Origin of the sequence: Pantoea sp. PNT03, assembly GCF_014852515.1 — a bacterium.
Taxonomy (GTDB): domain Bacteria; phylum Pseudomonadota; class Gammaproteobacteria; order Enterobacterales; family Enterobacteriaceae; genus Pantoea; species Pantoea leporis.
Genome location: NZ_JACVBT010000001.1, coordinates 690,234 through 805,576, shown reverse-complemented (window position 1 = coordinate 805,576; position 115,343 = coordinate 690,234). Strand labels below are relative to the sequence as shown.

The following is a 115,343-nucleotide window of genomic DNA, read 5'->3' as shown; positions in this document are numbered from 1 at the left end:
TGGCGGCGGCGCGGCGATGCTGAATCAGGTGCAGCCTTATATTGGTCGCACCACCGGCTTCTTTGTGGCGCAGGCCGGCCACTTCGGCCGCTTTATGATGCACCTCATCGTGATGCTGTTGTTCAGCGTGCTGCTCTACTGGCGCGGCGAGCAGGTGGGCCACGGCATTCGTCATTTTGCCTATCGCATGAGTGGACGCCGTGGCGATGCCGCAGTGCTGCTGGCCGGTCAGGCGATTCGTGCTGTGGCGCTAGGCGTGGTGGTCACCGCGCTGGTTCAGGGCGTGCTCGGCGGTATTGGTTTAGCCATTTCCGGCATTCCTTACGCCACGCTGTTAACCGTGTTGATGATTCTGACCTGCCTGGTGCAGCTCGGGCCGCTGGTAGTGTTAGTGCCAGCGATTATCTGGCTGTACTGGAGCGGCGATACCACGTGGGGCACGGTGCTGCTGGTGTGGAGTTGCGTGGTCGGTACGCTGGACAGCGTGTTGCGTCCGGTGTTGATTCGCATGGGTGCCGATCTACCGATGATCCTGATTCTTTCCGGCGTTATTGGCGGATTGATTGCTTTCGGTATGATTGGGCTGTTTATCGGTCCGGTGGTGCTGGCGGTTTCTTATCGTCTGGTTTCAGTGTGGATGCATGAAGCGCCCGAACCGGATGACGATGTGCAGACCGCCATCGAAGCGTTGGCCGATCACGAAGAAGAACTACATTAAGCGTTCCCCGCCGGGTCGCCGTTCATGGCGACCTCATTCACATTAACGCCCACTTAGCGAAGATGCACGTTCTCTCAGTTTTACACTGGCCTTACTTTAACCGGCCTAATGCCCCAACATCGCCACCGCGCATTTCTTACTGATAATAATTTTTTTCCATAAGCGATTTTTAAGAAAAAACGCAGTTTTAGGCGCTTTAGGCGGAATTCTCTTACGGAATGATTATTTTTACAGCTGAATTGCCGCTTAGCAGGGAAGAAAAAGGCCACGAAAGGTTATCAGCTTTAAACTAATAAGAGGATTCTTAAAGACGCCAGCGAGCCTGATCAATAACATGTTTCCTATGTTTTGAATCAAGCTACTGATTTCTAAACAACCTTATTCCCCTGAGTAAAGTGAAGAATTGCTGTGTGTAGTCTTTGCCCATCCCCTGTGATGGGCTTTTTTTTGGCTTTTTTTCAGACAAAAAAACAAGGCCAGCAGCGCTGACCTTGATAATTACATTAATGACACGTCAAATTCTCATCTGATGCATCAAATTACCGCCTGGTTAATGTTTGGATGCGTTCAGCTCTGCCAAACTCAACCAGGTTTCAACCACGGTATCCGGATTAAGCGACAGGCTATCAATGCCCTGCTCCATTAACCATGCCGCAAAGTCCTGATGATCCGACGGTCCCTGACCACAAATACCGACGTATTTGCCCTGTTTTTTCGCCGCTTTGATCGACATCGATAACAGCGCTTTCACGGCATCATTACGTTCATCAAACAGCGCGGACACCACGCCAGAGTCACGATCGAGGCCCAGCGCCAACTGCGTCATGTCGTTGGAACCGATGGAGAAGCCATCGAAGTGCTCGAGGAACTGCTCAGCCAGCAAGGCGTTGGACGGGATCTCACACATCATGATCACTTTCAGGCCATTCTCGCCGCGCTTCAGACCGTTTTTCGCCAGCTCGGCGACCACCGCTTCGGCTTGATCGACGGTACGCACGAACGGAATCATGATTTCAACGTTGGTCAGCCCCATTTCGTTACGCACGCGCTTCACCGCTTCGCACTCCAGCCTGAAGCAGTCGCGGAAGTTGTCAGCAACGTAGCGACCGGCGCCACGGAAACCGAGCATCGGGTTCTCTTCTTCCGGCTCATAACGCTCGCCACCCACCAGGTTGGCGTATTCGTTGGTTTTGAAATCGGAAAGACGAACAATCACCCGTTTCGGCGCAAATGCGGCACCCAGCGTCGCAATCCCTTCGGTTAGACGGCCGATGTAGAACTCAATCGGGTCATCAAAGCCTTTCATCATCTGACGAATCTGCTGCTGCAATTCCGGCGTTTGCTGATCAAACTCCAGCAACGCTTTGGGATGCACGCCAATCATACGGTTGATAATAAACTCAAGACGCGCCAGGCCAACACCTTCGTTCGGCAAGCAGGCGAAATCGAACGCACGATCCGGATTACCGATGTTCATCATGATCTTCAGCGGCAGTTCCGGCATGGTATCGACCTGCGAGCTGGTAACTTCGAAGTCCAGCAGTTGGTCATAGACATAACCGGTATCACCTTCGGCGCAGGAAACCGTGACTTTATGGCCATCTTTCAGGTGATCGGTGGCATCGCCACAGCCCACCACCGCTGGAATGCCCAGCTCACGCGCGATGATCGCTGCGTGGCAAGTACGACCGCCGCGATTGGTGACGATGGCTGAGGCTTTCTTCATGATCGGTTCCCAATCGGGATCGGTCATGTCGGTTACCAGCACATCGCCTTTTTCAATGCGATGCATCTCGCTGATGTCGTGGATGACTTTGACTTCACCGGCGCCGATGCGATGACCAATGGCGCGGCCTTCGACCACCACGTTGCCTTTGCCCTGCAGCGTATAACGTTCCATCACCTGACCGTTGGAGCGCACCGTTTCCGGACGCGCCTGCACGATGAACAGTTTGCCGGTGTGGCCATCTTTCGCCCATTCAATGTCCATTGGGCGTTTGTAGTGCTGCTCAATCAGCACCGCCTGACGCGCCAGCGCCTGCACTTCGTCATCGGTTAAGCTGAAGCGATCGCGCTGTTCCTGCTCGACATCTTCAATCCGCACCTGCTCGCCATGCTCCTGCGAATCCGCATACACCATGCGCAGCTTTTTTGAGCCCATGGTGCGGCGCACAATCGCCGGACGATTGGCGGCCAGCGTTGGTTTGTGCACGTAGAACTCGTCGGGGTTCACCGCGCCCTGCACCACCATTTCGCCCAAACCAAAGGCAGACGTGATAAACACCACCTGATCAAAGCCCGATTCGGTATCAATGGTAAACATCACGCCCGACGAAGCGAGGTCCGATCGCACCATGCGCTGAATACCGGCCGAGAGCGCCACGCCGCGATGGTCGTAGCCCTGATGCACACGGTAGGAGATGGCACGATCGTTAAATAAGGAGGCATAAACGTGCTTCACCGCGATGATGACCGCGTCATAACCCTGCACGTTAAGGAAAGTCTCCTGCTGGCCGGCAAACGAGGCGTCGGGCATATCCTCGGCGGTGGCTGACGAGCGCACCGCAAAGGAGGCGTCGGCATCATCAGCAGAGAGTTGTTCGTAGGCGCTACGAATTGCCGCTTCCAGTTCAGGCTGGAATGGCGTGTCGATCACCCATTGACGAATCTGTTTACCCGCTTGCGCGAGCTCAGCAACATCATCAACATCCGTTTTATCCAGCAAATCATAGATCCGCTGGTTCAGTCCGCTTTGATCGAGGAACAGATTAAACGCGTAAGATGTGGTCGCATAACCGTTTGGTACGGAAACTCCCAGCGACGACAAATTCGTAATCATTTCTCCAAGGGAAGCATTCTTGCCTCCCACCCGATCAACATCATGCATGCCAAGCTGGTTGTACCAGAGCACTAGCGACTGTTGGTCTTGATTGGACATTGAGATTATCCTTTTAAATGATGTGAATACACATGGAACATTTTGCTATTCGCCAAACCAGCCTGGCACAACCGATTAATAAAGACTAAGTGTTGAATCGTTAAAGCAGGAAAAGAAAGACAAAATCGGATTAGTACTTAGAATTAATTGTGTTGCGCAACCGCCCTATTTCACGCTAATAGATTGCTGTAGCGATATTTTTCCCCTTTTCAGAGGGTTAGCGATTGATTTTTGTTGCGCAACGCCCTCACACTTTATTTCATGCGCGAAAAGGAAAATGCGCGAAAATAATGCTTTTCAAAACAGCATTTCATCTAATATTGATTATTCACTGATTCATCTTTGTGAGCGCAATAGCGGACAATATGGATATTTCATTTTATTATTATTTAAAATGAAATGTTGTCATCGATAATTTGGGCATTGCTACGCAAGAGGATATTTGCACTATGAACACTGAACGCAGCGTATTCTACATCTCTGATGGCACCGCCATTACCGCCGAAGTGCTGGGCCATGCGGTGTTATCCCAGTTCCCGGTGATAACCCACAGCGTGACGCTGCCATTTGTCGAGAATGTGCAACGCGCTCAGGCGGTTAAAGCGCAGATCAACGCGCTTTACCAGCAGAGCGGCGTGCGCCCGCTGGTGTTCTTCTCCATCGTCACACCCGACGTCCGTGAAATTATTCTCGAAAGCGAAGGCTTTTGTCAGGACATCGTGCAGGCGCTGGTAGCACCGTTGCAGAGCGAACTCGGCGTGGCGTCAATGCCGGTGGCGCACCGCACGCACGGTTTGACCGCCAGCAACCTCGGCAAATATGACGCGCGCATCGCCGCCATTGATTACACCCTTGCGCATGATGATGGCATTTCCCTGCGCGGCCTCGAAGATGCGCAGGTGATTCTGCTCGGCGTGTCTCGCTGCGGCAAGACGCCCACCAGCTTGTATCTGGCAATGCAGTTTGGCGTGCGTGCCGCTAACTATCCGTTTATCGCCGATGATATGGATAACCTGAAACTGCCGCCGGCGCTGCGTGCACATCAGCATAAGTTGTTTGGTTTAACCATCGACCCGGAACGCCTGGCGGCGATTCGCCAGGAGCGCGCGGAAAATACCCGCTACGCTTCGTTGCGCCAGTGCCGTCTCGAAGTAGGCGAAGTGGAAGCGCTGTTCCGCACCAACCAGATTCGTTATCTCAACAGCACCAACTATTCGGTGGAAGAGATCGCCACCAAAATCCTCGATATCATGGGTCTGAGCCGCAGCATGTATTAGGTTTCTCTGCCGGTCGCCATAAGTGGCGACCTCCCGCCACATACCGGGCCTGTATTGCAATCGTAAAGTCTGGCTTCCGTCTGGTTTTAAGACCTTTGTTTTTAGCAGGTTGAATTCGCAGGCTATTAGTTTATTGTGATCACCATCACTTCCCGGTATTTCACCGCTGCGAAGAACAAATTTTTGAGAATCTCAATGAACAAGACTGATGAACTGCGTACCGCGCGCATCGGTAGCCTACTGACTCCGGCTGCGCTCGCGCATGAACACCCTATTTCGGCAGATATTGCCGCCAACGTCACCGCTTCCCGCCAGCGCATCGCACGCATTCTGACCGGTGAAGATCCGCGTCTGCTGGTGATTATTGGCCCTTGCTCGCTGCACGATCCTAAAGCGGCGATTGAGTATGCTGAACGTCTGAACGTGCTGCGTGAGCGCCATAAAGATCGTCTGGAAATCGTGATGCGTGCCTATTTCGAAAAACCGCGCACTGTGATTGGCTGGAAAGGCCTGATCTCCGATCCCGATCTGGATGGCAGCTACGATGTAAACCGCGGCATCGCCATTGCGCGCAAACTGCTGCTGGATATCAACGCGCTGGGCATGCCAACCGCCACTGAATTCCTCGATATGGTGATCGGCCAGTTTATTGCCGACCTGATCAGCTGGGGCGCGATTGGCGCGCGTACCACCGAAAGCCAGATTCATCGTGAAATGGCGTCAGCGCTCTCCTGTCCGGTCGGTTTCAAAAACGGCACCGACGGCAACGTGCAAATTGCGGTCGATGCGATTCGCGCCGCGCGTGCCAGCCACATGTTCCTGTCACCGGATAAAAACGGTCAGATGACCATCTATCAAACCAGCGGTAATCCGCATGGTCACGTGATCCTGCGCGGCGGTCGACAGCCGAACTATCACGCCGAAGATGTGGCCGCGGCAGCGGCCAATCTGCGCGACTTCAATCTGCCGGAGCAATTGGTGATCGACTTCAGCCACGGCAACTGCCTGAAGCAGCACGGTCGTCAGCGTGACGTTGCCGATGATGTGGCGGCGCAAATCCGTGCCGGATCGCGCGCGGTTGCGGGCGTGATGATCGAGAGTTTCCTGCAGGAAGGGAATCAGAAAGTGGTGAGCGGTGCGGCGCTGACCTATGGTCAGTCAATCACCGATCCGTGCCTCGGCTGGGAAGACAGCGCCGAGGTGCTGGCAAAACTGGCTGCCGCGGTCGACAGCCGTTTTTAATGCTGATCTAGCTGGAACAACTCACTTCCAGCGTTTTGCCCCACTCTGGTGGCCGTTGGCGCAACTCTGCGCTGACGGCCGCATCGCTAAACGGTTGCTGTAACGCGCCATGTAGCTTCGCTAACGCCGTGGTCTCGCCGTTCTCGACCTCTTCAATCACCTGCTGTGCCAGATAGTTGCGTAACACCAGCGCCGGATTAGCCGCTTTCATCACCGCCTGACGCTGCGCATCGCTGGCGTGGTCTTGCAACAAACGCTGGCGATAATCGCTGTACCAGCGATCAAAGGCCTCACGATCAATAAACTCATCACGCAACGGCGAACGGCTTTCATCTTGCTGCGTGTCGCTCAGCATGCGGAAGGTCAGCGTGTAATCACTGTGTTCCGCCGTCATCATCGACAGCAAGCCGGTCAGAAGCGTGTTGTCATTGGCATCCGCCGTCAGCAAGCCGAGTTTGGCACGCATTTTCTCCCCCCAAACGCGCATCAGCTCACCTTCATAATGACCCAGCGCCTGCTTAAGCTGCTCGGTGGTCATCAAGCCCGACAAGGCATGCGCCAGGCGATTAAGGTTCCACAAGCCAATCATCGGCTGATTTTCGAAAGCGTAGCGGCCCTGATAGTCACTGTGATTGCAGATGTAATCCGGCTGATAGTCGTCGAGGAAACCGTAAGGGCCGTAATCCAGCGTTAAGCCCAGAATCGACATGTTATCGGTGTTCATCACGCCGTGCGCAAAGCCAACGCTCTGCCAATGGGCGATCAGGCTGGCGGTGCGTTTAACGATATCGGTGAACCACAGCAGGTAACGATCCGCTTCATCCTTGAGCTGCGGCCAGTGATGGCGAATGGCGTAATCCGCCAGCTGGCGCACTTTGTCTTGTTCACCGCCGTAATAGAAATGCTCAAAATGACCGAAACGCAGATGGCTGTCGGCAATGCGCATCAGCATCGCACCGCGTTCCTGGGTTTCGCGTAGCACCGGCTCATCGCCAATGGCTAACGCCAGCGCGCGCGTGGTGGGAATGCCCAGATGGTGCAGCGCTTCAGACGCGAGGAATTCGCGTACGCTGGAGCGGATCACCGCGCGACCGTCGCCCATGCGCGAATAGGGCGTTAATCCGGCCCCTTTTAAGTGCCAGTCGAGCTTGCGACCGTTGGCCAGCTGCTGTTCACCCAGCAGAATGCCGCGCCCATCGCCCAGCTGTCCGGCCCAGACGCCAAACTGATGGCCACTATAAACCTGCGCCAGCGGCGACATGCCGGGCAGCATTTCGCGTCCTGACCACACGCCATGCCCGCTGCCGGCGAACAGCGCATCATCTAAACCCATCTCTTGTGCCAGCGGCGCATTGTGATAAAACAGCCGTCCACCCGCTAATGGCGTTGGGTCCAGCGCGGTATAGAATCCGGGTAATTCTTGCTGCCAGCTATTGGTAAATTGCATCGACACTCCGGAAGGTGCGCTTAAATCAGGCACCCGCAATAAGTTATAAGATAACAGAGAGTGTAACGCCGACGCGGCGCGTAAGACAGGCGAAAGGGTTACTGCTGCGAAGGCGTGTGTAAATTCAGGTCGGAATAGATGAGATCGTCAAGACGTTCAGCTTTCACCACCGGGAACAGGCTGCCCTGTAGCTGCGCACCACTCAACGTGGTCATCTTTTCCATCATGTGGTTATCGTCAATACCACAAATAATGATCTGGTCCGCAAAATCGGAAAAATTATTGATAACTGTCTGAATAAAAGGCGTAAACGAGGCGCGTTTGGCCAGGTTGTGAATAAAGGCTTTATCCAGTTTTAACACGCTAAACAGATTATCGTACACCGCGGTTGCCGGTGCTTTTCCTGCGCCAAATTGTGAAAGCGATAAACGAAATTCACTTTGTAATGCTGCGAGCAATGGATGGGATTTACCCAAAGATAATTGCGGAAACGTTTCGCTGATATCTAAAACAATAAAAGGGATTTGTCGGAATTTCCTTAACAGAAATTCGCTGGCTAAAAGTGTATTGGCCATAGAATCATCAATACGTACCAACGCGGTAATTTGATTAATCTCAAAAAAGTCGCGGTACTTTTCCAGCAATGAAAGCTGGCTCTGCAGCAAACGTAATTGCTGCGCATCGTCCAATTGCGGCAACAGCAAATCCTGCGGCAGCGTAATAGGTGCGCTGTCGTGGACAAATTGCGTCACCAGCTCGACCGCAGTCAGCTGGCCCGCCAGAGAGTAAACTGGATAAAACCAGGTTTCCGACTGATAGTCGGCAGACAAATGGACTTTCATTTTTCAAGCCAGAAGCAATGGCAATTGGCGCATCGTATATCAACGAATTCCACCAGGCAATAGGACCAAACGTTTGAAGAGGTGCCGTTTTAGGTCTTATTACGCTGATTTAAACCGCAAATAATACTTAAGCCAAATAAGCCGGGGTTAATGTCCATACCAATTAAATAAATTTAGCTTTATTATTAGTATTAAATCGATGGCGGGTAAAGTGCCATTTTAAATGATAGTTAAATATCGGCAGAATTCAGATTTAATTCAGGGTGAGATACCCTTTCTTTTTTCGCGTCTTTATTAAGCGATAACAACGCTATTTAGATGCGACGCGCCTGCCAAAATACTTTACGCCAGTAAACATTATCCAGCGACGAGCGGATCACACCCTGGCTGGTCGAGGCGTGAATAAAGGTGTTGTCGGTATCGTAAATACCGACGTGCAAACCGTTTTCTCCACTGCCGGTTTTGAAGAACACCAGATCGCCAGGCAGCAGATCGCCCTTGTCGATGCGCGTACCAATGTCGGTTTGATCAATGGTCGAGCGCGGCAGCTGCATATCGAATTTATCGCGGAAGGTGAGATAGACGAAGCCGGAACAATCCACGCCACCGCGGCTTAATCCGCCATAGCGATACGGCGTTCCCCGCCAGCGGCTCAGCTGATCGTTGAGTTGGGCAATCACGGTGATAGAGTCAGACAAACGGCCATTCGGCGGCGGTGCATGATGGCTACAGCCCGCCAGCAACAGTGTCAAAATCAAAATTGTCAGCCGCATCCGCCTTTCCCTTTCTCCCTTGTCCGGCAGACACTGTAGCGGCAAAGCGCCACGGCACGCAATCCTCTGTCAGGGAATAAACAGCAGCGGGCCTTGTGCGGTATCAATTTGTTCAAACGGGGTTTGGTAAAGCGGCGCTAAATGCGCAGCGGTCAGCACCTCGCTGGCCCTGCCCTGACGGACAACCGCGCCTTGATGCATTAACCACACGCGAGCGGCATGGCGCAGGCTGTGGTTGAGGTCGTGCCCGCTGGCAACAATCGCCAGGCCGCTGCAACACAGTTCAGCCAGCAGCTTATCGACCGCGCGTTGCTGCGCCACGTCGAGTGCACTCATCGGCTCATCCAGTAGCAGGAGTTTGCCGCGTGAATTGATCGCCGGATGAACCTGCAACACCACGGCAGCCAACCGCACGCGTTGCCATTCGCCACCAGAAAGCTGCGTAAGACTGCGCGTCAGTTTGTCCTGCAGCGCTAACTGCGCGAGCACCTCTTGTAACACGCAGTCTGTTTCCGTCGTTTGTGCGGTGATGTGCATGCGTAAGTAATGCCACACCGGCATTTGTCCCGGCGCCATCTGCTGTTGCGGCAGCCAGCCGCGCAGCGGGGCCAATGCCGCACCGTTTAACGTAGATAGCGGCGCGCCATCCAGCAGAATGCTGCCCTGACTCGGCAACAAACCGGACAGCGCGTTGAGCAAGGTACTTTTGCCGGCGCCGTTCGGCCCCACCAGATGCACTAATTCACCGGCGTTAACGCTCAGTTCAACGGGAGCCAGCCGTCCTGTGACGCTGACTCCCTGACACTGCAATAGCATTTATTCGGCCAGCGCCTGCTCTACACTTTTCAGGATGATGGGATCGTCTGGCGTCATATCCGGTGAGAAGCGCGCAATGACTTTGCCCTGCTTATTAATAAGGAATTTTTCGAAGTTCCACAGGATATCGCCCGGCGCTTTCGGCGCGCGCCCTTTGCTCTCCATGCGCTCGAGGAAACCGCTGCCTTCCGGGCGTTGCGCCACTGGCTGCGCCGCCGTCAGCTGCGCATAGAGAGGGTGACGATGCTCGCCGTTGACATCGGTTTTATCGAACATCGGGAAAGTTACGCCGTAAGTGGTGCTGCAAAAGGTTTTGATCTCTTCGTTACTGCCCGGCTCTTGCTCGAGGAACTGATTGCATGGGAAGCCAAGCACGCTGAACGGCTTATCCTGCCAGGCTTTCTGCAGCGATTCTAACTGCTCATACTGCGCCGTCAGGCCACATTTGGATGCCACATTGACTACCAGTAGCACCTTGCCCTCATAGGCCGCCAGCGTGGTTTTTTCACCGTCCAGCGTAACCAGTTCTGTCTGATAAATGCTCATCGTCGATTCCTGTTGTTGATAACACGTTGCCAGCCAAAGCTAGCGCGAAGACTTCACTAATAACATGATAAACAGCGGCGCGCCGAGCGTGGCCGTTACCACGCCAATCGGCAGTTCGGCAGAGGTTAACACCAGCCGCGCAATAATATCCGCGCCAAGCAGCACTGCGGCACCGGCTAACGCCGCCGCAGGCAACAAATAACGATGATCGCTAAAACCGCTGAGACGCAATAGATGCGGGATAACCAGACCAATAAAACCGATCGCACCCGCCATCGCTACGCTCACGCCCACCAGCCAGCCCATCGCCAGCACCAGCAGGTTGCGCCACAGCAGCAGCGGTAATCCGAGCTGACGTGCCGAGGTTTCGCCCAGCGCCAGCAAATTCAACGTGCGTGCGGTGGCGATCAGCAGCAGCGTTACCGGCAGCAGCGCCAACATCATCCAGCCATAGCGCCAGTCGATGCCGCTAAAGCCGCCCATCATCCAGTACATCAGCTGACGCAGATCGAGGCTGGTGCTAAAGTACACTGCCCACGTCATGATGGCGCTACAGATAATGCCAAGCGCTACGCCGGTCAGCAGTAAGCGGCTCACTGAGAGTTGTTTGTGAGCGAAGTGCAGCAGCATCAGCGTAATCAGCAGCGCACCGGCCATGGCCGCCAGCGCTAAGCTCCATAGCGAACCGTTACCGAGCATCACGCCTAATACCAGACCAATCCCCGCCCCGTTAGACACGCCAAGTAAGCCGGGTTCCGCCAGCGGATTGTTGAACAGCGCCTGCATCACCACGCCGCACACCGCCAGCGCCGCACCCACCAGCAGCACCGCCAGCGTGCGCGGCATGCGCAGTTGCCAGACGAACAGATCGCCTTCCGCCGAAAACCATTGTGTGGGGGAGATCCAGCTGTCGCCGGCACACAGGCTAAGCCCGATGAGCAGCAATAGCAGCGCAATGAGTGCGATGAGCCAGCGCTGGCTGCGGCGATTTGCCTGGGAAGCAAGCTGATCCAGCAGAGTCATAGATAAGATTGGCTGAGAAAACAGAGATTTGATTGTAGTGGGATTACAGCAAAAAGAAAGCGGCGCTGTGGAGGCGCCGCTGGAGAAGCCTTACTGATGCGGAGGAAGCGGCTGACCATGATTATCACGCTTCTGCTGATTGTCACGCTGGTCGTGATGCTGCGGTTGCGGCTGACGTTTGTCGTCGCGGTGCGGTCCATTGCCCGGATGCTGCGCCTGCCAGCCGTTACCGTTCCAGTAACCGTGCGGACCTTTGGTGCCGATGCGCTGGTTATGGTGCTGTTTCCACCACGTTGGCGCGCGCCAGTCGTAGCCATCCCAATAGTAGCCACGTTTATCCTGATCGCCGATATGAATCGAAACGCCCGGTGTATTGATGTTGACGGAAACATTGGCGCTAGCCAGCAGCGGCATGCCTAACAAGACACTTAATAAAATTGCTGTCTTTTTCATTATTCGAACCTTTTGCTCTGTGATGGCGCTGTTATAACAAAAGTGTTGATGCCGTCACTATCGGTGAGGACCGATTTTCGCCCTATTTTCCGGATACTTACTAAATCCTTACATCGTGAATAAATCGTGAGGAGCGGCCAGATTTAAGACAAAAAAAAAGGCCGCTAAGCGGCCTTTTTGTCGTACTGAAATTAGTCAGCATCCTTGGGTGTCGCGTTCTCGACGCGACTTTTCAACTTCTGTCCTGGACGGAACGTCACCACTCGGCGCGCGGTGATAGGAATATCTTCCCCCGTCTTCGGGTTACGGCCCGGACGCTGGTTTTTGTCACGCAGATCAAAATTACCAAATCCGGACAGTTTTACCTGTTCTCCGTTTTCCAACGCGCGGCGAACCTCTTCAAAAAAAAGTTCTACCAACTCTTTGGCATCGCGTTTGCTCAACCCGAGTTTTTCAAACAGGTACTCTGACATTTCAGCTTTTGTAAGCGCCATAGGTTCAATCCCTCAAGGTTGCCTGGAATCGCTCTTTTAATGCCGCAACGCATTTGGCAACGGTCGCGGCAATCTCCTCTTCTTCGAGTGTCCGGCTGGTATCCTGCAAAATCAGGCTAATCGCTAGGCTCTTTTCACCTTCGTTTACGCCCTTACCACGGTACACGTCAAACAAGTTTACGCCAACTACCTGATTTACGCCAACTTTCTTACACTCCGCAATGATATCTGCTGCAGGCACATTTTCAGCCACCACAACGGCGATATCACGACGGTTTGCCGGGAAGCGAGAAATCTCGCGCGCATCAGGCAGGACGCGGTCTGCGACCTTATTCCAAAGCAGTTCAAACACTAAGGTGCGACCATTCAGATCCAGCTTACGTTCCAGCTCTGGATGAACCACCCCGATAAATCCGATTCGTTCGCCGCGTAAATAAATTGCGGCGCTTTGTCCTGGATGCAGCGCCGGATTGGCTTCCGCACGGAAGGAAATCTCATCAAGTTTACCGGTCAAATCCAGCAGCGATTCTAAATCGCCTTTCAAATCATAGAAGTCAACCGTCTGACGCGCCAGATCCCAATGCTCTTCATAGCGATTACCGCTTAAAACGCCGGCCAGCATAAGATCCTGGCGGATACCCAGATCGGCCTGTGTATCAGGAACAAAGCGTAAACCGCTTTCAAACAGGCGTACGCGGCCCTGCTGACGGTTTTGGTTATACACCACCGCGCCAAGCAAACCGGTCCACAGCGACAGGCGCATTGCCGACATATCGCTGGATATTGGGCTGGGCAGGATCAGCGCCTCTTCGCCCGGATGCAGCAACTGCTGCAGTTTTGGATCGACAAAGCTGTAAGTAATCGCTTCCTGATAACCTTTATCTACCAACAGATTTTTCGCACGCTTCAGCGACAGGTCGGCTTCACGATGCTGCGTCATGATCAGGCTGGCTTTCACCGGCACATCAGGGATGTTGTTATAGCCGTAAACACGCGCCACTTCTTCGACCAGATCTTCTTCGATAGCCATATCGAAACGCCAGCTTGGCGCAACGGCTTGCCACTCACCTGCACTCACTTTCACTTCGCAACCCAAACGCGTCAGGATGTTAGTAACCTGTTCGTCAGCAATCACATGGCCAATCAGACGATCGAGCTTTTCACGGCGCAGCGTGATGGTGGCGCGTGGCGGCAGCGCGCTCGCGTCAGTTTGGTCGATGACCGGGCCCGCTTCGCCGCCACAGATGTCGAGCAACAGTTGCGTCGCGCGTTCAATCGCTTTGTGCTGCAACGCTGGATCGACGCCACGCTCGTAACGATGTGACGCGTCGGTATGCAGGCCCTGACGGCGAGCGCGGCCGGTGATCGCCAGCGGATCAAAGTAGGCGCATTCGAACAGCACATTTTGCGTCTCTTCATTGACACCGGAATGCTCGCCACCAAAGATGCCGCCCATCGCCAGCGCTTTGTGGTGATCGGCAATCACCAGCGTGTCGCTGCTGAGTTTAGCTTCGGTACCATCCAGCAGCGTCAGCACTTCGCCCTCTTCTGCCATACGCACCACGATGCCGCCGTCGATGCGGTCGAGATCGAAGGCATGCATCGGCTGACCAAGCTCCAGCAGTACAAAGTTGGTGATATCGACCACCGGATCGATTGAGCGAATACCGCAACGACGCAGCTTCTCACGCATCCACAATGGCGTATCGGCTTTGACGTTGACACCTTTGACCACGCGGCCAAGGTAGCGCGGGCACGCGGCGGTGGCATCAACGCGAATCGGGAAGGTATCGTCGATGGTGGCCTTTACCGGTTCAATCGCGGGTGCCGTCAGCGGCAAACCGTTCAATACTGCTACATCACGCGCAATCCCGATGATGCCCAGACAATCGGCGCGGTTTGGCGTGACGCTGATTTCAATGGTGTTGTCATCCAGCTGCAGATAGCTGCGGATATCGGTGCCAATTGGCGCATCGGCTGGCAGCTCGATGATGCCGTTGTGATCGTCGGAAATACCCAGCTCAGAGAAGGAGCACAGCATGCCTTCAGACGGCTCGCCACGCAGTTTTGCTGCTTTGATTTTGAAATCGCCCGGCAGCACAGCGCCAACGGTCGCCACCGCCACTTTCAGGCCCTGACGGCAGTTTGGCGCGCCGCAGACGATATCCAACAGGCGATCGCCACCGACGTTGATTTTGGTGACGCGCAGTTTGTCGGCGTTCGGATGCTGGCCGCACTCAACCACTTCACCCACCACGACACCGTGGAACGCACCGGCAACCGGATCCACGCCGTCCACTTCAAGGCCGGCCATGGTGATTTGCTCAGACAGCGCAGCGCTGTCCAGGGCTGGATTTACCCATTCGCGTAACCAGAGTTCACTGAATTTCATTGGATAACCTGCCCTTATTTAAATTGTTTGAGGAAACGTAAATCATTTTCGAAGAAGGCGCGCAGATCGGTCACACCGTAGCGCAGCATGGTGAGACGCTCCATGCCCATGCCAAACGCAAAGCCCGAATAAATTTCCGGATCGATGCCAACATTGCGCAATACGTTCGGGTGCACCATGCCGCAACCCAGCACTTCCAACCACTTGCCGTTTTTACCCATCACGTCCACTTCTGCGGACGGTTCGGTGAACGGGAAGTAAGAAGGACGGAAGCGAATTTGCAGATTCTCTTCGAAGAAGTTGTTGAGGAAATCGTGCAGTGTGCCTTTCAGGTTGGTAAAGCTGATGTCTTTATCGACAATCAAACCTTCCATCTGGTGGAACATTGGCGTGTGCGTCTGATCGTAATCGTTACGATAAACACGGCCTGGCGCGATGATGCGGATTGGCGGCTGCTGGTTTTTCATGGTACGGATCTGCACGCCTGAAGTTTGGGTGCGCAGCAGACGCGTGGCATCAAACCAGAAAGTGTCGTGATCGGCACGCGCCGGGTGATGGCCGGGAATGTTGAGCGCATCAAAATTGTGGTAGTCGTCTTCGATTTCCGGACCTGTTACCACCGCGAAACCCAGTTCGCCGAAGAAGGTTTCGATACGATCGATAGTGCGGGTCACCGGATGCAAGCCGCCATTCTCAACGCGGCGGCCAGGCAGCGACACGTCGATGGTTTCCGCAGCCAGACGCGCATTCAGCTCCGCACTTTCCAGCGTCTCTTTGCGCGCGGTAAGGCGGTCCTGCACTTGCTGTTTGGCCTCGTTGATGACCGCACCCGCAGCCGGGCGCTCTTCTGCCGGCAGTTCACGCAGGGTGGTCATTTGCAGCGTCAGATGCCCTTTCTTACCCAGAAATTCGACGCGCACGGCGTCCAGAGCAGCGATATCCGCCGCCTCGTCGATGGCGGCCGTGGCACGAGCCACCAGGTCTGCGAGTTGGGACATGATTTCCTCTTCTTCCAGCCGGGCTGGTCAGTTCTCGTTGGGATCAGATGATCCGATTAAGTGTCGCCAGAAACAAAAAAGCCTCCACGAGGGAGGCTTTCAGCGCGATTTTTCGTTTCTTTTCTTATGCGCAAAAGCCCCTGATGTTCAGGCGCTAAAGTAAAAAAAGAAACGGAAAATAGCAGCATTCATGCTTGCGTTACCTTGTCATATTTAGAAACCGCACTATTGAAATGCGCAGCGGCCAAAATGTCAATCTTTTGCGTGAGTTGCGGGTAATAAAAAAGGGAGCAAGCTCCCTTTTTCAACTGACTTACGCCAGAGCTGATTTTGCTTTTTCAACAAGTGCAGTAAATGTCACTTTGTCGAATACAGCGATGTCAGCCAGAATCTTACGGTCGATTTCAATAGAGGCTTTTTTCAGGCCATTGATGAAACGGCTGTAAGAGATACCGTTCTGACGAGCCGCAGCGTTGATACGCGCGATCCACAGTTGACGGAACTGACGCTTACGTTGACGACGGTCACGGTAAGCATACTGACCAGCTTTGATAACAGCCTGGAAGGCAACGCGGTATACACGTGAACGTGCACCATAGTAGCCTTTAGCTTGTTTTAAGATTTTCTTGTGACGTGCGCGAGCAATTACACCACGTTTAACGCGAGCCATGTGAGCTCTCCTATATCATATTCTGTGATTTCCCTTCATCTTTCGTGCCGCAGCGGCGTTGGCTGTCTTCATTCATCCCAGTCACTTACTGATGTAAGTTCAGGGATTCATTCAGTTGCCGGCTTGCTGCAACCCGAAATCTTTCGGGAATTAAACTAAAAAAAATTTACTTATGCGTACGGCAGGCAGGCAATAACCAGACCCAGATCGCCTTTAGACACCATGCCTTTCGGACGCAGGTGACGTTTACGCTTAGTAGACTTTTTAGTCAGAATATGACGCAGGTTCGCGTGCTTACGCTTGAAGCCGCCAGAAGCGGTCTTCTTGAAGCGCTTAGCGGCGCCACGTACAGTTTTAATCTTTGGCATTTTTACAAATATCCACTTCGCATTGTTAATAAAATGAATCAGACAGGCGAATAAAAATCCGCACAACGCAAGCGCTGCGCGGCTTTATTACTTGAAGGCCTACTGTTTCTTCTTAGGAGCGAGCACCATGATCATCTGACGACCTTCGATCTTCGAAGGGAAGGATTCGACAATCGCCAGATCCATGTCTTCACACAGATCTTTACGGACGCGGTTAAGCACTTCCATACCGATCTGCTGGTGCGCCATCTCACGACCGCGGAAACGCAGCGTGATTTTGGCTTTATCACCCTCTTCCAGAAAGCGAATCAGGTTGCGTAGTTTGACCTGATAGTCGCCATCATCGGTACCAGGACGGAATTTGATTTCCTTAACCTGGATAACTTTCTGCTTCTTCTTCTGTTCCTTAGAAGACTTGCTTTTTTCATAAAGGAACTTGCCGTAATCCATGATACGGCAAACCGGCGGTTCGGCGTTCGGGCTGATTTCAACTAAATCTACGCCGGCTTCTTCAGCTTTCTCAATGGCTTCACGCAGGGTGACAATGCCAAGTTGCTCGCCGTCTACGCCAGTTAAGCGCACTTCGGTGGCACGGATTTCGCCGTTGATACGGTTCGGACGTGTTGGTTGTACTCGTTTTCCGCCTTTAATAACCTGTTTCCTCTAATTGGTGAAGATGTCGGCTGCGAATCTCTTGTTGCAGCTTCTCAACAAACACATCTACGTCCATGCTCCCAAGGTCTTTACCACGGCGGGTGCGCACGGCAACTTTGCCTGCTTCCACCTCTTTGTCACCGCAAACCAGCATATAAGGGACGCGACGTAATGTGTGCTCGCGGATTTTAAAGCCTATCTTCTCGTTTCTCAAGTCTGCTTTGACACGAATGCCAGCATTCTGCAATTTCTTCGTCAATTCACTGACGTATTCTGACTGACTGTCGGTGATATTCATCACCACAGCCTGCACCGGCGCCAGCCAACTCGGGAAGAATCCAGCGAATTCTTCGGTCAGGATGCCGATAAAGCGTTCCATTGAACCGAGAATTGCGCGATGGATCATTACCGGTGTCTGGCGGTCGTTGTTTTCGCCGACAAAAGTCGCGTCCAGACGCTTCGGCAGGGAGAAGTCTAGCTGAACGGTACCACACTGCCAGGCGCGGTCGAGACAATCGTACAGGGTAAACTCAATTTTAGGGCCGTAGAAGGCACCTTCTCCCGGCTGATATTCGAATGGAATATCATTCTCTTTCAGCGCTTCTGCCAAATCCACTTCCGCACGATCCCACATTTCGTCGGTACCGATACGTTTTTCCGGACGGGTCGACAGCTTCACCACGATTTTTTCAAAACCGAAGGTGCTGTACATGTCGTATACCATGCGGATACAGCTGTTCACCTCATCACGTACCTGATCTTCGGTACAGAAGACGTGAGCATCATCCTGGGTAAAGCCGCGCACGCGCATCAGACCATGCAAGGCACCTGATGGCTCGTTACGATGGCAGCTGCCAAACTCCGCCATACGCAGCGGCAGGTCGCGGTAGGATTTCAGACCCTGATTAAAGATCTGAACGTGGCCTGGGCAGTTCATCGGCTTGATGCAATATTCACGGTTCTCTGAAGAGGTGGTGAACATGGCTTCTTTATAGTTCTCCCAGTGCCCGGTTTTCTCCCACAGCACGCGGTCCATCATGAACGGACCTTTCACTTCCTGATAGTCGTACTCTTTCAGCTTGGTACGCACAAACACTTCCAGCTCGCGGAAGATGGTCCAGCCGTCATTGTGCCAGAACACCATGCCCGGTGCTTCTTCCTGCATGTGGTAGAGATCAAGCTGCTTACCGATTTTACGGTGATCGCGCTTCGCCGCTTCTTCCAGACGCTGCAGATAGGCAGCCAACTGCTTTTTATCCGCCCAGGCCGTACCGTAAATACGCTGCAGCATTTTGTTGTCGCTGTTGCCGCGCCAGTAAGCCCCGGAGATTTTCTGCAGTTTGAAGTGATGGCAGAAACGCATATTCGGCACGTGCGGACCGCGGCACATGTCGATGTATTCTTCATGTTGATACAGGCCAGGACGATCGTCGTGGCTGATGTTCTCGTCAAGAATGGTGGTTTTGTAGCTTTCGCCACGCTCAGCAAACACGTCACGTGCTTCCTGCCAGCTCACCTTTTTCTTCACCACATCGTAGTTGGTTTCAGCCAGCTGGTGCATACGCTTTTCCAGCAGCTCAAGATCTTCCTGGGTTAAGGTATGTTCCAGGTCAACGTCATAATAGAAACCGTTATCAATCACCGGGCCGATCGCCATTTTGGTGTTTGGCCACAGCTGCTTAATCGCATGCCCTAACAGGTGCGCGCAAGAGTGACGAATGATTTCTAAACCGGCGTCGTCTTTAGCGGTAATAATCGCGACCTGAGCGTCCTCGGTGATCGGATCAACCGCATCAACCAATTCGCCATTCACGCGACCCGCGATGCAGGCTTTCGCCAAACCCGGTCCAATATCCAACGCAATATCCATCACGCTGACCGGACGGTCAAAGCTGCGCTGGCTGCCATCAGGAAGAGTAATTACTGGCATTTCATATCCTTAATTGCAGTGGTAAGCCACACGAAAGCCTACATGCAAAAATGAGTTTCATAGTGTGTAACCCGGCGTGATGTCAGACCCACGTTGTCGGAATGACGCCAGGAATGTAAAGCGGCGATGATAATAGCAGCTTTCGCCGCCGATCAAAACCCGTGCAGAGATTCGCTAAGCTAAAGAGAAATAAAAAAAACCGCTGCGAGGCACAGGCCTGGCAGCGGTGATTCACATCCGTCTCGCTTACATTGAGTATGAGAGCTGGATCGTGGTTTTGGTATCGGTACGATCCGGCGCAGATTCTGGCGGATTATTGTTCCAGGTCACGTTGTAGCCCAGCTTCAGCGCGAAATGGGCATTGATGGCCACCTGCAGCGCGGTTTCTGAGTTCAGCGTGGTGTCTTCACCGAAGCTGCTCAGCACAGAAACACCCTGGATAAATTTGGTGGTATCTGTCAGCTGCCATTGATAGCTCACTGCACCATAACCCAATGCTTTGGTTTCATGGCCGCCATCATGGAAATCGTCGTAACGCACACCCGGACCGAATTCAGCACGCAGTGAGTGAACCGGGCCGCTGAGGATCTGACGACCGTAACCGGCGGTCAGCACATCGCGTGAGTCATAACCGTTGAAACGGTCGCTTAGCCAGCTTGCCTGGCCAAACAGGTAATCAGCGCTATTGAGGTTATAGCGGCTACGGCCACCGATATTGTAAGTCTCAGATGAACGCTCATCATTTGAGGAGTTGTTTGCGGCGTTGCCCCATAGACTCAATGCGGTATTGGTTTGATACCACGTCATATTGGTAGACGCACTCAGCGAAGAACTGGTGGTGTTTCCAGTTTGAGCCAGGTAACCCGCTGACGCGCTGCCTTCAAACGGCTTTTTCGCCGTTGCAGGGTCATCCATGGAGGTGAAAACGGCGTTATCTGCAAAGGCCTGGTGACAAAATGCTCCAGCAGAGAGCAATAAAACAGCGGACAGCTTGTTAAAGGCTTTCATTAAAAGTAATCCGTACGACAGTTTAAAAAACGAAGAGTCTGAAGCGTTTCTCCGGCCAATCAATGCAATTTACCGTAAGTTTTGTAAAAAAGTATGTATCCGCATAAAAAACCAGGAAAGCCGCTGGACCGCTCTTTTAATGGGACTTTTCCCATTTTCGCTGCGCATTATAGGGGGCAATTACTCAAATAGCAGCCTGAAGGCTACAAGATTTTTCTGAACTCTTTTGACAAAGCTTTACCTGCTATTTTCACTAATGAAATGGCTAAAATTCGCTCTATACTGCGCGCTGGTCTACGCTGAAATCTGTTCGATAACAATGAGGTGAATAATGAGTGACCATGATGTCAAACGTTACATTGTCACGTTGAAATATCAGGAAAGTGGACTCGGCGACGTGCAGTCAGTGAACAGCGCCATGATCAATGGCGGATACAGCACCACCTTAAGCGATGATGAAGGTCATCCACATGAGTTGGGCACCAATAGCTTCGGCATTGTCAGCGCGTTAGAGGAGCATGAAATAGCAGAGCAAGCCGCGGGATATGCCCAAATCGCGCTCGATCATAAACCTGAGGTCACCGTCATCACGTTAGAGGCGTTTCTGAAACAACAATCCTGACGCAGTGCAAAAAACGGCATCGACGCCAGGTTTGCTCAGGTTTTGCGCGTTACAATCGAACTCACGCAGCGAACAAAGAGGATTACCCGATGTGGTCAGCCATTAGTCGTCTGTTAAGCGAGTACGCCGGTGATGCCGAAATCACCGACCGTCAGGAACTTCCCGGTGGCGATGTCCATCCCGCCTGGCGCATCCGCTATGGCGAGTTGGATGTGTTCGTCAAATGTAACACCCGCGATATGCTCACCTTGTTCAGTTGGGAAGCCGATCAACTCGACCTGCTGGCGCGCACGCAAACCGTTCGCGTCCCGAAAGTGTATGGCGTTGGCAATGATCGTGATACCAGCTTCCTGCTGCTGGAATATATTCCGCCTCATCCCTTTACCGCACAGAGCGCTTTCCAGCTCGGCCAGCAGTTGGCGCATCTACACCAATGGAGCGAGCAACCGCAATTTGGTCTCGATTTCGACAACAACATCACCACCTCACCTCAGCCGAATAGCTGGTTACGCCGCTGGTCAGTGTTCTTCGCTGAGCAGCGCATCGGCTGGCAGCTGCAACTGGCCGCGGAAAAAGGCGTGCACTATGGCGATACCGAACTGATTGTTGATTGTGTGCAGCGCACGTTAGCCAACCACCATCCGCAACCTTCTTTATTACACGGCGATTTGTGGCCCGCCAACTGCGCCGGCAGCGCAGAGGGTCCGTGGTTGTTTGATCCCGCCTGCTATTGGGGTGATCGCGAATGCGATTTAGCGATGCTAAGTTACTACGCCGATTTGCCGCGCCAGATCTATGATGGCTACCAGGCTGTTTGGCCACTGGAAGACGGATTCTCGCAGCGTCAGCCGGTGTATCAGCTCTATTACCTGCTGAATCGCGCCAATGTTTTCGGCGGCAACTGGACGGGCGAAGCGCAGTTCGCCATCGGCCAGTTGTTAGATGAAGATGTGTTGGGCGAACGTCAGGCCAGACCGGCCTGACGCGTTACAGCATGCCGAGCAGTTTCAGCACAAAGTAGCCCGCGATAGCGATAATGATCGGCAGGATATAGAGCGGGAAAATCTGCAAGAAAATGGTGTGACGCGGGATGTGGATTTTCTCTTCCAGTTGCGCTCGCGTGCGCCCTTCACTGCCTTTGGCCTGTTCCATGATCAGCTGATCTTCAATTCCCTCTTTAATATGGCGCGACTGACGCCACATGCGCGCACCTGAAGCCTGCAGCGCTATGCCGATAAAGATCAGGATGTAGATCAGCCAAAACCCGATATTCGCGCCACCGTTAAATTCCGGCACCGGAGAGTTCTGCCAAAACACATTAAGAAACGGCGTATTGAACTTCACCATGTCAACCATGACATGCACAAAATCGAGCATCACGGCATCAATGCCCGGCTGCTTTTCACTGTGCTTAAACATAAAGCCCAGCAGCGAAATCATCGTGGATAACAATGCGGGTATAAAAATCACCCAGCCAGCCACTCGCTTAAGGATGGCGATGCGGCCAGCCTGTTGGTAAGTCATGGTGTCTCCCTGAACCAAAAATAGTTTTGCCTAAGTCTACCTGCACTACTGCAATTTTTCCTGAAAAATGCGTGGCCTGCCGCAAGTCGGCTTTATCAGGCTCTCGTGCTATGGTAAGCCAAATTTCTAAGGGAGCAGTTATATGTCATATCGTCGTCCCGTATTGGCCGCCATCTTTGATATGGATGGATTGTTGATCGACTCAGAACCGCTGTGGGATCGCGCGGAACTGGATATATTCGCCAGCCTTGGCGTGGACATCACCCGCCGCCACGAGTTGCCCGATACGCTGGGTCTGCGCATCGATCAAACCGTGCGCATGTGGTTTGAAGCGCTGCCGTGGAGCGGCCCGGATCAACAGGAAGTGACGCAACGCATCATCGCCCGCGCGCTGGCGCTGGTGGAAGAGACGCGTCCGCTGCTGCCTGGCGTGGAGCAGGCGCTGCAACTGTGCCAGCAGCAAGGTTTGAAAATCGGCCTCGCCTCCGCCTCGCCGCTGCACATGCTGGAGCGCGTGCTGGAGATGTTTGACCTGCGCAAATACTTTGATGTGCTGGCGTCCGCGGAAGCGCTGCCGTACAGCAAGCCGCATCCGCAGGTCTATCTCGACGCCGCAGCCAAACTGGGTATCGATCCGCTTAACTGCGTCACGCTGGAAGATTCCTTCAACGGCATGATCGCCACCAAAGCCGCACGCATGCGTTCAATTGTGGTGCCGGCGGCCGAGCATCGTGAAGATGCGCGTTGGGCGCTGGCCAATGTGATTCTTGATGATTTAACCCAGCTCAAACCCGAACATCTGCACGGTTAATCGCAGCCCGCTTAACGCGGGCTTTTTTATGCAACTTGATCGCGCACGCAAATAAATAAAACATCGTTTCATTTTTATTGAATTCACATCTCATCCTGCCTAAGATGCCCAAAGACCCGCATCGGGACCACTTCCTTTGACTCTTGAGAGGCCTGAGATGGACATTCGTCAAAGCATTCATAGCGAGCATGCCAAAACCCTGGACACGGACGGCTTACGCCGTGAGTTTCTGATCGACAAGATTTTCGACGCCGACAATTACACCCTCACTTACAGCCATATCGATCGCATCATTATCGGCGGTGTAATGCCGGTGCAGAAACCGGTGACTATCGGCCATGAAGTGGGTAAGCAGCTGGGCGTAAGTTACTTCCTCGAACGCCGAGAACTCGGCGTAATCAACATCGGTGGACCGGGGCTAATTGAAGTGGATGGCAAAACCTGGGAGATTGATCAGCAGGAAGCGTTGTATGTCGGACAAGGCGCGCAGAACGTGATTTTCCGCAGCAGCGATGCCAGCCGCCCGGCGAAGTTTTACTACAACAGCGCGCCGGCACACACCCATTATCCAGACAAAAAAATCACCCTCGACGAGGCAGTGAAAGCCACGCTCGGCGACGCGGCCACCTCGAACCGCCGCACCATTAACAAATTCATCGTGCCCGACGTGTTGCCAACCTGCCAGTTAACCATGGGATTAACCCGCCTTGATGACGGCAACTTGTGGAACACCATGCCGTGTCACACCCACGAACGTCGCATGGAAGTCTATTTCTATTTCGATATGGCCGACGACAGCGCCGTGTTCCACATGATGGGCCAGCCGCAGGAGACGCGTCATCTATTGGTCCATAACGAGCAAGCGGTGATTTCACCAAGCTGGTCGATTCATGCGGGCGTGGGAACGCAGCGCTATACCTTTATCTGGGGCATGGTGGGCGAAAACCAGGTATTTGATGACATGGACCACGTCAACATCAGCGCACTGCGCTAACAAGGAGCGAATCATGATACTCAACGCATTTAATCTTGCAGGCAAAATCGCGCTGGTCACCGGCTGCAATACCGGTTTAGGACAAGGTATGGCGCTGGGTCTGGCACAGGCGGGATGTGACATTATTGGCGTTAACCGCGCCGGACCGGATGATACGCAGGCCAAAGTTGAGGCATTAGGCCGCCGTTTTTGGTCAATTCAGGCCGATCTGACCAAGCCATCCATCGTGCCGCAAATTGTTGAACAGGCGGTGGCGCATGCCGGTCGCATCGATATCCTGGTGAATAACGCAGGCATCATTCGCCGCGAAGATGCACTCAACTTCAGCGAGCAGGATTGGGATGATGTGATGAACATCAACAGCAAAAGTCTGTTCTTCCTGTCACAGCAGGTCGCCCGGCAGTTTATCGCGCAAGGCAATGGCGGCAAGATCATCAATATCGCCTCGATGCTGTCGTTCCAGGGCGGCATTCGCGTGCCTTCTTATACCGCATCAAAAAGCGCAGTGATGGGGTTAACCCGTTTGATGGCCAACGAATGGGCGAAGCACGGCATCAACGTTAACGCCATTGCGCCGGGCTACATGGCCACCAATAACACGGAACAGCTGCGCAGCGATGAGTCACGCAACGAGGAGATTTTAGGCCGCATTCCATCAGGTCGCTGGGGAATCCCGGACGACATGATGGGCCCAATTGTGTTCCTCGCCTCCAGCGCCTCCGACTATGTGCAAGGTTATACGTTGGCCGTCGATGGCGGATGGTTAGCGCGCTAGGCTAACCCGTTCTTTTCCCGCGTCATTGTGACGCGGGAAAGTGAAAAATATTAACGCTTCGTTACAGCGTCACCATTCTCATTCACTGGATAAATCCCTATACTGGATGCATCGACAGTTTTATGCAGCCAGGTTTCATCATGACGGCCGAAGGCCATATCATTTTTGCCATTGCCAGCGCCATTTTTGCCAAGCGCGCGGAGCTGACGCCAGTATTGGCCAGCGCCGACTGGTGGCATTTAGTGCCTGCTGCGCTGTTAACCTGCCTGCTGCCCGATATCGATCACCCTAAATCCGTGCTTGGCCAGCGCTTAAGGTGGCTATCGCATCCCATCGCCCGCATCTTTGGTCATCGCGGTTTTACCCACAGTTTGCTGGCGGTGGCGGTGAGTTTGTGGCTATTCCAGATCAATGTGCCCGCCGACTGGTTTCTTCCCGCCGACGTGCTGCAAGGCATGACGCTCGGCTATCTCAGCCATATTGTCGCCGATATGCTCACGCCCGCCGGCGTGCCGCTGCTGTGGCCCTGCCGCTGGCGCTTCCGTTTGCCCATCCTGAATAGTCAAAAAGGTAACCAGCTGGAGCGCGCACTTTGTCTGGCGCTGGTCGGTTATGCGTTGTGGTTCCCGCCCGGCATGCCCTCTTTTGGTGCCAACGGCTGGCCGGAGCAACTGTTCAATACGCTACAAAATGGCGTCGGTCGGTTGGTTAATGGTCAAAACGGTCAATAATCAGTCGAATCAAGCGTTAAAGTTATAAAGCATTCTTTTTGGGTATAAGCCCGCCCCACGCTGAACTGATAACATTCCAAATATTCCCTAACGGGGACTTACTGTTTTTCGTGCCATCCCAGGATGGCGCGTCACACTCTGGAGTTGAGCATGGATTTTCACCTCATTATTAATATCGTGGCGTTTATCGCACTACTGATTCTGCTGAATCGGATTGGCAACCAAAGCTGGAGCCTGTCCAAACGCGTGCTGACCGGTTTGGTTTTCGGTGTGGCCTTTGGTCTGGCGCTGCAAACCATCTATGGTGAAAACAGCCCAACCGTGAAAGCGTCGATTGGCTGGTTCAATATCGTCGGTAACGGCTACGTGCAATTGTTGCAGATGATCGTGATGCCGCTGGTGTTCGCCTCGATCCTGAGCGCGGTCGCACGTCTGCACAATGCCTCATCGCTGGGTAAAATCAGCGTGCTGACCATTGGCGTGCTGCTGTTTACCACCGCAATTTCCGCGCTGGTCGGCGTGCTGGTGACCGGCCTGTTTGGCCTTAGCGCTGAAGGTCTGGTGCAAGGTGCGCAGGAAACCGCGCGTCTGAGCGCGATTCAGAGCAACTACGTGGGCAAAGTGGCTGACCTCAGCACGCCGCAGCTGCTGCTCTCCTTCATTCCGAAAAACCCGTTTGCCGATCTGGCGGGTGCCAACCCCACCTCGATCATCAGCGTAGTGATTTTCGCCGCCTTCCTCGGTGTCGCGGCGCTGCAACTGCTGAAAGATGACAAGGTCAAAGGCGAGCGCGTGCTGGTGGCCATCGATACCCTGCAATCCTGGGTCATGAAGCTGGTGCGTTTGATCATGAAGCTGACGCCGTACGGTGTGCTGGCGCTGATGACCAAAGTAGTAGCCGGTTCCAACCTGCAGGACATCATTAAGCTGGGTGGCTTCGTGGTGGCCTCTTATCTCGGTCTGGCGATCATGTTTGCCGTACACGCGCTGCTGCTGTCGGTTAACGGCATCAACCCAATGCGCTTCTTCCGTAAAGTATGGCCGGTGATCACCTTCGCCTTCACCAGCCGCTCCAGCGCCGCCAGTATTCCACTGAACGTGGAGACTCAAACGCGTCGCCTGGGCGTGCCAGAATCGATCGCCAGCTTCTCGGCGTCATTTGGTGCCACCATCGGCCAGAACGGCTGTGCCGGTCTCTATCCCACCATGCTGGCGGTGATGGTTGCGCCAACCGTGGGCATCAACCCGTTTGATCCAATGTGGATTGCAACGCTGGTAGGTATCGTGACGCTGAGTTCTGCCGGTGTGGCTGGCGTCGGCGGCGGCGCCACCTTCGCCGCGCTGATCGTGCTGCCAGCGATGGGCCTGCCGGTCACGCTGGTCGCGCTGCTGATCTCCATCGAACCGCTGATCGATATGGGGCGTACCGCGCTCAACGTTAATGGTTCAATGACCGCCGGTTCACTCACCAGCCGCTGGCTCGGATTGACCGACAAGAAAGTGCTGGAGAGCGACGAACACGCCGAACTGGCACACCGCTAAATTAATGAGTTGCAACAACGGCAGATCGCAAGGTCTGCCGTTTTTTTATGCCTGCGATATGCTCCATAAGGTCGCCGTTTATGACGACCTTACCCGCTTTCCTCCCCAATTCAACCCAATCATGGCGCAAGCGTCAGGAAAGCGTTAAGCATGGTAAACAGAGGAAAAATCAGCCACTTTTCGCTTGAGTTTTCGCTCAGTAAAGCCAATTCTGCTGTTAATCACAGCAGGAGAATCACCGATGAAAACAGTTATCGCCTCGGTGCTGGCGTTAACCTTATTAACACCAGCCATCAGTTTTGCCCATCCCGGCGGTTGGGGCCCCGGCCCAGGCCCGCATTGGGGTGGAGGTCCACGTTGGGGCGGTCCCGGCCCGCTGCGTTTCCTACCCGAAGCAGCAACCGCCGTTTTGCTGGGCGGTCTGACCTATTACATGCTGAACGGTAACTACTATCAGCGTCAGGGCGACACCTATGTAGTGGTGCAGCCGCCTGAAGCCCCGCCGGGCGGCGGTATGCGCGTGCTGGATTTCAACGGCAAGCGTTATTACGTGCAGGAAGGTCATTACTACCAGCGCGAGATCGGCGGCGAGTATATCGAAGTGCCGCGTCCTTACGGTTTATAAGCGCCACAACGAAAAACGGCCCGTCAATGACGGGCCGTTTCTTATTCTGCTGCGATTACTGAGCCGCTTGCGGATCGGTATCGTAGTCTTTACAGCTCTGGAAACCGTAGTTCATGACGCGACCGGTATCGTTATAGCTCACGAAGTAGGTCTGCGGTTTGCCGTCGCGCTCGCCAATCACGTAAGTCTGGCAAGTGCCGCGAGCGTGAACCATGGTGATTTCAGTAGACGCTGGGCCGGCAATCTGGCGAACCTGATCGCGCGTCATGCCTTTCTTAACATCCTTCACTACCGGCTTGGTTACGTAGCTTTCGGCTTTGTCATAAGTCGTACAACCAGACAGGGCTGCCAGCGTCATAGCGGCAGCGATACATCCCATCACTTTATTCATGTTGTTGTTCCTCGTTTTTTTGTCCGTGTGAAATTAGCCTGGAACATAAATCCAGATTTATCAACTTTATGGGATAAATTTAGCTAAATTCCGAAGCGTTAGGATTTGGTAAAAATGCTGTGTTGATGCGCTACGGTTCGTATAATCACCCGCGAAAAAATACCTATAGCAATGAATAAAGACAGAGGATTAATGACACCTGCACCTTCTCATCGGCTGGTTTATGCCATCACGCTGGGCCTGCTCGCTGCGCTCGGGCCACTTTGTATCGATCTATATCTGCCGGCGCTACCGGAGCTGGCGCGCGATCTGCACACCGAAACCGCCACGGCGCAGCTGAGCCTCACCGCTGGCTTGCTGGGTTTAGGTGCGGGTCAATTGCTGTTTGGGCCAATGAGCGACAAGTTTGGTCGCCTCCGTCCGCTGCTGTTATCGCTTGTACTTTTGTTTATTGCCTCGATTGGCTGTGCGCTGGCAAAAGACATCCACTCGCTGCTGGTAGCGCGTCTGTTTCAAGGTTTGGCAGGCGCCGGCGGCGCGGTGCTGTCGCGTGCCATTGCCCGAGATATGTACAGCGGCCATGAGCTGACGCGTTTCTTTGCACTGCTGATGCTGGTCAACGGTTTAGCGCCGATTGGTGCGCCGGTGCTGGGCGGCGCCTTGATGACGGTGCTTAACTGGCGCGGCATTTTCGTGGTGCTCGGCTGCATCGCCGTCGTGCTGATCTTCCTTGCCCGCTGGAAATTGCACGAAACTTTACCGCCAGCGCGCCGCAGTCAGGGCTCGATCTTTTCCGCCTGGGCGGCGCTCGGCCAGGTCGTCACGCATCGGCAGTTTATGGGCTTCTGCCTGACGCAAGGTTTTATGATGTCCGGCATGTTTGCCTATATCGGCGCCTCGCCGTTTGTACTGCAACAGCTGTATGGCCTGACGCCGCAAGCCTTTAGCTTCTGCTTCGCTGCCAACGGCTTCGGCCTGATTATTGCATCACAAACCAGTGCGCGCCTCTGTCCGCTGTGGGGGGAATACCGCGTACTGAAAGGTGGCCTGACGCTGGCGTTTGTTGCGTCGAGCTGCTTGCTGCTGGCGGGACTTACCGGCGCAGCGCTGCCCATTATGCTGGTTGCGCTGTTCTTTACCATTGCCAGTAACGGCGTGATCGCCACCACCGCCTCTTCGCTGGCGATGCAGAGCCAGGGCCAGCGCGCGGGCAGCGCCTCGGCGGTGATTGGCGTCGGCATGTTCACCTTTGGTGCCATCAGCGTACCCATTACCGGCCTGGGCGGCACCTCGGTCGCCAGCATGACCGGCACCATCTTTGGCTGCTTTATGCTGGCGATTGTGTCGTTCAATCTGCTGGTGCAGAAGGCAAAAAACGTCTGATTTGCCAGCAAATAACCTGAACAACCAGCCGTGCGGCTTGTTGTTTGTGGGGAGAGGCGTTAGCTTTAGCAGATGATTCGCATTGTGCCGTCAGGCTACTGACTTGAGGAGAGGTTCATGTCACTGCAACAGGAAATCATTGAAGCCCTTGGTGTAAAACCGGTTATCGACCCGCAGCAGGAGATCCGCGTCAGCGTTGATTTTCTGAAGTCTTACCTGAAAGCCCATCCCTTTTTGAAAACGCTGGTACTCGGCATCAGCGGCGGCCAGGATTCGACACTGACCGGCATTTTGTCGCAAACCGCGATTCGCGAACTGCGTGAAGAGAGCGGCGATAACGATTACACCTTTATTGCCGTGCGTTTGCCGTATGGCGTGCAGGCCGATGAGCAGGATTGTCAGGATGCGCTGGCATTTATCCAACCCGATCGCACGCTGGTGGTAAACATCAAAGAAGCGATCCTGGCCAGCGAACGTGCCTTGAAAGATGCGGGTATTACGGTGTCGGATTTCGTGCGCGGCAATGAAAAAGCGCGTGAGCGCATGAAAGCGCAGTACAGCATCGCCGGCATGACCAAAGGCGTGGTGGTCGGAACTGACCATGCGGCAGAGGCGATCACCGGATTCTTCACCAAGTACGGTGACGGCGGCAGCGACATCAACCCGATCTTCCGCCTGCATAAAGGCCAGGGCAAACAGCTGCTGAAAACGCTGGGCTGCCCGGAACACCTCTATCTCAAGCATCCTACTGCCGATTTGGAAGATGATCGTCCTGGCTTGCAGGATGAAGTGGCGCTCGGCGTGACTTATCAGCAAATCGATGCCTATCTGGAAGGCAAGACCATCGATGCCGCCGCAGCAAAAACCATCGAAGGCTGGTATCTGAAAACTGAGCACAAACGTCGTCCACCGATCACCGTGTTCGACGACTTCTGGAAGAAGTAAGTGCATGGCGTTTCCCGCCGTCCGGGCGGGAAACTTTCTCATCGCCGCTGACTGGCGAGAAAAAGCACAGTTTGATACACTGGATGAACAACCAGTAATCGGAGTGTGCTTTGGTCAGACGTGCAGCCAGCCACCGCCTCGATTTCGATGCGGCAGCCATCTATCAATATCCCGAACATCTACGTCAGTGGCTGGAAGGTTTACCCAACCAGCCGGGCGTCTATACCTTTCACGGTGAAAGCGAAAATCTGCCGCTGTATATCGGCAAAAGCGTCAACCTGCGCAGTCGGGTGATGGCGCATTTCCGGGCGCCGGATGAAGCCAAAATGCTGCGTCAGGCGCGGCGCGTCACCTGGATCCCGACCGCTGGCGACGTCGGCGCTCAGCTGCTGGAAGCGCAGATGATCAAAACGCAACAGCCGCTGTTTAATAAGCGCCTGCGTAAGAACCGCCAGCTCTGTTCGCTGCAGCTGGGCGACGGTGCGCCGCAGGTGGTGTATGCAAAGGATCTCGACTTCTCCCGCTCGCCCAATCTTTATGGCCTGTTTCGCAGTCGCTTTGCCGCGCTGGAGAAGCTAAAAGCCATCGCCGATGAGCAGCGCTTGTGCCACGGCTTGCTGGGGCTGGAGTCGTTGCGTCCGGGACGCGGCTGTTTTCGCGCTGCACTAAAACGCTGCGCCGGTGCCTGCTGTGGTAACGAGTCGGTTGCTGAGCATCAGCAGCGCCTGCATGCGGCATTAGAGCAGATGCGCATTCAATGCTGGCCGTGGCAAGGCCCGGTTGGCATGGTGGAAACGGGGACAAACATTACGCAAATCCATGTGATCGATCACTGGTTCTGGCTGGGATCGGTCAGCAGCGAGGCCGAAGCGCGCCAGCTGCAGCGCGCCTCGCACGGCTTTGATCATGACGGCTACAAAATTCTCTGCCGTCCGCTGCTTTCTGGTGTGTTCCCGCTGATCGAGCTTTAAAACAAAACCGCCGAGGTTGCCCAAAGCATCAGATGCGATGGACAACCCCGGCGGTCTCTATTCAGTTAGCGAAAGAACTTATTCAGCATCAGCCGGCGGTGGTGGCATTTTGCCATCGTGCGGGCCTTTCTCAGTTAAGCGCTTCTCAAAGTTCGCGTTGTACTGTTTTTTCTGCTCTGGTGTCAGCACGTTGTAGATCTTGTTCTGAGTTTCCATCATCTGCAGCGCACGATCTTTGGCATTCGCCGTCATCTTCTCAGCCTGCGCTTCGGCTTTCGCACGGTCAAAGGTATCGGAAGCGATGATGGCATGGTCAGCACGACGCTCTTCCAGCGACGGGCGTTTCATCTCTTTATGTCCATCACGCAGAATCGTTTTGATCTGCGCTTTCTGCGCATCGGTCAGGTTCAGACCTTTAAACATCATCTCCATACCGTGATGGCGCATCGGCGGCTTGTGCATCGATTTTTCGCTGCCTGCTGGCGGCGGAGTCAGGTTGTCTGCCGCTGCATGGACGATATTTGCAGCACCAAAAGCCATTGCGGTAGCCAGGAACACAGAAGTTAATTTACGCATAATATTGTCCTTACTTATCAGTTTAATGACGACAGCCTGTGTCGCGTCTTCGGAAACAAGCATACGACGCTGAACGTCAACTACTCAGAGGCTGAGTAAAGCCCTGAAAGCATAAAAGACAGAGATCAGGCAATCATGGAGAGAAAGAGAAGAAATGCGTGAGGAATTGAAAAAGTTTATGACAATCAAGGGAAAAACGCAGGAATTAAGGAGGAGTGTAACGGTATTGTCGGTTTTCAGGAAGGTAAATGTCGGCGCGTTGATGCCCTCACCCTGGCCCTCTCCCACCGGAAGAGGGAAACGCTGCCACATGTCACTCAATCCAAATATTCGCTAGTTCGGTTCCCTCTCCGCCTGCGGGAGAGGGTTGGGGTGAGGGAAAATCACAACGCCAGCGCCTGCGTCTGTTCATTCTCCTCCACCAGCATCAGCCCCGCGCGCAATCCTGGCGCGACATTCGGATTGGGAAACAGCACATACTCGCGCGCCTGCTGCACGTAGTAACGCCGGTCACCCTCCTCCGCCAGCAGCGTGCCCTGCGGGAAAGCGGTAAAGTTCAGCGTCTCCGGCCCCATGTGCAACACAAACTTATCGCCGTGCCGGGTCAGTTGCTGCGCCACGCGATAATGTCGCGGCTGTTCACGCACCTCCGGTAAGGCATCGCCATACAGCAACGCCGCCAGCGCCCGCTGCACGCCGGCAAACTGACTTAAATCGTTCTCACCAAACGGCAAAGCCTTGCCCAACTCCAGCGTGCAGCTCGCCGCATTATGGTGCTCGCAGCTGTAATGGGTGAAGGTGCCGCCCGGTGAACGATGGAACACCAGCGCCTCCATTTCTGCCGCCGCCAGCCAGTGCATAAACGCCTCGGGCCACGGATTGGGATTCAGCGGCATCACGCCAAAACGCACATGATACGAGCCGCGAATCGCGGTATGCAGATCGAGGTGCCAGCGCACTTCATGATCGAGACAGGCGCGCCAGAAACTCTCCAGCTCCTGCTCCAGTTGCAGCACGCGCTGCGCTTCGGGTACATCGGCCACCTGCTGCCAGCGTCCACCAAACAGGCGATTGATATCATGTTGCTGGTAGCGCTTGCCGCTGCGCAACGCGGCGGGATTACCCAAAATCACCAGTAAGCGCACTGCCAGCGGCTTTTCGCCTTTTAACAGTGGCGTCAGCAACAAATTGAGAATCTCAACCGGCGCGGTTTCATTGCCGTGAATGCCCGCAGAGAGCACCAGCGCCTGCTGTGTGGGCGTATGCGGCGTGAGGGACATCAGTCCCTCGTTATGCCATTGCCAACTGAGATGATCGTTGCTGCCCTCTCTTTGCTGTGGCGGCTCACCAGACAAGGTCTGCTGTAAAAAATCCTGCATGTTCACTCCTTTTTAACGACGTGGGGCGAACCTCTCACCCCGGCGTTAACGCTGAAACGCGTAGACACTGCCTAAGTCTAGCAGCTTCGTCAGCTCATCCAGCGCGGTGCGCCCTTCACGCAGCAGTTGCGGGTCGGCTAAATCGGCCTGAGTTAAGCGATCGCGGTAGTGGCGATCCACCCAATCGTTGAGCGTGGCAAACAGGCGATCGTTCATCAGTACCGCCGGATTCAGCGCCTGACGCTCGGTTTCGGTTAACACCACGCGCAGACGCAAACAGGCCGGACCGCCACCGTTAAACATGCTTTCACGCAGATCGAAAACTTTCAGTTCACGGATCGGCCCGCCGCTCTCCACCAGCTCGGTAAGATAACGCCACACGCCTGTATGCTGGCGTGACTCTTCTGGCAGCACCAGCAGCATACCGCCGTCGGCGCGCTGCAACAGCTGGCTATTAAACAGATAGGTGTTGACCGCATCGGTTACCGATACTTTATCGCGCGGCACTTCAATCGGCTGGAAACCGCTAACGCGGGCGGCGATGTCACTCAGCAACTGCGGCTGGTTCACAAAGGCATCCTGATGGCAGAACAGCACCTGCTGATTGCTCACCGCAATCACATCGTTATGAAACACGCCCTGATCAATCACCGCTGGATTTTGCTGGGCAAACAGCGTGCGTTGCGCATCGAGCTGATGCAACCGCGCCACCGCTTCGCTGGCTTCCCGCGTTTGACGCGCCGGATAACGTGCTGGCGTTGCGCCCTGCTGCTGACCATCACGGCCATAAATAAACAGCTGCACGCCCGCATCACCGTAATCACTGCCGAAACGATTGTGATTGGCCGCGCCCTCATCACCGAACTGCGCCACCTGCGGCAGCGCATCGTGCACGCAGAAGTGCTGCGGATGACGGAAAATCGCGCGCAGCAGATCGGCAGTTTCCGGTGCCTCGATGGCGCGATGGAATTTGTTATTCAGATTGGCGACGGTGAAATGCACGCGACCATCGGCGCTATCCGCCGACGGCGACACCGTGGCGGCATTCGCCACCCACATCGCTGAGGCTGAGCTGGCCGCCGACAGCAGCTGCGGCGCGTGCTTAGCCGCCTGCGCCAGCACCTGCTCATCGCTGCCGCCAAAGCCGAGCTGGCGCAGCAGCGGCAGATTAGGACGTTCGTGCGGCGGGATCACGCCTTGCACGTAGCCCATATCCGCCAGCGCTTTCATCTTCAGCAAACCCTGCTTCGCCGCCAGACGCGGGTTTGAGGGCTGCAGCTGATTGCGCGTCGAGGCTTCGTTACCAAACGACAATCCCGCGTAGTGATGTGTCAGGCCGACCAGCCCATCAAAGTTCGCTTCAAACGCTTGCATTATTTCGCTCCCTGCACGGAGAAATCGAGGCCCGGCGCTAAGCTGCCCGGCAGCGCCAGGCTTGGGCTCTCCAGCGACGCCATTGGCCATGCACAGTAATCGGCGGCGTACCACGCGCTGGCACGATGATTCCCGGATGCGCCAATGCCACCAAAGGGGGCGGTGCTGGCCGCGCCGGTCAGCGGTTTGTTCCAGTTAACGATACCGGCGCGCGCCTCCAGCAATAGCTGATCAAACTGCGCGCGCTGCGGCGAAATCAGACCGCACGACAAGCCATAGCGGGTATTATTGGCGATAGCAATCGCCTGCTCGAAACTGTCGTAACGAATCACCTGCAGCAACGGACCAAAGACTTCTTCATCCGCTAAATCTTTCACTTCGGTCACATCAATGATGCCCGGCGTGATGATGGCGCTGTCGCGATCCGGCCAGTGCATGCCGAGCAACACTTTCCCGCCCTTTTCCACCTGCTGCTGCCAGGCGGCAAAAATATGTCCGGCGGCGGTGGGTGAAATCACGCTGCCCATAAACGGCTGCGGCTCGGCATTCCACGCGCCAGGCTGCAAGCGCGCACTGACCTCAACCAAACGCTGCAGGAAGGCATCGCCCGCCGCGCCGCGCTTCACCAGCAGACGACGCGCGCAGGTGCAGCGCTGTCCGGCGGTAATAAAGGCCGACTGAATGGCGATGTGTACCGCACCATCGAGATCCGCAGGATCTTCAACTATCAACGCATTGTTGCCGCCCATCTCCAGCGCCAGCATTTTTTCTGGCTGCCCGGCAAACTGACGATGCAGGTGATAGCCGGTGGCGGCGCTGCCAGTAAACAGCAGACCATCAATTTGTGCCGCATTGGCCAGCGCCTGGCCGGTTTCACGACCGCCCTGCAGCAGCGCCATTACGCCCGCCGGTAAACCCGCTTGCTGCCACAGCTGCACGGTCTTCTCCGCCGTCAACGGCGTCAGCTCGCTCGGCTTAAACACCACGCAGTTACCCGCCAGCAGAGCTGGCACAATATGGCCGTTTGGCAGATGGCCAGGAAAATTATACGGACCAAACACCGCCAGCACGCCGTGCGGACGATGGCGCAGCGAGCTCTCGCCATCGGCCTGTTCGCCGGTGCGGCTGTGATAGGCCTTAATCGAGATGGCGATTTTGTTGATCATCGCCTGCACTTCGGTCAGCGTTTCCCAGCGCGGCTTGCCCGTTTCCTGGGCGATGGTTTCCGCCAGCGCGTTTTTGTGGCTTTCAAGCAGACGGGCAAACCCTTCCACCAGCGCCTGACGCTCCGCAAACGGTTTTCTCGCCCACTGCGGGAACGCCGCGCGCGCCGCTTCGCAGGCCGCAGCCACTTGCGCTGCCGATGCCGCTTTGCCCTGCCACAGCGTTTCGCCGGTCACCGGATTTTGTTTGCTCAGGGCGTCAGCGCCGCCGGTCACCCATTGACCTTGAATAAAATGCGTCATGCTTTTTTCTCCTCGCGACACAGCGTGACCACACGCAGTTGATCGCCAATGTTGCAATGCAGCGCCGCGCGCTGGCTTTCAGTCAGTTTTACCGTGCCGGATGCCATATCCACCGGCAGCAGCGCCACGCGGAAATGCTGAAAATCCGCGTTGGCCACCAGACACAGCGGCCAGCTTTGATCGGCTGCACCGCTCTCAGCGGTTAACTGGCGACTCTTGCGAATGGCACGAATGCGATCGATTTCGCACTCCAGCGTCGGGCCGCCGTCGAAGATGTCGACATAGTTGAGATAGCGGAAACCTTCCGCCTCCAGCACCGCACGCGCGGGCGCGGTTTTCGGATGGACTTCGCCAATCACTTTTTGTGCCGCTTCAGACAGGTAATGAATGTAGAGCGGATGTTTGGGCATCAGCTCGGCGATAAAGGCTTTCTGGCCGGTGCCGCTGAGGAAATCGGCTTTGCTGAACTCCATCGAGAAGAAGCGGCTGCCGACGCTGTCCCAGAAAGGCGAGTGGCCGCTGTCATCGCTGACGCCACGCATCTCCGCCACCACGTGTTTCATAAAGCGGTCGCGGAAGTTGGCCATAAACAGAAAGCGCGACTTCGAAAGCAGATGGCCGTTTTTGCCATCGCGGTAATCGGGATCGAGGAACAATGTGCAGAGTTCGCTGCTGCCGGTATGATCGTTGCTCAGCGACAGCGTCGGCAGGCTGGCATACACGTTCAGCTCTTTCGAAGCGTGCACCTGTGTGCCAACGCGGAAGTTGTACCAGGGATCCTGCAAACCCACCGCCGCTTCGATGGCGCAAATGCCGACGGCGCGATTATCCTCGCTGTCGGCCAGCACAAACACATAGCCTTGTTCGGCAGGCGGCAACGCGCCTTGCCAGGTGAGCAGCGAACGCTCAATACGGGCTTTGAGCGTTTCGCTATCCGCGGGCAGCGAAGTCAAGCCGCCCCCGGTTTTGCCCGCCAGCGACAACAACTGCGAGAGATCGTCACGTTCGACGGGGCGAATCACCATCATGATGTGGCTCCTTTGAGCACGCGTTCACAGGCACGTTCGAAGCGCGCCAAACCTTCTTTTACTTCGCGCTCGCTGATGTTCAACGCTGGCGCGAAACGTACCACGTTGGCGCCTGCTATCAGCACCATCACGCCCTCTTCGGCCGCCGTGAGGTTGAACTGTTTGGCTTTACCGGCGAAATCGTCGTTCAGCACGGCGCCAATCAGCAGCCCCAATCCACGCACTTCTTTAAATACCGGCAGACGCCTGTTCAGTTCCTGCAACGCCGTAACAAACCATTGATGACGCTCGGCCACGCCGGCCATAAATTCCGGCTGATTAATCAGCTCCATCACTTTGCCCGCGACTGCGCCCGCCAGCGGGTTGCCGCCGTAGGTGGTGCCGTGCGTGCCTACGCCCATCACCTGCGCCAGATCTTCACGCGTCAGCATTGCGCCAATCGGGAAGCCGCCACCCAGCGCTTTGGCGGTGGTTAATACATCCGGGGTCACGCCGTAATGCATATAGGCATACAGCGAACCGGTGCGACCCACGCCGCTCTGCACTTCATCAAAAATCAGCAGCGCATGATGTTTGTCGCAGAGTTCACGCAGTCCGCGCAGGAAAGCGGGATCGGCTGGCAGGACGCCGCCTTCACCCTGAATCGGCTCGACGATCACCGCGCAGGTTTGGTCATTGATCAGCGCGGCCGCCGAGGCCAGATCGTTGAAATTAGCGTGTTCGACCGCCGGTGGCAGCGGCGCAAAATCCCGGGAATAGGCCGGTTGTCCGCCCGCTGTCACGGTAAACAGCGTGCGACCGTGGAAAGCATTATTAAAGGCAACGATGCCATTTTTCTCAGCACCGAAACGGTCGTGTGCGGTTTTACGTGCCAGTTTCAGCGCCGCTTCATTCGCTTCAGCGCCGGAGTTACAGAAGAACACGCGATCGGCAAAAGTGGCATCAATCAACTGCTTGGCGAGACGCAGGATCGGTTCATTGGTGTAGCCGTTACCGGTATGCCACAGTTTGCCGGCCTGTTCGATCAGCGCCTGCTGCAACGCCGGATGCGCATGTCCCAATGCGTTAACCGCAATGCCACCGGCAAAATCGATATACTCTTTGCCTTGCTGATCCCACAGCGTTGAACCTTCCGCGCGGACCGGAACAAAAGCCGCGGGTGCATAAACTGGCATCATCCATTGATCGAAATTCTGACGTGAAACCTGCAGTGACATAGCCCTTTCTCCTGCTCCACACCCGGTGAAGCCTTTTGTTTTGAAATTGTTAAAAATGTTAAGTGGCAGCTCTACTGTATATTGCAGATAGCGTGCCAGCCAGCCGCAAAAATGCATAATCGTCTTATCACTACGTAATATCAATAACTTAACATGTACTGATATTCACTTTAATTGCATAAAAAGTGAATATCAGTCTGATGCAGGCTGAATAGCAGCAATTTATTTAGCGGATTTATGCATCGGCAAAATGAAATATTGCTTTTGTGATCGGGCAGGAAATATTTCGCCAAATTAATGCGATAAACGCACTTTTTTGGGGCGCAATGTGCCTGATTGGTGCAGGAAAGTGATAGCGCGGTGCAAATTTAGCGGCCGGGGAATTAATCGGGTTTTAACATTTGCCTCGCGGGATTGAATATTATTTCACCAGTTCATTGTTTAGCTAAGAGGTAAATAACATTTTGTGACCAGGGTTATTATCAGAACAGAAATAAAGGGACACAAAGCCATGAAGCCGATAATTACTCTGCTAATGATTAGCTGGATTCAGATATTTGCTATTGAACAATAATGCATAGGCTTGTGCTATTTCACGAACAAGCTACTGATTTTATTTACGCATCTTTAAATTTAAAGTTATTCAATAAAATCATAGGCATAAATATTAAAATCATCATTACACATGTTGTCTTATGGATAAGTTTAACCAATACAAAATTCCACATAATGGAATTTGAGATTAAAAATCACACAAAAAGTTAACGAGAAATATTTAGTTACATATATTGCACTGTCGATCTTGAACCTTTTGTGTCATTTTCTTTTCACCCCGCAGATGGGGACAAAATTAAAAAATATCACAGGGTAAAAATTAAATGATGAAGCGCTCCTTACTGGCAGCAGTGATGCCTTTACTGCTGGGACTTTCTTCGGCTCAGGCCGCCGAAATCTATAACAAAGATGGCAACAAGCTGGACCTGACTGGCAAAATTAACGTCTCGCATCTGTTCTCCGATAACGAAGGGTCAAATGGTGATACCTCGTCTTATACCCGTATTGGTTTTAAAGGCGAAACCAAGATCAACGATCAATTGACCGGCTACGGTCAATGGCAGTACCAGTACAGCCTGAGCAACTCCGAAGGCAGCGATGCCAACAGCGGTAACAGAACCCGCCTGGGCTTTGCTGGCCTGAAGTTTGGTCAGTTCGGCTCGATCGATTACGGTCGTAACTACGGACTGATTTATGACGTGCTGGGTTACACCGATATGCTGCCCTTCTTTGGTGGCGATCAAGGTTACTCTGATGGGTTCCTGTCCAGCCGCTCAGGTGGCGTGTTGACCTGGCGCAACAAAGATTTCTTCGGTCTGGTGAAAGGCTGGAACGTTGCTGCTCAGTATGAAGGGAAAAACGATCGTAGCGATGCAAACATTGCCGTACGCCGTTCGAATGGTGATGGCTTCGCGCTCTCCACTTCTTATGATTTCGATTTCGGTCTGAGCCTGGTTGGCGCTTACGCGAGCCTGGATCGTACCAATACGCAGAACCAGGCCTTACGTGGCGAAGGCGAGAAAGCACAGCACTGGACTGCGGGCCTGAAATACGATGCGAACCAGATTTACCTGGCAACCATGTACGGCGAAACGCTCAACGCAACCCCAATCACTGGTGGCTTCGCTAACAAAGCCGTTAACTTTGAAGCCGTTGCGCAGTATCAGTTCATTAACGGACTGCGTCCTTCAATCGGCTATGTTTCATCGAAAGGCAAAGAGATTGAAAATATTGGTGATGTCGATCTCACCAAATACGTCGCTGTCGGTGGAACCTACTACTTCAACAAAAACATGTCTGTGTATGCTGAATACAAGATCAACCTGTTGAAAGATAATAATGCGTTGGGCATCGCTTCTGATGATGTCACCGCTGTGGGTCTGATTTACCAGTTCTAAGTGGCAATACCCTCATGGCTGTTCGGCTAGTGTCGGCTGAATATGCGCAAAGGGCAGCGAAAGCTGCCCTTTTTTATTGGTGCGAGGCGATTACGGCGCCATCAAATCAAAGCGATCATCATCGCCCTGATCCAGTGAGAACGGTGGCTGCAATTGCAGGACGATTTCGTTCGAAGTGACGCGATTCTGTTTGCTGTCTTCTAACACCACCGACAAGCGATAGCTGTTATGCGCACCCGGCGAGCTATCCCACGCGGGCAGGATCACACTCCAGCCCTGCGGATCGTTGGGATTGGCACCCGGCGTCAGGCTCAGCGCCTGGGTATCGCCCTGCCACATCACTTTAGCGATCGGATTGGTGCTGCGGATTTGCAGTTTCAGCGGCAAACTTTCTCCGCCATTCAGCTGCCACGGCGGCGTAGCGAGAAACACCGACAGCGTTTTACGCTGGCGATATTCCAGCACCGGCGTATAGCTGCGCGTCACGTTATCGTAGCGACTGCCGCGCAGTGAGTGCGCAGCCGCTACGTTATCCGGACTTAGCTGCTGGCTGAGCGCCACGCCAAAGCGATAGTTGAGACGCAAGCCGAGCTGATCCTGGCTCTCACCGCTGTCGCTGGTTTTATGGCTGGCAGATAAGGTCACCAGCGGCACCGGCGTGTAGGTGACACCAAAGGTTAATGCTGACGGATTGTGGTAGCGGTTGCCGGAACTAAATAGATCGACGTTATCGCCCAGATATTGCTGCCAGCTTACTGACGCACCGAGTTGACGATAGTGCGGCAAATAGCCTTGGGTGGTGAAATCATAGCCGCGCGCCATGCGCTGCTGCTGGAAGGGATTGCGATCCTGCCAGCCCGACAGCGGCGTATAGTAGTTGGCGGAGAAGCGCAGATAATCGCCCCAAGCTTCGGTACCCAGCGAAGCGCGCTGTAGGCCACTGCTGAACATGCGATCGACAAAACCGTTATAGCCCAGCAGCCATTTTCCTGCCACCCAACGTTGCCCAAGGCCAGCATTGCCGACCAGCCCATCATCAGTTTGATGGAAGCCAACCTGACTGAAGGTCAGATAGCGATAGTTATCCGCCCAAGGTGTCAGCAGCGACGCACCGCTGCCGGCAAAATTGCCCTCCATATCCACATTGAAATCGATTTGGGCATTGCCATACGGTGACAACAGCGACTGGCCTTCATCAACCAGTCGATTGCCCACTTCATCGCGAAAATGATTAAAGGCCCACAGCCCCGCCTGCTGGCCAAGGGCATTGTCGTCCGTACTGTTCTGGCTGGCTTCACCAATGCTTTTGGCAATGGTCGCCAGTTTTTTGTTGAACGCTTCCGTTTCATCCTGGTAACCCAATGCAGGCAACTGATCGGCCATTTTCTGGAAACGTGTGGGATCGCTAAACGGCGCATCGGCGAGTTTAGTGTCAGAGATCAACGCCAGCGCAGGCGCGGATGCGGCAAGTAGTGAAAAACCAGAGAGATAACGCACGCTTTTAGGTGATAACAAAGTAAATAACATAGCTAAAAATAGGGTTCGACCCGGTTCAGAATTAGAGGTGGCTCACAAAACTGCATAAGTCTACCCTAGCATATTCTGATGCAAGTGCCGGACATGTCTGGTTTCGATTAAGGCAGAAAACGAAAAATCAGAATGTAGGTAAGCAGGCGACGCAATGTGTTGTGCCCTGCTTGCCCATCAAGAGATAACCTCTCAAATCATTGAGCGCGCACATTGTAGCGGCGCAATGCATTGCGCGATAAATCGCGCCGCTACGGAAGGTACGGAGATTTGATACAGCGCTTAACTGATCGGCATTACGCAATTCACTGCGCGATGAATCACGCCGCTACGGAAGGTGCGACCATGAGGCTTAGTGTTTAGCATGACGCCATCAATGGCGACCCAACAGCGAACGATCAGGAGAAAATCAAACCGCCATCCACATTGATGGTCTGCCCGGTGATATAGCGCGCATCGTCAGAGGCGAGGAAAGCCACCAAGCCAGCGACATCTTCCGGCTGCCCTGCGCGTTTAAGCGGGATGTTTTCCACCCATTCGGCCATCAGTTCGCCTTTGCCATACTGCTTTTTATCGCTGCTGAGGATCTCGCCCCACACGCGATCGTTGTAGTCCCACATTTCACTCTCGATGATGCCCGGACAGAAAGCATTCACCGTGATATGCCACGGCGCCAGCTCCAGCGCCAGGCTCTGGGTAATACCGATCACGCCCATCTTGCTGGCGGCATAGTGCGGCGTATAAATGAAACCCTGCCGTCCCTGACCGGACGAGGTGTTGATCAGGCTGCCGCTGCCCTGCTTCACCATATATTTCGCCGCTTCCCGGCAGCACAGCCACACGCCCGTGGTGTTCACCGCGAGGATCTTCTCGAAGTCGCTTTTGGGCATCGCATCGAAACGATCGATGGTGATCACCCCCGCATTCTGAATCGATACATCAATGCTGCCAAAGCGCTCAGCCGCCTGCTGATAAAGCTGCTGCACCTCCGTTTCATCGGTAACATCGACCTGCAGCGCCAGAACCTCACTGCCAAACTGCTGTTCGATGGCCTGCGCGGTACTGAAAACGCGTTCCGAATTCGACACCATCACCAAACGCGCCCCGTCGCGGGCAAAGCGCGCTGCAATGCCCGCGCCAATGCCGCGGCAGGCGCCGGTAATCACCACCGTCTTTCCACTAAAATCGCGTGTCATATTGCCTCCTGTTATCCATGTGTCGCTTCAGGCAGGGCGGCCGATTGCTGCTTTTTTTCATGTCTGCGCAGCAGCACCACCTTACTTTGTAATTTTTGCTGGAACTGATCGATCACCACCGCAGTGACAATCACCAGGCCTTTAATCACCATTTGCCAGAAATCGCTGACGCCCATCATCACCATGCCATCGGCGAGGAACACGATGACAAAAGCACCGATAATCGAGCCTGAAACGCGACCGCGTCCACCCGCCAGCGCCGTGCCGCCCAGCACCGTGGCACCGATGGCGTCCATCTCGAACATGTTGCCGGTCATCGGGTGCGCGGTTTGCAGCTGCGACGCCACAATCAAACCGACCAGCGCGGCGCACAAGCCGGAAAAGGCGTAGACAAACACTTTGACCTTGATGATCGGCACACCCGCCAGGCGCGCCGCCGATTCGTTGCCACCGGTGGCATAGATGTAACGACCCAGCGGTGTTTTACGCGTCAGATACAACCCCAGCAGCAGGAAGCCGAGCATCATCCATATCGGGATATACACGCCCAATATCGAACCCGAACCGAGCAAGGCGAAGCCGGTATTACCCAGTGCTGGCGTGCCGACAAGGTTGGCGTAGGTGCTGCCATCGTTGAACAGCAGCGCGGCGCCGCGTGCCACGTACATCATGCCGAGCGTACAGATAAACGGCGCTACGCCGAGTCGCGTCACCACCGCGCCATTAATCAATCCCAGCGCCACGCCAAACAGCGCCACCACCAGAATCACTTCGGGCACATTGAAAAACAGTACGTTGCCGCCCCACAGCGTTACGCCGTTGGTGAGCAGCGCACCCGCCACCATGCCGCATATGCCTGCCACCGCCCCCACCGAAAGATCGATGCCGCCAGTCAAAATCACCAGCGTCATGCCAATCGCCAGCAAGCCGGTAATTGCCACATGCTGCGTCATGATCAGCAAGTTTGAGGTGGTGAGAAAGTTAGGCACCATAAAGCTGAAGAAACTCACCACGATCAGCAAGGCAATAAAGGTACGCGCCTTAAGCAGGTACATATAGATCAGGTATTTTTGATTCATCGTTTTACTCTCCAGCGGGCTCAATCATGTGGCGTTGAGGCGCTAATCAGGGCTTCGCGCGTGGCCGCCGCGCGCGGTAAATCGGCGGTGATGCGGCCATCCGCCATCACCAGAATGCGGTCAGCCAGCGCCATCACTTCATCCAGTTCGGACGAGGAGAACATCACCGCCAATCCCTGCTGCGCCAGGTTGCCAATCAGGTGATAAACATCGGTTTTTGCCCCCACATCAATGCCGCGCGTGGGCTCATCCAGCAGCACCACCTGCGGCCCGGTCATCAGGGCTTTGCCCAGCACCACTTTTTGCTGATTGCCGCCGCTTAAGGAGGTGATCGGCAGCTCGGGATCGCTGACCTTGATGGCGAGATGGCCAATCATTTCATCCACGCGCCGCTGCTCGTTGTGCGGATTGAGCTTGCGCCAGCAACGGCGGAAACCCCGCAGGCTGAGATCGCTGAGCGTCATGTTGGCGGTGATAGACATCAGCTGTACCACGCCTTCGGTTTGACGATCTTCCGGCACCAGCGCGATGCCTTTTTTCAGTCGCTGCTGGAAACTGCGCTTCTCCAGCGCTTCGCCATTCAGACTGACGCTGCCCGACTGACAGTGCATCATGCCAATCAACCCTTTGAACAACTCGGTGCGCCCGGCGCCCAGCAAACCGTAGATGCCAATCACTTCGCCTTTTCGCAGCGAGAAAGAGACATCATTGAGCTTGTAACCGCCGTTTTGATGCAGCGCGGTCAGCCCGTTGACGCTGAGTACCGTTTCACCCTGCGTCGCCGGTTGATAATCGAAGTGTTTCTTCTTGTCGCCCACCATCTGCTCGATGATCCACGGAATCGAGGCGTCGCGGACTTCGCGTTCGCTGATGAAGCGTCCGTCGCGGAAGATGGTGATGTGATCGCCAATCTCCATCAGCTCTTCCAGCCGATGTGAGATATAGATAATGGTGACGCCGCGCCGTTTAAGCTGGTCGATGACGTTGAACAGCACTTTCACTTCTGACTGGCTGAGCGCGCTGGTCGGTTCATCCATGATCAGCACGCGCGTGTCTTTTGACAGCGCGCGGGCGATCTCCACCAGCTGCTGATGGCCGATACCGAGTTCAGCCAGCGGCGCGTAGGGATCGACATCCAGCTCCAGCCGTTCCAGCAGCGCTTTAGCGAGCGAATACTGATACTTCTCGTTGATCACGCCGCGCTGGAAAAACTCATTGGCCATGAAGATGTTGTCCATCACGTTCATATTGGGAAACAGGTTCAGCTCCTGAAAAATAATGCTGATGCCCTGTTTTTCCGCCTGATGCGTGGAGCTCAGCGACACCGCTGCGCCGTCCAGCAGAATCTCGCCGGATGACGGGATCTCCACGCCCGCCAGCATTTTCATCATGGTGGATTTGCCGGCACCGTTTTCGCCAATCAGTACGTTAACTTTATTGCGATAGACGCGGTAATTGACCTGATCCAGCGCGGTGACGCCGGGATAGATGCGCGACACGTTGCGGGTTTCAATAATCACGTCATGTTGAGGCTGTTGCATATCCGCTCCTTACTGACGTGTAATCGCCGCTGGTGTCACATTCGGCACCTGCTCCGGCGTATCAAAGCTGCTAAACACGCCAGCCAGCTGCACTTTGTCACCCACTTTGGGCTTGAAAGCACTCATCATGTTCGCCGCTTGTTGATTGATCGCGCGACTGTAATCGCCGAACAGCACCTGATCGTTAAAGTCCTGATAGCTGGCACCTTTGTAGGCATCGCGCAACACCGTGCCGGGAAAAATCGGACCAACCTGCACCGTGATGGTGTCACCGGACACATCTTTCACTGTCATCCGACCGTTACGCGACGTGGTGTTAACCGCCGTGATTTCACCGCTCACGTTGACACTGAACACGCACGGGTTCTCTTCCTGACTGCGATAGCCGTAAGTTTTACAAGCGCTATCAAAATCTTTGGCGGATTTCAGCGCATTCAATAACTCAGCCACCGGCTTCGCATCATGTTGAACTTGCGGTACCAGCTTCTGTTGCCACGTTTGGGCAATATTGCCCATTTTGGGATTGGGAGGATTTTTCAGGTCGGCCAGCTCCTGCTGCGACACAATGCGGCAACCGCTTAGGATCACGACAGGAAGCAGTAACCAGAGTCGTCTGTGCATCACATTCTCCTGGGCGCCCGATCTACGGGCGCACCGCATTGATTACGACTTGAAGTTAAAGTCCTGCACGCCTTTGGCGTTGTCTGGCGTAATGAGAATGCCGCGGAACATCACGCGCTGCTTCTCAGGCTTGGTGCCTTTCTGAATAAAGTTGTCGAGGTCGGTCACGCCCTGTGCGGCGATGGCTTGTGCCTGCAGCATCACCGTGGCTTTCAGATCCCCTTTTTCCACCGCGTCACGTTCATCATTGCTGCCGTCAATGCCGACCACGATGACGTCGTTACGGCCTGCCGCTTTCAGAGCTGCAATCGCGCCCAGCGCCACGGGGCCGTTACCGCAGATCACGCCTTTCACATCCGGATGCGCCTGCAGAATGCTGTCCATGATGCGTTTGCCGTCAATCAGCGTGCCTTTGGCATCCTGACGCGCCACGCTTTTCATATCGGGATATTGGTCGAGCACCTGATGGAAGGATTTGGAGCGTGTGACGCAGTTGTTGTCAGCAAGGTTACAGGTGAGTTCCGCGTAGCTGCCCTTTTCCCCCATCTTCTCCACAAACACGTTTGCCACGTCGGAGCCGGCCTGGAAGTTGTTGTGGGTGATCTGCGCCAGCGCCACGTCATCCACCGGGATTTCGCGGTTGATCAGCACCACCGGAATGCCGGCATCTTTGGCTTTTTTAATCGCGGCGACGCTGGCGGTGGAGTCGGCGTTATCCAGCACGATGCCCTGCACCTTTTTGCCGATGGCGGCATCAATCAGTTCACTTTGCTTTTTCACATCTTCGCCATGCGACAGCACGCTGGTTTTATAGCCCAGCTCCTGCGCTTTGAGGTTGGCACCTTTGGCTTCGGAGGCGTAATACGGGTTATCCAGCGAGTTCACCAGGATCATGATGGTGCCTTTATCGGCAGCGAAACTGGCTTGGGAGATCAGGCAACTGGCAATAGCAGTTAACAGCAGGGTACGTTTTTTCATGGTGAGGTTCTCTCATTGTTATAGTGGGTCACGCAGGGTCAGCCGTTCTGGTGTTGGCGCGGCTTACCAGATGGTAAAGCCACCGTCGATCATCAAATCTGCGCCGGTGATCATGTCGCTGCCGTTGCTGGCGAAGAACAGCACCGCGGCGGCGATTTCGTCGGTATAGGCAAAGCGTCCCAGCGGGATCAGCTTTTTCATCTGCTCGCCCTTCTCACCGCGCCAGGCTTTTTCACCCATCGGCGTCAGCACCACGGTGGGCGATAAGGTATTGACGTTAATGCGATAGGGAGCGAACTCTTTGGCCATCACTTTGGTCATGCCGAGCAGACCGGCTTTGGCGGAGGTGTAAGCAACGTGGTTATCGATAGCGATGGAGGCGGCCTGCGACGCAATGTTGATGATTTTACCGCCGTTACCGGCGCGCACCATGCGTTTACCGGCCGCCTGCGAACAGAGGAAAGGACCGGTGAGATTGACGTCGATCTGCTTCTGCCACTCGGCAAAATCGGTTTCTAACACCGGTTGCAACATCACGTAGCCCGCGCAGTTCACCAGGATATCAATCTGACCGTAATGCTGTTCGACGCGATCAAATGCCGCTTCAACCGAGGCCGGTTCGGTCACGTCGCAGCACACCAGCAGCACGCGATCGGCAGCAAATTGATCCTGCACGCCAGCCACTTTGTCGCTTTCGAATGGCGGATAGAGCAGCGCCAGCCGTGCGCCCTTCTCCAGCAGCATGGCGTTACTGGCCATCGCAATCCCGCCCAGCCCGCCAGTGACTACCGCCACTTTGCCGGTTAAATCCTGCTCAATGTTCACGCCGTAGCGCAGGTTAACATCATATTCCCCACTCATCGTCTCTCTCCATAATGGTGTACGGCGGCGCTGGTTATTGCTGGCCGGGTTATCGTTTTTACAAATATCATTTTCGAACAAAAATATAAGCTATCGATTAATAATGGTTTGTGGAGGAGATCAAATTTCATACAAATTGCAGCAATAAAAATTATCTTCATGATTTTGTTGAATTTGCAAAATTCGCCGCGTTCAGGACATGGAGCGAGCTGCTGACGGCTTTCTGCGAAATCAATCGCATAGCAAATGATGATTTTCATTCGAAAATGAATGTTTCTGGAAGCTACCTCGCAAATGGCCAAATCGCAGAGTAAAATCAGCTCGGGTTTCCTTATTGGCGAAACCCGACCGTGATTGGAAAGAGGGAGCATTTCGATTGAAAAGCAAAACTGAGCAGCTGGCAGATATGCAGCAGCGCCGTGAGAAGATTCTGGAGATGATCCGCGAAGACGGCACCGTCACGGTTAAAGCGCTGACCGATACCTTCGGCCTGACCGAAGCCACCATTCGCACCGACTTGCGCATGTTGCAGCAAGAGGGGCACGTACAGCGTTATCACGGCGGCGCCACGCTGATGACCGGCAAGCAGAATACCGGCGCGATGTTGCTGGAGCGTCAAACACATCTGGAAGAAAAACAGGCGATTGGCCGCCTTGCCGCGCAGCATGTGGAAAATGGCGACACGGTGATTTTTGATTCCGGTACCACCACCACGGCGATTGCCGAGGCGATCAGCCATATTCGTCGTTTATCGGTAATTACCACGGCGGTGAATATCGCGCTGAAGCTGGGCGGCGAGCCGGGTATCAATATTTTGCTGACCGGCGGCACTTTTAAGTTCCCAACGCTTTCGACTTCAGGTGAGAAAGCCGCCTCGTTTTTCGAAAACGTGCTGGCGGAGAAGCTGTTTCTTGCCACGGCCTGTATCTCACCGCGTCTCGGTTTGAGCTTTCCCAGCGAGACCGATATCAAGGTGAAAATGGCGATGATCAATTCGGCTAACAGCGTGTATGTGGTGGCGGATTCCAGCAAGATCGATAAGGTGTCGATGTTCGCGCTGCCGTGCGACTGGAGCCATATTCACTATCTGATTACCGATAGCGGCATTTCGCCGGCGCAGGTCGCGGCGTTTGAGGCGTTAGGTGTGCAGGTGTTGGTGGCGCAGTCGGCGTTGACGCAGAAGCGCGCGGTGTAAGGTGCGGTGCGCGCTGTCCCTCACCCCGGCCCTCTCCCGCAAGCGGGCGATGGAGACGCTGCCATATGCAGGCCCGAACGGTTCCCTCTCCCACCTGTGGGAGAGGGTTAGGGTGAGGGCAAACGTGTTTAAAACCCTAAGCTATCCAGCAGGTCATCAACCTGATCCTGGTTCGCCACCACGCCGGGTGCATTGGCGTGGATCTGCGGACCGTTCAGCAGGCTGTTGCCCTCTTTACGCGCCGCGGCGTTGGCTTCTGGCATATTCTCCAGCAGCACCATCAACAGCTGACGCTCGATCTCCTGGATCACATCCATCATGCGCTTGATCACCTGACCGGTCAGGTCCTGGAAATCCTGCGCCATCATGATTTCGAGCAACTGCTTATTGGTGTACGACGTGTGTCCCGGAACGTCAGTCAGGAACTGGCGCGTATCCGAAACCAACTCGCGCGCATCTGTCAGTTCAATCGGATTTTCAAACCACGCATCCCAACGGCCTTTCAGCTGGTTGGCGCCGGCTTCCATTTGGTCCTGGTGTGGCTGCGCTGCTTCAACGCAGTTCAACGCACGTTCTGCCGCTTGCGCCGTCATTTGCACAACATAATCCAGACGATCGCGCGCATCAGGAATCGCTTCCGCCGCTTCAGCAATTGCCTGGTCTAACCCCAGCTCACGCAAACTGTCACGCAACATGCGCGTCAGTGAGCCGATGCGGGTAATAATGTCGTGTGCCGAGGCTTCTTCGGTTGATTTCGGAAGGTCGCTCATCACATCTCCTTACATACCCAGTTTTTCGAATATTTTGCCTAACTTCTCTTCCAGCGTGGCCGCCGTGAACGGCTTCACCACGTAGCCGCTGGCGCCCGCCTGCGCGGCCGCGATAATATTCTCTTTCTTCGCTTCCGCGGTCACCATCAGCACCGGCAGTTTGTTCAGCGTGGCGTCAGCACGGATGGTTTGCAGCAGCTCAAGACCGTCCATGTTCGGCATGTTCCAGTCGGAAACCACGAAGTCAAAGCCACCGGCACGCAGTTTGGTCAGCGCATCGACGCCATCTTCTGCTTCTTCAACGTTATTGAATCCAAGCTCTTTCAGCAGGTTACGGACGATACGACGCATCGTATTGAAGTCATCCACTACCAAAAAGCGCATATTTTTATCAGCCATATCTACTCCCGTGTTGTCTCGTCCAGCAGGACGGGCTCGTTAAATTCGCAATGCCTGTCCGGCGCTAATTTTCGCCAGCATGTGCTGACTGATGTGGCCTAAATCGACCACTTCACTGGTGCCGCCCATCGCAATCGCTTCGCGCGGCATACCAAATACCACGCAGCTGGCTTCATCCTGCGCGATGGTCCAGGCGCCCGCGCGATGCATTTCCAGCATCCCGGCCGCGCCGTCGTTACCCATCCCGGTCAGAATCACACCCACCGCATTTCGTCCTGCGTGCACCGCCACCGAACGGAACAGCACATCCACCGATGGCTTGTGTCGGTTCACTGGCGGACCGTCATTCAGTTTCACTACATAGTTGGCCCCGCTTCGGCCCAGCTCCATGTGCATGGCGCCCGGCGCGATATAGGCGTGGCCGGGCAGAATACGCTCGCCGTCTTCCGCTTCTTTCACGGTGATTTGGCACAATTTATTCAGACGCTCGGCAAACGAGCGCGTAAAGCCTGGCGGCATATGCTGGGTAATCAACAGCGCCGGGCTGGTCGCCGGCAGCGGCTGCAGCACATGGCGAATCGCCTCGGTGCCGCCGGTGGAAGAGCCGATGGCGATCAGCTTTTCACTGCTCAGCAACGGGCCGGCTTTCAACGTGACCGGCATCGGCGTGGAGGCACGCACATGCAGCTTGGCGCGCGCGGCGGCGCGGATCTTGTCAGCAATCATCTGGCTATACGCCAGCATGCCTTCGCGGATGCCGAGCTGTGGCTTGGTGACAAAATCCACCGCACCCAGCTCCAGCGCGCGCAGCGTCACTTCTGAACCTTTACCGGTCAGCGAGGAGACCATCACCACCGGCATCGGACGCAGGCGCATCAGCTTCTCGAGGAAATCGAGGCCATCCATGCGCGGCATCTCCACATCCAGCGTCAATACCTGCGGGTTGTACTGTTTGATTAAATCCCGCGCCACCAGCGGATCGGGCGCACTCGCGACCATCTCCATATCGGGATGGCTGTTGATGATTTCTGTCATCAACTGTCGCATCAGCGCAGAGTCATCCACGCACATCACGGTGATTTTGCTCATCGTCTTTCCTTGCTCAGTCCATAGACTGTCTGTCCACGCAGCCAGAACTCTTTGCTGATCTGACTAAAGTTCTCTGAATGCCCGGCAAACAGCAGACCGCCGGGTTTCAGCAGAGGCACGAAACGGCGCAGAATCTGTTCCTGCGTCTCTTTATCGAAATAGATCATCACGTTGCGACAGAAAATTGCGTCGAACGGACCCGGCAACGCCCAGTCGTGTGCCAGTAAATTCAGTTGCGTATAGTTCACCATGTTGGCGAGGTCGGAACGCACGCGCACCATGCCTTCATGCGGACCGGTGCCGCGCAGGAAAAAGCGCTGCAGCTGCGACTGCGATAGCGTACGTAGCTCTTCCTGGCGATACACGCCGGCCACGGCTTTCTCGAGCACCTGGGTATCGATATCGCTGGCGTGAACCTGGAATTTACCCGGACCGGTGCCCAGCGTTTCCGCCAGCGTCATGGCGATGGAGTACGGCTCTTCGCCGGTTGAGGCGGCGGTGCTCCACACGCTGTAGTTACCCGTGCGCTTACGCGCATGATCCGCGAGGATCGGGAAGTGATGCGCCTCGCGGAAGAAAGAGGTCAGATTGGTGGTCAGCGCGTTAATAAACGCCTGCCACTCCGCACTGTTTTGGTCTTGCTCCAGCAGCGCCAGATAGCGACCAAAGTCATCAATATTCAGCATGCGCAGACGACGCACTAAACGGTTGTAAACCATCTCGCGTTTGTGGTCGGCCAGCACAATGCCTGCACGCTGGTAGATCAGCTGGCTAATGCGACGAAAATGCGTATCTGAGAGCGGTAACCGCTGCACCATTTGCGAGAGCAGCGTGGTCGCTTCACTTTGATCCAATAACGTCGATTTCTTCATTTCAGGTCACCCGGCAACAAACTGTTTAAATTGTGATACTGCGGTTGCTACTGTGCTGCCAGTCGCGCCATTCTCATGGGCCGCCTTGCGGCGGCCACAAGGATTAAAAGGTTTCCCAGTTATCGTCAGTGCTACGTGCGCCTGCCGGTGCCAGTGCTTTTGGCGTGCCGGAACGCAAATTTTTTGCCGCTGTAGATACGTTAACGGCCTGAACGACAAATTCTTTACCGATATTGAACACCGCAACCGACTGTTTCAGTCGGCTGGCCTGATCTTCCAGCGCGGCCGCCGCCGTTGCCGACTCTTCGACCAGCGCGGCGTTCTGCTGCGTCACGCGATCCATCTCGTTCACCGCCAGACCGACCTGATCGATACCACGGCTCTGCTCGTCCGACGCCGAGGCGATTTCGCCCATGATGTCGGTGACGCGCGTGACCGCATTCACGATGTTGGTCATGGTTTCCCCGGCGCTCTCCACCAGCACGGAACCGGTGTTGACACGGCTGACCGAATCCTCGATCAATCCTTTAATCTCTTTCGCCGCCTGCGCGCTGCGCTGTGCCAGACTGCGCACCTCGCCCGCTACCACGGCAAATCCACGTCCCTGCTCACCGGCGCGTGCCGCTTCTACCGCAGCGTTCAGTGCGAGGATATTGGTCTGGAAGGCAATGCCGTCGATCACGCTGATGATGTCAGCGATTTTCTTCGAACTGCCGGTGATCTCTTTCATGGTAGTCACCACGCCATCCACCACTTTGCCGCCCTGCTGCGCGGTCTCCGAGGCGGTGAGCGCCAGCTGTGACGCCTGACGGGCATTTTCGGCGTTCTGCTTCACCGTGGCGGTTAACTGCTCCATGCTGGCAGCGGTCTCTTCCAGCGAAGCCGCTTGCTGCTCGGTACGCGAGGAGAGATCGTTGTTGCCCATGGCGATTTCACTCGCACCGGTGTAGATCGCATCGGAACCGTCACGCACGGTACGCACCGTCCGCGCCAGCTCTTGCTGCATCTCTTGCACCGAGGTGAGCAGCTCGCCCATCTCGTTGCGCACCGTGATCTCCACCTGCTGCGTCAAATCGCCACGCGCGATGTGACGAATGTGCTCGATGCTGTGCTTTAGCGGACGGATCAGCACCGTACGCATGCCGCTCCACACCAGCGCAATCACCAGCAAGGTCACCAGCAGCGTGCCGACCACCAGCATGATGGATTGGTTGTAAGCCGCCTCATTGGCTGCAATGCCCTGATTGGCGAGCACAATGTTGTAGCTCAACCATTCGTTGTAATCCTTAGCAAACTTGTCCTGGAATCCCTGCGTCGGCTGATCGACAAATCCTTTGAAATTTCCACTACTGAGGAAATCGATCAACTCACCCAATGCTCCGCGATAGGCGTTGTAGTTGGCCTGTAGCGTCAGCACGTTCTCGGCCTTTTTGCCCTTTTCAGACAGGTTGGCGTTAAATTCGGCAAAACCCTCATCAGCGTGCTTCAACTCCTCACTCGCCAGCGCCACCAGATCTTTCACGGTTGCGCCTGAGCCAGCCTGCTGACTGTCCAGCAGGTAACGGATCCCCGCACGGTTCAGCGTGTTACGCGCCTGAACCAGCGATACCCATGAGGTGCCCATTGCCCGCTGCAGCGTGCTAAGACGCTGGTTATAGGCAAAATTTTCTTTATCGGCTTTGACCGTGGAGTAGAACACTCCACCGGAGAACAGCTGCAATAAGGCAAACAGCGCCAGCACGCACAGCAGGCCGGATACAACACGAATACGACTAAACATAAACACCTCATTGGTTGGCGGATCGCCTCTGTTATCGGCTTTTCTGAGGGGATCTTTATGTGTGTTCGCAGGGGTTGGACCAGCGGGGGGTTGATGGGTGCTCGCTGTCCCTCACCCTAACCCTCTCCCGCAGGCGGGAGAGGGAATTGATCGAGCTAACATATGGCAGCGTCTCCCTCTCCCGTTTACGGGAGAGGGCCGGGGTGAGGGGAAGCAACTCAGAACTTAAAACGTCTCCCAGTTACCCTCACTCACCGGCGCGGCAGCCGCTTTTCGCGGTGCGCTGGCGATTTGGCGCACCGTGCTCGCCTTCGGTTGCGCCTGTGCGGCGCGCGGAATGCGGAACACCGATACCGACTGGCTCAGGCGGCTCGCCTGCTCTTCCAGTGATGCGGCGGCGGCGGCGGACTCTTCCACCAGCGAGGCGTTCTGCTGGGTGACGCGGTCCATCTCGGTCACCGCTTGTCCCACCTGATCGATACCACGGCTCTGCTCATCCGATGCCGAGGCGATTTCGCCCATAATATCGGTGACGCGCGTGACGGCGCCGACGATATCATTCATGGTTTCTCCGGCAGTACCGACCAGCTGCGAGCCGTTGTTGACGCGGTTCACCGAGTCTTCGATCAAGCCTTTAATCTCTTTCGCCGCCTGCGCACTGCGCTGCGCCAGGTTACGCACTTCACCGGCCACCACAGCAAATCCACGGCCCTGTTCACCGGCACGCGCCGCTTCTACCGCCGCGTTCAGCGCCAGGATATTGGTCTGGAAGGCGATGCCATCGATCACGCTGATAATGTCGGCGATCTTCTTCGAGCTGCCGGCGATATCCTGCATGGTACGCACCACGCCATCGACCACCTCGCCGCCTTTGCGCGCGGTATCCGACGCGCTCAGCGCCAGCTGCGACGCCTGACGCGCATTCTCGGCATTCTGTTTCACCGTCGCGGTGAGCTGCTCCATGCTGGCCGCCGTCTGCTCCAGCGAGGCGGCCTGCTCTTCGGTACGCGCCGACAGATCGTTATTCCCGGCGGCGATTTCGCTGGCGCCGGTGAAAATCGCATCGGAACCGTCACGTACATTGCCCACGGTGCTGACCAGCGACTGCTGCATCTCATGCAGGCTTCCCGCCAGCTGGCTCATTTCGTTGCGCCCTTCCACCACGATATTTTGCGTGAGATCGCCCGCAGCAATATGGCGAATATGCGCCAGCAGCTGGTGCAGCGGCTGAATCAGCACGCTACGCAGGCCGAACCAGCAGCCAACGATCACCGCAATCACCACCAGCGCCACCGACGCCAGCAGCCACATCATGGTGTGGAAGGCGCGCTGATTCTGCGCCACGCCTTCTGCCGCCAATGTGCTTTGTTCAGTGCGCCACTCTTCGTAAGTGGCTTTCATCGCGACCTGTTTAGCTTCGATGTTCTGCGCAAACATGCCTTGCAGATCGTTGGCTTTCAGGCGATCCAGCATCGCCTTCAACCCGTCGTTGAAAGCGGCGTAGTTCGCTTCCAGCTTATCGCGCAACGCGTCTGGCAAGCCCGGCGTGGCTGGCAAGTCGTAGTAGCGTTGATAGTGGCCGGCAGCCACATTGAGCTGTTTTTCGGTCTGGGCGATTAAGGCACTCAACTGGCCGCCATTCGACTGCGCGGCCATGGTGCCCTGCATACGCAACATGGCGCGGTTGAGCACGGTGCGGGTTTGGTTCAGTTCAATCCAGGCGTCTGACATCGCGCCAACGTTGTTGGAAGAGATCTGCGCTACCGCAAACGCCTCTTTATCTTTTTGTAAGGCGGACCAGAACAGGCCACCCGACAGTAATTGTAAAGCGCCAAACACCAGTAATACGGCGATTAAACTGGTCACTACATTGATTCGTTTTAACATGGGATCTCCAGGGATGCGTTTCGGCTCCCCCAGTTATCGACCGGCAATCTGAATTTTTCAGGGTGCTTAAGCTACTTTACGAATTAAAACTCTGCGTTTACGCATGATTGCAGTGTTTTATAACTAAAGAAATTAACACTAAAAAAAATGCGCCTTTATCGGGTGAGCGATAAAGGCGCATTGGGTGGTGCGGGTTGTCCCTCACCCCGGCCCTCTCCCGCAGGCGGGAGAGGGAGACGCTGCCACATGCTGGCTCGGACAGTTCCCTCTCCCACGTGTGGGAGAGGGTTAGGGTGAGGGACCGACCACTCCGAAACTTAAAACGTCTCCCAGTTACTCTCCCCCGCCGCCGCGGTCAGCGCTTTACGTGGTGTGCCGAGCGTGGGGGGTGCGATCTGCGGATGACGCACGCCGCTTCTGGCCTGCGGCTGCGTTTGCGCCGTGCGCGGTACGCGGAACACCGCCACCGACTGGCTCAGGCGACTGGCCTGCTCTTCCAGCGAGGCAGCCGCCGCCGCAGACTCTTCCACCAGCGAGGCGTTCTGCTGCGTCACGCGATCCATCTCCGTCACCGCCTGGCCGACCTGATCGATACCACGGCTCTGCTCATCCGATGCCGAGGCAATTTCGCCCATGATGTCGGTGACGCGCGTTACCGCATTAACGATATCGCTCATGGTCTCACCGGCGGTGCCCACCAGTTCAGATCCGCTGTTCACGCGGCTGACGGAGTCTTCAATCAACCCTTTAATCTCTTTCGCCGCCTGCGCGCTGCGCTGGGCCAGATTACGCACTTCACCCGCGACCACCGCAAAGCCACGGCCTTGCTCGCCGGCGCGCGCCGCCTCTACCGCCGCGTTCAACGCCAGAATATTGGTCTGGAACGCGATGCCATCGATAACGCTGGTGATGTCGGCGATCTTCTTCGAACTGCCGGCGATGTCGCTCATGGTGCGCACCACGCCTTGCACCACGTCACCGCCCTTCTGCGCGGTTTCGGAGGCACTCAACGCCAGCTGCGACGCCTGACGCGCGTTTTCGGCGTTCTGCTTCACGGTGGCGGTCAGCTGTTCCATGCTGGCGGCGGTCTGCTCCAGGGAAGCTGCCTGCTCTTCGGTACGTGCCGAGAGATCGTTGTTGCCCGCAGAGATTTCGCTCGCTCCGGTAAAGATGGCATCCGAACCGTCACGCACATCACTCACCGTGCGCACCAGCGACTGCTGCATCTCATGCAGGCTTTCCGCCAGCTGGCTCATTTCGTTGCGTCCTTCGACCGTGATGCGCTGCGTCAAATCGCCCTGCGCAATGTGCTGAATATGCTGGATATTCTCATTAAGCGGCTTGATGAGGATTTTGCGCATGCCAAACCAGCACAGTACAATCACCGCCACCACAATCGCCAGCACCGCGCCTAACAGCCAGATCATGTGATCGTAGGCTGAGCTGTTGGCTTCGACGCCCGCCGCAGTCAGGCGATCCTGATCGGCACGCCATTGGCGGTACTCTTTCAGGAAGGCGTTTTGGCTTGGCGCAACCGGCGCTTTGGCTGCCTGATCGAGATCTTTTGCGACCAACGCGTCCTGCAACTGGCCTAGCGCGCTGGCATAGGCGGTATAGGTTTGATCGAGACGTTTGTTGAGCGCGGCATCCTGTCCCGGCGTGTCCGGCGTCGCTTTAAACAGCTGGTAGTTATCGGCGGCCTCTTTCTGGAAGGCTTTGCTATCGCCGTACAAACCGGCGATATCCGCTTCGGTACCGGTCAGTTTGCTGGTTGCCATGCGCAGCTGAATGCGGGTTAACACCACACGGCTCTGATTGAGGCTCATGTAGGCGTCGTTGATGGCGGCGGTGTTTTTGCTCGCCAGTTGTGAAACGTTAAAACTGTTTTTGTCATCGCTTAGCGCTTTAAAAAACAGTGAGCCGGATGCCAGCTGTAAAAAGCCAAACACTAACAACACCAGCAATAAGCTGGTGACAACGCGGATTCTCGTAAACATAGTTTGCCCTGGAAAATGAAGGAAAAAATCGTACCGATCGGTTATCGACCAGGGGCGGAGAAGATTGAGGGATATTACAGCGATTTTTTGCGGATTTATTGTTGATTTGTAAGGAATTAATTAATGTATGTAATGATAACGGGCCGCAGCAGCGCGGCCCGTTGCGGGGACTATGCAGTACGCAGGTTATCCACCAGCGCCATCTCTTCGCTGCTCAGCAGCTTTTCGATGTCGACCAGAATCAGCATACGTTCACCCAGCGCGCCCAGACCGGTCAGGTACTCGGTGGACATGGTGACCGCGAACTCCGGTGAAGGACGAATCTGCTCTTGCGTCAGCGACAGCACATCAGAAACGCCATCCACCACAATGCCCACCACGCGATGCTCAAGATTCAGCACGATCACCACGGTATTCTCGTTGTAAACCACATCCGGCTGCGAGAACTTCACGCGCAGGTCGATGATCGGCACGATCACGCCGCGCAGGTTGGTGACGCCTTTGATGAATTCCGGCGTGTTAGCGATGCGGGTTACCTGATCGTAACCGCGAATCTCCTGCACTTTCAGAATGTCGATGCCGTACTCTTCGTCACCCAGTGTGAAAACTAAGAATTCCTGGCCCACGGTTTCGCCAGCGATTTTGGTCACGGTTGCCATGTCAGTCATTTTTTTACCCTTTCGTTATCTATTACGCTGCGGCACCGGCCACACGCTTTTCACGGTTCAACGATTGCAGTGCTGAGACATCCACAATCAGCGCCACGCTACCATCGCCTAAAATGGTGGCGGCAGAGATGCCCGGCACTTTGCGATAGTTGCTTTCAAGGTTTTTCACTACCACCTGATGCTGACCAATCAGCTGATCGACCAGCAGCGCATAGCGACGGCCTGCGCTTTGCAGAATCACCACAATGCCTTGCGTGGCGTCGGTTTTGGCGTTCTGCACCTCAAACACATTCCACAGTTCTACCAGCGGCAGATATTCGCCACGCACTTCCAGCACGCGCTCGCCACCGGCCAGCGGTTTCAGCTCTTCTGCGGTTGGCTGCAGCGATTCCATTACCGCGTTGAGCGGCAGAATGAACACTTCGTTAGCGACGCGGACTGACATGCCGTCGAGGATCGCCAGCGTCAGCGGCAGCAGGATGCGAATGGTGGTGCCCTTGCCCTGCTTCGAGGAGATTTCGACGTGACCGCCCATCTCCTGAATATTCCGTTTCACCACGTCCATGCCCACGCCACGGCCCGACACATCGGTGACCTGCTCAGCGGTGGAGAAGCCCGGCGCGAAGATCAGCATGCCGACTTCTTCATCGCTCATGCTGTCGCTGACCGGCAGGCCGGACGACAGCGCTTTAGCCAGAATACGTTCGCGGTTCAGACCGGCACCGTCATCGATCACTTCGATGCAGATGTTGCCGCCCTGATGTTCCGCCGACAGCGTCAGGTTGCCAACGGCGGTTTTATTCGCAGCCAGACGTTTTTCCGGAGTTTCGATACCGTGATCGAGGCTGTTACGCACCAGGTGCGTTAACGGATCGATGATGCGTTCAATCAGGCTCTTATCCAGCTCGGTTGAGCTGCCGAGCAGCGTCAGCTCCACTTCTTTGCCCAGCTTGCTGGCCAAATCGCGGACCAGACGCGGGAAGCGGCTGAAGACGTACTCCATCGGCATCATACGAATCGACATCACCGATTCCTGCAGATCGCGGGCGTTACGCTCCAGCTGACCCATGCTGTTGAGCAGGTCGCCGTGCGCCACCGGATCCAGCGCACCGGAGCGCTGTGCCAGCATCGATTGGGTGATCACCAGTTCGCCAACCAGGTTAATCAGCTGGTCCACTTTCTCGACGGCAACACGGATGCTGCTGGATTCGCTGCCTTTAGCCGGTGCGGCGGCACGTTTAGGTTCGCGCTTCACCGCTGGCGTAATATCGGTGACGGTGGCGGTTTGCACCGGTTCAGCAGCCACTTCAGCAACCGGGGCGTCGGCAACGGCCGCCGCGCCTGTCGGGAAGTGAATCTGTGCTTCATCCAGCACAAAACAGAGCACCGCGACGATGTCATCTTTGCCGACGCCATCAATGGTAACGTCCAGCGAATTAGCGCCTTTCACCACGTTGCTGACGGTACCGAGATTGCCGAGCTCTTCCAGCATCAGCTCCGGCTCTTTCTCTTTCAGGTCAACCAGTTGCAGGCGCAGACCTGCGGCCGCAACTGGTGCTGCGATCTCAACCACTTCGGCGACTTTGGGCGCTTCAGGCGCAATGCCTTTCGCTTCCAGTGCCAGCTGACGCAGCGCTTCGCAGATGTATTTAAAGCTTTCTGCATTCGGCTCCTGCGCCGTTTTATAGGCATCGAGCTGTTCTTGCATAATATCTTTGGTTTCCAAAAACAGATTGATGATATCGGTGCTGAGCTGCATCTCGCCGCGGCGCGCACCATCCAGAATGTTTTCCAGGATGTGGGTGGTTTCCTGTAAAACCGTAAAGCCAAACGTACCGGCTCCGCCCTTGATGGAGTGGGCGGCGCGGAAGATGGCATTCAACTGCTCGGAATCGGGCTCCTGGGGATCAAGTCCCAACAGGTGTTGCTCCATATCCGCTAACAGCTCATCGGCTTCATCGAAAAACGTCTGGTAAAAATCGCTGATGTCCATGCTCACGGGATCACCTCGGCTGTGAGGGTTGGTCTGGTGTCACCGCGCTCGCCGTGGGCGTCACCGCTGCCGCAGGGGCCGTTGCAGCAGCCGGCGCAGCCGGTGTTGCAGTGGAACCTGTTGGAGCAGTCGACGCAGCCGGTACAGCGGGTGCGGTAATGTTGGGAATCATTTGCGCCGGGTCGCTCACCTGAACGGCATCGCTCTCGGCATTCTCTTTTTCAATCGCCGCTTCGGTGTCGTGATTCAACACCAGCAGGCTAATGCGGCGGTTGACTGCATCATTAGCACCACGGTTTTTCAGCTTCATGGTGTCGGCCATACCGACCACACGCAGCATTTTGGCGCCGTCGAGGCCACCAATCACCAGCTCGCGCCGTGAGGCATTGGCACGATCCGCCGACAGTTCCCAGTTGCTGTAGCCACGATCGCCGTTGGCATACTGGAAATCATCGGTGTGACCCGCGAGGCTGATTTTGTTCGGAATATCATTCAGCACCGGCGCGATAGTGCGCAGGATGTCGCGCATGTAAGGCTCCACGTCCGCGCTGCCGGTTTTAAACATCGGGCGGTTCTGGCTATCGATAATCTGAATGCGCAGTCCCTCTTCGACCATGTTGATGATCAGATGCGGACGCAGCGCTTTCAGACGCGGGTCGGCTTCAATCAGCTGGTCGAGCTTTTCACGCAGGCGATTCAGGCGGATCTCCTCCAGCTTCTTCTTCTGCGCATCCATATCGACAATCTTCTTCACTTCACCCTTCTGCTGCGTCGGATCATCGCCGCCGCCGGGGATCGGACTTTCGCTGTCGCTGCTGCGCTGACCGCCGGTCAACGCCACTTTCAGCGGCGTTTTAAAGTATTCCGCAATCTGGACCAACTCTTTAGGGCTGGAGATGGAGAGCAACCACATCACCATAAAGAACGCCATCATCGCCGTCATAAAGTCGGCATAGGCAATCTTCCACGAACCGTGGCTCCCATGGTGACCTTTATGTTTGCGCTTTTTAACCAGCACAATGGGGCGATTGCCTGCTTTCATGAATTCTCATCCGAAGTTTGTTTCGCCGGGTTCTTGGCGTTACGCACGTGCTCTTCCAGCTCCGAGAACGACGGACGTTCAGCGGAGTAAAGCGTTTTACGACCAAATTCCACCGCGATTTGCGGGGCGTAACCGTTGAGGCTGGAGAGCAACGTCACCTTCACGCACTGCATCATCTTGGTGGTTTCGGCACATTTCTGACGCAGCACCGACGCCAGCGGAGAGATAAAGCCGTAGGCCAGTAAAATTCCGAGGAAGGTACCGACCATCGCATGGGCCACTAACGCACCCAATTCGGCCGCCGGACGGTCGGCTGACGCCAGTGCGTGCACCACGCCCATTACCGCCGCGACAATACCGAAAGCCGGTAAGCCATCACCCACCGCCGAGATACTTTGCGCGGGGACTTCACACTCGTGCTCGTAGGTCTCAATCTCTTCATCCATCAACGCTTCAATTTCGAAGGCGTTCATATTTCCGCTGACCATCAAACGCAAATAATCGGTAATAAAATCGACTAACTGTTTATCGGACAAAATACGCGGATAGTTAGCGAAAATTTCACTCTGGCTGGGATCTTCAATGTCACGTTCTAATGACAACATGCCTTGCTGACGGGATTTCGCCATCAGGCGATAAAGCAGCGCCATTAAATCCATGTATACGGCTTTGTTATATTTCGAGCCGCGCATTAACAATGGCAGCGCTTTTAATGTTTTCTTAATCGATTTGCCATTATTGCCGACTAAAAAGGCACCAATACCGGCACCGCCGATAATGATCAGCTCCGCCGGTTGATAAAGCGCGCCTAAATGTCCGCCGACCATCGCGTAGCCGCCCAACACGGAGCCGACGACCACGATATAACCCAGAATTATCAGCACAAAAAATCCTTACGTCCGTAACGTGTTGATGGAAGTTAAGCCAGAGAGCCGCAGGTGTTATTCGTTGATCGCAGGCAAAAAAAAAGCAGCGGTATTAACCGCTGCTGGATGTTTTCCACGATGCGAACAAACTTAAACGGCGCGTTTAACCTGTTCATCCAGCAGTTGTGGAAAGGTATCGGCAGAATCTGCAGAAAGTTTACGTCTTTTTACGGCACGTGATGGCGGCTGGCACAGGCTGCAGACAAAGCTGCCGATGGGCTGATGAGCGTGGTTAATAAAGCTGCCACCACAGCACTTACAGTCAGACAGTTCCAGCATGCCACTTTCAACGAATCGCACCAGGGTCCATGCACGCGTTAGCGCCAACAGCGGGCCCTCGTCCGATTGCGGACACTGCTCAAGATACAAGCGATAAGCTTTGATTACCGCTTCAACGCCACTGTTCAAGCCGGTTTTCAGCAAGAACTGCCAGGCGTTACAGAACATAGAAGAGTGGATATTTTGTTCCCAGGTCATGAACCAATCGGTAGAGAATGGCAGCATACCTTTCGGTGGTGGCGCACCACGCAACTCTTTATAGAGTTTAATCAGGCGACCACGGCTCAGCTGAGTTTCACTCTCCAGCATTTGCAGTCGTGCGCCCAATGTAATCAGCTCCATGGCCAGCTGAATATCACGCGCTTCCTGAACAATACTTTTTTCGCTCATTAAACGGCCCTCTTCTTCGCAGAGACGTCATCTTTAGACGCATTTCGCAGGAGACGGCTGGATAATAAAATACCGGTGTGGATTTGCTGTAAGTCATCCACACGTGACTCTTGAGTCAGGCGATTAATATGGTTGTGATCGGTAAATCGGAACTGGCAAACCAGTTGGTTGGTTTCCGCTAATTTTACCATCTCAGGTAAAGTTAATTGCGACAATGCATCAGCCATCGATTCATCGATGCCTAAACGAAACATTGCTGAAGCTTTTTCCTGGTTAATTAAACGCTGAGCAAGAAGCAAATATGACAGATTAATGTCATATATATGTTTTAGTAATTCTGATGTACCCATTTTTTTCCATCCTGATAGACGCGACACATATACGGCCACAGAATTAAATTGTTCTATGGTTCGGGCTGCTGGTTGGTAAATCTAAAGATGGCAAAAAATAATCAGGCTTGAGCCAACGTGCTCCTGACTGTTGCACTTTTCGTCAGGACACTGATCTGTAGTAATCAAAACTCCAGGCCATTCTTTGCTTGAGTTGTAACCATCTTCCGTGACGTCTGCTTACAGTTTTTTAAGACTAATCTGAAAACAAGGCAAATCTATATTGTCTGATTTCGACATACAACGTGAGTGGCGCGAAATTTTAGATAAAGTGTGATCTGCGTCACACTTTTAAGGCAAATTTTTTCTCTAAACCTTCAGCAGCGCTTTTCTGTTGTCCATTTTTTGCGCGATTTATGATTATTTCCTTAATATTTTGCTGAAGTAAGGCGGATTTTAGGCTGTGCGGAGGATTGTCATTACAACGCGATCAGTTATCTGTTCTATGGCAATTAGGGTGCTATAACACGCCATATAAAGGATTATATGCAGCATAATACTCTGAATTAGCATGAAACTATTCGCTTCTAAATTAATCACTTACAGGGAATATTGCCCATGTGCCGTAAAGCGAGACGCTAGCGAAGCGTGAAGTCTGGGCGCAGAGCGCCAGGGAACTGTTAGTGGATTGTAGGGAGTGTTTAGCGCACGGCAGGGGATGTAACAGGGCGTTACATTAGAGAAATGAATGAATAGGCATTTTTCGGTTTGCTCCACGATGACTATCGGCGCACCACCTGAGATCTTTAGGGTTGCGAGGAAAAAAAGCTCTTTTTGCCTTTCATTTGTGTGCTTTTTAACCAAATCGTGCGCTTTTTGCTGATGAGTCAGCGCATTAGCGCTTTAAGAAATGAAATCGATTTCGTGAAGTTACAGTGGCGCGTGAAAACGCTGTGCAGCGGAGCGTAAATTCAAAGAGGCGCGATAAATCGCGCCGCTACGGAAGTGTGCAATAAGTGAGCAAAGCACCCAATGTTAGCATTTACCGTAGCGGCGCAATGTATTGTGCAATTAAGCGTTACGCTAATTTCGGAAAGGTAGCGACTTTATTTACCGTACCGTGATCATCACTGCGTACCGGCAAAGTATTTAAATCTTTCAGGAAGCTTTCACGCCAGTGTGAAATATCCTGTTTGCGCAACACCGCCATCATGTCGTTATAACGCGAGATACGTTCGGTACGCGGCATGGTCAACGCGCGATCGAGCGCCGCCGCCACGTCATCACGATCGTACGGATTGACGATCAGCGCGGAAGTCAGCTCATTGGCCGCACCAGCAAAGCGGGACAACACCAACACGCCAGGGTTATCCGGGTCCTGCGCTGCTACATACTCTTTCGCCACCAGATTCATGCCGTCACGCAGCGGCGTAATCAAGCCGACGTTGGTGAGACGGAAGATCTTCATTAACAGACGACGATCAAAGTGCTGATTGAGGTAATAGAGCGGCGTCCAGCCCAGCGTGCCGTATTTACCGTTGATGCGCCCCGCTTCCGTTTCCAGCTGGTGACGGATGTCCTGATAAGCCTGCACATCGCCGCGCGAGGTGGGCGCAATTTGCGAGTAGCGAATTTTGCCGCGGTGCTGCGGGAAATTCTCCAGCAGGGCTTCAAAGGCCAGGAAACGCTCCGGCAATCCTTTAGAGTAATCCAGGCGCTCACAGGCAATGATATTCTGCAGATCGCCCAAATCGCGTTTCATCGCCGCCATTTTCGGTGGCAGCGGTCCTTCCGCCATCTCTTTAATGGTGTCCGGCTCAATACCAATCGGATAGACCTCAGTCATAAAGGTGTTACCGAAGGCGCGATGCTTCTTCTCTCCTTTATTCTGCAGCTGCGTCAGCTGGCTCAGGCTATCAAGGAAAGCTACGCGGTCAGATTCTGTCTGGAAGCCCAGCAGATCGTAGTCGCACAGCATCTCCAGCAGCTCCTGATGCGGCGGCAGAGCATTGAAGATCTCTGGCGTCGGGAACGGGATATGCAGGAAGAATCCGATGCGGTTATTAATGCCCTGTTTGCGCAGCTCGGCGGCAAACGGCAGCAGATGATAATCGTGGATCCACAGAATATCGTCGGGCTTCAGCAGCGGTTTAAGGCGCTGCGCCAGCAAAGTATTGACGCGGCAGTAGCCATCCCAGGCTTCGCGCTGATACTGCACCAGATCGAGGCGATAGTGGAACGCCGGCCAAATCACGGTATTGGAGAACTGGAGATAATATTGATCATAATCGTTTTGATTAAGCGGCAGTGACGCATAGGTGATGCCGTCTTTTTCGATCTGCGTAAGTTCTTCATCCTCTTCTTCACCCGAGAATTCGCTGATCTCTCCGTTCCAGCCAAACCATAATCCACCGGTATCTCGCAGTGCATCTAAAATACCGACAGCAAGCCCGCCTGCGCTGGCCTTGCTACCATCGGGGATCGCGATACGGTTAGATACGACGACTAAACGACTCATAACCTAAACTCCTTACCAACATTGTCATGTTCTAGTTGTAATAATAGTTGTTCAAGCCAGTGCCATACGGCCTCAACGCTGTTGAGGCGATAGCGTGCATGGCTGGCCCCTTCACCGACTTTGACAGAGATCCCCTGCATGGCATTTACCACGAGGAATCCTTTTTCATCTGTCAGGTCGTCTCCCACAAATACCGGAATGCGTCCGGCAAAGGGTGCTTCCTGCATGAACTCACGTACGGCAGCGCCTTTATCGATGCCTTGCGGCTTCAGTTCCACCACGCATTTACCTGGCTGAAGCGCCAGCTCGGGAAAGCGTGCAACGGCGTCTTCGGCCAGCTGCATAATGGCGTTTTCGTACTGCGGCGCATTGCGATAGTGCAGCGCAAATGCCATGCCTTTCACTTCTAATAGCGTATCGGGCCACTGATCCAGCGTCTGCTGCAGTTCAGTTTGCAGTGTTTGCGCAATATCCCCCGGCAAGCTGTGGCGATGCACGCGGCCCGCCGCATCGCGGCGTTCTGCACCGTGCACGCCCGCGGCGGGGGCTTCGAGTGGCGCGACTAAGGCGTCGAGTTGCGCAATCGGACGGCCGGAAACCAGCGCTAAGGCGCCGTGGCTAAGATTGGAAATGTGTTGCAGCAGCTGGCGTACCGGAGCGGGAATGGAGACCGACTCGGGCTGCGACTGAATCGCTGCCAGCGTGCCGTCGACATCAAAAAAGAAGGCGTAGAGTCCGCCACTTAATGACGGCAAGGTGCTGTTGTGATTAACCGCGGAGGTCACGACTCTTCTCCTGTCTTGTGAAATTTGTCATTACAGGATGTTCGGAGGCTGGCTGGGTGATCGAGGCGGTTGCTACCGCAGAAGTGTGTGCGAGGAGGTTTTGCAGATAACACGGAATTTCGATAGATAACTCTCCACAAACAAACATCATGTAAACTCACTCGCCAGGCTGACTGCGAACATCGTCAGAATTAAGTGTAGACGCAGATCACGATATTGCCAGATACGCGCGGCCTGGCTATAGGATAAGTGGCCGTTTTAAGCCTTATGCCGCAAAAGAATTGCCTCAGCGCTTTTTCAGCCGCTTCGCTTATTTTTTTAGCGTTGATGACGCCCTTCTCCCGCCTCAATTCCCGGATTATGCCGACTTGCATCCGCCGCGAGGATTATCATATGGTGCGTTTACCGTGCGGCTACAGCGCGGAAATAGCGCCCTGATCGGCATTGATCACGGCTGTTAGACCCATTCAGGCAGGAATCCGGATAATGGAAAACCGATCGACATCACATTTTTCACTTGTCGCGGCAGGTGAGCGAAGATGATCCCGCAAAGCTACAGCCAACGCGTTCACTTCTATTACTGCATTCTGGTCGCCCTGAAAATCAACGCCAAAACGAAGAAGTCTGGCGGCGTGCGCGGCAAGAATAACTTCCTGCTGAAATGGCTGCGTAATGCGCAGAACAACACCATTTTCCCGCCGGATATCACCAGCGAGATTGAGTGGCTGCGCGCCAAGATCATCAGCTCCGGGCCCGACACCGACCTGGAACCGATGCTGCAATATGTTTACGACACGGCGAAGCGTGCCGAGACGATGCGTTTAGGATCATGATTCCTTCCATTTATTCGACTCAATGGAAACCGCGATTTTATTGAGGCAACGCAATATCTGTATCGTCATTACCACGTAAATCTGGATACGGTTAAATCTTCTTATCTTGATGAATTTAATCGAAAAATCTTAAATCTGGCATCTACGTGAAGGTAATTAATATGATTAACAGAATGATCCTCAATGAGACCGCCTATTTCGGTGCGGGCGCGATTAATTCTATTGTCGATGAGATTCACAAACGCGGTTTTAACAAAGCGTTGGTGGTGACCGACAAGGATTTGATCAAGTTTTCTGTCGCCACCCGCATCACCGATCTGCTGGCGCAGCACGACCTCAGTTTCGCCATCTATGATGAGGTGATCCCCAATCCTACCGTTGAGGTGGTGCATGCGGGCGTCGAGGCTTTTCGTCGTTCGGGTGCCGATTATCTGATCGCGGTGGGCGGCGGCTCGCCGCAGGATACCTGTAAAGCCATCGGCATGATGATTGCCAATCCCGAGTTCAGTGACGTGCGCATGCTGGAAGGCGGCGCCGCCACGCGCAATCCTTCCGTACCGATCATTGCGGTGCCGACCACTTCCGGCACCGCAGCGGAAGTGACCATCAATTACGTCATCACCGATGAAGAGAAGAAGCGCAAGTTCGTCTGCTACGACCCGCACGATATCCCGGCGATTGCCATTATCGATCCCGACATGATGGCCAGCATGCCCGCCAGCCTGAAAGCGGCGACCGGCGTCGATGCGCTGACGCACGCCATTGAAGGCTACATCACGCGCGGCGCGTGGGAACTTACCGACATGTTCCATCTCAAAGCGATTGAAATTATTGGCCGCTCGCTGCGTGATTCGGTTAAAGGCGTGCCTGCGGGCGTGGCGGATATGGCGCTCGGTCAGTACATCGCCGGAATGGGCTTCTCGAATGTTGGCTTGGGTCTGGTGCACGGTATGGCGCATCCGCTGGGCGCGTTTTATGGCACGCCGCACGGCATCGCCAATGCGGTTCTGCTGCCGCATATCATGGCGTTCAATGCCGAGCATACCGGCGAGAAGTACCGCGATATCGCCCATGCGCTGGGCATGGAAGGTGCCTATAGCTGTTCATTAGCCGATGCCCGTGCGCTGGCGATTGATGCGGTGATCACCCTGAACCACGATATCGGTATTCCGCTCAGACTGCGTGATATCGGCATGCAGGAGCAGGATGTGGATGCGCTTGCCGCCGCAGCTTTCGCCGATGTATGTACGCCGGGCAATCCGCGGGAGTGCAGCGTCGCGATGATCGCTACGCTGTATCGTGAGTTGTTCTGATTAGGCGTTAACCAGGTCGCCATTAATGGCGACCGACGTGTTTTGTAGGTGCGCATTTATGCGCACCAGAACGACGCGCTTATTTAATTCATGCCAACATTCACCCTTTAAAATAATATTTATCTCGCGGCTTAAAATAAAATTAATTTAACCCGGTGCGCTTGCAGCAATGGGATGCCCGCTTAGTATTAATGAGGCGGCATGCAGTTGATGAGTACAAGGCTAAATTCACGCCTTCCCTCCTCCATTTCTTATCGTTATTTATTTTTAAACATCAGAATTAATTCCCTTTCTCCGTTTATTTTATTTTTTGAGGTGAGCTATGTTTCGACACGTAAAGCAGTTGCAATATACCGTGCGCGTTAATGCGCCCAATCCCGGTCTGGCCAATTTATTACTCGAGCAGTTTGGTGGTCCGCAGGGCGAATTAGCCGCTGCGATGCGCTATTTCATGCAGGGCTTAAGTGATGAAGATGCGGGTCGTCGCGAGATGCTGATGGATATCGCGACTGAAGAGTTGAGCCATCTGGAAATTATCGGTTCGCTGGTTGGCATGCTGAATAAAGGTGCCAAAGGCGAACTGGCGGAAGGCAGCGAAGAGCAAGGCGATCTTTATCGCTCCATTACCGGCGCGGGCAATGACAGCCATCTGACATCGATTCTGTACGGCGGCGGCCCGGCATTAACCAACTCCGCGGGCGTGCCCTGGACAGCGGCTTACATTGATACCATTGGCGAAGTGACAGCGGATCTGCGCTCCAACATCGCGGCCGAAGCGCGCGCCAAAATCCTCTACGAACGCCTGATCAACCTCACCGATGACGTGGGCGTAAAAGATGCGTTAGGCTTCCTGATGACGCGCGAAGTGGCGCATCAGCTGTCGTTTGAAAAAGCGCTCTACTCCATCCACAACAACTTCCCGCCGGGCAAACTGCCGCCGATCGAGAAGTATGCGCACACCTACTACAACATGTCTCAGGGTGACGATATTCGCGGTAGCTGGAATTCGGATGAGAACTTCGACTATGTCGCCGACCCGCAGCCCGCAGTGGATGGCGGTGATGGCTCCGCCAGCGTGACGCTGCCGTCAAAACAGCTGAGCGATCTGGATACGCTGGCAACACGCACCGCTTCACAGCCCGATACCAATCCGATTACCGGCGCGGAACCCGGCAGTAAAACGCCGCTTACCAATCAGTAATTATCACAGGTCGCCCTAAACGGCGACCTGGCAGATTAATCCGGAAAACGCCCTTTCATTTCAGTTACCCGGCTAGGTTGTTGAAGGATGTGCCATAGTTGACGCTGGCATAAATAATAAGGATGGCTTGATGATGTTTGGTTTTTTAACTTCCCTGTTCGGTAGCCCGGAGTCATTAGTGCAAGTCATGACGCGCCAGGACATTCAGGAATCGATTGAGGAAGGCGACAGAATTATTATTGATGAAGATGGTAACGCTTCGGTTAATGCGTTGAGTCCTGAAGTGCAGCGCGATTTTGCCCATCATGTCAGCACATTAAAGGATATTTAAATGGGCACGGCGATATTTATGGTGATGATGGTTTGCGGCTATTGGTATACCAGCCGCGACATGTCGAGCCGTTTAAAAATTAAGCGTTCCTTTGGCTGGGATGTCTATTTTCTCATTGCGCTGTATGGCTGCATATTTGTGCTGCAAGGCGTGCTGGCCACCGCGATTATCTGGCTGATTCTGCTGGCCGCATCGGGCGTGAACAATGCGTTTGCGCTGACCTCGGCGGAGAATGTGCACTGGAACGTCGATTTCATGACGTGGAGCTTTTTAGGCATTCAGGCGCCGGTGGTGCTGATGCTGGCCTTTGCCATCCTGTTCTGTATGTATCGCTCCAACTGGGCGGTCAGCGCCCGGCTCAACGCCGGTGGACGCAAGGAGTTGTATCAACGCCTTTCCCGCTCCAACGGCATTGAACAGTTGCTATTGCAATGTATGGAAGAAGGCGAGCTGGCGTGGGTCACACTGAAATCGCGCCGTATCTATATCGGCATGATTCACGCGGCGACCTTTGAATATCCAAACACTGCCAACATTGTGTTGATCCCGATGCTGAGCGGCTATCGTGATTCACGCACGCTCAATCTGGCGATCGAGCATAATTACAGTCTGTGGTACCACAATCACAACATTGATTTCTCGTCCGCACCTAAAAGTGCCCTTGAGTTTCGTAAAGTGATTATGGTGCATCAAATAGAGAGTTTGTCGCTGTTTGATCCGGCCAGCGCCAGCGCATTAGCGATGGATAAGCAAAGCGGTAATAAACGCAAGTGGATGCGAAAATCCGCGCCCAAACGCGACTATCCCTAAATTTACTATTCAAAGATGCTGGCTTTATCGTGCAATTGCTTTATGTTGCACGGAGCCAGCAACATTCCATAATAAGTCAAAATAATAAGGGCATCATGATGGACTTTAAAAAGTTCGAGGACACTTTACAGCTGTGGGGGAATTTACACTTCACGGGAATTGAACTGCAACAGCGTGATAATAAAAGCGAAATTTACGCGACCGGCACTAATAATCATACCCAAAGCCAGCTGTATATTTGCACGCTTTCAACTGATGTCGCTTCACACGTCCAGTTAAAACAGTTTCGCACCTGGTTGCACAGAATTAATATTGGCAAAGCGAAGCGCCGATTAGCTCTCGCCAGAAAGGATTAATTCATTGTCCCCGCGCGGGGGACAGAGAGGAATATCAGGCGTCGTCAGGCGTGTAACCCACCACAATTTCCAGTGTTTTGCGCAGCACATCAGCTTCAGCATCACCTTCTGCGGTTTCCAGCGCCATAATCAAACAGAGAATAATCGATTTATTACTGACGCGCCCTTCCGTGGCCAGCACGTGGCGGATAACCCTATCCAATACGGCAGCTTCGTTTCTTAACGTACTGTCTGCATTGCGAAAATGCTCTGCCAGTTCGGTGTCAGGCAGTGCAGCGTAGAGGTTGTGATTTTCCGACATGATTCCAGTCCCGTGATTGTATCTACGCTCGAATTTACAGTGCCTAAATGCGAGCCAATCGGTCAATGTTTACGATTGTTACCAGACTGTTGGTTGTTACCAAACAGCTGAAGAACGTTGTCGCTTTGCGGCTGCTCTTCGCGCAGCTTTTTTCCCGCCGAAATACTGTTGCGTACATCGGTGATGGCGGCAGTAATCGCTGCACGCTGCTCTTCGTCATTGCTCTGCTGCTTCATCAGCATCAGCTGATTCAACAGCGCTTGCGTATTGACCGGGCCCGTACGTTGCAACAGCGCCAGCGCCGCTTCGCCAATAATTTCATCGATTATTTTCTGGTGTTCACTTCTATTCATAACGAATTTTCATAACGAATCTCTGACCGCCGCTTCGCCCCGGTGCGGGGCGAAACCAGTGTGGGAGCGTATTCAGAGTAAAATTTTAATACTTGTACAAGTTTGACGTCTGACTGGCTCTCAGCTTTCACGTTCAAATAACAAGCCAATCAGCTGATGATAGTGATGCTCTTCTTCAGCATTGGCGGCCAGTTCCAGTCTGCGCAGCAGCTTGGTGCATAGCGATTTGCGGTTGAGGTTACGGCCTTCGCGTAAGATTTCAACCACGATCTGACCCAAGGTTTCCTGCTGCGATGGCAGCGACGCTTTGCTGAAATAGTTGGCAATGGCCTCGACTGAACTCGGCGTGTATCCGTTCTGACGCATAATTGACCCCAATAAATGAAAAAGTTAGATCATTTGACCTAAGTAAAGTTGTACAGATAGCAAAAAGCTGTACAAGGAGCTTACTCAAGATATCAGGCAGGTTTTGTTGCAAAAAGTGCTAAGAAGTGTGAATTAGGACAATTAGAAAGCTTTTATTTCCAAATCTGTGCGCTCCGCGCCGAAAGTCATCGACGCGTGAGCCGGTTGGGATGGTCAATTGTCGTCGGCATCGGCCGAAGGCATTCTGACACTGCCTTCCTGGCGACTCAATCCGCGCAATGCTGAATGGACGCGATTATCGCTGCCCGCCGGTTGACGGTGCGTGAGCAACCATTGCTGCGCCTGGGCAATACGCTGCTGCTGTTGACTGTTTTGCTCTTTTCTCGCCATGCGCGCGAGCTCTGCCAGCAGTGAGGAAACGCTGACTTCCTCACGGCGCACCAGTAATGCATAGGCCGCTTCGCCGATAATTTTAGGTTGCGAATCTGACATCTTCTACCTCCTGAGAATATGGGCTTACGCTTGCTTCTCACTCTTCATTATAGATCATCGGCCTGGCGCCTTGTTAACAGACAGCTCTGGTTATCTTGGGTTTTTGTTACTAACACGTTATGGTAACTGCCCTTCGGTGGCCTCTGCTCGCACCGACGACGTGATTAATAACAAGCATTAAGCAAGGAAATCTGGCATGGAGTTCACCATACGCAAAGCCACGGCAGAGGATGCAGAGCTGCTGCACCTGCTGGGCCGCATGACCTACAGTGCGCATTTCAAACATATGTGGGTTTCCGCAGACGAACTGGATGCCTTTATCGACAAGGAATACGGTCTGGCAGAGCTGAATAGCAGCCTCGCGGCACCCAATGAGAGCTGGCTGATCGCCGAGACCGACAAGCCGATTGGCTTCGCCAAAGTCACCTGGAACACGCCAGTGCCGGATTCCGGCATGAGCGGCGCGTTGCTCAACAAGCTCTACCTCAATCCAGAAGAAACCGGCAAAAACTACGGTCGCTGGATGTTCGAGAGCATCATCAATGAGGCGCGCGACAAGCGTGAAGGCTACCTGTGGCTGGAAGTGTTAGGCGATAACGTGCGTGCACGTAAGTTCTACGAAGCCTTTGGTATGCAGCACATCAAAGACATTCCGTTTATCACCGCTTCACAGCAGAGCACCCTGCAGATCATGGGGATGATGATTTAGGCGCAGCGGCACAAGTGTTTTGTAAGCCGAATTGTTGGCATAGTCTAGCTTTATAAAATTATTAAAAATAAACAATTATCACTTGGGTGATTGAAAACCACCCAATAAAACCCCTTTATTTGTAGTACCGACTTCCTCAGCGAGACGTACCTTAATTCAGCAGCGGACAAACGCTCTCATCCCAATGTTGCTCCCGCAAAATTCCATGTTCAGATGAAGCCCCCAACAACATCTCCCACCATCAATCTGTAGTTGCATAACTAAATTTCTACTCTGTTCAATGCGTTCAGGCTATGTAGAGAGAAGTTACTTGATCAATTACATCGCGATCACTACTGTATATAAAAACAGTAATTAAGTTGTTAACTATGAAAACTATAAGTCGTCCTTTTATTCATGAAACCTTGAAACTACCACTTTATCTGGAGAGGGTTCCATGCGGCTTTCCTAGCCCGGCTCAAGACTATGTCGAAGATACTCTAGACCTGAACAAGCTGGTCGTGAAGCACCCAAGTGCAACCTACTTTGTCAGAGTGAGTGGTGACTCGATGGTTGGTGCAGGCATCAGCGATGGCGATCTGCTGGTGGTGGACCGCTCGCTAACGGCCACGCACGGCGATATTGTAGTGGCTTCCTTCGCCGGCGAATTCACCGTAAAGGAACTTCGTACCAGGCCCTTTGTGCAACTCATTCCGCATAACATTCACTACTCCCCGATTAATTTTCGGGATGAAGAGGAATTGCAAATATTTGGTGTAGTCACATTCACTTTGAAGTCAAATAGAAATGTACGCGCTTGTTGATGTAAATAATTTTTACACTTCCTGTGAGACCGTTTTCCGTCCCGACCTTTATGGAAAACCGGTTGTTGTGGTATCCAACAACGATGGTTGTATTATTTCACGCTCAGCAGAAGCGAAATTGCTGGGAATTAAGATGGGTGCACCTTACTTTAAAATAAAAGAGGAATTGCGTCGGCAAAATGTGACGGTTTTTAGTTCCAATTATGCTCTCTACGCGGATCTTAGTCACCGAGCAATGCTAACGCTCACAGAAATAGCTCCAGCGGTAGAGGTCTATTCTATCGATGAAGCTTTCATAGACATATCAGGCCTATCCAACTGCATACCACTGACAACATTTGGGCATCAGTTACGTAAACAGGTTTTAAAAAATACAGGTTTAACTGTAGGTGTAGGGATAGCCCCCACAAAGACGCTCGCTAAACTTGCTAATTTCGCAGCCAAAAACTGGCCTAAGATTGGTGGTGTTGCCGAATTATCAGACCATCAGCGTCAGCGCAAATTAATGTCCAAAGTGCCAGTAGAAGAAGTATGGGGTGTTGGTCGCCGCATCAGTAAAAAACTGCAGTCTATGGGCATTGAAACAGCTTTGCAGTTGGCTGATAGTTCTAGCTGGATTATCCGTAAAAACTTTAATGTTGTTCTTGAACGCACGGTCCGAGAGCTACGCGGTGAATCCTGTCTTGCATTTGATGAGTTCTCACCAACTAAACAACAAATTATGTGTAGCCGTTCGTTTGGTCATCGCATTACCGAATATGAAGACATGCATCAGGCGATTTGTACTTATGCCGAACGAGCAGCTGAAAAACTGCGAACTGAAAAGCAGTTTTGCTGTGTTATAAGCGTATTTATGCGAACCAGTCCACACGCTAATAATGAGATATTTTATAGTCCACAGGCAAGTGGTCGTCTGGCGATTCCTTCCAACGATACCCGTGACATTATACGCGTAGCCACCAATTCCCTTGATCGTATCTGGAAAGAAGGTTTCCGTTATATGAAGGCAGGCGTTATGTTGAGCGACTTTTTCAGTCAGGGAGTAGCGCAACTCAATTTATTCGATGAACATAAACCTTGGCATAATAGTCGTGAGCTGATGCAAGTTATCGATGACCTTAACCGTTCAGGCCGAGGTACGGTATGGTTTGCCGGACAAGGGATTCAGAAAAGTTGGTCAATGAAGCGAGAAATGCTATCACCTGGTTACACGACGCGCTACTCAGACCTGCCAATTGTTAAATGATTTAATTTTTCGGTTTGGCGCCAATTTAATATGGAATAAATTTATGTATGTAATTTCTATTAACGAGTTGGAAAAAGGTGACATTCTTCTTACTGCAGAGAACTCTGCAACAAGTAAAGTTGTGAGGAAATCGACTGGAAGCTCCTTTTCACATACTATTCTTTATATTGGCTCCGGAACTTACATTCATTCTGATGCAAATGGAGTTCATTCAGGAAATATGCAACGACTGCTTTTTGACACACCTGAGAATGTAACTATTTTAAGAGTCGCCGGTAGTCCTGATCAGCTTAGGAAAGCTTGTATGTTCGCAAGATTAAAGATAGGAACAAAGTATTCGATAAGGAATGCAATCAATTCAAAATTAAAAACAACTACAAAAGAAAGAAAAAACAGGCAGTTTTGCTCAAGGCTTGTCGTGCAATCATATGAAAGTGCTGGTATTAAATTAGTTGAAAACACTTCTTTCTGCACCCCACAAGAAATACTTGAATCCAAGCTTGTCCAAAAAACATCTGTTAAAATCAGGAAAGCAACAATTGAAGAAGTCGCTATTTCCCAAAGTAAAAACCCTCTCAACAAGCAATCATCTATAATAAATGGAATACTTAGAAAAGTTAGAACTATAACTAAAGAAGACATTCAGACATTGGAACAAGTAACTCATCATTTAATTAACAACCCAAAAGATGATAGAGAGATATCTGATGTATACAAAAGATCCGGTTATCTGACAATGTGGAAGTATGATATTGAAGAAAATCCTTGGAGATATGATGGAAAGAAACTTTTGGAAATTCCTTTGTCAAAGGTTGAATTAATTCAACTAGCAACATCTGAAAGAGATAATGCCATAGATAGACTTATGCTTTACAAGCATAACTTTGATCAATATTTTTATATCAATGAGACACATAGATTAGAGTATTCACAGATGAAATTTAAATTGTATCATCAACTACTCAAAAACACATTTGATAATTTAGATGCAGCAAATCATGTATTAAAAAACATCTAAAAAATCCATTTTTCCTGTAAAAATTAAAGCTAAGCGGAAAAATACACCTTATGTCGCATCATCCTTATTCCGCCGATCGCTGACAGTCGCGATACTATTCAGGTCACGCTTAATTGTTTAGATCGTATCTGGGTTCCCGGGAAGCGTTATATGAAAGGCGGCGTAATGCTGGGCGATTTCTTTAGCGATGGCGTGGCGCAGTTTGATCTGTTTGCGGAATATCAGCCGCGTCACAATAGTGGCCAGCTGATGGCCCTGATCGACAAGATGAACGCCCACCAGCGCGGCGCGTTATGTTTTGCCGGACAAGGGATTCAGAAACCCTGGTCGATGAAGCGCGAGATGCTGGCCCCAGCCTACATCACCCGGCTGGCGGACAGCTTCTTCTTTAAACTCAGGGGTAAATCGTGGTGTGCCCATAGACTCCTCCTATGCTCAAAATATAGGGCAGATTTGTCTATGGTCCCGGGGTCACTCCAACCATGTTAGATTATGGTCCAACATTTGGGGTGCAGTTCATTAATGGCAACCGTTATCCTTGCTACTTCAACCCCATCGCATCCTTCAGGGTAAAGAACAGATCGGTCTGATCGGTCAAGCCCACCACGTTAGCCGCATGCGGGCCGTACGCCGCAATGCGCACCTGCGTGCCGGTGTGTTCCTGCGAATCCTCTTCTGAATTGCCGTAGCTGATGGTCATCACCGCGCCATCTTTGGTATTCACCGCCTGCGTCAGACCCGGCGCTTTGGTGCCGTTTTCCACGATCTGGCTGCTGTGCGCGTGGTCGGCGGTCACCACCACCAGCGTGTCGCCATGTTCGCGCGCAAAGGCCAGCGCCTGCTGCACCGCTTCATCCAGATCGACGGTTTCACCAATCTGACCGCATGGATTGGCCGCATGATCCTGCTTATCAATTGACGCGCCTTCCACCTGCAGGAAGAAGCCTTTCTCATTAGTGCTTAGCAGATCGATGGCTTTTTTGGTCATCTGCGCCAGCGTCGGTACCGAAGCCGGACGCTCTTTATTCACTTCACAGGTCACCACCGGCTTATCAATGTTGCCGTGATAGCTGGCTTTCGGTCCCTGCCAGCGCACCGGCATATTGCCGTCGGCAAACAGGCCAAGCACCGGTTTACTCTGGTCGGCCTGCTGAATGGCGTTCATGCTATCGAGATTATCAACCCACTGATAACCCAGCGCCTGTGCCTGTTCGCGCAGGGTTTTACCCTGATACTCGCCAGCTTTGGCGGTTTCACTAAAGGATTTTGCGCCGCCGCCCAGCGTGACGTCCGCACGGGTTTTTAGCATCTGCTCGGTAATCGATCCTTTACCGCCCTGCTCCAGCGCGTTAGTCGGGCACAATTCGCTGGTTTTCTCCGGGCCGTAGCATTTGCGCGAGGTGACGTGCGCGATCAACGCTGCTGGCGTGGCATCCTGCAGTTCAGCAGTGGAAACGTTGCCGGTGGCTTTACCGGCGGCTTTCGCCAGCTCAAGAATCGTTACCTGATCTTTGCCGTTCACGTCGACGCCAATCGCGCCGTTATAGGATTTGGTGCCGGTGGCCCACGCGGTGGCCGACGCGGCGGAATCCGTCACGTAATTCGGCTTGTGGGTTTTCTTATCCAGTGAATAGTGCGTGTATTGACCGGTGAGCGGCAACGCATCAAGGCCGGGGAAGAAACCGCCGGCGCCCCGCGCCTGATTACGCGCGGCGGTGATTTCCGAATCTCCCATGCCGTCACCAATCAGCAGAATCACGTTTTTTGCGGTGCTATTACTTAATGACGCTCTTAGCGCTTCGGTCTGGTCGCCGGTGAGACGACGCGCGCCGCCGTGCTCGGTGACATCGCCGGTAGCAGCGCGGGAATAGTGTGCATCGTCTGCCACTGCTGATGTCGCGATCAGAGAAGCCAGCAGCGTAACCGTAAAGAGAGGTATCTGTTTCATTTATAAGCATCCTTTTTCATAGATATAACTAAATGTTTCCGCGGATAAGTCTGCGACAGTGCGGTGACATTTTTGTGACAGAGAGGGAATGATTTGATGACAGAATCACCATGATGAGCAGGCTAACGGCAATACGCTCAGAGCTTAAGCGAATAGAACAAAAGGAGAAAATAGCGCTTGACCCTTTTCAGCGATCTCCCTATAGTAGCGCCCCGTTGACCCAGCGCGGTTGACAAAAAAATGTGGTGAGGTGTCCGAGTGGCTGAAGGAGCACGCCTGGAAAGTGTGTATACGGCAACGTATCGGGGGTTCGAATCCCCCTCTCACCGCCACATTCTAAAGAAGAGCCTGAACGAAAGTTCAGGCTTTTTTTTTGCCTGTTTTCTGCAAGGAGGATTCAAACCCCAGCAGAGTTTGATAGCTGCGAATACCGGTTGGCTGCGGATTTTGCTAGTCCTGCTCTTTTGACGATGTAGCTATCGTTTGGTAACTGGCGATAAGCTGCTTCAGGTGCATTTCCGCTTGTGTTAACTGATTCTGTGTAGCGTCATCGTCCGATTGCTGCAACACGCGCAGTTCCTCTTCCAGTGGCACCGTTACGTTGAACGCCTGCGTCATATTGTAGACCGCTGTTTTCAGTTCGCTCACCGTCAGATATTTGCCGCGCTTCTCGTCAAGTCCATTCAGGCGCTGCGACAACGCGTTGAGCTGCTCCATGCCCTGTTGCCATCCCTGCATTTTATCTGCTGGCATTGCTGCCGCGTTAAGCTGCTTGTTCCAGCGTGCGCTCATCGTTTTAACCGCATCCGAATCAGGCCACACCAGGCTGGCCTGCATTACCAGCGCATTACCGAGCTGCAGATTCCAGTCCGGCGATACGTTTTGTAGCCGGTTCAATTGCTGCTGCGTTTGCTCCAGCCATGCCGCTTCGTTTAGCCATTCGGCGGGATTCGCTTGCAGCTCAGCCATCATTTCCGGTGTAAGAGGCGCAGGAAGTGGTGATATTGAAGCCAGTAATGCCTGCTGCAACGGAGATTCCTGCTCAGTTTTTTGCACAACCAAATAGCCTGTAGCGGCGATGAGTGACACGCTCAGCAGCGTCGCGCCCACGCCACTGATAAATGCCCGATACCGCAGCCGCCGCAAATCGGGTGCAGGCGCACCCGCAGAAGGAACATACACCCAGCCGCTGACTTCTGCACTTGCTAACGCCAGCGCGGGCTTCTCAATCGGAACGACTTCAGGCAGCTTGGCCACAGCATCAGATGTTGAAACATCGCAGTGTTCCAGCATCACCACCGCACTCCGAATGCGGTCCAGCAGCGGATCAATCTGACTAAGCTGACGCAGTTCAAGACGTTGCAGATGATCGCCGACTTCGCTGAGCAAGCGCGCCGCCTGGCTCAGCGCCGTCAAGTCTGCATCGGTTATCGTTTGAGTACGCAGGAATTGCTGCAACCGACGGCTCAGTCCCGCCAGCAGTTCGATACGTGAATGTGCCGGTTGCGGCCATAACGTCGGCCAATCGCGGGTAATCAACGCCACCAGCACCGCCAGGCCTTCTGTCATACCTGCCGTTCCTGCCGTGTTCGCACGCGATAGCGTGTACCAAATGGCGCTTTGCAGCTCGACGCCGTTTTTTTCGAACAGCGTTAAACAGAGCAAGGAGACATGCGGCCAATCGACATCCGGACGCGCCGGGTGCGTGAGTTTCTGCATTTCCTGACGCAGCGCAGCATATTCTGCCAACGCACGTGGATCGCCGCCGGTTTTGACGAAGCGAGGTTGAGATGAAGTCATTGCTGTGTTCCAAAAGCCCTAATCAGGCAAAAAATTAAACAGATGCCCTGGCATCCAGATATTGCTGCTGTTTCATATGGCGGATCATCACGCGCCCTTCCGGCATAAATTCGGTGCCGAAGCGCACCAGCCCGCCCTCTTTGAGTTCGGCATCAATGGCATAGCGCAATTCGCCGGGCATGCTTTGTTCCAGTAACACCACATCAATGCGCTTCAGGCGTGGCTCGTATTTCAGCAGCACCTCAGAGAGTGTATACAGCAGCTGATGCGCGGTGCCGGGCATGCCCTGCAGGATACGCGTCATATCGGGCAGGCCGTAATCTGGGATATGCGACAGCGATCCGGCGCGAGTATTGAGGATGCGCTGCATGTTATCGAGCACGGAGAGGATCACCTGATCCTGTTCCTTCACACGGTCCAGCTCCAGCCCACCCGCGAAGCTGCCTTTCAGCAGCTCATACAGAGAAGGTTGATGGTTGCCGCCACTCATGGTTTTGCCTCGCTGATCAGGCGCAGGCTGTTGCTGTTTAATTCAATCACGCGCGCTTTATCCGGGTCTAAATCGTTGCGCTCCAGCACCAGCCGCCAGCTGTTTTTCGCCATATCCGGCTGCTGGAACAGCGCGACTATCGCGACAAATTTAGCTTCTTTTTCCATCGGCATATTCAGCGACACGTCGCCGCCCGGCGTCAGCACCACATCGCGGTCGGCGAGGAGTTCGGCTTTGAGCACGTCCGCCGCATCGCCGGTCAGTTGCTGATACACCGCGCCGTCAAACGCTTTGCGCTCGCTGAGCTGGAACACGCGCACCATCACCGGCTGCGACAGCGGATTATGCTCGCGGCTGTCGCTGTTGAGGCTTTCACGCGCGCTGAAATCCAGATGCAGGGTTTTGATCTGCTTGTAGAAAATCGCGTCAAACGCCGCGACGGATCCATCGGTGACTTTCTGCTGCAAACCGCAGCCGCCAAGCAGCAACAGTGCGCTGCACATCAAAATTTTAATCAAAGTGGTAACTGACACGTCGCTGCTCCTCGCAGGGTTTGACCGGGCGCATGCCTGCATAGCAGCCCAGTTCGGTGGTAAAGGTTTGGGGGATGTCGCTGCACGCTTCGTCCGCGCCCAGCACGCCGGTCATGCCGAGCCAGAACGGCGCATCGCCCAGAACCGGCGGGGCCAGCAGCTGCGTATCCAGACACAATCGAATACGCGCCCGATAGCGCCAGCCAAGATACACCCGCAGCATCACCAGAAAATCCTGATACAGCTGGCCGTCCGGTAGCCAGCGTTCGGCCTCATCCGCGCAGGCGGTTTGCAGTTCGATCAGCAACTGGCTGTTGGCATCCATCGCCTCATCGCCGAGCGGCGCGTTGCCATCCAGTACGAACTCGCATTCCAGCGGATGGCTAACCGGCACCGGACGCAGACAGTGCGGCTGCACTGTCACCGAGGTGTTCGGCGCAAGCAACCGCACCAGCGCGCGAATGCCCTCTTCCGTTCTGCCCGGCTGGCGCATGACGCCGAGTAGCGCCAGAAAGCGTGAAACCGGCGTGGCGATATGCTTGCCGGTGCCGGGAATGCCCAATCCCACCAGCCCGAGCAGCGACTGCGACGTACTGTCGCCACCGCCCGCCTCAAAAGTTGCCGGATACGAGTATTTGCGCCAGATGCGATAAAACTGCGTCAGGATGCGGTGGTTAAAAATATCGAGAAAACCCTGCAGCGCTTCATGCCCTTCATCGCGCTGGGTAATGTCATCGATATAGCTTCCCGGCAGCGGCGAATCCACGCCGTACAATCCGAGGAAAGTGGTGCGCACCACCGGCGGCGCAGCGGCATCGGCTTCGTTGTACTCAAACGCCTTCAATTCGCCCGCCGGAAACCCCATGCCGGGATGCGGTAATAGCCGCACCGCGTCGTTTTCCGGCTTGCTGGTGCTACCGAGCGGCGGCTTATCTTTATGCTGATGCTCAATCAGCTGACAGAAACGGTAAAAGTTCAGCCGCGTCAGCTCCTGCTCCAGTCGTGGCGTCAGCCGGAGATGCGGCGATTGTGCTTCTCTTCCCATTCGAGGCGCTCTCCGGTTGGCTGCAGGATTAAAATCAGACGGTTAAACAGGTGAATGTCGGTATACAACGCGAAGAAGCGGCTGAGCATTTCGCCAAACAGGCAGATATCGCCGCTGCCGGCAAAGCCGCTGCTGTCGAGGGTGATTTCAATCTGCACGCCGCGTAGAAGATAACCCTGCTCAAAGCGTTCGGTCTCTTTGTGGCAGACGTGCAGAATCGCTTCCAGGCGACGGCGGTTCATTTCGCTGTGCGTCCAGTCGTACAGCGCCAGCGTGCCGCGCAGCACCTCGGCGTTATCCATCATCCACAGAAAACTCGAACCGAGATGGCTCAGCACACGCCAGTGAAAGCGGTCACGATTGGGCGGATAGCACGGCAGCGTCGGCGCGCACAGGTTGCGCACCTGCATCGCCACGTCGGTGCTGCTGACGGCGGTATCCAGCAGCGTGCTCTGCAGCGCGCGGCGAGGCAGCTGGCCGTTGGTGCCGGTGACGCTCACCGACAGGCTTTCATGCTCCGGCAGGCTGTGATTATCAAAGGCTTCGCCACCGAGGATCATCCAGGTTTCATGCAGCCCGGACGGCCCGCGCCGCACGCGCGTGTGGAAGTAATGTTCCGGCGCTTCGTGACGCAGCATGCCGCCTTTGTGGCGGAAGCTGCTGAACGGCACGTACGGCAGACCTTTCGAGGAAATCACCGAATCCACCGAGTAGATTTCGGTATGGCCGTCCTGCACGCGCATCGGGCGCAGCATATATTCGGTCTGCAGGCCGTTGATCATCAGCGGATCAGATTCCATCGCAAACAGGTTTATCACCGGCACCGCGTTGAGGCGCAGATGTTTTTCACTAAACTGAAAATCATGCTCCCAGCGCTCGGCCAGCACCACGTCGAGTTCAAACCACGGCAGCGACGCGGGCAGTGCAATTTGCTCCAGCCCGCGCAGATTCACCGCCATAAACTTCTCACGGAAGGTGAAGTACTCCAGCAGCAGCTGATAGCCGCTGAAGCTGCCCTCGTCGCCCGGCCACAGCCGATCTTCCTCGCTGAAGCCCTGCGCGCTGAAGTGCCCGTCAAAGCGGCGGCTGTCGGTTTCACCCGGCAAACGCAGCGCGATGCTGGCGACGTTAAGCGTCAATGCTTCGTGCAGCGCACAGGCCAGCGGCGCATCGGCATTGAGATAGAGCGGAATGCGGCTGACATCGATACGGCTCCAGTCGGCCAGCGCGCCGCCGTTAAAGCGCAGGCGAACAACTGAACGTCCGGCGGCATCGGTGGTTAATTTTGCCAACTCCAGCGCCAGCGGCAGCACCTGCACGTCGCGCGTGGTGGTGTAGCGACAGCGCGTGCCTTTTTCCCCTACCGGACGTGAGATTACTTCAAAGCCGCGTGCCAGCCGCATCGGCTCCTTCATCTCGCGCCAGTCGGGCGTGAACTCCACCACCGACATCGACGGAATGGTGCGCAGATAGTGCGGCCACAGCAGGCTGACCAGACCTTCGGTCAGTTCCGGCAGATCGTCGTCGAGCTTTTCACGCAGGCGACCGACCATAAAGGCAAAGCCTTCGAACAGTCGTTCAACGTAAGGATCGCGGGCGCCGGCTTTGTCGAGATTGAGCATCGCCGCCTGTTCAGGGTGAGCGCGGGCGAACTCTTCGCCGGCTTCCTGCAGGTAGCGCATTTCAGCGTCGTAATAACGCAGGGTTAAATCGTCCATGGTATTCACATCAGTAATGTGCCGCCCGAATCAGTCAGGCGGCAGGAAGTTAAAAAGCAGAAGTCAGCTGCAGAGGATGGCGGCCCTGACCGGGTCAAGCGTGATCAGACCGGATAACAGCGTGTCCATTTCCGGCTGAATGCGGGTACGTTCACTTTCGCTGCGCGCAGCCCGGGCGCGCAGCAGCTTCAGCCGCCGGGCGCGCACTTCGAATAATAAGGTTGGTTCCCACTGCGCAAGCGTCAGTGCTCCAGCATTTTGATTGAGTTCATCCAGCAGGTGCAGCGCCATATCACTTTTGCCAAACTGCTCGCACACCCGCGCCATCAGCAGACGTATTAACCACTGATCTCGCGAACTATTGGTGCCCGGACGCATCTGCAGCCAAACAAGCGCAGCTTCCACGCTCTCTGTTTCCGCTTTTTCCACCGCTTCACTTTCCAGTGACAGAATGTCGTTGTCCGGCCCGACAAACGGCGTATCACTTTCCATTAAGCCCACGTCGCCCATCACTTTCTGCGCGATCCAGTTGCGCGTCACCTCATCGGCAAACGGTGTGCCGTCTGAATACGAGAGCGTTTCCAGTCCCGGCAGCCTTGATAAAAGTCCATGCAAATCCTGCTGCACAATGTTCGCCAGCGCCGCTCCCTTGTCCTGACGATTCAGCGCTTCACAGGCGTACCACTGAAGATCGAACCACACGTGATTGATGGCCTGCGCAAACAGCGAGTCCGTCAGTTCCAGCAGTTCCGTCCAGCTTTGCTGCAGATACAGGCGCTTAAGGTGCGCACGGTGATCGGGTTTTGGCGGCGGCAGACGCGTATTGCCGCCGGTTCCAAGCGCGGGAAGATTGAGGATGGTATCCCAACGTACGCTTTTCATCAGATGGTGGGCGGAAAGCCAGCCGCCGGGCTGCTCGCGCAGGTAGTTTGCCAACACTTTCGCCTGTGCCTTCAAAGTTTCACCGGAGTTAACCGGCGCGAGTTCAGCAAGCGACGAATCATCCACGTCCGTATGTGTCGGGCTGTTGAGTGGCACCATCGCGCTGGCACCCCCGTTCTGAGCTAAACGCAGCTCCAGTGCGCGCAACAGCGGCTGAAGCCCGTTGCGTTCATCTTCATTAAGTGCATCTTCAATCAGCAGCAATGCACCGCTAATGCGGCAAACCCGCGCGACATCGGCTTCCGGCCATAACGTCAGGCTGTCGAGCATTCTGGCGCTGCCCAGCCAGGCCAGCGCGCTCTGACGGCTGCGGCTGCGCTGCGGATGAAGCTTTCCACCAAACTTATGCAGCGCGGCAGCCAGCAGTTCCAGCCCTTCCGCCAACCCCTGCTCGCCGTCCTGATGCAGTCGCGCCCACGCGTAGAAGGTGATCACCCGAATGTCCTTGCTCACGGTTGTCAGCAGCGATTCAGACAGGCGGGCGATATTGTCAGTATCAAAGCCGGAAAGCTTGTTCACTTCTTCGCGGATCTGCATGAACTGATCGTCGTAAGCCGGATCGTCTCCGGCGGGCAACGCTTCACTGATGGGTTCCAGCCAGCGCGCCCAGTCGCTTCGGCGCTGTTGTGTATCGGTTTTCAGCGTGGACTCATCCACGCCGCAGGCGTGCACCAGTTCCGTCATTGCGCTCATTATTCTGCTCCCTCCATGTCGGTAGTGACGTCATCCGTAACGGCGTCGCGCGGCGCCATCGCCTCGGAGGCACTGGCAGCATCGACGCTAAATATTTCCGTCGGCAGCGTAAAGCCGCGCAGGCGCAGCAGCGCCAATGGTCCGTCGCGCATCTGCGTGCGCAGCACCCACGTCAGCGTGCGCTTATCCGGCGTGGTAAAGCTCAGCAGCCAGCGGCTGCGATCGAGACGTTCACGTTTTGCCTGCTCCAGCCAGCGGATAAAGCCCCAGGTGCCGGGATAATCACCGTAAATCTGCGCACTGCTTTTCACACCGTTCCAGGTCAACAACGTCCCCGGCTTCAGGCTGTCGCCCGGCCAGCGCATCGCCTGCCACGTCGCCATCTGGTTGAAGTAGCGTAGCGGCTGGCCGTCGAGCATCAGCTGGGTTTCAATCACCTCCGGCGCGGCGCGGCCCTGCAATTCAAAGCTGATTCCCTGTGTGCCGTCGGTAAACAGAATATCGGACAGCTCGCGCAGCTGGTTCACCGCCTTGAGGAAGGCGGGATTGAAGGTTAATCCTTGGCTGTGCGCCGCATCCGGCACCCAGTTGCTGCCCTCTTTCTGCAGTACGCCGCCGAGGCGGCTGCTGAGGAAGCTGTCGATACGCCCGGCATCGCGGCGGATAAACTCCGCCAGCATCGGCAGTGACGTGTCACTTTGCCCGGCGGCAAACGGATAGCGACCGTCAAACGCGGTGCGCCAGTTTTCTACGATGGAGCGCTGCCACTGCGCGTTCAGGCTCACCGCCGACGGTTGCAGGATGGTTTCCCACGCCTGCGTCAGCGGCTGCACGAACATCGTCTGGCCAAAGCCGCTCCACTCTTCGCCGAGGCTCGCCGCCATCAGGCTGCCGTATTGCTGCGTATCAGTAAGGTCAACGCTTTTGCCCTGGAACACCGTCTGCGCCAGGGTTTGCAACATCTCTTGTGGATCCGGGGCGGCAGCGACCTGTTGCAGACGCAGGCGCACGCGCGTGATGCGGGTTAAGTAGGTTTGCAGCGTCAGGCTGCTGTCGGCGGCCATCAGCTGCGAGCCGCTGTTTTTGCCGGTCAGCGCCAGCAGCGGGCCGAAAGTCACATCAAGCGGGCCTTCCGGTCCGGTAGCTTTCTGGCTGATAACCGGCTTGTCTTTCTGGCCGATCAGGTCTGTGGCCGAGTTGATCAGTGTGTCTGACAGCGCCTCGCGCAGCTGGCCGGTCTGCCCCTGCCACGCCAGCGTGTTCATCAGCGCAATCAGCGGCGACTGGCGCACGTCGCTCATCAGCGTTAACTGATCCGTGACGTCGGCGATATTCTGGGCCGGATTGAGCCGGATGTCGTTGAGGAAGTTGAGCCAGCTGGCGGCGAAGTCACTGAAATAGCGCTCAGTTAACCGCGCCTTCAGCGCCTCCGGAGAAACTTCCTGAGGCACGGCGCTGCGGGTGTCGCTGAGCACCCAGTCGATTTCATCGCGCCGGGTGTTGGCCGCTTTCTCAATCTCCTGGCGCACGCCGCCTTCCCACGCCTGGCGAGTAAACACGCCCGGAACTCTGTCGTCACTGCTGAACAGCCAGCGCATATCGGTGCCCGGCGTCATATCTTCCAGCGTCAGGTCGGTGTAGTTGCGGCGCACGTCGCGCAGGACGTTCTGATACAGCGTCATCTCGGCGTTGCGCTGGCCGGTCTGCAGCAGCAGCACCTGACGTACCTGACTCAGCAGCGACGCATTGGGTTTGATGCGCCAGCCGGGCTGGGACGGCAACGACGCGGCATAGAATGCCCACAAATCCGGGGCCAGCGTCTGCCACAACGACGTTGAAATGCCTGGATATTCTGGCTGAACGGTCGCCATGGTCTGCGCATAAAACGCCGGTTCGGCACGCTCCGGGCGCGCCATCATCAGCCAGGCCTTTAACTGCTTATACCCCGGCTGCGCCAGCGTGGCGCGCAGTGGGCTGGCGGCGGGAAGGCTGGCCAGATAGGTCAGCTTCTCTTCCAGCGCGATGCGCGCCGGTTCGTGGATCAGCCGCTGTGCAGCAACGCCGTACCACGGCAGCAACGCATCATGCAGCTGCTGCGTGTGGTTAATGCCGAAGCGCTGATACCAGGGCGCGCCGTGCTCCAGCCAGTGCTGCTGCTGACCGAGATCGTTACGCAGGCCGTGCAGCGCAATGAGCTGCGCATCATCAACCTTCGTTGAATTCACCAATACTACGGCTTTATCCGCCGCGCTGACAATCTGATGACGGTTGAACAGCGAAGACGCCAGCATGCCCGCGCCAGCGAGCAGCATCAGGCTCATCAGCGACCAGGCCAGCACCTGATCCCACGGCAGCCCGGTGCGACGACCTCTGGCGTGGTCTGACGCGATACTCTGCCAGAGCGCGCTGTCGGTTAATGCATGAGGATGCACGCTGTCCAGTGCAGGCTTTGCTTCCGGCAGGCTGAACATCAGACCACGCAGTAAACTGCGGCGCGCCGGGTCCAGCCACGGCGCTAAGCGCTGCTGCCAGGCCTGACTTTCACCGCTGGCAAGCTGCTGCGACAGACGCAGCAGCCAGTCGTGGCTGATGTTATCTTCCACCTGAGCCAGACCGCGTTCACGTAACGGAGCGACCAGGCTTTCGAGCTGTTGAGTAATATTATCCGGTAGCGCTTTTGCTGGAAAAACAGCCCCTACCACGTTGCTTTCACGTTCTGGCTGCGGCCAGTCACTGTGACCGAGCTGCCAGATCCACACCGGCGCACGCCAGCGCAGCGCGGTGGCAATCTTCTCCAGCGAGCGCATCGCTGCATCGCTTTTTTGTGGTGTCAGGGTGGAATTTGAATCCTGAACCAGCATAATGCCGTCCAGCGGACGGCTGCGGCGCAGCATGCGCAGCGCGGCGTATTTTTCAGCATCTAACTGAGCATCGAGGCTACCACCGTAAATAAGAACCGTCCGGTTACCCTCCATCCACACATTTTTGCCAAGTCCCGGTACAAGCTGGCTGATCGCGGCGTCGTCGCCGACCACCAGAAGCAGACGAACTTTGCTGCGCCAGATGGGGTTGTAGCGTGAGCGAAGATAGTTGCTCATATCGCTCGCCAGGCATGTGGAAGCAGTGGCAGAGGCAGGCATATCTTCTTTTTTGTCACCCGATGGCCTGACCGGGACGCCCGCATTCAACGGACTGAATAAGAAGAAAATCACCGTACATATCAGGCACGCGAGAAAAACAAATCCCGTCAACGGTAACCAAAACTGACGGGTGGTTGCTTCAACGGGTAAGGCTTTTAGCTGGGATAGCAGGAATAAAAAAAGCAGTAAAACGGACACGGCAACGAGCCCGTACCCCAGCAGACGAAAGAAGTTTTTCATTATTTTTTATTCCTTTCGTGCTCACCGGCAGCACGGAAAAATCCCGGCAGCAGCGCGCTGGCCACCACCTTTCGTAACGCGAATGCCAGACCCGGTAAGGTCACGCCAAGTACGGCCAGTAAAGTGATCGTTCCCCACCACGAAAATAACCAGACCGGGAAGGCAAAACCTAAAGACCAGATAAGAAGAGTATTAAGCAGCACCGCCAGCATCATTCCACCGGCAGGGAAAGGCGCGGCCTGCGCCCGTTCGGGGGAAGTGTTCATCAGCGGCATTTTCCTGCCAGCCACCATCGCCCAAGCCTGCTTATCATCGGCCCACACCAGCCACTGGCTACCCATGTCGTAATTGACGGCTTCGATTGCCGCAACGGGCATCAGCCAGCCGGCAAGGTGGCCGTAACGATCGCAGCCTTCATCAAAATCAATGAGTCCCGCCATCGGCGCGGAACTGCGAAGAGACAACGGCAGTTCAAATACGGCAGACGTCAGTTGCTGACGCTGAGGGGCGGTGAGTCCGCTGAACCACACCAGCCCAACAGATGAAGATGGTTGCTGGTTCATCTCTTTAAGCTCTTTTAGCTCGGCTGAGAGTTCGCTGGTTTGCAGCGGCATCGCCCGAAAGACTTTTACGGTTTCTCTTTGCTGAACAGCAGAAAGCAGTGACGGGGGCGCGAGTAATAACGCGCTGGCAAATTCAGCCAGGGTTTCATTTACCTGACGATAATGGATTGCCAGAATCAGTACCGGGTTGTGCGATGCCAGCAACTGGTTATTCCAGAACTCAAAAGGATACTCAGCGGGCAACACATGAAAGGTGGGCGTCCACGGCAGTGCATGCTGTTTCCACAGTGACGCAACACGCTGCTTTTCCTGCTCCAGAGAGGCGGCCGAGGTCTGGATGACAACGGTGAGCGCACCACCGGGATACCAGTTTGCTAACGATAGTGCTAACTGCTTCAGCAGCGCCTGGCTAAGCTGCTCAAAGCGTGAAATGCCGGGGATGAGCGCTTCACCGGCCAGCAATGTGGTGGGTTTATCAATAACGTCTTTTTTTGCGACCAGCCCTGTTAACTGAGGGACGCAATCCGTGCTCACCGTTAAATTTATCTGATTAACCACGCACAGATGCTGATGGGCATGCTGCTGCCAGGCGGCATGCACATTCAGTCGCCAGCTGTTCCAGTAAAAAGCTTTCAGAGCCTGAACTTCCCAGCCTAATAAATACACCGTCAGGATTGCCATCACACTCACCAGCATCGCTGCGGCCAGCGGCAGCCAGGCTCCGGATGAAAGGGAAGACAGTTCTTCCGCTGAACCAGAAAATAAAAGCCAGGCAACACTGATTAATACGCAAAAGAAAATAATAAAAAAACAGATCCACGGAGAACATGCGCTGGCGGGTGTCCGCTCAGGCACTTCCGGTACTGACCATCCCATTAGCCGATCTCCATATCCGGCAGGCTGGCGATAACCACCGAGCCACATTCCGTTTTGCAGCCATGTATAACGATCCCACGACCATTTTCTTCATAAGATGCAATATCGCATTCGATAATACGGTTAGTGCCATGTAATGGGCAGGACACCGTATCATGCAGCAGGGCGGCATTTTTTCCCTGAATATCGAAAGTAGATGATGCAGATGTGACTTTGCCACCGTGAGACGTAGAATCTCCCAGAATGACTGCAAGCTTGCCCATTATTATGACCTATATTTTATTTACTGAATGGCAGGAGGATAACCAGTTAATAATATAGGACATGCCATCCCATACATTTTAAATATGAAGTGGCATCATCCTGATTTAATTGATGTGCGTGAATTAAGTTTTGTATTAATTTCATACCATTCAGCCTTTCTCTTTTCGAGTTCTACATCTGAAATGGTTTCTGTGAATATTTCAGCTGGAAGTGGGGGGATGTTTAGCTGGCCTGTTTCAAAATAAGTGTCATATCCCTTAGTCCAGTCTGCCATATCACGCAACTTTGCCATAAAATTCTTATCCCAAGTAGCATCACAAAAACCAATAGGCAAATCATAGGTAACAACCCGTCGCATAAATTCAGGGCTGTTAGGTAATGTACTGTGATCGGTTGGCTGAGAAATATAAGCACCTACGCGAATACGTCTCTCCTCATCAGTTTCAAGACGCATCACTGGCTCACACTGAGGGAATGCTTTACCTGATGGTTGATAAGCACCGGTTGGTACTTGTTTTTTAGGGTACAGCACAACAAAGTTATTAAACGTATCATCATTTGGAACAACAAATGACTTATTATCTTCGTCATTTTTTTCAGAAAATTGTCCCCAACCCTTTCCCTTATGGGACATGGGCTTTTCATCCCATTCACTACCATCACCTGGGCGTTTCATGTCAAAACCGATCATTTCATCAGACAGAATAGGATCGGGAACTTCTTCTGAATTAATATTAATGGTCTGATATTTTGGCGTAAAATATGTTGGATAATTTCCGCCATCATCCCAAAAAGGTTTTCCGTCAGGCAAAGGCCAAAAGGGGGTCTTAGAATTCGGCGCGGCTCCACAAGAAGTAGAACGTGCCATTATTCGTTGAAACAAATGGCCTTCGTGGGCAGTAATTAATTTATGTGGCTGTTGCTCCAACCCATTATTTGGCAAACCTTGCCATCCAAGGCTTAATAGTGGAGATGACCCCATGACTCTATCATGCGGATTGCAATAGATATATAGTCTACCATGATTATCTCTCTCTGAGATCTGCCGTCCCGATATAGATGTATGAGATATATCTGGTGTCCATGGTTGATTGTCAGAAGATTTACCAACAAACAATTCATTATATTTATCTGATTGCAAGAAATTAGAGCGTTCAGCTATTTTATTTATAATTGCCTCAAGAGTCTGCTCGCGTGCGGTGTCTGTAATGATCTCTTTATCTTGTGTAGAAAATTTATCTGTAAGTTTCGGTTCCATTGCATAAGGTGAATTCAAAATGAAAAGACTATCAGGTGCTTTCTTGGCAAGAGACGTTGCTGCAAGAGCAATCATGGTTCCCTGACTATGAGATATTACACTAACAGTGTCTCTTGGAAATTCATCACGGATAGAATCCATCAAATCAGCCAAGCGCTTTGCTGCATGTGCATAATATTTCCTTGGTGGTGCAGTCTTGAGCAAACGGTCAAAGTCTGGTGCAAAATCCTGCACTTCCAGACCTAAATAACGCATCCTCTCATTAAATCCGACATCACTCCAAAGTGATACCAAATTATTTGTTCCGTTTTGGAATGGCCCTCCTCCCCAGAACCAAGGGCCTTTCCCTCTCAATTCTTCTAATTTCAATCCTTTTTCTTTAAGAAGATGGTAGTCTTCATTATTTTTATTAACTAACGGTATTTCATATGTTCCTTCTTCACCATCAACTGCTCTATAACCCCAATAAAAACGAACCACCGGGGAATTAGCCTCACCCGCATTAAGCAACACTCGATCCAATTTATAACCTTCTAAATCAAATATATTGTCACAGTTATATTTATTAGGAATCAGTTCAAAAGATGTTGATTTTAAACCCAAGCGTTCATTAAGCCCTTCACATATATTTCTTTCTGCTGTTGAATACCACTCTCCAGTGGAATTAACACCATGCACGAATAAAATGATCCCAGGGTGATGTATAGGATGTTTACACTCTGCCCTTACTTTAATACTTTTTGGAGACGGACTGCTTTTAAAATAAGGATTCCCGTTATCGCCAAGAAAACAATTAGACTCGCGAGTAGGATCGTTCACTTTATTCATTTCATAACTCCACTACTAGCCTTTAAATACCTAATGCTTCGAGGTTTGATATTGTCATCACAGTGGAATCGTTCATCAATTGATTGCGCCTCAATTTTGAAATCTGGGTTATCAATCCATTTGCCAACCTTATCTTTACTTCCGATGGATATTATTCGCTTTAATAATTCCTTGTGAATTCTATCCTGTATATAAACTGCATCATTGGTAACAATCACTGTATCACTTGGAAGTATATTTTCACTTATGTGCGACTTAGCCCCCTCTCTTAAACTTTCGCTAACTATATAATGCTCAGAACTCCCATACTTATAGTTAACAAAACGATGGGGGTATGAAATTAAATCATCACCTGCAGCATAGATAAATTTACCATTAAAAGATAAAACATCATTCTGTCTACTTATTGAGAATTCATCTTGAGGATTTTTATCGTCACCTTCCAGCCCAGCGAGTATCTTTATTTTTTTATTTGTATCATTGTAATACACAAGCCCACCACTGTAACAACTGACATAATTCTCTAAAGTAAAGAAGCGATGATTGTCTATGCGATAAACCACTTGCGGGTCAACATCGATCTCAACACTCCTGATAGCCCGACCGCCCGAACCACTTGGAAAGCCATAACCAAAACTTCCACCTACAGTAGCTGCTATCACAGGTAATACAAAATTCCAAACAACAATCATCACCACTGCAAGAGAAATTAATATAACTAATATTATTTTCTTTCTTCTGCTCATAGTTTTACTTTCAGTATTATCCATTGTAATACCCCAATATTATTTTGATACCGGATTAAATGTCAGGATCTTATCGTAAACAATTTCAGATTGAGCTAGTTTTGTCTCGGCAGATGCAGAAACTACGCTCTCAATAGTCTTACTACCCGGCATGGTGGTGCAATACGGCAGGTTGAATATCGGATGACCCGTTAACGAGGAGGATGCTTACATTCAGCCCTGACTTGAACACTTTTTGGTGAAAGACTGCTTCGAAATTGAGGACTCCCGTTATCACTAAAAAAACAAGCAACATCTCGCGTTGGTTCTTTTCCATTCTTCATATTAGTGAACATCCTGTCAGTTAGAAATGTACTTTATTTTTCTAGGTTTGATACTTTCATTACAATGAAAACGATCATCTATTGACGCACTATTCAATACTAAGTCGTCATCATTGATAAAATTATAATCACCTGAATTTAATGGCGCCTTATGACTATAGTAAAACTCACTCAAAATACTTGTTTTAGTAAGTACAGAATCACTCATGACCATGATGGAAATATTTGGACCAGCAACTTTCATAAAGGAATCCTTTGATGAGTCATTTACATCCTGAAAAGATATAAAGTGAGTAGAATTACCATGCTTATAGTTAATATCCCTAGTAGGATATGCAATGATATTATCTCCAGCAGAGTAGATAAATTTACCAATAAAAGATAAAACATCATTACGCTCACTGATAGAAACCTCATTCTGAAGTTTTTTATCACTGCCCTCTATTCCAGCGAGCTTCTTAATTCTTTTATTTGTGTCATTGTAATATACAAATCCACCACTGCTACAACTCACATAATTTTCAAAGGTGAAAAAACGATGATCATCTATGCGATAGACAACTTGCGGATCAACATCGTTCTCAACACTCCTGATAGCCCGACCGCCAGAACCACTTGGAAAGCCATAACCAAAACTTCCACCTACAGTAGCTGCTATCATAGGTAATACAAAATTCCAGACAACAACCATAACAACTGCTAGAGAAATTAATATAGCTAATGTTATTTTCTTTCTTCTGCTCATAGTTTTACTTTCAGTATTAACCATTGTAATACCCCGATGTTATTTTAATGCCGGATTAAATGTCAGGATCATATCGTCAACAATTTCAGATTGAGCTAGTTCTGTCTCGCCAGAAGCAGAAGTAACACCCTCAATCACCTTACCTCCCGGCATGGTGATGCGGTAAGGCAGGTTGGCTATCGGATGACCTGTTAACGCATTTGTGACGACAAACTTTTCATCAAAAGTTTCTGGTGAAAATGACTTCATCACGCTCTGCATATTTGCTGCTCCAGCCTTACTGATACCTGCGTTTTTAACCAGCAGCCTGCCCGGTCCGCCAATCTCCACGTTGCCGCCTTTCAGCTTTATATAACCGCCGCCACAAATCAGCGTCAGCTCATCCTGCGCCGTCACGACCAGCTTCCTGCCGCTCGAAATATGAGTGTCCTGCGTTGACCAGGTCGTCACGTTTCCGCCCTGCGCCTGCACGTCGATATCGCCCCGGGAAGTGAACAGCTTCGCGCCCTCGCGGCTGTACAGGCTGATTTGTTTGCCTGCCGCCACGGTAAGGTCCTTCTGCGCGCCCAGGTCCATCTGCTTTCCGGCGGTCAGCGTCAGGTTATCCTGCGCCGACAGCTACATATCCCCGCCGCTCACCAGCGCCACGCCCTGCGGCGCGCTGCCCAGCAGCACTTCCTGCTGCATGTCTTCTATCTTTTTCTGCAGCAGCGCCTGCTGACGCGCCACGTCCGCCGCCAGCGCCTGTGCCTGCTGCGCGCTGGCCGCCAGCGACTGCATTTCCATCAGCGCGGCGGACAGGCGCGACAGCACCGGCTGCATCTCCTTCTGCTTACCTTGCGCACCTGCCTGCCCGTCCGCGCTGATAAACAGCCCTTTGTTCGCGCGAATGGCGCCCCAGCTGTCGGTGCGCAGCTCGAAGCCTTCACCGCGAGCCTGCCTTTCACCATCCACCAGATGACCGAGGTTGAGCTGACTTTTACCGCCGTATTCGGTGCTGAGCTTGATGTGCTCCTGGCCACGCGTGTCGTCGAGGCGCAGCTTGTTGTTCGACGGCGTGCGCAGCACGTTGCGCCTGTAGTTGCGGATGGTGACGTGGTCCGCATGGGATGAATCATGCAGCACGCCCGCGATGTACGGGCGGTCCGGGTTGCCGTGCTCGAAGCCAATCGCCACCTCGGTGCCCGCCAGCAGCGGCAGGTGCAGGCCGTAGGTGTCGCCGGCGAACGGGCGCGACTGGCGCACCCACAGGCTTTCATGCCCGCTTTCCCAGCCCGCGCGGTCAAACAGCATGCTGACGCGATAGCGCCCGTCGCGGTCAATGTGGCCGTAGGTGTCGTTGGTGATGGTGCTGGTGACGCGCGCCGGCAGGGTGCCCGCCATCACCGGACGCGGTGCCGGTTCCGGGCGGTAGCTATAGCGGCCTTCTGCCGGGATGCCCTGAAACAGGGTTTCCATGCTGCTGTCGCGCGCCGCGCGGCACACAAGCGAGGTGATAACCACGCCGCTGCGGAACACTTCCGCCGCGTTGCCGCCGCTGGCGCGCACCACCACGCCGGGCATCAGCGTCGCGCTGCTGGATTTGGCGCTGAGCCGCGTCTGGCCGTTGAGGTAGCGCTCGTGGCGCAGCCGGGCGTAGAACGCGCCGCTTTCAGTCGCGGGACTGGCGCTGTAGGCCTCGCCCGCCTGCAGGTAGTTATCCGCCCAGTGATAGGCTTCGCCACAGGTGGTGTCGTCGCCGCCGGTGACGTCGGCCTGCGCGTTCATGTCGGCGGTGGCGTCGCGGTAGTTGTAGTCGCGGGTGCTGACGGTTTTCTCCACCACCCGGAAGCGGCTTTCCATCGCCCACACCGACTCCACGCCGCTGTCGTGCAGGCCGGACGGCGGCACGGCGGGCAGCGTCAGGCCGGTTTCATAGCCCTGCGGGCCGTCGTAAAACTCCACCACGTCGATGTTGAGGCGCGTGTCGGTGGTGAAGCGGAACCAGATGCCCACCTCCGCCAGCAGGCGCGAGACGAAGCGGAGGTCGTCTTCGTCAAACTGCATCACCTGCTCGCGCTTCGGATAGTCGCGGCTGAGGGCAAACACGAAGTCCTGACCGCGCATGCCGTGACGGTCGCGCAGGATGGATTCGACAATCTGCGGCACCGACATGTCCTGCCAGATGGCGTTCTGCCGGGTGCGCGAAAGCAACGCGAGTCGCGGCTGCAGCGTGATGGCGTAGCGCGCTTCGTCGGCGGACACGCCGAGCATATCAAAGCCGGTCACCACGCCCTGCACCACGCGCAGCGGTTCGGCCTTGCGCAGCAGGTCGGCGAGGCTCTGCGGCGACGGCTGCAACGCCAGTGACGCGGTTTTCATCAGCATCGCTTTGCGGTTGATATTTTTATCCACGCTGGTGAAGATAATTTTCCAGCTGAACGGCGCGCTCAGCGCCTCTGTGCCTTCGAAGCTCAACACGTCAAGCGGTGAGGCGCTGTCCGTGACCTTCAGCCGGTGATGGCTGTGGCTGAACAGGGTAATGGTCGTATCTGTCATGATTAAATCCTTTTAATTCGCTGTTCTGACATTAACTTTCTCTCGCGCCTAAAGCGGCTGCGGGAATATTAGGTAAATGTCAGGCCTGAGGTTCCTGGCTTTCCTCAGTAGCGTTTTCAGTCACGCTGTGCATACCGTCACGGGTGTTTTTCTGTACCGCTACAGCACCGAATAACGCCATGAAAAATGACACGCCGTAAAAACCTTTTTCGCTTGGCATTAGCGTTGCATTCCACAGCCCAGCAACCAGCAACACCACGGCAATAGTGAAGGCCAGCAGGCAAACCATGTGGTAAAGCTGCGTGGTCGGGATGCCTTCCAGACGGTCGCGTACGGTTTTTTGCAGCGAAACCGCCGTGAACAGTCCAAGGATCAGCACCGCGAAGTAATAGCCTTTTTCATTAAGATGCATCTCCGCGCGCCATAGACCCGCCAAGTAAACCAGCGTGCCGCCGAGCATGGCAATCCAGGAAATCGCGATAAACGCGGGTGAAACGGGGATATTCTGGGTTTTCATACACACTCCTTGTTATTAAAAAGAACGTCACATGTTCAGAAGATAAAGCTCACTTCGCCTTCATCATTAGTGTCCAGCGTCAGGCTGTTGCTCAAAGTACCGCTGGCGCGGTGCTGCAGAATCATCTGGCTCAGCACCGGCAGGATTTGCTGATTCAGCAGGCTGTCGACGTTGCGCGCGCCGGTGTCCGGCAGCAGGCAGGCGTCTGTAAGCATGTCGTACAGGCCGTCGCCGATGGTGGTGCGGATGCCGTAATGGCGTTGCAGCCGTTTGCTGACCTGCTTCAGCTTCATCTCCACGATGATTCGCATCGCCTCGCGCGCCAGCGGGCGGTAAATCACCGTCTGGAAGCGCGCCATCAGCGCGGGCTGGAAGTGATCGCGCAGGATCGGGCGCAGGCACTCCTGAAGGTCGGATTCGGCTGCTTCGGGCATTTCTTCCAGCAGCTGCATCAACTGATCGCTGCCGAGGTTCGAGGTCATCAGAATCACGGTGTTGCGGAAGTCGATTTCGCGCCCTTCGCCATCGCGCATAAATCCACGGTCAAATACCTGATAGAACAGGTTAATCACTTCACGGTGCGCTTTTTCCACCTCGTCGAGCAGCACCACGCTGTACGGACGCTTGCGCACCGCTTGGGTGAGGATGCCGCCCTGGCCGTAACCGACGTAGCCCGGCGGCGAGCCTTTCAGCTGGGAAACGGTGTGCGCTTCCTGATATTCGCTGAGGTTGATGGTGATTAATGATTTCTCACCGCCGTACAGCAAATCAGCCAGCGCCAGCGCGGTTTCGGTTTTGCCGGTGCCGCTGGTGCCGACCAGCAGGAACACGCCCTGCGGACCGTTTTCGGAGGTGAGCCCGGTTTTCGAGGCGCGCAGGCGCCGGGCGATGGCATTGAGCGCCGCGTCCTGTCCCACCACGCGCGTGGCGAGCTGGTTTTCCAGCGCCAGCAGTTCGGCCTGCTCGTCCTTCATTAATGAGGAGAGCGGCACGCCGGTCCAGTCGGCAATCACGCCCGCCACGATGCGCGCGTCAACATCGGCGGTGAGCAGCGGTTCGCCGGGCTGCAGCGCGTCGAGGTCGGTCTGGAGCTGTGCGATGGCGCCGCGCTGGCTGGCGTCTTTGCGCCCTTCCAGCAGCTCTTGCATCAGCGACTGCACAATGCCGTAGCGCTGTTCCAGCGCCTCCAGCTCTTCATCGGTTACCGCAATCAGACCGGCGATTTCTGCCAGCCGTTCCTGTGACACCGCGCCGCCCAGCGCTTCGTCGTCGAGGATGGCGCGCTGCTCGATGTTCAGCGCATCGAGCTTCGCACGCAGGCGGGTGATGGCTTCCGGCACCGTGTCCTGGCCCATGCGCACGCGCGCGGCGGCGGTGTCGAGCAGGTCAACCGCCTTGTCCGGCAGCTGGCGTCCGGTGAGGTAGCGGCGCGACAGCGTGACGGCGGCGCGCACCGCCGCGTCGGTGATATGTACGCCGTGATGGTCGGCGTAGCGCGACTTGAGGCCGCGCAGCATCAGGCACGCGGTGTCGTCGTCCGGCTCGTCCACTTTCACCATCTGGAAGCGGCGCTCCTGCGCGGCGTCCTTCTCAAAATACTGTTTGTACTCGCTCCACGTGGTGGCCGCGATGGTGCGCAGTTCGCCGCGCGCCAGCGCCGGTTTCAGCAGGTTGGCCGCGTCCGCGCCGCCCGCTGAATTACCCGCGCCGATGATGGTGTGCGCTTCGTCGATAAACAGCAGCACCGGATTCGGCGCATTCTGTACCTCGGTGATGATGTTTTTCAGGCGCTGCTCGAATTCACCCTTCACGCCCGCGCCCGCCTGCAGCATGCCGAGGTCCAGCGTGTGCACGCTCACCGGCTTCAAACTGTCCGGCACGTTGCCTTCGGCAATGCGCAGCGCCAGCCCTTCCACCAGCGCGGTTTTGCCGACGCCCGGCTCGCCGACCAGAATCGGGTTGTTCTTGCGGCGGCGCGACAGGATATCGACCATCTGGCGGATTTCATTGTCACGGCCAAATACCGGATCGATTTTGCCGCTGCGTGCGTCAGCGGTAACGTCGCGGGTGAAGCGGGCAAGCGCTTCGGTTGATGGTGTTTTGCTTTCGCCTGCGGTGGCGGATTGTTCGAGGGTGCTGACCGGCATCTCCGGCTGCTCCGCTTCGGCACGCTCGTCGGACTGCGCTTCCAGCATCGGCTGTAAACGCTCAAGCTGGCTCATGCGCAGGCTCAGCAGCGGCCACAGACCTTCGCACTGTGCAAGTTTTGGCTGCTCGGACAGCGCCATCAGCAGATGCATGCTGCGAATTTGCGGGGAATTATCAGATGCGGAGGCCATTAGCCACGCCTGCTTCAGCAGCGCTTCCAGCGAAGAAGAAAGCTGCGGACGCCCTCGCACCGCGCGTGGCTGGCGGTCGAGAAACGCCAGCAAATCCTGCCAGATGACATCCATGTCCCATTCATAGCGGCGGGCAATCACCGTGATGTCGCCCTCGCCCTGCTCGAGCAACTTGAGCAACCAGTGCTCCGGCTGGATTTCAGCGTGGGCGCGGGTCTGGCATAGCGACGCAGCGGCTTCCAGCGCCTGCGCGCAGAACGGGTTGAGGCGACGCAGTAAAGCGGCTGACTGACTGTCCATAGCAAAATTCTCCTGATTGGGGGCACGCTACCGCCCGTCGCCGTGAACCAAAGCGCATAAGGCAGCAGGAAAAATGGGAAATGACTTGTGATTTCACCCGCTTCGGATGGAATCACCAGGCATCTGGCCTGGTCGCATAGCGTCAGTTATTTTTGAAGGTCAACACCGCGCAATGAATTGCGCAGCTACAGAATGTGCGCCCTGCAATCCCTGTTGCCAGCATCCACCGGGCTGCAAAAAAACAGCCCGGCGGAGGGATTACGCTAAATAGTTCATGTCGCAGGAAGGCGGCAAGCGAGTGCAGCCCCGGGAGCTTACATAAGTAAGTGACCGGGATGCGCGAGCGCAGCCAACGCACCTGCGGCGCGAAATATGACGCGTAATCAGGCGGTGGCGCGTTCGTTCCATGAATCGGAATGAATAATGTTGCCGTCTTTGTAGGTCCAGGTGATTTTTTCGTAGCGCAGCTCAATCTGCTCCAGATGGTTGTGTTTCTCTTTCGACGGGTCCTTAACGTCGTGCATCACCGGATTGACCTTCACCACCTTCACGTTTTCCAGCTTGGTGTTGAAGTACTCCACTTCCTGGCCGGCGTCGCTGATGCGATACCACTTGAACTCGGCAGACTTCAGCGTCTGGCCGGTGGTAACCGCTTTGTAGAGGTACGGGCTGGACGAGTCGATTTCCTTGGTGAACAGGAACGGCGTGTGAATGCGCGTGCCGGTCAGCTTGCCGGTGTTGTTGTCGGTCGGGATGTACAGGTTGTGTTGCTGTGCCACCACTTCGATGCTGCCTTCACGGTCCTGCACGTCCACCGAGCCCTTGATGTCCGCACCGCCGTCGTCCTTCAGCCACAGATAAACCGGAATTGCCATGTTGTTACTCCTTTTCTTCATGATTGCCGTCACCATCCTGTGATGACGGAGGGATTGCGTCCGCTGCCTGGCAGGCGTCGGCCTGCGGCACCAGACTGATTTCAACGCGCCGGTTGGCCGCGCGACCTTCGGCGGTGTCGTTGCTCGCCATCGGACGGCTCTGGCCGAAGCCCTGCACCGCAAAGCAGCTCTCATCCACGTCGCCGGTGTCGCGCATCCAGTCGCGCACGGATTCCGCCCGCTTCAGCGACAGACGCTGGTTCAGCGCCGGATTGCCGGTATCGTCGGTATAACCCGCGACCACAATCAGCCAGCCCGGCTTCGCCTTGATGCCGACCAGCGCGTTGACCAGCACTTTGGTTGAGCCGGTTTTCAGCTCGGATTTGCCGGAATCGAACAGCGACATCGCGTCCAGCCGTACCAGCGTGGGTTGTGGTTTCGGCTTTGGCGCAGGTTTTGGCTTAGGTTCCGGTATCCAGGTACTAATGGCGTGCAGCACCGGCAGATGCAGATGCCCGCCCTGATAGAGCCCCAGACTCAGGCGCAGCGGCGCGCCCTGACGCGCATAGTTGTCGAGCTGACTCGCGTCCTCGCGCAGCACCTGCACAGCAGCGAGCTTCGGCGCGTAGTCGGTCATAGCAATGCGGTTGTAGTGTTCGAGGTCGAATACGATGCGATGGATTAGCGACTGGTTGTTCCAGGCCACCGCACAGAGTGCGATGACTGCGGCAACGGCGAAGGCCGTGATCGCCGTGCGCAATGCGCGGATGCGCGGCGTCAGGCCACGGCCTTCTGGAAGCAGCGGAAGGATAAAGTCAGGCAGGATGACGGCTATGTTCGCTGCGGTACCGGCACTGCGGATAGTGGTGTGCTGCCACAGCCAGGCGCACCACAGAGAGTCATTGCTGGCAACCGGCATAGCGGGTTGCAGCTGCAACACATATGCGGCGGGTATCACGGCGGCGACATCACTGTGCGCCTCTGTCAGCACGCGCAGCACATGCTGACGCGCCCACGCATCCAGCGAGTTGAGCAGGACCTGCTGCTGCATCGCCACGTTTCCACCCAACTGCAGCCATTCGCTGGTACCACGCGGTGAGGTGTCGTCCTGCCAGATTTGTGGGCTATTTCCTGCCAGCTGAACCTGCCAAAGTGGTGCAGCGCACTGCGCCATCTCGCCGGCAACGCCGATGTTAAGCAGCAGCGGCAGCGACTGACGGGTTTCACGGCGCAGTAACGCAATTTGCCAGCGCAGAGCAAACAGCGCATTTTCCAGCGCTGCGCTGTCCTGCTGTTGCTGTGGACTGATATTGAGGCAGATTGAAATCTGGCGGCCCCAGTCGGGACGTTGCAGCAACAACTCACGCACGTTGTGCTGGAGTTCGCTGCTATCGGCAACGTGAATAAAGCAGCCGTGCGGCAACACGCGTACCGGTTCCACGTCCGACAGACCACTTGCATTGCAGCAAAGCACCACCGGCTGCCGATAAGCTACATCGGGCAAATCAGTCCATTCCTGACTCGTCACATGCTTGCGGCGGCGCAGCACTCTAAACGTTACCGTGCCAGCCAGCAGCAGTATCGCCAGCAACACGAGGAAATCGCTGCTGCGCGTAAAGCTCAGAAACTGCGTGCATAGAACCGCCGCAAGCAGCCAAATCCAGAGCACCAGCAGGCGTGGAAGCAGCGTCGTCATCCTTTGACTCCGGGCAGCAGCGTCGTGATGAGGTGATCGAGCCAGTGATTCAGCCCCCACCACAGCGCGGCCAGCAGCAGCGCGGTCAGGCCAAGACGTGCAGGCCAACTGCTTAACCAGCCCGCTCGCAGCCCACCACTTGCCAGCGATAACAACGGCGCATCCGCCGGACGCGTGAAAGGTGGTACGCGTTTAGTCAGCGCGCTCACCAACTGCTGGCGCGCGGGCGCATCAATGGAGGTATAACCACCGAGAAAGCCCAGCATCATTACGCGGTGAAAACAGGTCAGCACCATTTCGTCGGCTTCCGGCTGCGCCAGCACCCGCTGCATGCGGTCGCACAGCGTTTCGCCTGCATCCATGGTCTGTAAAAAATGGCCCTGTAGCGGCATGTGATACCACTGCACGCAGGCATCATCCTGCACGCCGCGCCCTTTAACCGCCTCATCCAGCAGCGCGCACTGCGCCAGCAGAATGTCATGGCGGCTCTCGCGGCTGACGCCCGCGTCACGCAGCGCCAGCTGCACCCGCTCCGCATCACTGACGCAGCGCTGCCACAGTGCCAGCCCTTCGCCATCGGCAAATTGCGGGCCGTGGCGCAGGCTGATTACCTGCAGCCAGGTGTTTTGCAGCAGCGCATCAATATCGATAGTTTTTGCTTCAGTACTCATGATCTCAGCACCGCGAAGAGTTCCAGTTCCGGGTCACCCAGCGTGCCGGGGACGTAAAACATGCAGCTGCCGCTTTCGAGCATGGCGCGTGCTGCCGGATGCGACAGATCCAGCGAGAAATACTGGTTCTCCAGGCGCAGTGGAATAGCGGCCGGTACGTGACTCAGCGGCTTAAGCGGAATGCCCAGTTGCGAGCTGTTGACCAGCGCAGTCACGTCATCCGGGCTGCCGACTTTGCACTGGCGCGGGAACTGCTCCTGCAGCTGCGCCACCGGCAGCGGCGAGCGCACCGACAGGTAGAAATCGGCTTCCTCGCGCAGGCGTGGATCATTGAGTCGCGCCTGCCACTGGCGCAGACGGCTGTCGTGCGTCATGTCGATTGCCACCATGCGCGACGGCAGGCTGGCTTCCAGCAGCGTGCCGAGCAGGCTGAAAAGCGGTGGGAACACCTCATTCAAATTTTCATGGCGGTAAGCCGGAATGGCGCTGACCTGATGTTCCAGTGAGAACGTCAGCAGACTGCCCGCCAGGCGCGCCAGTTCGGGATAAAGCCGTTCCGGCGGGCTTTGCGGATGACGCTGAAAATCGGCCAGCAGTGGTTCGGCGCTGTTTAGCGCGTTGAGTAGCCAGAACAGCGACACGTCGGCGACGGCAAAATCCGCCATGCGCTGGTTGCTTTCGCGGCGCATCGCCATCAGACGTACCAGCCGTGCGCGCAGCTGCGTCACCAGTTGTTCAAGTGCCGTCATCAGCCACGGGCTGGATTGCAGGGTGAGCAGCGGTGGCAGGAACTGGCTGTCCAGCGCCCAGCCGCCCTGCGCATCCTGCTGCAGACGCGCCACCGGACAGGTCAGCCAGTCGCTGTTGTCCTGATGTGCATAACGTAGCGTCAGTTCAGGCTGCAATACCGCAACCTGCCGGGTATCGTCCCCGAACAGGTTGCGGATATCGCGCCAGCGCTGGCGGAATCGCACCGGACGCTCCGCCACGTCGCTTTCCTGCAGGCAGTTGCCGCCGTTGGCGTACAGCTGCGGCAGCGCCAGAACAACCGTCACTTCCTTATGCTCCGCCTCAAGCGTCAGCGTCGGTGGCAGCGGATCGGCGTTGTTTGTATCCACCAGCGTGCCGTCACTGAAGCGCAGATGGAGATGACGCGGTTGCAAACGTCCGCGCTTTAACGCTTCCGGCTCAAACTCAACCTGAAATACGCCCCACGGCTGATTAAGCCCCATGCGCGCGATGCATTCACTTTGCCACGCCTGCCAGGCGGACTGCTGCTGAAAGTGCTGGGGCGAGATCATCGTGCCCCGGCCCCAGAGTGGTTGTTCTGTTTTCATCCCTGAGTTCCGCCTTACGCTTTAGCTTTCGGCATCTGCGACACCAGCGACAGGTTCACGTCCATGCCTTCCACCTGGAAGTGCGGGATGGCGAACAGCTTGACGCGGAAGAAGCCCGGGTTGTCCTCGATATCTTCCACCAGCACTTTCGCATCGCGCAGCGGATGTGAAGACTGCAGCTCGTCGCCCGGATCGGTCATCTCGGTCACCAGCGTGCGCACCCAGGTGTTGAGTTCCAGCTCCAGCAGACGGCGATCTTTGGTGGTACCGATGTTTTCGCGCTGAATAAGCTTCAGGTAGTGCGCGATGCGCGACAGCAGGAAGATGTACGGCAGACGTGCGTTGATGCGGCTGTTGGCGGTGGCATCAGCGGTGTCGTAGATCGCCGGTTTCTGCGTTGAGTTGGCCGAGAAGAAGCAGGCGTAATCGCGGTTTTTGTAGTAAGAAAGCGGGATGAAGCCGAGGTTGGCGAACTCGAACTCGCGGGTTTCCGGGATCATCACTTCAGACGGGATTTTCACCTGGTTGCCGGTGCCTAAATCGTAGAGATGGATCGGCAGATCCTGCACCGCACCACCGGCCTGCGGGCCACGAATTTGCACACACCAGCCGTTGCTGATGAAGCTCTGCACCATGTTGGCGGCGAAGGCGAACGACGCGTTAGTCCACAGGTATTTATCGTGGTCCGGACCTTTCACTTCTTCGATGTAGTTGAAGCTGCGCACCGGCACGGTGTCCGGGCCGTACGGCAGACGACCAAGCACTCGCGGCATGGTCAGGCCGATGTAGCGCGAGTCGTCGGTGTCGCGGAACGACTTCCACTTGATGTATTCGGCGCGGTCAAAGTAGTTGCCGATATCTTTGATGGCAGCCACTTCTTCCATCGACTCTTTGAGGAAAAACTGCGGGCCGACCGACCCGATAAACGGCATGTGCGCAGAGGCCGCCACTTTCGACAGGTTGCGTAGCAGCGCCACGTCCTGTGCAGAGGCATCAAACTCGTAAGCAGAAATCACCGCGCCAATCGGCTCGCCGCCCGGCGTGTCGTATTCGGCGACGTAGGTTTGCAGATAGAGGCCGCTCTGGATGATTTCTGGCGCATCTTCGAAATCCTGACGCAGATCGTCTTTCGACACGTCCAGCACTTCGATTTTCACGTTCTGGCGGAAGTCGGTTTTATCCACCAGCGACTTCAGGCCGCGCCACGCCGACTCCACTTTCTGGAATTCATCATGGTGCATCACCGCATCGAGCTGGCGGCTGATCTGGCGGTCCAGCTCGGCGATATGGTGATCCAGCAGGTTTTTATCCAGCTTTTCGACTTTCGCACCACTGATTTTCAGGCGCGTCAGGAATACCTGCATCGCGGCTGTCACGCGCTCGTCGGCGGTGGCATCAGACATCGCCTGATTGTCCTGCCAGACGTTGAGATCACTCAGCTCTGACACCGGATTGAGGTTGATTTTTTCAAACAGCGACGCGTAGACGCCGCCCGCAGCCGGGCGATCCAGCACGGTGGTTGCACCATTGGCATGGGTTTCATTCTGAACTGACATCAGCATTCTCTCTCTATAGTCCGTTACGGGGATGATCAGGCTTGATCGGTGGCTAACGCAGACAGCTCGCTGCGCAGTTCATCGCTGAGTGCCGGATCTTTCAGGATGGCTTCCAGCTCTTTGCGGAAAGTGACGTTATCCAGCAGGTTGGATTTAAGGTCGCGCAGCAGGTTGCGCATTGCCAGCATGGCACGCAACTGAGGGATTTGACGGGCAACCTGCTCCGGCTCGAAGTCCTTCATGTCGCGGAAGTTAAGCTGAACGTTCTCTTCGCTGCCGTCACCGGCCAGGGTGTTCGGCACGGCAAATGACACCGCTGGCGCGATATCGGCCAGCACGCTGTTGAAGTTGTTTTTGTTGACGTTGATTTTTTCGCGTTCAGACAGCGGGCGGTCTTCCGCGCCGTTACTGAAATCGCCGGTCACCAGCAGCTTGAGAGGGAGCTCGGTTTTCTTCGCCGCTCCACCGGTGTGCAGGTCTAGCTTGAGGTTGATACGGGCTTTAGGGATTTCATTCTGGTAAGAGTTGCTCATGTTTACTCCTTGTAAAAATGGCGCGGAAAGCACGCGTAGGCACACTTTCCCTGTGTGTTACCGCGCGAATATATAGCTGGAATTTTAGGAAGGCAATAAAGCGAGATGATCTTTGCGGTTTGATTTATATAGGAAATTTATTATGATTTGAGTTAAGCCCCTGATGCACCCTGATAAAGTGACTAGGATTGTTCCTAAAATTATTTTTGACCTGGAGTGTCATTTATTACCAGAGATACTTTTACAGGTATCAATAATACAATGGCGCTAATTGTTACCGCTGGGGGATGGTGTCAAGCCGAGGGCGTAAACCATAAAAAACCCGGCGCGCGCCGGGTTTTGCTTAAGCTACATTCTCAATCAAACGGTTAACTGTAAGCGTGCAGCGTGCGTTGGCACAGCGCTGAACGGACGCAATCCTCTTTGCCGAAACGCACCACGCCGATCATCTCATCCTCTTCGAAGCGCGCTAACGCATCGGCAAGGCCAGACCTGGCGTGGGATGGCAGGTCGCACTGGGTAATATCGCCGTTGACGATAACCGTCACGTTTTCCCCCAGGCGAGTCAGGAACATCTTCATCTGTGCGGCGGTGACGTTTTGTGCCTCATCAAGGATCACCACCGCATTTTCAAAGGTACGTCCACGCATGTAGGCGAAGGGCGCGATCTCTACCTTGGCAATTTCGGGCCGCAGGCAGTATTGCATAAAGGAAGCGCCGAGACGTTTAACCAGAACGTCATAGACCGGTCGGAAATAAGGCGCGAATTTCTCGGAAATATCTCCGGGAAGGAAACCGAGATCTTCATCCGCCTGCAGAACCGGGCGCGTTACGATAATCCTTTCGATATCCTTATTGATCAGGGCCTCAGCCGCTTTGGCTGCGCTAATCCAGGTTTTTCCGCAGCCGGCTTCACCGGTGGCGAAAATAAGCTGTTTCGTTTCTATGGCATGGAGATAGTGTGCCTGAGCTTCATTTCTGGCTTCAATCGGCCCGCGGTCACGTGCATCACGTGCCATACCAATCGAATCCAACCCACCCATTTGCACCAGCGAAGTGACCGATTCTTCTTCACGCTGACGGTGACTGCGAGAGTCGCTACGAATAACGCGTCTTGCTTCACGACGTGCTTTGATCACTGCTTTCTGTCTTCCCATAGTGGCACCTTACAGTTGGTTTCATTTATCGCGGCGGATCACCCGCGGCGATGACTTGAACGCTTTAGAGGTTTAGTTGGCTTCCTTGTAAGCCGTGTCGAGCCAGTGAGAATGGTGTGCATCAGCGCCGAGACGCAGGCGCGCACCGGTAAAGAAAATGAGATTGAACAAGAACGATGTTTGAAAAATAGCGAGGTTACGTTGGAGGGAAGAAATCCCCCGCAGTGGACTGCGTGTGGTGAAACTATTTAACTGTCCCAAAGAGAGACGAATCATGCGCGAACTCCAGTGGCTTAGCCACACAACTGACAACGCTTATGAATAAAGTGCATCATATTTGCGGTGGTTTGCAACATTATTTTTACGTAGCAGTAAAGAAAAAAAGATAAGCGAAGCCTAAGGTCTTTTACCTTAAATTAAATTTCCCATATTTATCATATAGATGATTTATTAACGGGTAACATAACTTTTTAAGAACATTCGGAAGTGATTACTTCCAGCGGAAAGTTTAAGGAATACTTAACAAATGCGCCTGCGAAGCGGTGACCATCGCAGGCGCTGCACATTTATTAATCAGGCCTGCAATAAAGGTTGCCCGAGATAATGGTTTTTATCCACCACGCCCGGCAGCGCGAAAAAGTATCCGCCGCCAATCGGGCGAATATATTCTTCCAGCGCTTCGCCATTGAGACGCTGCTGTACGGTAATAAAGCCCTTGGTTAAATCATACTGGTAGCAAACAAACAATAAACCCATATCCAGCTGACCCGAGCCGGTAATACCGCTGGAATAGCTGTAACCGCGCCGCAGCATCAAGCTGCTGTCGGTTTCCGGCGTGCGTGGATTGGCGAGACGAATATGCGCATCCAGCGCGATAAAATCGCCATCGGGATCTTTGCTGTAATCCGGTACGTCATGCTCGTTTTTCATACCCAGCGGCGCGCCTGATAACTTCTCACGACCGAAGATGGTTTGCTGCTCGCCGAGCGGCGTACGGTCCCACATCTCTACATGAAAACGGATGATACGCACCGCCTGATAGCTGCCGCCGTGCGTCCACGCCGGTTCCTGCTGTTCGTGCGTGACCCACAAGAGTTGATCCATCAATGCCGGATTATGCGTATCGGGATTGGCGGTACCATCTTTGAAACCCAGCAGGTTGATCGGCGTTTCTTTGCCGTTGCTGCGCGCCGCGTGGTCGGCAATAAAACCGTCGCGACGCCAGCGCACCGCCAGCAGATCGGGCGTGCGTTTGATGATGTCGCGCAGCGCGTGAATCACCGTATCCTGGGTGTTGGCGCAAATCTGGAGCAGCAGGTCGCCATGGCACTGTTCCGCATCCAGCGAATCGTTGGGAAAACGCGTCATGGTTTGCAGCTGCGCAGGCTTGTGTTTGCTTAAGCCGAAGCGCTCATCAAACAGCGAGGTGCCGACCGATAACGTCATGGTGAGATTGTCGGGCGCGATATCGGCACCGAGAATTCCCGAATCCATCGGCGGCAGTTGCGGATTGGTGACCGCCGGCGCCGGTCCACCTTGCGTGAGAAAAGCGAAGCGATCGGTTAGCAAGCGGAACAGACGTTCAAGCTCGGCTTTGTCGCTCGCCAGCACATCAAACGCCACCAGCATCATGGATGCCTGCTGCGGCGTGACGATACCGGCCTGATGGGCGCCGTAAAAAGGTTGCGCCTGCTGGCGCGAGTTGGGTGCAACCGTGCCGGGAGAGAAGCTATCGGCGGTTGCGGTATGGAACGGACAACCGCCGCCGAGGGCGGCTGCGCCACCCAACATGCCTAATCCCTGCAATAATCGACGACGCGACGGCTGCGCCGCGTCATTTTTATCACTCATGATCAGTCGAGACCCAAGGTTCCACGCAGCAGTGAGAGATCTTCCGCCAGCGTGGTAATCGGGCCTTTCAGCGCGTTACGGTCAGCGGTAGTCAGTTTTTCGTACGATTCAAAGCCATCTTTGGTGCGATATTTGCTGAGAATGCCGTCGACTTTCCTGAAGTTAGCATCCACTTTCGCCAGCAGCTGCGGGTTGTTTCTCTGCAGCAGCGGACGCAGCAGATCAACGATTTTCTGCGCGCCATCGATGTTGGCCTGGAAGTCGGAGAGATCGGTACGGCTGTAACGATCCTCTTCACCAGAGATCTTGCTGGAGGCCACTTCTTCAATCAGACCGGCTGCGCCGCCAACCACCTTCGCCGGTGGGAACGCCAGTTCGCTGATGCGGGTTTGCAGATCGAGCACATCCTGATTTAGCTTGCTGGCGAACTCTTCGGCACCTTTGGTGGTGTTATCGGCGAACAGGATTTTTTCCAGGCGGTGGAAACCGGTGAATTTCGGATCTTCATTTTTCTTCTCGAAGTCATCTTCACGCGCATCAATGCTGCCATCCAGATCGGAGAACAGCTCAGCAATAGGTTCAATACGCTCGTAATGCACGCGCGTAGGTGCGAATAGCGCTTTGGCTTTCTCAATGTCGCCGGCTTTCACCGCATCGGTAAACGCTTTGGTGCCTGCTACCAGCTCTTTCACTTCATTCATCACGTAGACTTTGTAGTCGGCGATCGGGCCAACCAGCTCCAGCACATCCGGTTTACCGTTTGCCGCTTTCTTCGCATCGCCGCTCACCACCAGCTTGCCTTTCGGGTTGCTGAGCAGGCCGCAGGTCATGTCATATTCGCCCGCTTCCAGATTAGCGGTGATTTTCTGGCTGAAGCCAGGCGCGATGTTTTCACGCTCTTCCACCACCATCACCCCTTTCAGGATTTCCCACTCCAGCGCTTTCTGGCTGTTGTTTTTGATGATGAACTGGGTTTTACCGGCCTGCACGTTGAGCGACATCGGCTCACATTGTTTGTCCGTCACGGTGACCGTGACTTGCGGGACGGCAGCAGTAGCCGCACCGGAAAGCGCCAGCATAGCAACCAACAGCGCCTTGCGGCGGAAGCGAATCGTCATAGTGATATCCCTGTTACATGGAAGAACAGGCGCGCAATCGCGCCTGATTAAATTTCAGCGTGTGGTACGTGCCGCGTTGACTGAAGGCCGGGCCGGGAAGAAAAACAGCAGCAGCGCCGGGATGAGATAGGCAAGCCACACCGCCACTTCGCTTACGCTTGGCGTTTCCTGGTAACCTAAAATCCCTTCCAAAAGCGTGCCGAACACCGAGTGCGTTGAGAGCGTGTTGCTCATATCAAACGCTACATCCTGGAAGTGATTCCACAAACCGGCCTCATGGAAGGCGCGAATGGCGCCGGCGGACAACCCCGCTGCGACAAACAGAATGAACAAACTGGTCCAGCGGAAAAAGTGCGCCAGGTTCAGGCGAATGCCGCCGTAATAGAGCAAAAAGCCCAGCGCCACGGCGGTTGCAAGGCCGAGCACCGCGCCGAGCGGCGGCGCATAACCCACATCTTGCGTGAACGCGGCCAGCAGGAAGAACACCGATTCCAGCCCTTCACGCGCTACCGCCAGAAACACCATCAGCACCAGCGGGAAGCCGCTGCTGCCCTGCTTCTGCAACGCCTGATCGACCGATTTTTCCAGCGTGGCTTTGATATTGCGCGAAACTTTGCGCATCCAGAACACCATCGACGTCAGGATCACCACGGCAATCACCGCGACAATGCCTTCGAACAGCTCCTGCTGTTTCTGAGGAAACTCACCGGTAGTTTCATTAATAAAGATGCCCAACGCTAAGCAGAGCGCGGCAGCGATAAATACGCCGGCCCACATGGCGGGAAACCATTGGGTGCGCTGGGTGCGTTTGAGATAGCTGGCAATCAGGCTGACGATGAGCGCTGCTTCCAGACCTTCGCGCAGCATAATGAGAAAGGGAACGAACATCACCAACCTCTTGAATTTTAAGAAGGGTAAACCTTAGGTAAAAAAACGTAAAGTGCGAACGATAGTGATTATCATTACTGAAGAGAGAAATACAAGTCACTGCAGGAAATTAATTTTGTTTTGCGGATGGGGGAGCGGGTTTTAGAGGGTGCGCACTCCTGCGCACCCGGGGGTTCATCAAACACGTCGCCATCAATGGCGATAGAGGTTACTTGCTGTGGTATTGGGCTTCGGCGGCAGCAAAGCGCTGCTGTGCCGCTTCTGATGGGCCGCGACCCAGCAAGCTAAATACCACAATCGCGATACTGGCGAACGCGAAGCCTGGGATGATTTCATACAGCTCGGCGTAGCCATAATCTTTCCACAGCAGTACGGTTAGCGCGCCAATCACCATACCGGCCAACGCGCCGTTGCGCGTCATGCGTTTCCAGCACACGCCGAACAGCACCACCGGACCAAAGGCGGCACCGAAGCCAGCCCACGCATAGCTCACCAGACCTAACACGCGGTTTTCCGGGTTGGCAGCCAACGCGATAGCAATCAAGGCAATCAGCAGCACCATTAAGCGCCCTACCCACACCAGCTCTTTCTGGCTGGCGTTTTTACGCAGGAAGCCTTTATAGAGATCCTCGGTCAGGGCGCTGGAGCACACCAGCAGCTGGCAGCTTAAGGTCGACATCACCGCGGCGAGAATCGCTGAGAGCAAGATACCGGCAATCCACGGATTGAACAGAATACGCGCCAGTTCGATAAAGATACGCTCGCCGTTCTGGCTTACGCCCGCCGCCTGATCGGGATGGTTCTCGAAGTAGGCGATACCAAAGAAGCCTACCGCCACCGCGCCACCCAGGCACAGGATCATCCAAATCATACCGATACGACGCGCGCTGCGGATGGTGTGATGCGAATCGGCCGCCATAAAGCGCGCCAGAATATGCGGCTGCCCAAAGTAGCCAAGTCCCCAACCGAGCAGCGAAATCACCGCGACAAAGTTCAGCCCTTTCAGCATATCGAGGTTTTCGAGGCTCTTCGCCCTGATCACCGCCAGTGAATCATCCAGGCCGCCGACGGCGACAATCACGATAACTGGCGTCAGAATCAGCGCAAAAATCATCAGACTGGCCTGCACGGTATCGGTCCAGCTCACCGCGAGGAAACCGCCCACCAGCGTGTAGAGGATGGTGGCAGCGGCACCTGCCCACAGCGCGGTCTGGTAATCCATACCAAAGGTACTTTCAAACAGACGCGCGCCGGCAACCACGCCAGACGCACAATAGATAGTGAAGAAGATCAGAATCACCACCGCCGAGATAACGCGCAGCAGTTTGCTGTTATCTTCGAAGCGGCTGGAGAAGAAGTCTGGCAGAGTTAACGCATTATCATGATGCTCGGTCTGCACGCGCAGACGGCCCGCCACGATGCGCCAGTTCAGCCAGGCGCCAATAATCAGGCCGATGGCGATCCAACTTTCGGAGATCCCGGACAGGAAAATGGCGCCCGGCAGGCCCATCAATAACCAGCCGCTCATATCGGAAGCGCCCGCAGAGAGCGCGGTCACGACGCTCCCTAAACTGCGCCCGCCGAGAATATAGTCATCGAAGCTTTTGGTTGATCGCCAGGCGATGAAACCTATCAGCACCATCCCAAGGATATACACTACAAAGGTCACCAACATCGGTGTACTTACACTCATGAGTCTCTCCACTTATTATTTGATCCATCAAGAGAAATCTTTTTGATCAGCGCTGTCGGAACGGGACAGCAGCCTGGTTTCACCGCATCCAGAGAAAGCGATTTCTCTTAAGGCGCGGTATCCTGCCGCAAAGGGTCGGCGCGCACAATGCATTTAACACAGCTGTTACACCGGTTTCACCTTCCTTCGCTTTTTTAATGCCAGCAGGTTGCGCCTGCTCACAGTTTGAGTTGCACCTCATCGGGTTCAGGAACCGTCTTGTTGCTGCCGGTTGCAACATTGGCGAGTTTCTTGCAGCAATTTTCATGCCGCATTTATCGATTTAACACTTTCGGCGGTTCAAAGCGTGCAACCGAGGTCACATTTAACCTGG

General features: G+C 54.5%; 105 protein-coding genes, 1 tRNA gene, 1 other RNA gene, 1 pseudogene and 1 other annotated feature (1 of these 109 only partly in view). Of the genes and pseudogenes, 29 read left to right on the top strand and 79 right to left on the bottom strand.

Translation table 11 applies throughout. The features are described 5' to 3' along the window. Together ydiK and rprA are read left to right on the top strand one after the other, a co-directional pair. Positions 1 to 718 carry the 3' portion of an AI-2E family transporter YdiK gene (gene ydiK, locus IB226_RS03810; RefSeq protein ID WP_101764562.1) on the top strand. Its footprint begins 395 nt before the window's first position, so 718 of the gene's 1,113 nt are visible here — the last part of the coding sequence; its start codon lies beyond the left edge, outside the window; the stop codon is at positions 716 to 718. 343 nt (positions 719 to 1,061) lie between these two features. Next, positions 1,062 to 1,169, top strand: an RNA gene (rprA, locus tag IB226_RS03805) — antisense sRNA RprA. Positions 1,170 to 1,268: 99 nt separating this feature from the next. On the opposite strand, the gene ppsA is transcribed toward rprA, so the two are convergent. Further along, positions 1,269 to 3,656, bottom strand: coding sequence for a phosphoenolpyruvate synthase (gene ppsA, locus IB226_RS03800; protein ID WP_192233644.1), 2,388 nt, complete (start codon positions 3,654 to 3,656; stop codon positions 1,269 to 1,271). Positions 3,657 to 4,105: 449 nt separating this feature from the next. On the opposite strand from ppsA, the gene IB226_RS03795 reads away from it, so the two are divergent. Continuing rightward, on the top strand, positions 4,106 to 4,933 hold the full coding sequence (locus tag IB226_RS03795; RefSeq protein ID WP_110866022.1) for a pyruvate, water dikinase regulatory protein: 828 nt from the start codon (positions 4,106 to 4,108) through the stop codon (positions 4,931 to 4,933). Positions 4,934 to 5,128: 195 nt separating this feature from the next. Continuing rightward, on the top strand, positions 5,129 to 6,175 hold the full coding sequence (locus IB226_RS03790; RefSeq protein ID WP_192233642.1) for a 3-deoxy-7-phosphoheptulonate synthase: 1,047 nt from the start codon (positions 5,129 to 5,131) through the stop codon (positions 6,173 to 6,175). A 7-nt stretch (positions 6,176 to 6,182) separates the two neighbouring features. Here the strand turns inward: IB226_RS03790 and IB226_RS03785 are convergent, their stop codons facing one another. The 16 genes from IB226_RS03785 to IB226_RS03710 all read right to left on the bottom strand — a co-directional run bounded on the left by IB226_RS03785 (position 6,183) and on the right by IB226_RS03710 (position 20,589). Beyond that, entirely contained in the window at positions 6,183 to 7,622 is a 1,440-nt protein-coding gene (locus tag IB226_RS03785) for a YdiU family protein (RefSeq protein WP_192233639.1), read from the bottom strand. Between the two features lie 98 nt (positions 7,623 to 7,720). Further along, positions 7,721 to 8,464 (bottom strand): EAL domain-containing protein, encoded by a 744-nt coding sequence (locus IB226_RS03780; protein ID WP_101764567.1) that lies wholly within the window; start codon positions 8,462 to 8,464, stop codon positions 7,721 to 7,723. Positions 8,465 to 8,778: 314 nt separating this feature from the next. Beyond that, a complete protein-coding gene (locus IB226_RS03775; RefSeq protein ID WP_110866019.1) occupies positions 8,779 to 9,237 on the bottom strand; it encodes an NlpC/P60 family protein in 459 nt (152 codons plus the stop codon). A 69-nt stretch (positions 9,238 to 9,306) separates the two neighbouring features. Beyond that, positions 9,307 to 10,053: a vitamin B12 ABC transporter ATP-binding protein BtuD gene (gene btuD, locus IB226_RS03770; protein WP_192233637.1), complete on the bottom strand. Its 747-nt coding sequence runs from the start codon at positions 10,051 to 10,053 to the stop codon at positions 9,307 to 9,309. After that, complete coding sequence (locus IB226_RS03765) at positions 10,054 to 10,599, bottom strand: glutathione peroxidase (RefSeq protein ID WP_110866017.1); 546 nt, start codon at positions 10,597 to 10,599, stop codon at positions 10,054 to 10,056. Positions 10,600 to 10,638: 39 nt separating this feature from the next. Beyond that, entirely contained in the window at positions 10,639 to 11,622 is a 984-nt protein-coding gene (btuC, locus tag IB226_RS03760; protein ID WP_101764571.1) for a vitamin B12 ABC transporter permease BtuC, read from the bottom strand. Between the two features lie 90 nt (positions 11,623 to 11,712). After that, positions 11,713 to 12,075: a DUF2502 domain-containing protein gene (locus IB226_RS03755; RefSeq protein ID WP_192233635.1), complete on the bottom strand. Its 363-nt coding sequence runs from the start codon at positions 12,073 to 12,075 to the stop codon at positions 11,713 to 11,715. Between the two features lie 191 nt (positions 12,076 to 12,266). Further along, positions 12,267 to 12,569 (bottom strand): integration host factor subunit alpha, encoded by a 303-nt coding sequence (ihfA, locus tag IB226_RS03750; protein ID WP_007892687.1) that lies wholly within the window; start codon positions 12,567 to 12,569, stop codon positions 12,267 to 12,269. Between the two features lie 4 nt (positions 12,570 to 12,573). Continuing rightward, positions 12,574 to 14,961 carry a phenylalanine--tRNA ligase subunit beta gene (pheT, locus tag IB226_RS03745; RefSeq protein WP_192233633.1) on the bottom strand — a complete coding sequence of 796 codons (2,388 nt, stop codon included), beginning with the start codon at positions 14,959 to 14,961 and terminating at the stop codon, positions 12,574 to 12,576. Between the two features lie 14 nt (positions 14,962 to 14,975). After that, the gene (gene pheS, locus IB226_RS03740) at positions 14,976 to 15,959 is read right to left on the bottom strand and encodes a phenylalanine--tRNA ligase subunit alpha (protein WP_101764574.1); all 984 of its coding nucleotides are present in this window, start codon (positions 15,957 to 15,959) and stop codon (positions 14,976 to 14,978) included. Positions 15,960 to 16,030: 71 nt separating this feature from the next. Further along, positions 16,031 to 16,156 (bottom strand) — a sequence feature (Phe leader region). Then, positions 16,107 to 16,151 (bottom strand): pheST operon leader peptide PheM, encoded by a 45-nt coding sequence (pheM, locus tag IB226_RS03735; protein ID WP_106120997.1) that lies wholly within the window; start codon positions 16,149 to 16,151, stop codon positions 16,107 to 16,109. Its footprint overlaps the feature before it by 45 nt. A gap of 116 nt (positions 16,157 to 16,272) precedes the next feature. Next, positions 16,273 to 16,629, bottom strand: a complete 357-nt coding sequence (gene rplT, locus IB226_RS03730) for a 50S ribosomal protein L20 (protein WP_007892678.1) — start codon at positions 16,627 to 16,629, stop codon at positions 16,273 to 16,275. A 170-nt stretch (positions 16,630 to 16,799) separates the two neighbouring features. Then, positions 16,800 to 16,997 carry a 50S ribosomal protein L35 gene (rpmI, locus tag IB226_RS03725; protein WP_004157374.1) on the bottom strand — a complete coding sequence of 66 codons (198 nt, stop codon included), beginning with the start codon at positions 16,995 to 16,997 and terminating at the stop codon, positions 16,800 to 16,802. 99 nt (positions 16,998 to 17,096) lie between these two features. Beyond that, positions 17,097 to 17,648, bottom strand: coding sequence for a translation initiation factor IF-3 (gene infC, locus IB226_RS03720; RefSeq protein ID WP_036621995.1), 552 nt, complete (start codon positions 17,646 to 17,648; stop codon positions 17,097 to 17,099). Further along, positions 17,644 to 19,581, bottom strand: coding sequence for a threonine--tRNA ligase (thrS, locus tag IB226_RS03715; protein WP_101764575.1), 1,938 nt, complete (start codon positions 19,579 to 19,581; stop codon positions 17,644 to 17,646). Before thrS ends, infC begins: the two co-directional genes overlap by 5 nt. Before the next feature lie 246 nt (positions 19,582 to 19,827). After that, a complete protein-coding gene (locus IB226_RS03710; protein ID WP_101764576.1) occupies positions 19,828 to 20,589 on the bottom strand; it encodes a YdiY family protein in 762 nt (253 codons plus the stop codon). Between the two features lie 331 nt (positions 20,590 to 20,920). Between IB226_RS03710 and ghoS the strand changes: the two genes are divergently transcribed. Continuing rightward, on the top strand, positions 20,921 to 21,211 hold the full coding sequence (gene ghoS / locus IB226_RS03705; RefSeq protein ID WP_101764577.1) for a type V toxin-antitoxin system endoribonuclease antitoxin GhoS: 291 nt from the start codon (positions 20,921 to 20,923) through the stop codon (positions 21,209 to 21,211). Positions 21,212 to 21,300: 89 nt separating this feature from the next. Next, entirely contained in the window at positions 21,301 to 22,194 is an 894-nt protein-coding gene (locus IB226_RS03700) for a fructosamine kinase family protein (protein ID WP_110866013.1), read from the top strand. A 4-nt stretch (positions 22,195 to 22,198) separates the two neighbouring features. Here IB226_RS03700 and IB226_RS03695 read toward each other — a convergent pair whose 3' ends face one another. Beyond that, entirely contained in the window at positions 22,199 to 22,735 is a 537-nt protein-coding gene (locus IB226_RS03695; protein WP_192233631.1) for a YniB family protein, read from the bottom strand. A 142-nt stretch (positions 22,736 to 22,877) separates the two neighbouring features. Between IB226_RS03695 and hxpB the strand changes: the two genes are divergently transcribed. The 6 genes from hxpB to IB226_RS03665 all read left to right on the top strand — a co-directional run bounded on the left by hxpB (position 22,878) and on the right by IB226_RS03665 (position 28,213). Continuing rightward, entirely contained in the window at positions 22,878 to 23,546 is a 669-nt protein-coding gene (gene hxpB / locus IB226_RS03690; RefSeq protein ID WP_101764580.1) for a hexitol phosphatase HxpB, read from the top strand. A gap of 157 nt (positions 23,547 to 23,703) precedes the next feature. After that, entirely contained in the window at positions 23,704 to 24,540 is an 837-nt protein-coding gene (kduI, locus tag IB226_RS03685) for a 5-dehydro-4-deoxy-D-glucuronate isomerase (RefSeq protein WP_192233629.1), read from the top strand. Between the two features lie 13 nt (positions 24,541 to 24,553). Beyond that, positions 24,554 to 25,315 (top strand): 2-dehydro-3-deoxy-D-gluconate 5-dehydrogenase KduD, encoded by a 762-nt coding sequence (gene kduD / locus IB226_RS03680; RefSeq protein WP_192233627.1) that lies wholly within the window; start codon positions 24,554 to 24,556, stop codon positions 25,313 to 25,315. 140 nt (positions 25,316 to 25,455) lie between these two features. After that, on the top strand, positions 25,456 to 26,046 hold the full coding sequence (locus IB226_RS03675; protein WP_110866437.1) for a metal-dependent hydrolase: 591 nt from the start codon (positions 25,456 to 25,458) through the stop codon (positions 26,044 to 26,046). Between the two features lie 150 nt (positions 26,047 to 26,196). Next, entirely contained in the window at positions 26,197 to 27,588 is a 1,392-nt protein-coding gene (locus IB226_RS03670) for an L-cystine transporter (protein WP_192233626.1), read from the top strand. A 241-nt stretch (positions 27,589 to 27,829) separates the two neighbouring features. Next, positions 27,830 to 28,213, top strand: coding sequence for a DUF6515 family protein (locus IB226_RS03665; protein ID WP_101764583.1), 384 nt, complete (start codon positions 27,830 to 27,832; stop codon positions 28,211 to 28,213). A gap of 55 nt (positions 28,214 to 28,268) precedes the next feature. Here IB226_RS03665 and osmE read toward each other — a convergent pair whose 3' ends face one another. Beyond that, the gene (gene osmE / locus IB226_RS03660; protein ID WP_007892614.1) at positions 28,269 to 28,604 is read right to left on the bottom strand and encodes an osmotically-inducible lipoprotein OsmE; all 336 of its coding nucleotides are present in this window, start codon (positions 28,602 to 28,604) and stop codon (positions 28,269 to 28,271) included. Between the two features lie 192 nt (positions 28,605 to 28,796). Here osmE and IB226_RS03655 point away from each other — a divergent pair, with 192 nt between their 5' ends. From IB226_RS03655 to cho, 3 genes are all read left to right on the top strand, one after another. Further along, positions 28,797 to 29,987, top strand: a complete 1,191-nt coding sequence (locus IB226_RS03655) for a multidrug effflux MFS transporter (RefSeq protein WP_192233623.1) — start codon at positions 28,797 to 28,799, stop codon at positions 29,985 to 29,987. Positions 29,988 to 30,104: 117 nt separating this feature from the next. After that, positions 30,105 to 30,932, top strand: a complete 828-nt coding sequence (gene nadE / locus IB226_RS03650; RefSeq protein ID WP_101764585.1) for an ammonia-dependent NAD(+) synthetase — start codon at positions 30,105 to 30,107, stop codon at positions 30,930 to 30,932. 110 nt (positions 30,933 to 31,042) lie between these two features. Continuing rightward, positions 31,043 to 31,903, top strand: a complete 861-nt coding sequence (cho, locus tag IB226_RS03645) for an excinuclease Cho (RefSeq protein ID WP_101764586.1) — start codon at positions 31,043 to 31,045, stop codon at positions 31,901 to 31,903. 78 nt (positions 31,904 to 31,981) lie between these two features. Here the strand turns inward: cho and spy are convergent, their stop codons facing one another. The 6 genes from spy to IB226_RS03615 form a co-directional block, all read right to left on the bottom strand. Continuing rightward, positions 31,982 to 32,479 carry an ATP-independent periplasmic protein-refolding chaperone Spy gene (gene spy / locus IB226_RS03640; protein ID WP_192233621.1) on the bottom strand — a complete coding sequence of 166 codons (498 nt, stop codon included), beginning with the start codon at positions 32,477 to 32,479 and terminating at the stop codon, positions 31,982 to 31,984. Positions 32,480 to 32,862: 383 nt separating this feature from the next. After that, on the bottom strand, positions 32,863 to 33,858 hold the full coding sequence (gene astE, locus IB226_RS03635; RefSeq protein ID WP_192233619.1) for a succinylglutamate desuccinylase: 996 nt from the start codon (positions 33,856 to 33,858) through the stop codon (positions 32,863 to 32,865). A 45-nt stretch (positions 33,859 to 33,903) separates the two neighbouring features. Then, complete coding sequence (astB, locus tag IB226_RS03630; RefSeq protein WP_192233617.1) at positions 33,904 to 35,232, bottom strand: N-succinylarginine dihydrolase; 1,329 nt, start codon at positions 35,230 to 35,232, stop codon at positions 33,904 to 33,906. Beyond that, positions 35,232 to 36,698 carry a succinylglutamate-semialdehyde dehydrogenase gene (gene astD, locus IB226_RS03625; protein WP_192233615.1) on the bottom strand — a complete coding sequence of 489 codons (1,467 nt, stop codon included), beginning with the start codon at positions 36,696 to 36,698 and terminating at the stop codon, positions 35,232 to 35,234. The genes astB and astD overlap by 1 nt, the downstream gene beginning before the upstream one ends. After that, entirely contained in the window at positions 36,695 to 37,726 is a 1,032-nt protein-coding gene (gene astA, locus IB226_RS03620) for an arginine N-succinyltransferase (RefSeq protein WP_192233613.1), read from the bottom strand. Before astA ends, astD begins: the two co-directional genes overlap by 4 nt. Then, a complete protein-coding gene (locus IB226_RS03615; protein ID WP_101764592.1) occupies positions 37,723 to 38,943 on the bottom strand; it encodes an aspartate aminotransferase family protein in 1,221 nt (406 codons plus the stop codon). Before IB226_RS03615 ends, astA begins: the two co-directional genes overlap by 4 nt. Positions 38,944 to 39,821: 878 nt before the next feature. Here IB226_RS03615 and IB226_RS03610 point away from each other — a divergent pair. Further along, a complete protein-coding gene (locus IB226_RS03610) occupies positions 39,822 to 40,895 on the top strand; it encodes a porin (protein ID WP_137385653.1) in 1,074 nt (357 codons plus the stop codon). A 90-nt stretch (positions 40,896 to 40,985) separates the two neighbouring features. Here the strand turns inward: IB226_RS03610 and IB226_RS03605 are convergent, their stop codons facing one another. From IB226_RS03605 to IB226_RS03575, 7 genes are all read right to left on the bottom strand, one after another. After that, positions 40,986 to 42,422, bottom strand: a complete 1,437-nt coding sequence (locus tag IB226_RS03605; protein ID WP_192233611.1) for a YchO/YchP family invasin — start codon at positions 42,420 to 42,422, stop codon at positions 40,986 to 40,988. A gap of 398 nt (positions 42,423 to 42,820) precedes the next feature. Continuing rightward, complete coding sequence (locus IB226_RS03600; protein ID WP_101764596.1) at positions 42,821 to 43,618, bottom strand: glucose 1-dehydrogenase; 798 nt, start codon at positions 43,616 to 43,618, stop codon at positions 42,821 to 42,823. Positions 43,619 to 43,629: 11 nt separating this feature from the next. Continuing rightward, a complete protein-coding gene (locus tag IB226_RS03595) occupies positions 43,630 to 44,697 on the bottom strand; it encodes an ABC transporter permease (RefSeq protein ID WP_192233609.1) in 1,068 nt (355 codons plus the stop codon). Positions 44,698 to 44,717: 20 nt separating this feature from the next. Next, the gene (locus IB226_RS03590) at positions 44,718 to 46,238 is read right to left on the bottom strand and encodes a sugar ABC transporter ATP-binding protein (protein WP_101764598.1); all 1,521 of its coding nucleotides are present in this window, start codon (positions 46,236 to 46,238) and stop codon (positions 44,718 to 44,720) included. Positions 46,239 to 46,247: 9 nt separating this feature from the next. Next, positions 46,248 to 46,859 carry a DUF2291 family protein gene (locus IB226_RS03585; RefSeq protein WP_192233607.1) on the bottom strand — a complete coding sequence of 204 codons (612 nt, stop codon included), beginning with the start codon at positions 46,857 to 46,859 and terminating at the stop codon, positions 46,248 to 46,250. 42 nt (positions 46,860 to 46,901) lie between these two features. Next, the gene (locus IB226_RS03580; protein ID WP_192233605.1) at positions 46,902 to 47,837 is read right to left on the bottom strand and encodes a D-ribose ABC transporter substrate-binding protein; all 936 of its coding nucleotides are present in this window, start codon (positions 47,835 to 47,837) and stop codon (positions 46,902 to 46,904) included. Positions 47,838 to 47,900: 63 nt separating this feature from the next. Beyond that, positions 47,901 to 48,698, bottom strand: coding sequence for a GolD/DthD family dehydrogenase (locus tag IB226_RS03575; RefSeq protein WP_192233603.1), 798 nt, complete (start codon positions 48,696 to 48,698; stop codon positions 47,901 to 47,903). A 376-nt stretch (positions 48,699 to 49,074) separates the two neighbouring features. Between IB226_RS03575 and IB226_RS03570 the strand changes: the two genes are divergently transcribed. Then, positions 49,075 to 49,893: a DeoR/GlpR family DNA-binding transcription regulator gene (locus tag IB226_RS03570; protein ID WP_110865995.1), complete on the top strand. Its 819-nt coding sequence runs from the start codon at positions 49,075 to 49,077 to the stop codon at positions 49,891 to 49,893. 128 nt (positions 49,894 to 50,021) lie between these two features. On the opposite strand, the gene cheZ is transcribed toward IB226_RS03570, so the two are convergent. The 15 genes from cheZ to otsB all read right to left on the bottom strand — a co-directional run bounded on the left by cheZ (position 50,022) and on the right by otsB (position 67,617). Then, the gene (gene cheZ / locus IB226_RS03565) at positions 50,022 to 50,663 is read right to left on the bottom strand and encodes a protein phosphatase CheZ (protein ID WP_101764603.1); all 642 of its coding nucleotides are present in this window, start codon (positions 50,661 to 50,663) and stop codon (positions 50,022 to 50,024) included. A gap of 9 nt (positions 50,664 to 50,672) precedes the next feature. Beyond that, complete coding sequence (gene cheY, locus IB226_RS03560) at positions 50,673 to 51,062, bottom strand: chemotaxis response regulator CheY (protein WP_008102871.1); 390 nt, start codon at positions 51,060 to 51,062, stop codon at positions 50,673 to 50,675. 39 nt (positions 51,063 to 51,101) lie between these two features. Further along, positions 51,102 to 52,151: a chemotaxis response regulator protein-glutamate methylesterase gene (locus tag IB226_RS03555; protein ID WP_008102868.1), complete on the bottom strand. Its 1,050-nt coding sequence runs from the start codon at positions 52,149 to 52,151 to the stop codon at positions 51,102 to 51,104. Beyond that, positions 52,148 to 53,023, bottom strand: coding sequence for a protein-glutamate O-methyltransferase CheR (gene cheR / locus IB226_RS03550; protein WP_101764604.1), 876 nt, complete (start codon positions 53,021 to 53,023; stop codon positions 52,148 to 52,150). The genes IB226_RS03555 and cheR overlap by 4 nt, the downstream gene beginning before the upstream one ends. A gap of 103 nt (positions 53,024 to 53,126) precedes the next feature. Further along, complete coding sequence (locus tag IB226_RS03545) at positions 53,127 to 54,803, bottom strand: methyl-accepting chemotaxis protein (protein WP_137385648.1); 1,677 nt, start codon at positions 54,801 to 54,803, stop codon at positions 53,127 to 53,129. 225 nt (positions 54,804 to 55,028) lie between these two features. After that, the gene (locus IB226_RS03540) at positions 55,029 to 56,690 is read right to left on the bottom strand and encodes a methyl-accepting chemotaxis protein (protein WP_192233601.1); all 1,662 of its coding nucleotides are present in this window, start codon (positions 56,688 to 56,690) and stop codon (positions 55,029 to 55,031) included. A 317-nt stretch (positions 56,691 to 57,007) separates the two neighbouring features. Then, on the bottom strand, positions 57,008 to 58,687 hold the full coding sequence (locus IB226_RS03535) for a methyl-accepting chemotaxis protein (protein ID WP_192233599.1): 1,680 nt from the start codon (positions 58,685 to 58,687) through the stop codon (positions 57,008 to 57,010). Positions 58,688 to 58,857: 170 nt separating this feature from the next. Continuing rightward, positions 58,858 to 59,355, bottom strand: a complete 498-nt coding sequence (cheW, locus tag IB226_RS03530; RefSeq protein ID WP_008102858.1) for a chemotaxis protein CheW — start codon at positions 59,353 to 59,355, stop codon at positions 58,858 to 58,860. Positions 59,356 to 59,377: 22 nt separating this feature from the next. Then, positions 59,378 to 61,348, bottom strand: a complete 1,971-nt coding sequence (cheA, locus tag IB226_RS03525; protein WP_192233597.1) for a chemotaxis protein CheA — start codon at positions 61,346 to 61,348, stop codon at positions 59,378 to 59,380. A 10-nt stretch (positions 61,349 to 61,358) separates the two neighbouring features. Continuing rightward, positions 61,359 to 62,390: a flagellar motor protein MotB gene (motB, locus tag IB226_RS03520; protein ID WP_192233596.1), complete on the bottom strand. Its 1,032-nt coding sequence runs from the start codon at positions 62,388 to 62,390 to the stop codon at positions 61,359 to 61,361. Then, the gene (gene motA, locus IB226_RS03515; protein ID WP_007891047.1) at positions 62,387 to 63,274 is read right to left on the bottom strand and encodes a flagellar motor stator protein MotA; all 888 of its coding nucleotides are present in this window, start codon (positions 63,272 to 63,274) and stop codon (positions 62,387 to 62,389) included. Before motA ends, motB begins: the two co-directional genes overlap by 4 nt. Positions 63,275 to 63,406: 132 nt before the next feature. After that, the gene (gene flhC, locus IB226_RS03510; RefSeq protein WP_101760736.1) at positions 63,407 to 63,985 is read right to left on the bottom strand and encodes a flagellar transcriptional regulator FlhC; all 579 of its coding nucleotides are present in this window, start codon (positions 63,983 to 63,985) and stop codon (positions 63,407 to 63,409) included. After that, positions 63,985 to 64,335 carry a flagellar transcriptional regulator FlhD gene (flhD, locus tag IB226_RS03505; protein WP_008102850.1) on the bottom strand — a complete coding sequence of 117 codons (351 nt, stop codon included), beginning with the start codon at positions 64,333 to 64,335 and terminating at the stop codon, positions 63,985 to 63,987. The genes flhC and flhD overlap by 1 nt, the downstream gene beginning before the upstream one ends. A 1,057-nt stretch (positions 64,336 to 65,392) precedes the next feature. Next, positions 65,393 to 66,832 carry an alpha,alpha-trehalose-phosphate synthase gene (otsA, locus tag IB226_RS03500; protein WP_101760737.1) on the bottom strand — a complete coding sequence of 480 codons (1,440 nt, stop codon included), beginning with the start codon at positions 66,830 to 66,832 and terminating at the stop codon, positions 65,393 to 65,395. Then, the gene (gene otsB / locus IB226_RS03495; protein ID WP_101760738.1) at positions 66,829 to 67,617 is read right to left on the bottom strand and encodes a trehalose-phosphatase; all 789 of its coding nucleotides are present in this window, start codon (positions 67,615 to 67,617) and stop codon (positions 66,829 to 66,831) included. The genes otsA and otsB overlap by 4 nt, the downstream gene beginning before the upstream one ends. A gap of 539 nt (positions 67,618 to 68,156) precedes the next feature. Here otsB and IB226_RS03490 point away from each other — a divergent pair. The 6 genes from IB226_RS03490 to IB226_RS03465 all read left to right on the top strand — a co-directional run bounded on the left by IB226_RS03490 (position 68,157) and on the right by IB226_RS03465 (position 72,461). Continuing rightward, positions 68,157 to 68,450, top strand: a complete 294-nt coding sequence (locus IB226_RS03490; RefSeq protein WP_218168224.1) for a hypothetical protein — start codon at positions 68,157 to 68,159, stop codon at positions 68,448 to 68,450. Positions 68,451 to 68,611: 161 nt separating this feature from the next. Continuing rightward, positions 68,612 to 69,763 carry a lactaldehyde reductase gene (gene fucO / locus IB226_RS03485; RefSeq protein WP_192233595.1) on the top strand — a complete coding sequence of 384 codons (1,152 nt, stop codon included), beginning with the start codon at positions 68,612 to 68,614 and terminating at the stop codon, positions 69,761 to 69,763. Positions 69,764 to 70,085: 322 nt separating this feature from the next. After that, the gene (locus tag IB226_RS03480) at positions 70,086 to 70,964 is read left to right on the top strand and encodes a manganese catalase family protein (protein WP_101760741.1); all 879 of its coding nucleotides are present in this window, start codon (positions 70,086 to 70,088) and stop codon (positions 70,962 to 70,964) included. A 133-nt stretch (positions 70,965 to 71,097) separates the two neighbouring features. Continuing rightward, positions 71,098 to 71,295, top strand: a complete 198-nt coding sequence (locus IB226_RS03475; RefSeq protein ID WP_101761030.1) for a hypothetical protein — start codon at positions 71,098 to 71,100, stop codon at positions 71,293 to 71,295. Further along, positions 71,296 to 72,105, top strand: a complete 810-nt coding sequence (locus IB226_RS03470) for a hypothetical protein (protein WP_101760742.1) — start codon at positions 71,296 to 71,298, stop codon at positions 72,103 to 72,105. It abuts the gene before it with no gap. Between the two features lie 95 nt (positions 72,106 to 72,200). Next, on the top strand, positions 72,201 to 72,461 hold the full coding sequence (locus tag IB226_RS03465; RefSeq protein ID WP_101761031.1) for a hypothetical protein: 261 nt from the start codon (positions 72,201 to 72,203) through the stop codon (positions 72,459 to 72,461). Positions 72,462 to 72,495: 34 nt separating this feature from the next. On the opposite strand, the gene IB226_RS03460 is transcribed toward IB226_RS03465, so the two are convergent. From IB226_RS03460 to IB226_RS03445, 4 genes are all read right to left on the bottom strand, one after another. Beyond that, positions 72,496 to 72,762 carry a biofilm development regulator YmgB/AriR family protein gene (locus IB226_RS03460; protein WP_101760743.1) on the bottom strand — a complete coding sequence of 89 codons (267 nt, stop codon included), beginning with the start codon at positions 72,760 to 72,762 and terminating at the stop codon, positions 72,496 to 72,498. 62 nt (positions 72,763 to 72,824) lie between these two features. Next, the gene (locus IB226_RS03455) at positions 72,825 to 73,115 is read right to left on the bottom strand and encodes a hypothetical protein (RefSeq protein WP_101760744.1); all 291 of its coding nucleotides are present in this window, start codon (positions 73,113 to 73,115) and stop codon (positions 72,825 to 72,827) included. Positions 73,116 to 73,235: 120 nt separating this feature from the next. Next, positions 73,236 to 73,481, bottom strand: coding sequence for a regulatory protein YcgZ (gene ycgZ, locus IB226_RS03450; protein ID WP_007891089.1), 246 nt, complete (start codon positions 73,479 to 73,481; stop codon positions 73,236 to 73,238). Between the two features lie 213 nt (positions 73,482 to 73,694). Then, a complete protein-coding gene (locus tag IB226_RS03445; RefSeq protein WP_101760745.1) occupies positions 73,695 to 73,973 on the bottom strand; it encodes a hypothetical protein in 279 nt (92 codons plus the stop codon). A gap of 196 nt (positions 73,974 to 74,169) precedes the next feature. Here IB226_RS03445 and IB226_RS03440 point away from each other — a divergent pair, with 196 nt between their 5' ends. The 5 genes from IB226_RS03440 to IB226_RS03420 all read left to right on the top strand — a co-directional run bounded on the left by IB226_RS03440 (position 74,170) and on the right by IB226_RS03420 (position 78,238). Continuing rightward, the gene (locus tag IB226_RS03440) at positions 74,170 to 74,682 is read left to right on the top strand and encodes a GNAT family N-acetyltransferase (protein WP_101760746.1); all 513 of its coding nucleotides are present in this window, start codon (positions 74,170 to 74,172) and stop codon (positions 74,680 to 74,682) included. Positions 74,683 to 75,050: 368 nt separating this feature from the next. Beyond that, on the top strand, positions 75,051 to 75,485 hold the full coding sequence (gene umuD / locus IB226_RS03435) for a translesion error-prone DNA polymerase V autoproteolytic subunit (RefSeq protein ID WP_192233594.1): 435 nt from the start codon (positions 75,051 to 75,053) through the stop codon (positions 75,483 to 75,485). Continuing rightward, positions 75,469 to 76,731: a translesion error-prone DNA polymerase V subunit UmuC gene (gene umuC / locus IB226_RS03430; RefSeq protein ID WP_192233593.1), complete on the top strand. Its 1,263-nt coding sequence runs from the start codon at positions 75,469 to 75,471 to the stop codon at positions 76,729 to 76,731. Before umuD ends, umuC begins: the two co-directional genes overlap by 17 nt. 43 nt (positions 76,732 to 76,774) lie before the next feature. Beyond that, positions 76,775 to 77,749: a YiiX/YebB-like N1pC/P60 family cysteine hydrolase gene (locus IB226_RS03425; protein ID WP_192233592.1), complete on the top strand. Its 975-nt coding sequence runs from the start codon at positions 76,775 to 76,777 to the stop codon at positions 77,747 to 77,749. 150 nt (positions 77,750 to 77,899) lie between these two features. Continuing rightward, positions 77,900 to 78,238 carry a DUF4113 domain-containing protein gene (locus IB226_RS03420; protein WP_192233591.1) on the top strand — a complete coding sequence of 113 codons (339 nt, stop codon included), beginning with the start codon at positions 77,900 to 77,902 and terminating at the stop codon, positions 78,236 to 78,238. Between the two features lie 52 nt (positions 78,239 to 78,290). On the opposite strand, the gene phoA is transcribed toward IB226_RS03420, so the two are convergent. Next, positions 78,291 to 79,697: an alkaline phosphatase gene (gene phoA, locus IB226_RS03415; protein WP_192233590.1), complete on the bottom strand. Its 1,407-nt coding sequence runs from the start codon at positions 79,695 to 79,697 to the stop codon at positions 78,291 to 78,293. Between the two features lie 244 nt (positions 79,698 to 79,941). Here phoA and IB226_RS03410 point away from each other — a divergent pair. Next, positions 79,942 to 80,029, top strand: a tRNA-Ser gene (locus tag IB226_RS03410). Between the two features lie 118 nt (positions 80,030 to 80,147). Here the strand turns inward: IB226_RS03410 and IB226_RS03405 are convergent. From IB226_RS03405 to putP, 27 genes and pseudogenes are all read right to left on the bottom strand, one after another. Further along, the gene (locus IB226_RS03405) at positions 80,148 to 81,497 is read right to left on the bottom strand and encodes a VasL domain-containing protein (RefSeq protein WP_192233589.1); all 1,350 of its coding nucleotides are present in this window, start codon (positions 81,495 to 81,497) and stop codon (positions 80,148 to 80,150) included. A gap of 34 nt (positions 81,498 to 81,531) precedes the next feature. Continuing rightward, positions 81,532 to 81,987, bottom strand: a complete 456-nt coding sequence (gene tssE, locus IB226_RS03400) for a type VI secretion system baseplate subunit TssE (RefSeq protein WP_137386000.1) — start codon at positions 81,985 to 81,987, stop codon at positions 81,532 to 81,534. Continuing rightward, complete coding sequence (gene tssJ / locus IB226_RS03395; protein ID WP_192233587.1) at positions 81,984 to 82,520, bottom strand: type VI secretion system lipoprotein TssJ; 537 nt, start codon at positions 82,518 to 82,520, stop codon at positions 81,984 to 81,986. Before tssJ ends, tssE begins: the two co-directional genes overlap by 4 nt. Next, on the bottom strand, positions 82,498 to 83,565 hold the full coding sequence (tssG, locus tag IB226_RS03390) for a type VI secretion system baseplate subunit TssG (RefSeq protein WP_192233585.1): 1,068 nt from the start codon (positions 83,563 to 83,565) through the stop codon (positions 82,498 to 82,500). The genes tssJ and tssG overlap by 23 nt, the downstream gene beginning before the upstream one ends. Next, a complete protein-coding gene (tssF, locus tag IB226_RS03385) occupies positions 83,529 to 85,283 on the bottom strand; it encodes a type VI secretion system baseplate subunit TssF (protein WP_192233583.1) in 1,755 nt (584 codons plus the stop codon). Before tssF ends, tssG begins: the two co-directional genes overlap by 37 nt. Before the next feature lie 63 nt (positions 85,284 to 85,346). Next, positions 85,347 to 86,918 carry a type VI secretion system protein TssA gene (gene tssA, locus IB226_RS03380; RefSeq protein WP_192233580.1) on the bottom strand — a complete coding sequence of 524 codons (1,572 nt, stop codon included), beginning with the start codon at positions 86,916 to 86,918 and terminating at the stop codon, positions 85,347 to 85,349. Continuing rightward, a complete protein-coding gene (locus IB226_RS03375; RefSeq protein WP_192233578.1) occupies positions 86,918 to 90,298 on the bottom strand; it encodes an ImcF-related family protein in 3,381 nt (1,126 codons plus the stop codon). The genes tssA and IB226_RS03375 overlap by 1 nt, the downstream gene beginning before the upstream one ends. Then, positions 90,298 to 91,785, bottom strand: a complete 1,488-nt coding sequence (locus IB226_RS03370; RefSeq protein WP_192233576.1) for a hypothetical protein — start codon at positions 91,783 to 91,785, stop codon at positions 90,298 to 90,300. The genes IB226_RS03375 and IB226_RS03370 overlap by 1 nt, the downstream gene beginning before the upstream one ends. Next, entirely contained in the window at positions 91,737 to 92,000 is a 264-nt protein-coding gene (locus IB226_RS03365) for a PAAR domain-containing protein (protein WP_137386007.1), read from the bottom strand. Before IB226_RS03365 ends, IB226_RS03370 begins: the two co-directional genes overlap by 49 nt. A 95-nt stretch (positions 92,001 to 92,095) precedes the next feature. Further along, on the bottom strand, positions 92,096 to 94,087 hold the full coding sequence (locus IB226_RS03360) for a DUF3274 domain-containing protein (RefSeq protein ID WP_192233574.1): 1,992 nt from the start codon (positions 94,085 to 94,087) through the stop codon (positions 92,096 to 92,098). Beyond that, positions 94,084 to 94,857: a hypothetical protein gene (locus IB226_RS03355; RefSeq protein WP_192233572.1), complete on the bottom strand. Its 774-nt coding sequence runs from the start codon at positions 94,855 to 94,857 to the stop codon at positions 94,084 to 94,086. The genes IB226_RS03360 and IB226_RS03355 overlap by 4 nt, the downstream gene beginning before the upstream one ends. Positions 94,858 to 95,172: 315 nt before the next feature. After that, positions 95,173 to 95,925 carry a hypothetical protein gene (locus tag IB226_RS03350; RefSeq protein ID WP_192233570.1) on the bottom strand — a complete coding sequence of 251 codons (753 nt, stop codon included), beginning with the start codon at positions 95,923 to 95,925 and terminating at the stop codon, positions 95,173 to 95,175. Positions 95,926 to 95,940: 15 nt separating this feature from the next. Beyond that, positions 95,941 to 98,439: pseudogene (locus tag IB226_RS03345) on the bottom strand (type VI secretion system Vgr family protein). 79 nt (positions 98,440 to 98,518) lie between these two features. Next, on the bottom strand, positions 98,519 to 98,956 hold the full coding sequence (gene yiaA, locus IB226_RS03340; protein WP_101764063.1) for an inner membrane protein YiaA: 438 nt from the start codon (positions 98,954 to 98,956) through the stop codon (positions 98,519 to 98,521). A gap of 35 nt (positions 98,957 to 98,991) precedes the next feature. Further along, positions 98,992 to 101,595 (bottom strand): type VI secretion system ATPase TssH, encoded by a 2,604-nt coding sequence (tssH, locus tag IB226_RS03335; protein ID WP_192233568.1) that lies wholly within the window; start codon positions 101,593 to 101,595, stop codon positions 98,992 to 98,994. Positions 101,596 to 101,978: 383 nt separating this feature from the next. Then, a complete protein-coding gene (gene hcp / locus IB226_RS03330; RefSeq protein ID WP_064741351.1) occupies positions 101,979 to 102,470 on the bottom strand; it encodes a type VI secretion system effector Hcp in 492 nt (163 codons plus the stop codon). Positions 102,471 to 102,474: 4 nt separating this feature from the next. Continuing rightward, positions 102,475 to 104,166 (bottom strand): OmpA family protein, encoded by a 1,692-nt coding sequence (locus IB226_RS03325; protein ID WP_192233566.1) that lies wholly within the window; start codon positions 104,164 to 104,166, stop codon positions 102,475 to 102,477. Next, on the bottom strand, positions 104,163 to 104,837 hold the full coding sequence (gene tssL / locus IB226_RS03320; RefSeq protein ID WP_101764060.1) for a type VI secretion system protein TssL, short form: 675 nt from the start codon (positions 104,835 to 104,837) through the stop codon (positions 104,163 to 104,165). The genes IB226_RS03325 and tssL overlap by 4 nt, the downstream gene beginning before the upstream one ends. Beyond that, on the bottom strand, positions 104,834 to 106,174 hold the full coding sequence (gene tssK / locus IB226_RS03315; protein ID WP_192233564.1) for a type VI secretion system baseplate subunit TssK: 1,341 nt from the start codon (positions 106,172 to 106,174) through the stop codon (positions 104,834 to 104,836). The genes tssL and tssK overlap by 4 nt, the downstream gene beginning before the upstream one ends. A gap of 14 nt (positions 106,175 to 106,188) precedes the next feature. Beyond that, on the bottom strand, positions 106,189 to 107,736 hold the full coding sequence (gene tssC / locus IB226_RS03310) for a type VI secretion system contractile sheath large subunit (protein ID WP_192233562.1): 1,548 nt from the start codon (positions 107,734 to 107,736) through the stop codon (positions 106,189 to 106,191). Between the two features lie 29 nt (positions 107,737 to 107,765). Next, positions 107,766 to 108,263, bottom strand: coding sequence for a type VI secretion system contractile sheath small subunit (gene tssB, locus IB226_RS03305; RefSeq protein ID WP_101764057.1), 498 nt, complete (start codon positions 108,261 to 108,263; stop codon positions 107,766 to 107,768). 368 nt (positions 108,264 to 108,631) lie between these two features. Continuing rightward, on the bottom strand, positions 108,632 to 109,420 hold the full coding sequence (gene phoH, locus IB226_RS03300; RefSeq protein ID WP_101764056.1) for a phosphate starvation-inducible protein PhoH: 789 nt from the start codon (positions 109,418 to 109,420) through the stop codon (positions 108,632 to 108,634). 72 nt (positions 109,421 to 109,492) lie between these two features. After that, positions 109,493 to 109,696, bottom strand: coding sequence for a hypothetical protein (locus IB226_RS03295; RefSeq protein WP_192233561.1), 204 nt, complete (start codon positions 109,694 to 109,696; stop codon positions 109,493 to 109,495). A 297-nt stretch (positions 109,697 to 109,993) separates the two neighbouring features. Continuing rightward, positions 109,994 to 111,271 (bottom strand): iron uptake transporter deferrochelatase/peroxidase subunit, encoded by a 1,278-nt coding sequence (gene efeB / locus IB226_RS03290; protein WP_192233559.1) that lies wholly within the window; start codon positions 111,269 to 111,271, stop codon positions 109,994 to 109,996. Between the two features lie 2 nt (positions 111,272 to 111,273). Continuing rightward, positions 111,274 to 112,389, bottom strand: a complete 1,116-nt coding sequence (gene efeO, locus IB226_RS03285) for an iron uptake system protein EfeO (protein WP_192233557.1) — start codon at positions 112,387 to 112,389, stop codon at positions 111,274 to 111,276. A gap of 54 nt (positions 112,390 to 112,443) precedes the next feature. Then, positions 112,444 to 113,277: an iron uptake transporter permease EfeU gene (gene efeU, locus IB226_RS03280; protein WP_176970390.1), complete on the bottom strand. Its 834-nt coding sequence runs from the start codon at positions 113,275 to 113,277 to the stop codon at positions 112,444 to 112,446. Between the two features lie 208 nt (positions 113,278 to 113,485). Further along, positions 113,486 to 114,970 (bottom strand): sodium/proline symporter PutP, encoded by a 1,485-nt coding sequence (gene putP / locus IB226_RS03275; protein WP_192233556.1) that lies wholly within the window; start codon positions 114,968 to 114,970, stop codon positions 113,486 to 113,488. Between the last annotated feature and the right edge of the window lie 373 nt (positions 114,971 to 115,343).

Excerpts from the sequence above, each read along its gene's own strand:
- efeB (WP_192233559.1), bottom strand. The coding sequence starts at position 111,271 with ATGAGTGATAAAAATGACGCGGCGCAGCCGTCGCGTCGTCGATTATTG.
- IB226_RS03475 (WP_101761030.1), top strand. The coding sequence starts at position 71,098 with ATGTTTGGTTTTTTAACTTCCCTGTTCGGTAGCCCGGAGTCATTAGTG.
- tssF (WP_192233583.1), bottom strand. The coding sequence starts at position 85,283 with ATGGACGATTTAACCCTGCGTTATTACGACGCTGAAATGCGCTACCTG.
- ghoS (WP_101764577.1), top strand. The coding sequence starts at position 20,921 with ATGAGTGACCATGATGTCAAACGTTACATTGTCACGTTGAAATATCAG.
- IB226_RS03470 (WP_101760742.1), top strand. The coding sequence starts at position 71,296 with ATGGGCACGGCGATATTTATGGTGATGATGGTTTGCGGCTATTGGTAT.
- efeU (WP_176970390.1), bottom strand. The coding sequence starts at position 113,277 with ATGTTCGTTCCCTTTCTCATTATGCTGCGCGAAGGTCTGGAAGCAGCG.
- rpmI (WP_004157374.1), bottom strand. The coding sequence starts at position 16,997 with ATGCCAAAGATTAAAACTGTACGTGGCGCCGCTAAGCGCTTCAAGAAG.
- IB226_RS03455 (WP_101760744.1), bottom strand. The coding sequence starts at position 73,115 with ATGAATAGAAGTGAACACCAGAAAATAATCGATGAAATTATTGGCGAA.
- IB226_RS03325 (WP_192233566.1), bottom strand. The coding sequence starts at position 104,166 with ATGACGACGCTGCTTCCACGCCTGCTGGTGCTCTGGATTTGGCTGCTT.
- IB226_RS03700 (WP_110866013.1), top strand. The coding sequence starts at position 21,301 with ATGTGGTCAGCCATTAGTCGTCTGTTAAGCGAGTACGCCGGTGATGCC.
- IB226_RS03490 (WP_218168224.1), top strand. The coding sequence starts at position 68,157 with ATGATCCCGCAAAGCTACAGCCAACGCGTTCACTTCTATTACTGCATT.
- fucO (WP_192233595.1), top strand. The coding sequence starts at position 68,612 with ATGATTAACAGAATGATCCTCAATGAGACCGCCTATTTCGGTGCGGGC.
- IB226_RS03795 (WP_110866022.1), top strand. The coding sequence starts at position 4,106 with ATGAACACTGAACGCAGCGTATTCTACATCTCTGATGGCACCGCCATT.
- IB226_RS03595 (WP_192233609.1), bottom strand. The coding sequence starts at position 44,697 with ATGAATCAAAAATACCTGATCTATATGTACCTGCTTAAGGCGCGTACC.
- cheZ (WP_101764603.1), bottom strand. The coding sequence starts at position 50,663 with ATGAGCGACCTTCCGAAATCAACCGAAGAAGCCTCGGCACACGACATT.
- umuC (WP_192233593.1), top strand. The coding sequence starts at position 75,469 with ATGTACGCGCTTGTTGATGTAAATAATTTTTACACTTCCTGTGAGACC.
- ppsA (WP_192233644.1), bottom strand. The coding sequence starts at position 3,656 with ATGTCCAATCAAGACCAACAGTCGCTAGTGCTCTGGTACAACCAGCTT.
- spy (WP_192233621.1), bottom strand. The coding sequence starts at position 32,479 with ATGCGTAAATTAACTTCTGTGTTCCTGGCTACCGCAATGGCTTTTGGT.
- IB226_RS03420 (WP_192233591.1), top strand. The coding sequence starts at position 77,900 with ATGAAAGGCGGCGTAATGCTGGGCGATTTCTTTAGCGATGGCGTGGCG.
- btuC (WP_101764571.1), bottom strand. The coding sequence starts at position 11,622 with ATGACTCTGCTGGATCAGCTTGCTTCCCAGGCAAATCGCCGCAGCCAG.
- IB226_RS03370 (WP_192233576.1), bottom strand. The coding sequence starts at position 91,785 with ATGTGGCTCGGTGGTTATCGCCAGCCTGCCGGATATGGAGATCGGCTA.
- tssK (WP_192233564.1), bottom strand. The coding sequence starts at position 106,174 with ATGAAAACAGAACAACCACTCTGGGGCCGGGGCACGATGATCTCGCCC.
- IB226_RS03585 (WP_192233607.1), bottom strand. The coding sequence starts at position 46,859 with ATGCACAGACGACTCTGGTTACTGCTTCCTGTCGTGATCCTAAGCGGT.
- IB226_RS03365 (WP_137386007.1), bottom strand. The coding sequence starts at position 92,000 with ATGGGCAAGCTTGCAGTCATTCTGGGAGATTCTACGTCTCACGGTGGC.
- tssB (WP_101764057.1), bottom strand. The coding sequence starts at position 108,263 with ATGAGCAACTCTTACCAGAATGAAATCCCTAAAGCCCGTATCAACCTC.
- IB226_RS03540 (WP_192233601.1), bottom strand. The coding sequence starts at position 56,690 with ATGTTAAAACGAATCAATGTAGTGACCAGTTTAATCGCCGTATTACTG.
- tssE (WP_137386000.1), bottom strand. The coding sequence starts at position 81,987 with ATGAGTGGCGGCAACCATCAACCTTCTCTGTATGAGCTGCTGAAAGGC.
- IB226_RS03480 (WP_101760741.1), top strand. The coding sequence starts at position 70,086 with ATGTTTCGACACGTAAAGCAGTTGCAATATACCGTGCGCGTTAATGCG.
- ycgZ (WP_007891089.1), bottom strand. The coding sequence starts at position 73,481 with ATGCGTCAGAACGGATACACGCCGAGTTCAGTCGAGGCCATTGCCAAC.
- kduD (WP_192233627.1), top strand. The coding sequence starts at position 24,554 with ATGATACTCAACGCATTTAATCTTGCAGGCAAAATCGCGCTGGTCACC.
- IB226_RS03535 (WP_192233599.1), bottom strand. The coding sequence starts at position 58,687 with ATGTTTACGAGAATCCGCGTTGTCACCAGCTTATTGCTGGTGTTGTTA.
- thrS (WP_101764575.1), bottom strand. The coding sequence starts at position 19,581 with ATGCCAGTAATTACTCTTCCTGATGGCAGCCAGCGCAGCTTTGACCGT.
- IB226_RS03465 (WP_101761031.1), top strand. The coding sequence starts at position 72,201 with ATGATGGACTTTAAAAAGTTCGAGGACACTTTACAGCTGTGGGGGAAT.
- yiaA (WP_101764063.1), bottom strand. The coding sequence starts at position 98,956 with ATGAAAACCCAGAATATCCCCGTTTCACCCGCGTTTATCGCGATTTCC.
- pheS (WP_101764574.1), bottom strand. The coding sequence starts at position 15,959 with ATGTCCCAACTCGCAGACCTGGTGGCTCGTGCCACGGCCGCCATCGAC.
- IB226_RS03775 (WP_110866019.1), bottom strand. The coding sequence starts at position 9,237 with ATGCGGCTGACAATTTTGATTTTGACACTGTTGCTGGCGGGCTGTAGC.
- umuD (WP_192233594.1), top strand. The coding sequence starts at position 75,051 with ATGAAAACTATAAGTCGTCCTTTTATTCATGAAACCTTGAAACTACCA.
- cheR (WP_101764604.1), bottom strand. The coding sequence starts at position 53,023 with ATGAAGAAATCGACGTTATTGGATCAAAGTGAAGCGACCACGCTGCTC.
- IB226_RS03575 (WP_192233603.1), bottom strand. The coding sequence starts at position 48,698 with ATGAGTGGGGAATATGATGTTAACCTGCGCTACGGCGTGAACATTGAG.
- IB226_RS03590 (WP_101764598.1), bottom strand. The coding sequence starts at position 46,238 with ATGCAACAGCCTCAACATGACGTGATTATTGAAACCCGCAACGTGTCG.
- IB226_RS03545 (WP_137385648.1), bottom strand. The coding sequence starts at position 54,803 with ATGTTTAGTCGTATTCGTGTTGTATCCGGCCTGCTGTGCGTGCTGGCG.
- btuD (WP_192233637.1), bottom strand. The coding sequence starts at position 10,053 with ATGCTATTGCAGTGTCAGGGAGTCAGCGTCACAGGACGGCTGGCTCCC.
- IB226_RS03580 (WP_192233605.1), bottom strand. The coding sequence starts at position 47,837 with ATGAAAAAACGTACCCTGCTGTTAACTGCTATTGCCAGTTGCCTGATC.
- flhD (WP_008102850.1), bottom strand. The coding sequence starts at position 64,335 with ATGGGTACATCAGAATTACTAAAACATATATATGACATTAATCTGTCA.
- IB226_RS03765 (WP_110866017.1), bottom strand. The coding sequence starts at position 10,599 with ATGAGCATTTATCAGACAGAACTGGTTACGCTGGACGGTGAAAAAACC.
- osmE (WP_007892614.1), bottom strand. The coding sequence starts at position 28,604 with ATGAATAAAGTGATGGGATGTATCGCTGCCGCTATGACGCTGGCAGCC.
- IB226_RS03445 (WP_101760745.1), bottom strand. The coding sequence starts at position 73,973 with ATGTCAGATTCGCAACCTAAAATTATCGGCGAAGCGGCCTATGCATTA.
- kduI (WP_192233629.1), top strand. The coding sequence starts at position 23,704 with ATGGACATTCGTCAAAGCATTCATAGCGAGCATGCCAAAACCCTGGAC.
- astA (WP_192233613.1), bottom strand. The coding sequence starts at position 37,726 with ATGATGGTGATTCGCCCCGTCGAACGTGACGATCTCTCGCAGTTGTTG.
- phoH (WP_101764056.1), bottom strand. The coding sequence starts at position 109,420 with ATGGGAAGACAGAAAGCAGTGATCAAAGCACGTCGTGAAGCAAGACGC.
- putP (WP_192233556.1), bottom strand. The coding sequence starts at position 114,970 with ATGAGTGTAAGTACACCGATGTTGGTGACCTTTGTAGTGTATATCCTT.
- otsA (WP_101760737.1), bottom strand. The coding sequence starts at position 66,832 with ATGAGTCGTTTAGTCGTCGTATCTAACCGTATCGCGATCCCCGATGGT.
- IB226_RS03405 (WP_192233589.1), bottom strand. The coding sequence starts at position 81,497 with ATGACTTCATCTCAACCTCGCTTCGTCAAAACCGGCGGCGATCCACGT.
- IB226_RS03295 (WP_192233561.1), bottom strand. The coding sequence starts at position 109,696 with ATGATTCGTCTCTCTTTGGGACAGTTAAATAGTTTCACCACACGCAGT.
- IB226_RS03460 (WP_101760743.1), bottom strand. The coding sequence starts at position 72,762 with ATGTCGGAAAATCACAACCTCTACGCTGCACTGCCTGACACCGAACTG.
- flhC (WP_101760736.1), bottom strand. The coding sequence starts at position 63,985 with ATGAGCGAAAAAAGTATTGTTCAGGAAGCGCGTGATATTCAGCTGGCC.
- nadE (WP_101764585.1), top strand. The coding sequence starts at position 30,105 with ATGTCACTGCAACAGGAAATCATTGAAGCCCTTGGTGTAAAACCGGTT.
- IB226_RS03615 (WP_101764592.1), bottom strand. The coding sequence starts at position 38,943 with ATGTCACTGCAGGTTTCACGTCAGAATTTCGATCAATGGATGATGCCA.
- cheY (WP_008102871.1), bottom strand. The coding sequence starts at position 51,062 with ATGGCTGATAAAAATATGCGCTTTTTGGTAGTGGATGACTTCAATACG.
- IB226_RS03350 (WP_192233570.1), bottom strand. The coding sequence starts at position 95,925 with ATGGTTAATACTGAAAGTAAAACTATGAGCAGAAGAAAGAAAATAACA.
- IB226_RS03675 (WP_110866437.1), top strand. The coding sequence starts at position 25,456 with ATGACGGCCGAAGGCCATATCATTTTTGCCATTGCCAGCGCCATTTTT.
- tssL (WP_101764060.1), bottom strand. The coding sequence starts at position 104,837 with ATGAGTACTGAAGCAAAAACTATCGATATTGATGCGCTGCTGCAAAAC.
- IB226_RS03425 (WP_192233592.1), top strand. The coding sequence starts at position 76,775 with ATGTATGTAATTTCTATTAACGAGTTGGAAAAAGGTGACATTCTTCTT.
- hcp (WP_064741351.1), bottom strand. The coding sequence starts at position 102,470 with ATGGCAATTCCGGTTTATCTGTGGCTGAAGGACGACGGCGGTGCGGAC.
- tssA (WP_192233580.1), bottom strand. The coding sequence starts at position 86,918 with ATGAGCGCAATGACGGAACTGGTGCACGCCTGCGGCGTGGATGAGTCC.
- rplT (WP_007892678.1), bottom strand. The coding sequence starts at position 16,629 with ATGGCTCGCGTTAAACGTGGTGTAATTGCTCGCGCACGTCACAAGAAA.
- IB226_RS03710 (WP_101764576.1), bottom strand. The coding sequence starts at position 20,589 with ATGAAAGCCTTTAACAAGCTGTCCGCTGTTTTATTGCTCTCTGCTGGA.
- IB226_RS03360 (WP_192233574.1), bottom strand. The coding sequence starts at position 94,087 with ATGAATAAAGTGAACGATCCTACTCGCGAGTCTAATTGTTTTCTTGGC.
- ihfA (WP_007892687.1), bottom strand. The coding sequence starts at position 12,569 with ATGGCGCTTACAAAAGCTGAAATGTCAGAGTACCTGTTTGAAAAACTC.
- phoA (WP_192233590.1), bottom strand. The coding sequence starts at position 79,697 with ATGAAACAGATACCTCTCTTTACGGTTACGCTGCTGGCTTCTCTGATC.
- astD (WP_192233615.1), bottom strand. The coding sequence starts at position 36,698 with ATGACGCATTTTATTCAAGGTCAATGGGTGACCGGCGGCGCTGACGCC.
- IB226_RS03440 (WP_101760746.1), top strand. The coding sequence starts at position 74,170 with ATGGAGTTCACCATACGCAAAGCCACGGCAGAGGATGCAGAGCTGCTG.
- IB226_RS03555 (WP_008102868.1), bottom strand. The coding sequence starts at position 52,151 with ATGAGCAAAATCACCGTGATGTGCGTGGATGACTCTGCGCTGATGCGA.
- cheW (WP_008102858.1), bottom strand. The coding sequence starts at position 59,355 with ATGACTGACATGGCAACCGTGACCAAAATCGCTGGCGAAACCGTGGGC.
- IB226_RS03755 (WP_192233635.1), bottom strand. The coding sequence starts at position 12,075 with ATGAAAAAGACAGCAATTTTATTAAGTGTCTTGTTAGGCATGCCGCTG.
- IB226_RS03665 (WP_101764583.1), top strand. The coding sequence starts at position 27,830 with ATGAAAACAGTTATCGCCTCGGTGCTGGCGTTAACCTTATTAACACCA.
- IB226_RS03780 (WP_101764567.1), bottom strand. The coding sequence starts at position 8,464 with ATGAAAGTCCATTTGTCTGCCGACTATCAGTCGGAAACCTGGTTTTAT.
- motB (WP_192233596.1), bottom strand. The coding sequence starts at position 62,390 with ATGAAAGCAGGCAATCGCCCCATTGTGCTGGTTAAAAAGCGCAAACAT.
- IB226_RS03610 (WP_137385653.1), top strand. The coding sequence starts at position 39,822 with ATGATGAAGCGCTCCTTACTGGCAGCAGTGATGCCTTTACTGCTGGGA.
- tssC (WP_192233562.1), bottom strand. The coding sequence starts at position 107,736 with ATGCTGATGTCAGTTCAGAATGAAACCCATGCCAATGGTGCAACCACC.
- pheT (WP_192233633.1), bottom strand. The coding sequence starts at position 14,961 with ATGAAATTCAGTGAACTCTGGTTACGCGAATGGGTAAATCCAGCCCTG.
- efeO (WP_192233557.1), bottom strand. The coding sequence starts at position 112,389 with ATGACGATTCGCTTCCGCCGCAAGGCGCTGTTGGTTGCTATGCTGGCG.
- IB226_RS03790 (WP_192233642.1), top strand. The coding sequence starts at position 5,129 with ATGAACAAGACTGATGAACTGCGTACCGCGCGCATCGGTAGCCTACTG.
- IB226_RS03670 (WP_192233626.1), top strand. The coding sequence starts at position 26,197 with ATGGATTTTCACCTCATTATTAATATCGTGGCGTTTATCGCACTACTG.
- cheA (WP_192233597.1), bottom strand. The coding sequence starts at position 61,348 with ATGGACATCAGCGATTTTTACCAGACGTTTTTCGATGAAGCCGATGAG.
- IB226_RS03375 (WP_192233578.1), bottom strand. The coding sequence starts at position 90,298 with ATGAAAAACTTCTTTCGTCTGCTGGGGTACGGGCTCGTTGCCGTGTCC.
- astE (WP_192233619.1), bottom strand. The coding sequence starts at position 33,858 with ATGCAGGATTTTTTACAGCAGACCTTGTCTGGTGAGCCGCCACAGCAA.
- astB (WP_192233617.1), bottom strand. The coding sequence starts at position 35,232 with ATGCAAGCGTTTGAAGCGAACTTTGATGGGCTGGTCGGCCTGACACAT.
- IB226_RS03355 (WP_192233572.1), bottom strand. The coding sequence starts at position 94,857 with ATGGATAATACTGAAAGTAAAACTATGAGCAGAAGAAAGAAAATAATA.
- IB226_RS03785 (WP_192233639.1), bottom strand. The coding sequence starts at position 7,622 with ATGCAATTTACCAATAGCTGGCAGCAAGAATTACCCGGATTCTATACC.
- IB226_RS03605 (WP_192233611.1), bottom strand. The coding sequence starts at position 42,422 with ATGTTATTTACTTTGTTATCACCTAAAAGCGTGCGTTATCTCTCTGGT.
- IB226_RS03600 (WP_101764596.1), bottom strand. The coding sequence starts at position 43,618 with ATGACACGCGATTTTAGTGGAAAGACGGTGGTGATTACCGGCGCCTGC.
- IB226_RS03695 (WP_192233631.1), bottom strand. The coding sequence starts at position 22,735 with ATGACTTACCAACAGGCTGGCCGCATCGCCATCCTTAAGCGAGTGGCT.
- hxpB (WP_101764580.1), top strand. The coding sequence starts at position 22,878 with ATGTCATATCGTCGTCCCGTATTGGCCGCCATCTTTGATATGGATGGA.
- tssH (WP_192233568.1), bottom strand. The coding sequence starts at position 101,595 with ATGGACAGTCAGTCAGCCGCTTTACTGCGTCGCCTCAACCCGTTCTGC.
- tssG (WP_192233585.1), bottom strand. The coding sequence starts at position 83,565 with ATGGGAAGAGAAGCACAATCGCCGCATCTCCGGCTGACGCCACGACTG.
- IB226_RS03655 (WP_192233623.1), top strand. The coding sequence starts at position 28,797 with ATGACACCTGCACCTTCTCATCGGCTGGTTTATGCCATCACGCTGGGC.